The organism is Nonomuraea sp. NPDC003754 (assembly GCF_053605785.1).
This window is the reverse complement of record NZ_JBSGJX010000021.1, coordinates 1-113,877: the sequence shown is the minus strand read 5'-3', so window position 1 is coordinate 113,877 and position 113,877 is coordinate 1. Positions and strand designations below refer to the sequence as shown.

The 113,877-nt window shown below is 72.2% G+C and carries 97 protein-coding genes, 1 other RNA gene and 2 pseudogenes (1 of these 100 only partly in view); 47 read left to right on the top strand and 53 right to left on the bottom strand.

Annotated elements, in window-relative coordinates:
- The 9 genes from ACWEVS_RS25550 to ACWEVS_RS25510 all read left to right on the top strand — a co-directional run.
- Window positions 1–339, top strand: the 3' portion of a protein-coding gene (locus ACWEVS_RS25550) for an ABC transporter permease (protein WP_449924792.1). 459 nt of this gene lie to the left of the window's left edge; 339 of the gene's 798 nt are visible here — the last part of the coding sequence; its start codon lies beyond the left edge, outside the window; its stop codon occupies window positions 337–339.
- Window positions 336–1,295, top strand: a complete 960-nt coding sequence (locus ACWEVS_RS25545) for an ABC transporter ATP-binding protein (RefSeq protein WP_452553676.1) — start codon at window positions 336–338, stop codon at window positions 1,293–1,295. The genes ACWEVS_RS25550 and ACWEVS_RS25545 overlap by 4 nt, the downstream gene beginning before the upstream one ends.
- A 64-nt stretch (window positions 1,296–1,359) precedes the next feature.
- Window positions 1,360–2,148, top strand: coding sequence for an ABC transporter ATP-binding protein (locus ACWEVS_RS25540; RefSeq protein WP_354904799.1), 789 nt, complete (start codon window positions 1,360–1,362; stop codon window positions 2,146–2,148).
- Window positions 2,145–3,590 carry an amidohydrolase family protein gene (locus ACWEVS_RS25535; protein WP_452553674.1) on the top strand — a complete coding sequence of 482 codons (1,446 nt, stop codon included), beginning with the start codon at window positions 2,145–2,147 and terminating at the stop codon, window positions 3,588–3,590. Before ACWEVS_RS25540 ends, ACWEVS_RS25535 begins: the two co-directional genes overlap by 4 nt.
- Before the next feature lie 113 nt (window positions 3,591–3,703).
- Window positions 3,704–5,635 carry an endo-1,3-alpha-glucanase family glycosylhydrolase gene (locus tag ACWEVS_RS25530; RefSeq protein ID WP_452553672.1) on the top strand — a complete coding sequence of 644 codons (1,932 nt, stop codon included), beginning with the start codon at window positions 3,704–3,706 and terminating at the stop codon, window positions 5,633–5,635.
- Between the two features lie 195 nt (window positions 5,636–5,830).
- The gene (locus tag ACWEVS_RS25525; protein ID WP_452553670.1) at window positions 5,831–9,445 is read left to right on the top strand and encodes an AAA family ATPase; all 3,615 of its coding nucleotides are present in this window, start codon (window positions 5,831–5,833) and stop codon (window positions 9,443–9,445) included.
- A gap of 196 nt (window positions 9,446–9,641) precedes the next feature.
- Entirely contained in the window at window positions 9,642–9,887 is a 246-nt protein-coding gene (locus ACWEVS_RS25520) for a type II toxin-antitoxin system RelE/ParE family toxin (RefSeq protein WP_452553731.1), read from the top strand.
- Window positions 9,884–10,183, top strand: coding sequence for a helix-turn-helix domain-containing protein (locus ACWEVS_RS25515; protein WP_449924778.1), 300 nt, complete (start codon window positions 9,884–9,886; stop codon window positions 10,181–10,183). The genes ACWEVS_RS25520 and ACWEVS_RS25515 overlap by 4 nt, the downstream gene beginning before the upstream one ends.
- A 308-nt stretch (window positions 10,184–10,491) precedes the next feature.
- The gene (locus ACWEVS_RS25510; protein ID WP_452553668.1) at window positions 10,492–11,637 is read left to right on the top strand and encodes a hypothetical protein; all 1,146 of its coding nucleotides are present in this window, start codon (window positions 10,492–10,494) and stop codon (window positions 11,635–11,637) included.
- Window positions 11,638–11,756: 119 nt separating this feature from the next.
- Here the strand turns inward: ACWEVS_RS25510 and hrpA are convergent, their stop codons facing one another.
- Together hrpA and ppgK are read right to left on the bottom strand one after the other, a co-directional pair.
- The gene (gene hrpA / locus ACWEVS_RS25505) at window positions 11,757–15,620 is read right to left on the bottom strand and encodes an ATP-dependent RNA helicase HrpA (RefSeq protein WP_449924773.1); all 3,864 of its coding nucleotides are present in this window, start codon (window positions 15,618–15,620) and stop codon (window positions 11,757–11,759) included.
- Window positions 15,621–15,831: 211 nt separating this feature from the next.
- On the bottom strand, window positions 15,832–16,575 hold the full coding sequence (gene ppgK / locus ACWEVS_RS25500) for a polyphosphate--glucose phosphotransferase (protein WP_452553667.1): 744 nt from the start codon (window positions 16,573–16,575) through the stop codon (window positions 15,832–15,834).
- Window positions 16,576–16,666: 91 nt separating this feature from the next.
- Between ppgK and ACWEVS_RS25495 the strand changes: the two genes are divergently transcribed.
- Together ACWEVS_RS25495 and ACWEVS_RS25490 are read left to right on the top strand one after the other, a co-directional pair.
- Window positions 16,667–17,824 carry a TIGR03118 family protein gene (locus ACWEVS_RS25495; RefSeq protein ID WP_452553666.1) on the top strand — a complete coding sequence of 386 codons (1,158 nt, stop codon included), beginning with the start codon at window positions 16,667–16,669 and terminating at the stop codon, window positions 17,822–17,824.
- A 129-nt stretch (window positions 17,825–17,953) separates the two neighbouring features.
- Complete coding sequence (locus ACWEVS_RS25490) at window positions 17,954–18,601, top strand: TenA family protein (RefSeq protein WP_354904777.1); 648 nt, start codon at window positions 17,954–17,956, stop codon at window positions 18,599–18,601.
- A gap of 324 nt (window positions 18,602–18,925) precedes the next feature.
- Here ACWEVS_RS25490 and ACWEVS_RS25485 read toward each other — a convergent pair whose 3' ends face one another.
- On the bottom strand, window positions 18,926–19,525 hold the full coding sequence (locus tag ACWEVS_RS25485) for a response regulator transcription factor (RefSeq protein ID WP_452553664.1): 600 nt from the start codon (window positions 19,523–19,525) through the stop codon (window positions 18,926–18,928).
- Entirely contained in the window at window positions 19,522–20,502 is a 981-nt protein-coding gene (locus ACWEVS_RS25480; protein WP_452553663.1) for a sensor histidine kinase, read from the bottom strand. Before ACWEVS_RS25480 ends, ACWEVS_RS25485 begins: the two co-directional genes overlap by 4 nt.
- 217 nt (window positions 20,503–20,719) lie before the next feature.
- On the opposite strand from ACWEVS_RS25480, the gene ACWEVS_RS25475 reads away from it, so the two are divergent.
- A complete protein-coding gene (locus ACWEVS_RS25475; RefSeq protein WP_354904766.1) occupies window positions 20,720–21,520 on the top strand; it encodes a DUF4253 domain-containing protein in 801 nt (266 codons plus the stop codon).
- A 37-nt stretch (window positions 21,521–21,557) separates the two neighbouring features.
- Here the strand turns inward: ACWEVS_RS25475 and ACWEVS_RS25470 are convergent, their stop codons facing one another.
- Entirely contained in the window at window positions 21,558–23,456 is a 1,899-nt protein-coding gene (locus tag ACWEVS_RS25470; RefSeq protein WP_452553661.1) for a Xaa-Pro dipeptidyl-peptidase, read from the bottom strand.
- Between the two features lie 92 nt (window positions 23,457–23,548).
- Between ACWEVS_RS25470 and ACWEVS_RS25465 the strand changes: the two genes are divergently transcribed.
- The 3 genes from ACWEVS_RS25465 to ACWEVS_RS25455 all read left to right on the top strand — a co-directional run bounded on the left by ACWEVS_RS25465 (window position 23,549) and on the right by ACWEVS_RS25455 (window position 25,484).
- Window positions 23,549–24,187 carry a TetR/AcrR family transcriptional regulator gene (locus ACWEVS_RS25465; protein ID WP_452414318.1) on the top strand — a complete coding sequence of 213 codons (639 nt, stop codon included), beginning with the start codon at window positions 23,549–23,551 and terminating at the stop codon, window positions 24,185–24,187.
- Entirely contained in the window at window positions 24,171–24,581 is a 411-nt protein-coding gene (locus ACWEVS_RS25460) for a DUF5360 family protein (protein ID WP_452553660.1), read from the top strand. Before ACWEVS_RS25465 ends, ACWEVS_RS25460 begins: the two co-directional genes overlap by 17 nt.
- A 240-nt stretch (window positions 24,582–24,821) precedes the next feature.
- Complete coding sequence (locus tag ACWEVS_RS25455) at window positions 24,822–25,484, top strand: HAD family hydrolase (protein ID WP_452553659.1); 663 nt, start codon at window positions 24,822–24,824, stop codon at window positions 25,482–25,484.
- Window positions 25,485–25,680: 196 nt separating this feature from the next.
- Here ACWEVS_RS25455 and ACWEVS_RS25450 read toward each other — a convergent pair whose 3' ends face one another.
- From ACWEVS_RS25450 to ACWEVS_RS25435, 4 genes are all read right to left on the bottom strand, one after another.
- A complete protein-coding gene (locus tag ACWEVS_RS25450) occupies window positions 25,681–25,998 on the bottom strand; it encodes a DUF5709 domain-containing protein (protein ID WP_452553657.1) in 318 nt (105 codons plus the stop codon).
- Between the two features lie 131 nt (window positions 25,999–26,129).
- A complete protein-coding gene (locus tag ACWEVS_RS25445; protein WP_452553654.1) occupies window positions 26,130–27,692 on the bottom strand; it encodes a gamma-glutamyltransferase family protein in 1,563 nt (520 codons plus the stop codon).
- A gap of 10 nt (window positions 27,693–27,702) precedes the next feature.
- Complete coding sequence (locus tag ACWEVS_RS25440) at window positions 27,703–28,920, bottom strand: MFS transporter (protein WP_452553652.1); 1,218 nt, start codon at window positions 28,918–28,920, stop codon at window positions 27,703–27,705.
- 84 nt (window positions 28,921–29,004) lie between these two features.
- Window positions 29,005–30,738 carry an ABC transporter ATP-binding protein gene (locus tag ACWEVS_RS25435; protein ID WP_452553651.1) on the bottom strand — a complete coding sequence of 578 codons (1,734 nt, stop codon included), beginning with the start codon at window positions 30,736–30,738 and terminating at the stop codon, window positions 29,005–29,007.
- A 69-nt stretch (window positions 30,739–30,807) separates the two neighbouring features.
- Between ACWEVS_RS25435 and ACWEVS_RS25430 the strand changes: the two genes are divergently transcribed.
- The gene (locus ACWEVS_RS25430) at window positions 30,808–31,224 is read left to right on the top strand and encodes a MarR family winged helix-turn-helix transcriptional regulator (RefSeq protein WP_449924735.1); all 417 of its coding nucleotides are present in this window, start codon (window positions 30,808–30,810) and stop codon (window positions 31,222–31,224) included.
- An 18-nt stretch (window positions 31,225–31,242) separates the two neighbouring features.
- Here the strand turns inward: ACWEVS_RS25430 and ACWEVS_RS25425 are convergent, their stop codons facing one another.
- Together ACWEVS_RS25425 and ACWEVS_RS25420 are read right to left on the bottom strand one after the other, a co-directional pair.
- Complete coding sequence (locus ACWEVS_RS25425; RefSeq protein WP_452553649.1) at window positions 31,243–32,316, bottom strand: amidohydrolase family protein; 1,074 nt, start codon at window positions 32,314–32,316, stop codon at window positions 31,243–31,245.
- 344 nt (window positions 32,317–32,660) lie between these two features.
- Window positions 32,661–33,782 (bottom strand): PucR family transcriptional regulator, encoded by a 1,122-nt coding sequence (locus tag ACWEVS_RS25420; RefSeq protein ID WP_449924731.1) that lies wholly within the window; start codon window positions 33,780–33,782, stop codon window positions 32,661–32,663.
- 97 nt (window positions 33,783–33,879) lie between these two features.
- Between ACWEVS_RS25420 and ACWEVS_RS25415 the strand changes: the two genes are divergently transcribed.
- Complete coding sequence (locus ACWEVS_RS25415) at window positions 33,880–35,988, top strand: M6 family metalloprotease domain-containing protein (protein WP_452553648.1); 2,109 nt, start codon at window positions 33,880–33,882, stop codon at window positions 35,986–35,988.
- A gap of 142 nt (window positions 35,989–36,130) precedes the next feature.
- Here the strand turns inward: ACWEVS_RS25415 and ACWEVS_RS25410 are convergent, their stop codons facing one another.
- Window positions 36,131–36,913 carry a hypothetical protein gene (locus tag ACWEVS_RS25410; RefSeq protein WP_452414306.1) on the bottom strand — a complete coding sequence of 261 codons (783 nt, stop codon included), beginning with the start codon at window positions 36,911–36,913 and terminating at the stop codon, window positions 36,131–36,133.
- 125 nt (window positions 36,914–37,038) lie between these two features.
- On the opposite strand from ACWEVS_RS25410, the gene ACWEVS_RS25405 reads away from it, so the two are divergent.
- A complete protein-coding gene (locus ACWEVS_RS25405; protein WP_452553646.1) occupies window positions 37,039–39,513 on the top strand; it encodes a tetratricopeptide repeat protein in 2,475 nt (824 codons plus the stop codon).
- Here ACWEVS_RS25405 and ACWEVS_RS25400 read toward each other — a convergent pair.
- Window positions 39,494–40,366, bottom strand: a complete 873-nt coding sequence (locus ACWEVS_RS25400) for a hypothetical protein (RefSeq protein ID WP_354904732.1) — start codon at window positions 40,364–40,366, stop codon at window positions 39,494–39,496. The genes ACWEVS_RS25405 and ACWEVS_RS25400 overlap by 20 nt on opposite strands.
- Before the next feature lie 66 nt (window positions 40,367–40,432).
- Between ACWEVS_RS25400 and ACWEVS_RS25395 the strand changes: the two genes are divergently transcribed.
- Window positions 40,433–41,209 carry a tyrosine-protein phosphatase gene (locus ACWEVS_RS25395; RefSeq protein WP_452553644.1) on the top strand — a complete coding sequence of 259 codons (777 nt, stop codon included), beginning with the start codon at window positions 40,433–40,435 and terminating at the stop codon, window positions 41,207–41,209.
- 317 nt (window positions 41,210–41,526) lie between these two features.
- Here the strand turns inward: ACWEVS_RS25395 and ACWEVS_RS25390 are convergent, their stop codons facing one another.
- Both ACWEVS_RS25390 and cmtR read right to left on the bottom strand, forming a co-directional pair.
- The gene (locus ACWEVS_RS25390; RefSeq protein WP_452553642.1) at window positions 41,527–42,567 is read right to left on the bottom strand and encodes a Gfo/Idh/MocA family protein; all 1,041 of its coding nucleotides are present in this window, start codon (window positions 42,565–42,567) and stop codon (window positions 41,527–41,529) included.
- 84 nt (window positions 42,568–42,651) lie between these two features.
- A complete protein-coding gene (gene cmtR, locus ACWEVS_RS25385; protein ID WP_449924939.1) occupies window positions 42,652–42,966 on the bottom strand; it encodes a Cd(II)/Pb(II)-sensing metalloregulatory transcriptional regulator CmtR in 315 nt (104 codons plus the stop codon).
- Between the two features lie 73 nt (window positions 42,967–43,039).
- Between cmtR and ACWEVS_RS25380 the strand changes: the two genes are divergently transcribed.
- Window positions 43,040–43,984, top strand: a complete 945-nt coding sequence (locus tag ACWEVS_RS25380; protein WP_452553640.1) for a cation diffusion facilitator family transporter — start codon at window positions 43,040–43,042, stop codon at window positions 43,982–43,984.
- On the opposite strand, the gene ACWEVS_RS25375 is transcribed toward ACWEVS_RS25380, so the two are convergent.
- Window positions 43,981–44,886 carry a proteasome assembly chaperone family protein gene (locus ACWEVS_RS25375; protein WP_354904721.1) on the bottom strand — a complete coding sequence of 302 codons (906 nt, stop codon included), beginning with the start codon at window positions 44,884–44,886 and terminating at the stop codon, window positions 43,981–43,983. The genes ACWEVS_RS25380 and ACWEVS_RS25375 overlap by 4 nt on opposite strands.
- A gap of 745 nt (window positions 44,887–45,631) precedes the next feature.
- Here ACWEVS_RS25375 and ACWEVS_RS25370 point away from each other — a divergent pair.
- Window positions 45,632–46,498, top strand: a complete 867-nt coding sequence (locus tag ACWEVS_RS25370; protein WP_449924707.1) for a terpene synthase family protein — start codon at window positions 45,632–45,634, stop codon at window positions 46,496–46,498.
- On the opposite strand, the gene ACWEVS_RS25365 is transcribed toward ACWEVS_RS25370, so the two are convergent.
- From ACWEVS_RS25365 to ACWEVS_RS25350, 4 genes are all read right to left on the bottom strand, one after another.
- Entirely contained in the window at window positions 46,499–48,505 is a 2,007-nt protein-coding gene (locus tag ACWEVS_RS25365; RefSeq protein WP_452414301.1) for an ATP-binding protein, read from the bottom strand.
- A 532-nt stretch (window positions 48,506–49,037) separates the two neighbouring features.
- Complete coding sequence (locus ACWEVS_RS25360; RefSeq protein ID WP_452414299.1) at window positions 49,038–49,895, bottom strand: ABC transporter permease; 858 nt, start codon at window positions 49,893–49,895, stop codon at window positions 49,038–49,040.
- The gene (locus ACWEVS_RS25355) at window positions 49,892–52,666 is read right to left on the bottom strand and encodes an alpha/beta fold hydrolase (protein WP_452553638.1); all 2,775 of its coding nucleotides are present in this window, start codon (window positions 52,664–52,666) and stop codon (window positions 49,892–49,894) included. The genes ACWEVS_RS25360 and ACWEVS_RS25355 overlap by 4 nt, the downstream gene beginning before the upstream one ends.
- Before the next feature lie 44 nt (window positions 52,667–52,710).
- Window positions 52,711–53,118, bottom strand: a complete 408-nt coding sequence (locus ACWEVS_RS25350) for a PaaI family thioesterase (RefSeq protein ID WP_449924698.1) — start codon at window positions 53,116–53,118, stop codon at window positions 52,711–52,713.
- 24 nt (window positions 53,119–53,142) lie between these two features.
- On the opposite strand from ACWEVS_RS25350, the gene ACWEVS_RS25345 reads away from it, so the two are divergent.
- Both ACWEVS_RS25345 and ACWEVS_RS25340 read left to right on the top strand, forming a co-directional pair.
- On the top strand, window positions 53,143–54,396 hold the full coding sequence (locus ACWEVS_RS25345) for a cytochrome P450 (protein WP_452553636.1): 1,254 nt from the start codon (window positions 53,143–53,145) through the stop codon (window positions 54,394–54,396).
- A complete protein-coding gene (locus ACWEVS_RS25340; protein WP_449924693.1) occupies window positions 54,393–55,184 on the top strand; it encodes a class I SAM-dependent methyltransferase in 792 nt (263 codons plus the stop codon). Before ACWEVS_RS25345 ends, ACWEVS_RS25340 begins: the two co-directional genes overlap by 4 nt.
- On the opposite strand, the gene ACWEVS_RS25335 is transcribed toward ACWEVS_RS25340, so the two are convergent.
- Window positions 55,157–55,651, bottom strand: a complete 495-nt coding sequence (locus tag ACWEVS_RS25335; RefSeq protein ID WP_449924690.1) for an N-acetyltransferase family protein — start codon at window positions 55,649–55,651, stop codon at window positions 55,157–55,159. The two genes, ACWEVS_RS25340 and ACWEVS_RS25335, sit on opposite strands and share 28 nt — an antisense overlap.
- A 205-nt stretch (window positions 55,652–55,856) precedes the next feature.
- Between ACWEVS_RS25335 and ACWEVS_RS25330 the strand changes: the two genes are divergently transcribed.
- Complete coding sequence (locus ACWEVS_RS25330; RefSeq protein WP_449924687.1) at window positions 55,857–56,981, top strand: hypothetical protein; 1,125 nt, start codon at window positions 55,857–55,859, stop codon at window positions 56,979–56,981.
- Here the strand turns inward: ACWEVS_RS25330 and ACWEVS_RS25325 are convergent.
- On the bottom strand, window positions 56,939–57,976 hold the full coding sequence (locus tag ACWEVS_RS25325) for a copper resistance D family protein (protein ID WP_449924684.1): 1,038 nt from the start codon (window positions 57,974–57,976) through the stop codon (window positions 56,939–56,941). The genes ACWEVS_RS25330 and ACWEVS_RS25325 overlap by 43 nt on opposite strands.
- Entirely contained in the window at window positions 57,973–58,758 is a 786-nt protein-coding gene (locus ACWEVS_RS25320; RefSeq protein ID WP_452553634.1) for a copper resistance CopC family protein, read from the bottom strand. The genes ACWEVS_RS25325 and ACWEVS_RS25320 overlap by 4 nt, the downstream gene beginning before the upstream one ends.
- A 213-nt stretch (window positions 58,759–58,971) precedes the next feature.
- On the opposite strand from ACWEVS_RS25320, the gene ACWEVS_RS25315 reads away from it, so the two are divergent.
- Window positions 58,972–60,216 carry an MFS transporter gene (locus ACWEVS_RS25315; protein ID WP_452553632.1) on the top strand — a complete coding sequence of 415 codons (1,245 nt, stop codon included), beginning with the start codon at window positions 58,972–58,974 and terminating at the stop codon, window positions 60,214–60,216.
- Between the two features lie 37 nt (window positions 60,217–60,253).
- On the opposite strand, the gene ACWEVS_RS25310 is transcribed toward ACWEVS_RS25315, so the two are convergent.
- Window positions 60,254–61,078, bottom strand: coding sequence for an NAD(P)H-binding protein (locus ACWEVS_RS25310; RefSeq protein ID WP_452414290.1), 825 nt, complete (start codon window positions 61,076–61,078; stop codon window positions 60,254–60,256).
- Between the two features lie 86 nt (window positions 61,079–61,164).
- Between ACWEVS_RS25310 and ACWEVS_RS25305 the strand changes: the two genes are divergently transcribed.
- Window positions 61,165–61,701, top strand: a complete 537-nt coding sequence (locus ACWEVS_RS25305; RefSeq protein WP_449924673.1) for a TetR/AcrR family transcriptional regulator — start codon at window positions 61,165–61,167, stop codon at window positions 61,699–61,701.
- Window positions 61,702–61,822: 121 nt separating this feature from the next.
- Window positions 61,823–63,118: a histidinol dehydrogenase gene (hisD, locus tag ACWEVS_RS25300; protein WP_449924670.1), complete on the top strand. Its 1,296-nt coding sequence runs from the start codon at window positions 61,823–61,825 to the stop codon at window positions 63,116–63,118.
- A gap of 121 nt (window positions 63,119–63,239) precedes the next feature.
- On the opposite strand, the gene ACWEVS_RS25295 is transcribed toward hisD, so the two are convergent.
- Window positions 63,240–64,175: a dihydrodipicolinate synthase family protein gene (locus ACWEVS_RS25295; RefSeq protein WP_452553631.1), complete on the bottom strand. Its 936-nt coding sequence runs from the start codon at window positions 64,173–64,175 to the stop codon at window positions 63,240–63,242.
- Window positions 64,172–65,347, bottom strand: coding sequence for a mandelate racemase/muconate lactonizing enzyme family protein (locus tag ACWEVS_RS25290; RefSeq protein WP_354904680.1), 1,176 nt, complete (start codon window positions 65,345–65,347; stop codon window positions 64,172–64,174). The genes ACWEVS_RS25295 and ACWEVS_RS25290 overlap by 4 nt, the downstream gene beginning before the upstream one ends.
- 149 nt (window positions 65,348–65,496) lie before the next feature.
- Here ACWEVS_RS25290 and ACWEVS_RS25285 point away from each other — a divergent pair, with 149 nt between their 5' ends.
- The gene (locus tag ACWEVS_RS25285) at window positions 65,497–66,204 is read left to right on the top strand and encodes a FadR/GntR family transcriptional regulator (RefSeq protein ID WP_449924663.1); all 708 of its coding nucleotides are present in this window, start codon (window positions 65,497–65,499) and stop codon (window positions 66,202–66,204) included.
- Between the two features lie 186 nt (window positions 66,205–66,390).
- On the opposite strand, the gene ACWEVS_RS25280 is transcribed toward ACWEVS_RS25285, so the two are convergent.
- From ACWEVS_RS25280 to ACWEVS_RS25265, 4 genes are read right to left on the bottom strand one after another with little or no spacing between them, the layout of a single operon-like run.
- Complete coding sequence (locus ACWEVS_RS25280) at window positions 66,391–67,650, bottom strand: mandelate racemase/muconate lactonizing enzyme family protein (protein WP_449924660.1); 1,260 nt, start codon at window positions 67,648–67,650, stop codon at window positions 66,391–66,393.
- 7 nt (window positions 67,651–67,657) lie between these two features.
- The gene (locus tag ACWEVS_RS25275; protein ID WP_449924657.1) at window positions 67,658–68,503 is read right to left on the bottom strand and encodes a carbohydrate ABC transporter permease; all 846 of its coding nucleotides are present in this window, start codon (window positions 68,501–68,503) and stop codon (window positions 67,658–67,660) included.
- An 8-nt stretch (window positions 68,504–68,511) separates the two neighbouring features.
- Window positions 68,512–69,462 (bottom strand): carbohydrate ABC transporter permease, encoded by a 951-nt coding sequence (locus ACWEVS_RS25270; protein WP_452414285.1) that lies wholly within the window; start codon window positions 69,460–69,462, stop codon window positions 68,512–68,514.
- Window positions 69,462–70,730, bottom strand: coding sequence for an ABC transporter substrate-binding protein (locus ACWEVS_RS25265; protein ID WP_452553628.1), 1,269 nt, complete (start codon window positions 70,728–70,730; stop codon window positions 69,462–69,464). The genes ACWEVS_RS25270 and ACWEVS_RS25265 overlap by 1 nt, the downstream gene beginning before the upstream one ends.
- A 168-nt stretch (window positions 70,731–70,898) precedes the next feature.
- Between ACWEVS_RS25265 and ACWEVS_RS25260 the strand changes: the two genes are divergently transcribed.
- Both ACWEVS_RS25260 and ACWEVS_RS25255 read left to right on the top strand, forming a co-directional pair.
- Entirely contained in the window at window positions 70,899–72,554 is a 1,656-nt protein-coding gene (locus ACWEVS_RS25260; RefSeq protein WP_452553626.1) for a right-handed parallel beta-helix repeat-containing protein, read from the top strand.
- Entirely contained in the window at window positions 72,551–73,570 is a 1,020-nt protein-coding gene (locus ACWEVS_RS25255; protein WP_449924645.1) for a hypothetical protein, read from the top strand. Before ACWEVS_RS25260 ends, ACWEVS_RS25255 begins: the two co-directional genes overlap by 4 nt.
- A gap of 216 nt (window positions 73,571–73,786) precedes the next feature.
- On the opposite strand, the gene ACWEVS_RS25250 is transcribed toward ACWEVS_RS25255, so the two are convergent.
- Complete coding sequence (locus ACWEVS_RS25250) at window positions 73,787–74,779, bottom strand: Gfo/Idh/MocA family protein (RefSeq protein ID WP_449924642.1); 993 nt, start codon at window positions 74,777–74,779, stop codon at window positions 73,787–73,789.
- Window positions 74,780–74,909: 130 nt separating this feature from the next.
- Between ACWEVS_RS25250 and ACWEVS_RS25245 the strand changes: the two are divergent.
- Window positions 74,910–75,245: pseudogene (locus tag ACWEVS_RS25245) on the top strand (Gfo/Idh/MocA family oxidoreductase); the annotation flags it as partial.
- 356 nt (window positions 75,246–75,601) lie between these two features.
- Here ACWEVS_RS25245 and ACWEVS_RS25240 read toward each other — a convergent pair.
- A complete protein-coding gene (locus ACWEVS_RS25240) occupies window positions 75,602–76,543 on the bottom strand; it encodes an alpha/beta hydrolase (protein ID WP_452553624.1) in 942 nt (313 codons plus the stop codon).
- A gap of 62 nt (window positions 76,544–76,605) precedes the next feature.
- On the opposite strand from ACWEVS_RS25240, the gene ACWEVS_RS25235 reads away from it, so the two are divergent.
- Genes ACWEVS_RS25235 through ACWEVS_RS25210 form a run of 6 tightly spaced genes read left to right on the top strand, consistent with a single transcriptional unit; the run spans window position 76,606 to window position 81,960 of the window.
- Window positions 76,606–77,937 carry an enolase C-terminal domain-like protein gene (locus tag ACWEVS_RS25235; protein ID WP_449924637.1) on the top strand — a complete coding sequence of 444 codons (1,332 nt, stop codon included), beginning with the start codon at window positions 76,606–76,608 and terminating at the stop codon, window positions 77,935–77,937.
- A 13-nt stretch (window positions 77,938–77,950) separates the two neighbouring features.
- Window positions 77,951–78,781 carry an NAD(P)-dependent oxidoreductase gene (locus ACWEVS_RS25230; RefSeq protein WP_354904655.1) on the top strand — a complete coding sequence of 277 codons (831 nt, stop codon included), beginning with the start codon at window positions 77,951–77,953 and terminating at the stop codon, window positions 78,779–78,781.
- Window positions 78,778–79,545, top strand: coding sequence for an amidohydrolase family protein (locus ACWEVS_RS25225; protein ID WP_452553622.1), 768 nt, complete (start codon window positions 78,778–78,780; stop codon window positions 79,543–79,545). Before ACWEVS_RS25230 ends, ACWEVS_RS25225 begins: the two co-directional genes overlap by 4 nt.
- Complete coding sequence (locus ACWEVS_RS25220; protein ID WP_354904651.1) at window positions 79,542–80,504, top strand: Gfo/Idh/MocA family protein; 963 nt, start codon at window positions 79,542–79,544, stop codon at window positions 80,502–80,504. Before ACWEVS_RS25225 ends, ACWEVS_RS25220 begins: the two co-directional genes overlap by 4 nt.
- Entirely contained in the window at window positions 80,501–81,253 is a 753-nt protein-coding gene (locus ACWEVS_RS25215; RefSeq protein WP_449924625.1) for a creatininase family protein, read from the top strand. Before ACWEVS_RS25220 ends, ACWEVS_RS25215 begins: the two co-directional genes overlap by 4 nt.
- Window positions 81,254–81,255: 2 nt before the next feature.
- Window positions 81,256–81,960, top strand: a complete 705-nt coding sequence (locus tag ACWEVS_RS25210; protein WP_452553620.1) for an NAD-dependent epimerase/dehydratase family protein — start codon at window positions 81,256–81,258, stop codon at window positions 81,958–81,960.
- A gap of 90 nt (window positions 81,961–82,050) precedes the next feature.
- Here ACWEVS_RS25210 and ACWEVS_RS25205 read toward each other — a convergent pair whose 3' ends face one another.
- The 6 genes from ACWEVS_RS25205 to ACWEVS_RS25180 are packed head-to-tail and all read right to left on the bottom strand — an operon-like array spanning window position 82,051 to window position 87,382.
- On the bottom strand, window positions 82,051–82,245 hold the full coding sequence (locus tag ACWEVS_RS25205; protein WP_354904644.1) for a hypothetical protein: 195 nt from the start codon (window positions 82,243–82,245) through the stop codon (window positions 82,051–82,053).
- Between the two features lie 24 nt (window positions 82,246–82,269).
- Window positions 82,270–83,061, bottom strand: a complete 792-nt coding sequence (locus tag ACWEVS_RS25200) for an SDR family NAD(P)-dependent oxidoreductase (protein ID WP_449924618.1) — start codon at window positions 83,059–83,061, stop codon at window positions 82,270–82,272.
- Complete coding sequence (locus tag ACWEVS_RS25195) at window positions 83,058–84,035, bottom strand: AurF N-oxygenase family protein (RefSeq protein WP_449924615.1); 978 nt, start codon at window positions 84,033–84,035, stop codon at window positions 83,058–83,060. Before ACWEVS_RS25195 ends, ACWEVS_RS25200 begins: the two co-directional genes overlap by 4 nt.
- 28 nt (window positions 84,036–84,063) lie before the next feature.
- Window positions 84,064–84,645, bottom strand: a complete 582-nt coding sequence (locus ACWEVS_RS25190) for a TetR/AcrR family transcriptional regulator (RefSeq protein WP_452414272.1) — start codon at window positions 84,643–84,645, stop codon at window positions 84,064–84,066.
- A 35-nt stretch (window positions 84,646–84,680) separates the two neighbouring features.
- A complete protein-coding gene (locus ACWEVS_RS25185) occupies window positions 84,681–86,036 on the bottom strand; it encodes a sensor histidine kinase (RefSeq protein WP_452414271.1) in 1,356 nt (451 codons plus the stop codon).
- A gap of 2 nt (window positions 86,037–86,038) precedes the next feature.
- Window positions 86,039–87,382, bottom strand: a complete 1,344-nt coding sequence (locus ACWEVS_RS25180; RefSeq protein WP_449924609.1) for an ATP-binding protein — start codon at window positions 87,380–87,382, stop codon at window positions 86,039–86,041.
- A gap of 148 nt (window positions 87,383–87,530) precedes the next feature.
- Between ACWEVS_RS25180 and ACWEVS_RS25175 the strand changes: the two genes are divergently transcribed.
- Genes ACWEVS_RS25175 through ACWEVS_RS25165 form a run of 3 tightly spaced genes read left to right on the top strand, consistent with a single transcriptional unit; the run spans window position 87,531 to window position 91,131 of the window.
- Window positions 87,531–88,661 (top strand): acyl-CoA dehydrogenase family protein, encoded by a 1,131-nt coding sequence (locus ACWEVS_RS25175; protein WP_449924606.1) that lies wholly within the window; start codon window positions 87,531–87,533, stop codon window positions 88,659–88,661.
- Window positions 88,658–89,704, top strand: coding sequence for an acyl-CoA dehydrogenase family protein (locus tag ACWEVS_RS25170; RefSeq protein ID WP_449924604.1), 1,047 nt, complete (start codon window positions 88,658–88,660; stop codon window positions 89,702–89,704). The genes ACWEVS_RS25175 and ACWEVS_RS25170 overlap by 4 nt, the downstream gene beginning before the upstream one ends.
- A complete protein-coding gene (locus ACWEVS_RS25165) occupies window positions 89,704–91,131 on the top strand; it encodes an AMP-binding protein (RefSeq protein ID WP_452553618.1) in 1,428 nt (475 codons plus the stop codon). Before ACWEVS_RS25170 ends, ACWEVS_RS25165 begins: the two co-directional genes overlap by 1 nt.
- Here the strand turns inward: ACWEVS_RS25165 and ACWEVS_RS25160 are convergent.
- Window positions 91,040–92,071: a carboxymuconolactone decarboxylase family protein gene (locus ACWEVS_RS25160; protein ID WP_452414268.1), complete on the bottom strand. Its 1,032-nt coding sequence runs from the start codon at window positions 92,069–92,071 to the stop codon at window positions 91,040–91,042. The genes ACWEVS_RS25165 and ACWEVS_RS25160 overlap by 92 nt on opposite strands.
- Before the next feature lie 99 nt (window positions 92,072–92,170).
- Between ACWEVS_RS25160 and ACWEVS_RS25155 the strand changes: the two genes are divergently transcribed.
- Both ACWEVS_RS25155 and ACWEVS_RS25150 read left to right on the top strand, forming a co-directional pair.
- Window positions 92,171–93,277: a sensor histidine kinase gene (locus ACWEVS_RS25155; protein ID WP_449924596.1), complete on the top strand. Its 1,107-nt coding sequence runs from the start codon at window positions 92,171–92,173 to the stop codon at window positions 93,275–93,277.
- Window positions 93,274–93,972, top strand: coding sequence for a response regulator (locus ACWEVS_RS25150; RefSeq protein WP_452414267.1), 699 nt, complete (start codon window positions 93,274–93,276; stop codon window positions 93,970–93,972). The genes ACWEVS_RS25155 and ACWEVS_RS25150 overlap by 4 nt, the downstream gene beginning before the upstream one ends.
- On the opposite strand, the gene ACWEVS_RS25145 is transcribed toward ACWEVS_RS25150, so the two are convergent.
- The 7 genes from ACWEVS_RS25145 to ACWEVS_RS25115 all read right to left on the bottom strand — a co-directional run bounded on the left by ACWEVS_RS25145 (window position 93,897) and on the right by ACWEVS_RS25115 (window position 102,449).
- Complete coding sequence (locus ACWEVS_RS25145) at window positions 93,897–95,015, bottom strand: C45 family autoproteolytic acyltransferase/hydolase (protein ID WP_452553616.1); 1,119 nt, start codon at window positions 95,013–95,015, stop codon at window positions 93,897–93,899. The two genes, ACWEVS_RS25150 and ACWEVS_RS25145, sit on opposite strands and share 76 nt — an antisense overlap.
- Before the next feature lie 35 nt (window positions 95,016–95,050).
- Window positions 95,051–96,001, bottom strand: a complete 951-nt coding sequence (locus ACWEVS_RS25140) for a helix-turn-helix transcriptional regulator (RefSeq protein WP_354904613.1) — start codon at window positions 95,999–96,001, stop codon at window positions 95,051–95,053.
- 16 nt (window positions 96,002–96,017) lie between these two features.
- Window positions 96,018–97,820: a zinc-binding dehydrogenase gene (locus ACWEVS_RS25135; protein WP_452553614.1), complete on the bottom strand. Its 1,803-nt coding sequence runs from the start codon at window positions 97,818–97,820 to the stop codon at window positions 96,018–96,020.
- Between the two features lie 34 nt (window positions 97,821–97,854).
- The gene (locus tag ACWEVS_RS25130; protein WP_452553612.1) at window positions 97,855–98,604 is read right to left on the bottom strand and encodes a GNAT family N-acetyltransferase; all 750 of its coding nucleotides are present in this window, start codon (window positions 98,602–98,604) and stop codon (window positions 97,855–97,857) included.
- A 232-nt stretch (window positions 98,605–98,836) separates the two neighbouring features.
- A complete protein-coding gene (locus ACWEVS_RS25125) occupies window positions 98,837–100,009 on the bottom strand; it encodes a M20 family metallopeptidase (protein WP_452414263.1) in 1,173 nt (390 codons plus the stop codon).
- On the bottom strand, window positions 100,006–101,019 hold the full coding sequence (locus tag ACWEVS_RS25120) for a dipeptidase (RefSeq protein ID WP_449924579.1): 1,014 nt from the start codon (window positions 101,017–101,019) through the stop codon (window positions 100,006–100,008). Before ACWEVS_RS25120 ends, ACWEVS_RS25125 begins: the two co-directional genes overlap by 4 nt.
- Entirely contained in the window at window positions 101,016–102,449 is a 1,434-nt protein-coding gene (locus ACWEVS_RS25115) for a flavin-containing monooxygenase (protein WP_452414260.1), read from the bottom strand. Before ACWEVS_RS25115 ends, ACWEVS_RS25120 begins: the two co-directional genes overlap by 4 nt.
- Before the next feature lie 85 nt (window positions 102,450–102,534).
- Between ACWEVS_RS25115 and ACWEVS_RS25110 the strand changes: the two genes are divergently transcribed.
- The 4 genes from ACWEVS_RS25110 (at window position 102,535) to rnpB (ending at window position 106,521) form a co-directional block, all read left to right on the top strand.
- Entirely contained in the window at window positions 102,535–103,335 is an 801-nt protein-coding gene (locus ACWEVS_RS25110; protein WP_449924573.1) for a Nif3-like dinuclear metal center hexameric protein, read from the top strand.
- Window positions 103,336–103,337: 2 nt separating this feature from the next.
- Window positions 103,338–104,078: a zinc ribbon domain-containing protein gene (locus ACWEVS_RS25105; RefSeq protein WP_452553610.1), complete on the top strand. Its 741-nt coding sequence runs from the start codon at window positions 103,338–103,340 to the stop codon at window positions 104,076–104,078.
- Window positions 104,079–104,119: 41 nt separating this feature from the next.
- Complete coding sequence (locus tag ACWEVS_RS25100; protein WP_452553609.1) at window positions 104,120–105,460, top strand: bifunctional RNase H/acid phosphatase; 1,341 nt, start codon at window positions 104,120–104,122, stop codon at window positions 105,458–105,460.
- 663 nt (window positions 105,461–106,123) lie between these two features.
- An RNA gene (gene rnpB, locus ACWEVS_RS25095) (RNase P RNA component class A) lies at window positions 106,124–106,521 on the top strand.
- A 33-nt stretch (window positions 106,522–106,554) separates the two neighbouring features.
- On the opposite strand, the gene ACWEVS_RS25090 is transcribed toward rnpB, so the two are convergent.
- The 4 genes from ACWEVS_RS25090 to ACWEVS_RS25075 all read right to left on the bottom strand — a co-directional run bounded on the left by ACWEVS_RS25090 (window position 106,555) and on the right by ACWEVS_RS25075 (window position 108,685).
- Window positions 106,555–106,977 (bottom strand): site-specific integrase, encoded by a 423-nt coding sequence (locus ACWEVS_RS25090; protein ID WP_452553608.1) that lies wholly within the window; start codon window positions 106,975–106,977, stop codon window positions 106,555–106,557.
- 15 nt (window positions 106,978–106,992) lie between these two features.
- Window positions 106,993–107,559 (bottom strand): DUF6461 domain-containing protein, encoded by a 567-nt coding sequence (locus ACWEVS_RS25085; RefSeq protein WP_452553607.1) that lies wholly within the window; start codon window positions 107,557–107,559, stop codon window positions 106,993–106,995.
- Between the two features lie 263 nt (window positions 107,560–107,822).
- Window positions 107,823–108,152: a hypothetical protein gene (locus ACWEVS_RS25080; RefSeq protein ID WP_452553605.1), complete on the bottom strand. Its 330-nt coding sequence runs from the start codon at window positions 108,150–108,152 to the stop codon at window positions 107,823–107,825.
- Window positions 108,153–108,406: 254 nt separating this feature from the next.
- A complete protein-coding gene (locus tag ACWEVS_RS25075) occupies window positions 108,407–108,685 on the bottom strand; it encodes a hypothetical protein (RefSeq protein ID WP_452553603.1) in 279 nt (92 codons plus the stop codon).
- A gap of 143 nt (window positions 108,686–108,828) precedes the next feature.
- Between ACWEVS_RS25075 and ACWEVS_RS25070 the strand changes: the two genes are divergently transcribed.
- On the top strand, window positions 108,829–109,572 hold the full coding sequence (locus ACWEVS_RS25070) for a GNAT family N-acetyltransferase (protein ID WP_452553601.1): 744 nt from the start codon (window positions 108,829–108,831) through the stop codon (window positions 109,570–109,572).
- 81 nt (window positions 109,573–109,653) lie between these two features.
- Here the strand turns inward: ACWEVS_RS25070 and ACWEVS_RS25065 are convergent, their stop codons facing one another.
- From ACWEVS_RS25065 to ACWEVS_RS25055, 3 genes and pseudogenes are all read right to left on the bottom strand, one after another.
- Entirely contained in the window at window positions 109,654–110,661 is a 1,008-nt protein-coding gene (locus ACWEVS_RS25065; protein ID WP_452553600.1) for an NAD-dependent epimerase/dehydratase family protein, read from the bottom strand.
- Window positions 110,662–110,724: 63 nt separating this feature from the next.
- Window positions 110,725–112,896 (bottom strand): bifunctional SulP family inorganic anion transporter/carbonic anhydrase, encoded by a 2,172-nt coding sequence (locus tag ACWEVS_RS25060; protein WP_452553598.1) that lies wholly within the window; start codon window positions 112,894–112,896, stop codon window positions 110,725–110,727.
- Window positions 112,897–112,996: 100 nt separating this feature from the next.
- A pseudogene (locus tag ACWEVS_RS25055) lies at window positions 112,997–113,877 on the bottom strand (hypothetical protein); the annotation flags it as partial.

Sequence of the window (113,877 nt, the reverse complement as noted above, 5' to 3'; positions counted from 1 at the left end):
GCGCTGCGCGAGCGGAGCCTGCCGTACGTGGCGGCGGCGTGGGTGCAGGGCCGCTCCGCCTTCGCCATCTGCACCCGCCACCTGCTGCCGAACCTGCGGCCCATCATCGTGGCCCAGTCGGTGTCGGCGCTGGGCTTCGCGGTGATCGACGTGGCCGCCGTCTCCTTCCTGGGGCTAGGCGTCCAGCCGCCGACCGCCGACTGGGGGTTGATGGTCAAGAGCGGGCTGGACAGCGCGCAGCGCGGCCAGCCGCTGGAGGCGATCGCGGCAGGCGTGATGATCGCGCTGGTCGTCGCCGCCGTGAACATGCTGGGCGACCGGCTGGGGAGGCGGCGATGAGCCTGCTGTCGATCGAGAAGCTGGCACTGGCCGTTCCGGCCGGAGGCGAGTGGAAGACGCTGGTGGAGGAGGTCGACCTGACGATCGGCCGCGGCGAGGCCGTCGGCCTGGTCGGGGAGTCGGGCTCGGGCAAGTCGATGACCGCCCGCGCCGTCATCGGGCTCACCCCGCCGGGCGCCAGGATCACCGGGAAGATCCTCTTCGACGGCGTGCCGGTGCCCTCCGGCAGGGCACTGCGCGAGCTGCGGGCCCGGCGGGTCGCGATGATCTTCCAGGACCCGCGGGCGCACATCAACCCGGTGCGCAGCGTCGGCGACTTCCTGACCGAGGCCATGGTGACCAACCTGGGCGTCCCCGCCCGGGAGGCGGGCGCGCGTGCCGTACGGCTGCTCGAGGAGGTCGGCATCGGCGACGGGGCGCGGCGGCTGCGGCAGTACCCGCACGAGCTGTCGGGCGGGCTGCTGCAACGGGTGATGATCGCCTCGGTGCTGGCCGCGGAACCCGACCTGATCCTGGCCGACGAGCCCACGACCGCGCTCGACGTGACCACCCAGTCGGAGGTCATGGCGATCCTGGACGAGCTGCGGCGCGAACGCGGCATGGCGATGCTGCTGATCACGCACGACCTGGAGCTGGCCGCCGCCACCTGCGACCGGCTCGCGGTCATGTACGCCGGCCGGATCGTCGAGGCCCGGCCCGCCGACGCGCTCACCGCCACGCCCCTGCACCCCTACACCAGCGGCCTGCTCCGCTCCCGCCCCAGCCTGGAGCGGGTCGCGCGGCGGCTGCCGGTCATCCCGGGACGGCCCGTGGCCGCCTTCGAAGCCGACCGGGGATGCGCGTTCGCGCCACGCTGCGAGCACGCGCAGTCCTCGTGCGGCGCGGACCGGCCCGCCTTCGACGGCACGGTCGCCTGCTCCCGCGCGGCCGAGCTGACCCTTCAGGGGGAGTCATGACCGGGCTCGCCGAGCTCACCAGGAGACAGCGCACCTCGGTCATGAGGCCGGCGAAGGAGGACTCATGACGGTGATCAGCGCCGAAGGGCTGCGCAAGGTGTACGGCGAGGCGGTCGCCGTCCAGGAGGTGTCGTTCACCGTCGAGGAGGGCCAGTCGCTGGCCATCGTCGGCGAGTCGGGATCGGGCAAGACCACGGTCGCCAGGATGCTGCTCGGCCTGGAGACGCCCACCAGCGGGACGATCACCGTCTGCGGACGGCCGCGCCCGCCGGGAAGGGTCTCGTCGAAGGAGCGGCGCAGGCGCGCCAGGGAGATCCAGATCGTCTTCCAGGACCCCTACTCCTCGCTGGACAAGCTGCAGCGGATCGGCGACGTCATCGCCACCAGCCTGTCGCTGCACTTCCCGCTCACCCCCGCCGAGCTGCGCAGGCGCACCCTGGAGCTGCTGGAGTCGGTCGGCCTGGCCGAACGGCACGCCGCCATGCTGCCCAGGCAGCTGTCGGGCGGTCAGCGGCAGCGCGTGGCCATCGCCAGGGCCATCGCCGTCGAGCCGCGCGTCCTGGTGCTGGACGAGGCGGTCGCCGCGCTCGACGTCTCGATCCAGGCCCAGATCCTCAACCTGCTGGCCGACATCCGCGAGCGGGGCGAGATCAGCTACGTCTTCATCTCACATGACCTGGCCGTCGTCAACCAGATCAGCGACACGGCCATCGTGATGCACAAGGGCGCGGTCGTGGAGCGCGGTCCCACCGCGGACCTGCTGCGCGACCCTCGGGAGGACTACACCAGGGCCCTGCTGGCCGCCGTCCCCCGTCCCGGCTGGAAACCGACCCGGAGAAACAGGACACCGTGAGCACCACCACTCTCGTCACCGCGTCGTACGTCGTCGGCTTCGACGGCAGCGACCACGTCATCCACCGCGACGGCTGCGTCGTCTACGCGGGCGACTCGATCGTCCACGTCGGAGCCGCCTACGAGGGACCCGTCGACGAGGTGATCGACGCGGGGGAGGCGATCGTCGGGCCCGGCTTCATCGACCTCGACGCGCTGTCCGACATCGACCACGCGATCCTCGACACCTGGCACGCCTCCTCCGACGGGCTGACCTGGTCCCTCGACTACGCCACCACCCGCAGGGCGGCGGTCTTCCCCCTGGAGGACACGCTGTTCATGCGGGAGTACGCGCTCACCCAGCTCATCCGCAACGGCATCACCACCGCGATGCCGATCGCCGCCGAGACCCACAGCGCGTGGGCGGAGTCCTACGAGGAGTTCGCGGGCATCGCCGAGATCGCCGGACGGCTCGGCCTGCGCATGTACCTCGGCCCGAGCTACCGCTCCGGCGTGCCCGTCCTGGCCGGCGGCCGGCGCGACGTCCACTGGGAGCCGGACCTGGGCGAGAAGGGGCTGGCCGACGCGGTCAGGTTCGCGCGCGACGTCGACGGCACCTACGGCGGGCGGCTGCGCGGCGCGCTGCTGCCGTGCCGCATCGAGACCCTCACCCTCGACCTGATGCGTGCCACCGCGCGGGCGGCCGAGGAGCTCGACTGCCTGGTGCGGCTGCACTGCATGCAGAGCTTGACGGAGCTGCGGCTGCTGCGGGACTGGCACGGCAGGCACCCGCTCGACGTGCTGGACGAGGTCGGGCTGCTCGGCCCGCGCCTGCTCATCCCGCACGCGCTCTACACCGGCACGCCCGACGCGCCGTTCGAGGGCTCGCCCGAGCGGCTGGCGTCACCGGCGGGCATCGTGCACTGCCCGCTGACCATGGCCAGGTACGGCGACGCGCTGCGCGACTTCGACCGCTACCGGGCGGCCGGGGTGAACGTGGCGCTGGGCACCGACTCGTTCCCGCCGGACATGATCCGCAACATGGACTACGGCACCAACCTGGCCAAGCTGGTCACGGGGCGGCTGGAGGCGGGATCGGCGGCCGACTACTACCGGGCGGCGACGCTGAACGGGGCCAGGGCGCTGGGCCGTACGGACCTGGGCAGGCTGGCGCCGGGCGCGAAGGCGGACCTGATCGTGGTGGATCTGTCGGGGCCGAGGACCGGGCCCGTCGACGACCCGATCAGGACGCTGCTGATGAACTGCTCGGGCGCCGACGTCTCCACCGTCGTGATCGACGGGCGGGTCGTGATGCGGGACGGGGTCATCCCCGGCGTGGACGAGGAGGCGTTCAGGCGGCGGGCGCAGGCGTACTTCGAGCGGATGAAGGCCGCCTACCCGGTGCGCGACCACCTGCGCCGCCCGGTCGAGGAGCTGTTCCCGCCGTCGTTCCGCGTGCTCTGAGTAGTTGTAATCGTCATTTACGGGTAATCGCCGACGGGTCAACCGTCCAGGCGTCTATGATCATGCCCGCTGTAAAGCAATATGTCAGGACATATGGCTATATGGAGGGCACGATGAGTATCCGACTACGGGCGATCACCCTGTTATTGGTCGCCCTGGGAGGCGCCGCGGCGGCCGGCGCGCCGACCGCCGCGGCGACCGCGCAGAAATCCGTCACGTTCGCGTCCACGCAGGACAGCTACGTCAGCGAGGCCGGCCCGGCGAAGACTCACAACACCGTCACCTGGCTGTCGGTCTGCACCACGTCGTGCGACGGCGCGAAGGCCTCCGAACGCGGCGCCTTCATCCGCTTCGACGTCAAGGACGTGCCCGACAACGCGGTCAACGTCAAGATGACGCTCGACGTCCAGTCTGTCAGGACCACCGACACCACCCTCGAGGCGCGCCCGGTCACCGGCCAGTGGTCGGCCGAGACGCTCACCTTCGACAACCGCCCGAGCGTCGGCGAGGTGATCGCCACCCAGCAGGGCCTGACCGCCGGCGGCACGGCGAAGCTGGACGTGTCCTCCGCCTTCACCGGCAACCGCACCTACGACTTCGCGCTGACCTCGCCGTCCGGCGCCCACGGCGTGCTCCACTCCTCGCGTGCCACCTCCGGCCAGGGCCCCAAGCTGTCGATCAGCTATGACACCGAGGCGGCCACGCCCGCCGGCCCGCTGCCGTTCACCATGCCCTCGCTGGCGACGCTGCGCTCCTCCGAGCGCAAGGTCTTCGCCCACTACTTCACGCCGTACCCGCTCTCCCTGAACAACAAGGCCGGCGCGGACGACTACTACACCAAGCACTACCTGAACCCCGACGGTGAGAGCGGCAAGCACGCCGCCTACGGCGGCCTGCTCAGGGACCGCCCGCTGCCCCGCGGCGTCCTGTCCGGCGACTGGCAGGTCCAGGACATGAAGAAGGAGGTCCAGACCGCCGCCGCGGCCGGCCTGGACGGCTTCACCGTGGACATCCTCTCCCTCACCAGCGCCCACTGGGACCGGCTGCAGGCCCTGATCAAGGCGGCCGAGGCGGTCGACCCCGACTTCAAGATCGTCCTGATGCCCGACATGACCGCGCTGAAGACCGACGCCGCCACCCTCGCCGCCGCCATGGCCAAGCTGGCCGGCTCCACGTCCGTCTACCGCCTGGCCGACAAGCGCCTGGTGATCTCGCCGTTCAAGGCCGAGGCCCAGACGGCCGCGTGGTGGCAGAACTTCATGAAGATCATGAAGAGCTCGCACGGCATCTCGGTCGCCTTCGTCCCGGTGTTCCTCAACTTCCCCTCCAACGCCGCCGCCTTCGCGCCGATCAGCTACGGCTTCTCCAACTGGGGCAACCGCAGTCCGAGCGGGCAGAGCGGCCTGGCCGCCAACATCGCCAAGGCCCACGGCCTCGACAAGATCTGGATGCAGCCGGTGTCCGTCCAGGACGAGCGGCCCAACCAGGCGATCTACGACGAGGCCAACAACACCGAGAACCTGCGTCTCACCTGGGAGAAGTCCATCTCCGATGAGGCCGACTGGATCCAGCTCACCACCTGGAACGACTTCTCCGAAGGCACCCAGTTCACCCCGTCGGTGCACAACGGCGGCGCCTACCTGGACATCTCCTCCTACTACCTGACCTGGTTCAAGACCGGCAAGGCTCCGGCGATCGTCCGTGACACCCTCTACCTGACCCACCGCACGCAGTTCGCCGCGGCCAGGCCGACCTCGGGCACGCAGACCAGGTTCATGGCGCCGCGCGCCGGCACCAGCGCCCCGCGCGACACGGTCGAGGTGCTGTCCTTCCTCACCCGCGCCGCCACCGTCAAGGCGAGCATCGGCGGGGCCGACAAGACGTACGCGGCCCAGGCCGGCGTCCAGGCCAAGACGTTCCCCCTGGCGTACGGGACGAACAAGGCGTCGGTCGGCGCCGTGACCGTCACCTCCCCGTGGCAGGTCAAGAAGGACTTCACCGTCCAGGACCTGCAGTACCACGCGGTCAGCAGCGGCCGGAAGTGACCCCTGGTGCGGGCCTCCGCGAGGGGCCCGCACCCCTTCCCGGCCCGCGCCTGGTCGGGTGACCGGCCCGCGCCTGGTCGGGTGACCGGCCCGCGCCTGGTCGGGTGACCGGCCCGCGCCTGCTCGCTCCGGGCGCGGGCCTGCCGTGGGCGCCGACGACGGCCTTCGCCCTCGCTCCCCGTAAGATCCGCTGCCATGGATCGCCCGAACCTGCCCGAAAGCCTCAAGCTGCTGCTGTCCGACGAGCCCGTCCTCGACCTGTACTCCTACGGTCCCTGGCGGGTCCCCGACGGCCTGTACGAGCAGGTGCGGGCGCGGGCGGCCGAGCTGAACGACGACCCCGCCGCCGAGGCGCTCGCGGTCGAGCTGCCGGCGTTCCTGGCCGAGGGCACCACGGTCATCGGCGCCGAACTGTGGTACCTGCTGCAGTACCTCGTCGGGTCGGTGGCCGTGTGCGCCGGGTCGGCGTGCGACCTGGCGTACGAGACGATGAGCGACTTCGTCGCCGAGCCGCGACGGCCCAACCGCGGCTGGACGTGGTCGTCGGCCGACACGCCCTTCCTGCCCCCGGCGTACTGGCTGATGGACGGCACCGGCGACGACCCCGAACTGCGCGAGCTGGCCTTCGGGGTGGCGCGCCGCTGCCTGGACGTCTTCGCCGGCATCGAGCCGCTCGAACCGCGGCGCAGGGCGCTCATCGAGCTGCACGACCTGCGCGCCGCCGACCCGGCGCTGGCCAAGGAGGACCTGCTCGCACCCGTGGAGGAGCTGCCCAGGCGGTGGGCCGCGCGCGCGGAGGCGCGCCAGCTGGCCGTCCTGCCCGAGCTTCTCGGGCCCGCCGGGCACCTCGACTGGGCCTGCTCCGGCCTGCTGGCCGCGCACACCCGGCTCATCGAGAACGTGCCGGGGGCGACGAGCTCCGGACCGCTGCCCGGCTCCCCGTTCGCCTTCGAGCAAGAGGTGACACTGGCGTGCCTCCTGGCGCAGGCGGAGGTGCCCGAGGTGCCGGCCGAACTCGCCGTCACCCTCGGACTGGCGCGCTTCGCCGAGGTCCAGGCGCTGTTCTCGCGGCTGCGCGAGAACTTCGACGCCGACGGCTGGCACGCGCTGGTGCGCTCGTGGCTGGCCCGCGGGGTGCTGGCGGGCGAGACGGAGGCCTGCCGCGCCTGGCTCGACATGGCCATCAGGGTGACCGGCTCGGTCCAGGGGCTGCCGGGGCCGGCGGTGAACCCGACCAGTTCCATCCCCGTCGGCGCCTTCCAGCGGGACGTGCGCGTGCTGTGCGCGCCGCGCAGGGCGGTCAACCCGCTGGTGGCCACGTTCGCCGCGGGCCGTACCGGACAGCCCGGCCGGGCCGGGGAACTGGTCGGCCAGCCGGAGCTGGCCGAGGCGATCGGCGACGCCGTCTCCGCCGGATGGCACGGCGACAGGCGCCCGGCGCGGCTGCTGCTCGCCGGGCCCGAGAGCACGGGCCGCATGACGGCGGCCGACCTGCTGCGGCGCTCGCTGGCGACCGCCGACGGGCCCGCCGAGGTCGTCCACATCTCCGACCTGGTCTTCTCCGGCATGAGCGCCGGAGAGGCCGCGCTGTACGTGATGTCGCGCACCCGCGAGCTCGGCGCCGGCGACCTGCTGGTGGTGCAGGGCCTCGACCGGATCGGCGAGTACGGCCGGTGCGGCGCGGTCGCCCTCGAGGAACTCCGCAGGGCGCTGCGCAGGAGTCCGGGTGTCCACGTCGTCGCCACGTGCGCGCCGGGCGGGGACGAGCGGATCGCGCGGGCCAATCCGGCGCTGCACCACGAGTTCCGGGTCGCCCGCACCCGCGAGTTCACCCACGAGGAGCGGGCCGAGCTGTTCCACCGGGCGGTCGCCAGGCGCGGCGCGACGGCGAGCGGCGACGCCGCCGAGGCCGCGGCCGAGCTCGCGGGCGCGGGATCGCAGAACCTGCGTGGCGCCCGCCTCACGGACCGGCTGGCCGAGCACGCGGTACGGGCCGCCCGCGAGCGCGGCTCGGCGAGCGTCACCATCGCCGACCTGCCCGCCGCCCCCGGCGGCCCGCGCGCGAGCCTGGACGGCTGCCTGGGGCTCGAGCCGGTCAAGGCCGAGATCGCCCTGGTCGTGGCCGAGGCGCGGGCCGCCAGGCTGCGGCGCGAGGCCGGCACGCCGGGCCTGGCCAGGCCGCCGCACCTGGCGTTCACCGGACGTCCCGGCACCGGCAAGACGATGGTGGCGGCACTGCTCGGCCGCATGCTCGGAGAGCTCGGACTGCTGTCGTCCGGCCATCTGGTCAGCATCGGCCGCGCCGACCTGGCGGGCAGGCACGGCGGCGACGCCGCGGCCGGCGTCCGGCGGGCCGTCGACCGCGCGCTCGGCGGCGTGCTGTGCGTCGAGAACGCGGGCGACCTGGCCGGCCCCGGCACGGACAGCGACAGGGCGCGCAGCCGCGACGTCGTCGACGCGCTGGTCGCGGCGCTCAGCGCCCACCCCGACGACCTGGTGGTGGTCCTGTGCGGGCCCGACGGGGCCGTCAACGGGCTGCTCAGGTCCTCGGCCGAGCTGGCCGAGCACTTCCCCAGGGTGGTCCGCTTCCCCGACCTCACCGCCGAGCAGGCCGTGTCCCTCTACGAGAGCAGGGCGGCCGCGGCCGGGTTCACGCTCGGCGAGGGGGTCGCGGCCAGGGTGCTGCGGATCGTCAGGTCGGCACGTCCCGACGCGGCTGGCGCCCGGCTGGCGCTGCGGCTGCTGGAGCGTACGGTGGCCCGGCAGTCGCGGCGGGTGATGGCGGGCGGCGCGCTCGGCGGGGGCGGGTCGCTGCACGAGATCCTGGTCGAGGACGTGCCGTCCAGCGCCGTGGACGCCACCGCGGCGGGCACGACGGACATCACCGGGGACAGCACCGGGGACGGCACGGGGGACGGCACCGGGGCGGGCTGGGTTGACGGCGCCCCCGCCGCGCCGGCCGGCCCGGCGGGTGACCCGATGACGGCCATCGACGCGCTGGTCGGCCTGGAGCCGGTCAAGCGCGAGGTGCGGTTGCTGACGGCCGAGGCCGCGGCGGACCGGCTCCGCAGGCAGGCGGGCCTGCCGATCGTCTCGCCCGCCCGGCACCTGGTGTTCGCCGGCAACCCCGGCACCGCCAAGACGACGGTCGCCAGGCTGGTCGCCGCCGCGTACGCGCGGCTGGGCGTGCTGTCGTCCGGCCACCTGGTCGAGGTCTCCCACGCCGACCTGATCGCCGAGTACATCGGCCAGACCGCGCCGAAGGTCAGGGCCGCGGTCGAGAGCGCGATCGGCGGCGTGCTGTTCATCGACGAGGCGTACGCGCTGACGCCCGGCGGCTCGCACAACTCCTACGGCCCGGAGGCGATCGCCGAACTGCTGCGCCTGATGGAGGAGCACAGGGACGACCTGGTCGTCATCGCCGCCGGCTACGACGGCAGGATGGCGGAGTTCCTGGCCGCCAATCCCGGGCTGGCTTCCCGCTTTCCGACCACGGTCCGCTTTCCCGACTACAGCGAGGACGAGCTGGTCGCGATCTTCGAGAGCATGGCGGCCGGCGCCGGTCTCGTCCTGGAGGCAGGGGTGCGCGAGCAGGTCCGCCAGGCGCTGCGGGCCGTCCCGCGCGGCGAGTCGTTCGGCAACGGCCGGGTCGTCCGCAACCTGCTGGAGCGGGCGATGGCGCTGCAGGCCGAACGCGTCATGGCGGGGCAGGACCCGACGGCCGAGGACATCAGGATCCTGCTCCCCGGGGACATCCCCGCCGGGCGGACGCCCGCGACCGGCGACGCGGGCACCGGCCAGTACCTGTGACGGCACGCACCCTCAGTCTGGCCCGCCTCTCCGTCCCGCCTCTCCGCCCTGCCTGTCCTCGGGCCAGGCCGTCGCTCCGCCCCGACCGTCTTCGACGACCAGGATCGGCCTCGGGCTGCAGCGTTTCGGTCACTTAACGCGTCCACTAAAGCGCGAGACGTGGCCGGAGCGAGGTTCATAGCATCGTTGCTATGAGCTGCCGCTGCTAGGAGAGCCCTACACGAAGCAGCTTGACGGCAAGCTACGTGAGCTTCGGTTCCATCTCGACGAGTTCGCGGTGCGCATCACCTACTGGATCGCGCCTGGTCGCCGGATCGTGCTCTTGACCGTGTTCCACAAGACGCGGGTTCGGGAACGTAGGGAGGTCGAGCGGGCTCGGCGGGCGATGCGCCGTTGCGTCGAGTCGGCGCACACCGTCGACGAGGAGGGAGGAGCGGCATGAGCGAGCAGGGAAGCTGGCGAGAGCTCAGGGATCGCCGGATGGCCGAGCCGGGTGCAGCCGAGGCGTACGAGGCCGCGCGCCTGGCCTACGACCTGGGCAGGACGGTCCGAGCGATGCGCGAAGGGCGGGGCTGGAGCCAGAACGACCTGGCCCGCGAGGCCGGCATGACCCAATCGGCGGTGGCGCGGTTCGAAGCGGGCGGAACCGTCCCCACGTTGCCGGTCCTGGAGCGCTTGGCACGCGCCTTGGACGCGGATGTCGAGGTCCGCCTGACGCCCAAGGCGCCGGCTGCCTGACGACCTCCGCGTCCGTATTAAGACCGGCCTCACCGACCGAGACGTGCGCTTGACGGTCTCGGCGGCCGTGCCGCCGCAACTTGCGTCACCGCACGAGGGCGGGTATCGCCGGGCTGCTTCCCTGATCGCCGTGTGATCCATCGGGCACGACCGAGGGCACTGATCGCACTTTGTGCGTGGCGTGGACACGACGATGGCGGCCATGCAGCGTCGCGGGCCGTCGGCCGTGAACCGGGAAACGTCATGGCCCCGCACCAAGTTCTGCGGTCCGGTCTTGCCATGCCGTGCTCAGCGGGCACAGTGAGCATGTGGGGCATGCATCGCTGAGGGTGTTCTTCGCGATCCACTGGGCGCTGCCGGGCGCGGCGGCGGTCACCGCGGGTCTGCTGTTCGGCCACCATCCGCTCCTGGTGGCCGGGGCGGTGCTGGCCTGCGTGGCGCTGCGACCCGTCCACACGGGGGCGGTCCTGCGGACGGTGATCGTGGTGGTCCTGCTGTCGCCGTTATGGTCGGCCGCGCTCGACCTCTACGCATGGACGGTGACCAAGGTCATCGACGGCCTGGAGTTCGTCGGCACGTTTCCGTCGGTCTTCCTGCGGATCCCCGGCTACCTGATCTACGTCATTCTGTTCCTGATCATCGCCACCGGGGCCGGATTTCTCCAGGTCAAGCTCATCCTCACCCCGTTGTTCGCGCTCATCGAGCTGGAGAGCCGTGGCCGGCAGTCCTCCCGCGACCGGCGGGCCGCCCGCGTCATGAGCCTCGTCGCGGATCCCACCGGAGGGCCGCCGCCGCGCTTCTCGCTCTACCTGCGGCCGTTCGCGACCACGGGCCGCCTGGCCAGCAACTCCGTGGGCGTGCAGGCGAGCGCCAGCGAGCAGCCCGGCAACATCCAGACCGACTTCGAGGCGATCCTGGCCGCCGCCTTTCCCGCCCACCGGCCGCTGATCGCGCTCGGCGTGCCAGGCGCGCTACTGCCCACTCACCCCGAAGGGGTGCAGACCTGGCCGATCAACCACACCTGGGACATCCCCGGCACCGGCAAGGTGGCGTGCACGGACAGTGACTGGCAGGACAAGGTCAAGCTGCTCGCCAGGCAGGCCGAGCTGATCGTGATCGTCCCGCTGGCCTTCGCCGGGACGGTATGGGAGATCAGGTGGCTGCACGCGAACCGGCTGCTGGACAAGTGCGTCTTCGTGATGCCGGCGACCATGGAGGGCGCGCGCGACTACTCCCCGGACTGGGAGGCGGCCACCCGGGTGCTGAGGTCGCTCGGCGTCCGTCCGCCCGCCTACCGGGACTCGGGGCAGCTGCTCATGGTCGCGAAGGGCCACAACGTGATGCGCTCGCTGCCGTCCTTCGTCCACGCCCCGCTGCCGCGCGCCACCGCTCTGCTGCTGCAGTTCGCCTTCCTCCGCCGGAGAGGGCGCGAGCTCACCGAAGACCGGCGGTGACCGCTCCGGCGGGTGACCGCACGGGGACCGCTCCCGACGGTCCCCGACCGTGACCGCCCCCGACGGTGACCGGTCCGGTGGAGAGCCTCTCGGGCGGCCCACCGGGAAGGACCGTGCCGTCAGGGGAGCAGCTTGTCCAGGGACTTGCCGATGCGTTTCTCCGAGACCGGCGTCGGGGTGCCGAGGGTCTGGGCGAAGAAGCTGACCCGCAGCTCCTCGATCATCCACCGGATCTCCAGCACGTCGGCGTCGCCCCGTCGGGCGGGCGGCAGCTTGTCGAGCACGTCGAGGTAGTCGTCCTCGACCCGGTGCACCTTGTCCATCCACTCGACGTCGCGCCACGGCTCCTCCGGCAGCTTGGCCAGCCGCCGGTCGATTGCCCGGATATATCGGGAAATGTCGGTGAGGCGGGCGGCGCCGGTCGCCGTGATGAAGCCGGGATGGACCAGCTTGCCCAACTGCTCGCGCACGTCCTCCGTGGAAGCGGACGAGCGCAGCGCCCCCAGCTTCAGGTTGACGTCGTGCCAGGCGGCCAGGATCTGCTCGACCTTCGCCAGGATCTCGGCCGCGGTGTCGTACAGCTCGGCCCGCACGTGCTGGTAGAGCCGGTCGAAGGAGACCGGGTCCCAGGCGGGCCCGCCGACGTCGCGCATCAGCTTGTCCACGGCCGCGTTGACCACGTCCTCGAACAGCGCCACCGCCCCGCCGTGCGGCGAGCGCGACAGCGCCAGCTTCGCCTGGTTGGACAGGCCCCCGAGCAGCGCCTTGGCGGGCGAGGTCACGTTCAGCAGCAGCAGCCGTCTGGTGCCCAGCCACATCGCCCTGCGCTGCTCGGCCTCCGTCTCGAAGATCTTCACCGAGACCGAGGCGCCCGCGTCGACCAGCGCGGGATAGCCCTTCATCCGGCCCTGCTCGAACACCTTCGGCAGCGTCGCGATGCTCCAGGTGGTCAGCCCCGTACGTTCCAGGTCGTCGCCGGCCGCCGACAGCGTCTGCCGCAGCCTGGGGGCCAGGCGTTTCTTCAGCGCGTCGAGGTCCTTGTCCTCGGCGATGGTCCGCTTGCGCTCGTCGACCACCCGGTAGGTGACGCGCAGGTGGTCGGGCAGCTGGTCGATCTGCCACGCCTCGCGCGGCACCCGTACCCCCGTCAGCCGCAGCAGCTCCCGCTCCAGCGCCTCCAGCAGCGGCTCGCCACCGGCCTTGACGTGCTGGAGCACCTGCTTGGCGTAGTTGGGCGCGGGCACGAAGTTGCGCCTGATGTTCTTGGGCAGCGACCTGATGAGCGCGGTGACGAGCTCCTCGCGTAGGCCGGGGATCTGCCAGTCGAAGCCGTCGGCGCTGACCTGGTTGAGCACCTGCAGCGGGACGTGCACGGTGACGCCGTCGGCCTCGGTGCCCGGCTCGAACTGGTAGGTCAGCTTCATCCGCTGGCCGAGCTGCCGCCAGGTGTCGGGGTAGTCGCGGGCGCTGACGTCCGCGCCCTCGTTGACCAGCATCTCGGGGGAGAAGGTCAGCAGCGACTTGTCCTGCTGCTTCTTCCACCAGGCGTCGAAGTGCCCGGCCGAGACCACGTCGGCGGGCACCCGCTGGTCGTAGAAGTCGAACAGCGCCTCGTCGTCGACCATGATGTCGCGGCGGCGGGCGCGGTTCTCCAGCTCCTCGACCTCCTCCAGCAGCCGCCGGTTCTCGCGCAGGAAGGCGTGGTGGGTGTCCCAGTCGCCCTCGACGAGCGCGTGCCTGATGAACAGCTCACGCGACAGCTCCGGATCGATCTTCCCGTAGCCGACCTTGCGGCCGACCACGAGCGGCACGCCGTACAGGGTGACCTTCTCCAGGGCGACGACCGCGCCCTGCTTCTTCTCCCAGTGCGGCTCGGAGTAGGTGCGCTTGACCAGGTGCTGGGCCAGCGGCTCGACCCAGTCGGGCTCGATCTTGGCGTTGACCCGCGCCCACAGCCGGCTGGTCTCCACCAGCTCGGCCGACATCACCCACGCGGGCTGCTTCCTCGCCAGCGCCGAGCCGGGGAAGATGGCGAAGCGCGCGTTGCGCGCCCCGATGTACTCCTGGAGGGGCCTGCGTCCGTCACCGGACTTCTTGTCGACGACGTCCTTGACGCCCAGGTGCGACAGCAGCCCGACCAGCAGCGAGACGTGGATCTGGTACGGCGAGGCGTCCTGGCCGTTGGGATGGGCGCCGAGCGCCTGCCGTAGCTGGCTGTAGATGTCCTGCCACTCGCGCACCCGCAGGTAGTTGAGGTACTCGGTCTTGCACAGCCGCCGGAACGCGCTGGAGGACAGCTCCTTCTGCTTCTCCCGCAGGTAGTTCCACAGGTTGAGGTAGGACAGGAAGTCGGACTCGGGGTCGGCGAAGCGACGGTGCTTCTCGTCGGCCTGCTGCTGCTTGTCGGAGGGCCGCTCGCGCGGGTCCTGGATCGACAGCGCGGCGGCGATCACCATGACCTCGCGCACGCAGCCGTTCTTGTCCGCCTCGAGCACCATGCGGGCCAGACGCGGGTCGACCGGCAGCGTGGCCAGCCTGCGCCCCATCGGGGTCAGGCCGCCCGCGGCGTCGAAGGCGCCCAGCTCCTGCAGCAGGTTGACGCCGTCGCGCACCTGCCGCTGGTCCGGCGGCTCCACGAAGGGGAAGGCGGCGATGTCGCCGAGGCCGATCGTGGTCATCTGCAGGATGACGCTGGCCAGGTTCGTGCGCAGGATCTCCGGGTCGGTGAACTCGGGCCTGGCGAGGAAGTCCTCCTCCTCGTAGAGGCGGATGCAGATGCCGTCGGAGGTACGGCCGCAGCGGCCCTTGCGCTGGTTGGCGGAGGCCTGCGAGATCGCCTCGATCGGCAGGCGCTGCACCTTGGTGCGGTGGCTGTAGCGGGAGATGCGGGCGTAGCCGGGGTCCACGACGTACTTGATGCCGGGCACGGTCAGCGACGTCTCGGCCACGTTGGTGGCCAGCACGATCCTGCGGCCGGTGTGCGACTGGAAGACCCGGTGCTGCTCGGCGGCCGACAGCCGCGCGTACAGAGGGAGGATCTCGGTGTTGCGGAAGTCGGCCTTGGACAGCGCGTCGAAGGCGTCGCGGATCTCCCGCTCGCCGGACAGGAACACCAGGATGTCGCCCTGCCCCTCGAGCACCAGCTCCTTGCAGGCGTGGACGATGCCCTGGGTCTGGTCGTCGTCCTCGGACAGCGGCCGGTAGCGCACCTCGACCGGGTAGGTCCGGCCCGACACCTCGATGATCGGCGCGTCGTCGAAGTGGCGGGAGAAACGCTCGGGGTCGATCGTGGCGCTGGTGATGACGACCTTGAGATCCGGCCGCCTGGGCAGCAGCTGCTTGACGTAGCCGAGGATGAAGTCGATGTTGAGGCTGCGCTCGTGGGCCTCGTCGATGATCAGCGTGTCGTACTGCTCGAGCAGCCGGTCGTTCTGCAGCTCGGCCAGCAGGATGCCGTCGGTCATCAGCTTGACGAGCGTGTTGTCGCTCGCCTTGTCGGTGAAGCGCACCTTGTAGCCGACGACGTCGCCGAGCTGGGTGTCGAGCTCCTCGGCGATGCGCTCGGCGACCGTACGGGCGGCGATCCGGCGCGGCTGGGTGTGGCCGATGACACCGCGCACGCCGCGGCCCAGCTCCAGGCAGATCTTCGGGATCTGGGTCGTCTTCCCCGAACCCGTCTCACCGGCGATGATCACGACCTGGTTGTCGCGGATCGCCTCCAGGATGTCGTCCTTGTGCTGCGAGACGGGCAGGTTGTCCGGGTACCGGATCGTGGGGACCACCTCGCGGCGGCGGGTCACGCGCTGCTCGGCACGTTCCACGTCGGCGAGGATCTCCGCGGCGATCTTCTGTTGCGCTTCGCGGGAGCGTACCCGGCGCGCGCCGTCGAGCCTGCGCCGAAGGCGCCGCTGGTCGCGCGGCATCAACGCGGGCAGGCGTGACTGGAGGTCGGTGAGCGAGGAGATCAAGGAAGGCGTTCCCATACTGCTATCAGGATATGCGTGCGGATCAACCGCTCATCGTGCCGGACTCATTCCCGCGCTCGCATCCCAATTACTCCCGCCCTCCGAGCGACCGGGATGCCACCCGCCCGAGCGGCTGGGATGCCACCCTCCCGAGCGGCCGGGATGCCGCGGCGGCGCCCGCGCGGGCCGGAATTCGCGCGCCCGCGCGGGCCGGGCGGAGGCCCGGCCGCTACCGGGCGGGGACGGCGCCCGCCTGCGCGGGCGCGGCCATCAGCGCGGCGCCGATGATGCCCGCCTCGTTCTGCAGCCTGGCGGGGACCACCGGGGTGTCGATCCGCACGTGCGGCAGGAACTTGTCGGCCTTCTTGCTCACCCCGCCGCCGATGATGAACAGCGAGGGGGAGAACAGCATCTCCACGTGCTTGAGATACTCCTCGACCCGCTCGGCCCACTTGTCCCAGGACAGCGCGTGGTCCTCGCGGGCCTTGTCGGAGGCCCTGCGCTCGGCGTCCTTGCCGTTCAGCTCCAGGTGGCCGAGCTCGGTGTTGGGCACCAGCCTGCCGTCGGTGAACACCGCGCTGCCGATGCCGGTGCCGAAGGTCAGCATGATCACGACACCGTCGCGGCCCCGGCCCTCGCCGAAGGTCGCCTCGGCCAGACCGGCCGCGTCGGCGTCGTTGAGCACCCGCGCCCCGCCGAACAGCTTGCCGGCGTCGACGCCCACCCACGAACGGTGCACGTTGGCCGCGGTCCGCACGACGCCGTTGACGACCACGCCGGGGAAGGTCACGCCGACCGGCCCCTCCCACGAGAAGTGCTCGACGATCTGCGAGACCACCTCGGTCACGCCTTCGGGCTTGGCGGGCTGGGGGGTCGGGATGCGCAGCCGCTCGGCAGCGAGCGTGCCCTCTTTCACGTCCACCGGCGCGCCCTTGATGCCGGAGCCGCCGATATCGATGCCGAGAACATCCATGTCCGTGTCCTTGCCCCGAAAAGTCGCGATGAACCCGGCGTCATCCTCCCACGTATCTCGCGGCACAAGCGCACATACCAAGGAGGCAGGGATGCGGCCACGCATCGTCACACTCTGCGCATCGGCGCTGATCCTCGGCATGATCCTCGGCACCGCCACCCCGGCGTCGGCCGGTCTCGTCTCGGGTCGGACCAGGACCAGGTTCGACGTCGTCAACCTGGTCTCCGACATCAGGGGCAAGGCGCCGGTCACCGATCCCAAGCTGGTCAACCCGTGGGGCCTGGCCATGGGCAGGACGCTGTGGGTCTCGGCCACCGGCACCGGCGTCGCCACCGTCTACTCCGGCACGGGCAGGAAGGAGGCCACCGAGGTCAGCGTGCCCGGCGGGACGCCCACGGGCCAGGTCTTCAACCCCACCGACGGCTTCACCGTCAAGGGCAGACCGGCCACGTTCGTCTTCGCCAGCCCGAGCGGCGCCATCACCGGCTGGAACGCCGAGGCCGACCCCAGGAACGCCGTCATCGCCGCCTTCACCCGCGGCGCCGACTACATGGGCCTGGCCCTGATGGAGACGGAGAAGGGCGCGTTCCTGCTGGCCGCCGACTTCGCCGGCGGCCGCGTCCACGTCTTCGACTCCGACTTCAACCGGGTACGGCTGCAGCGCCGCCGGTTCGCCGACCCGTTCGTGCCCGAGGGGTACGCCCCGTTCAACGTCTCGGTTGCCCGCGGCGCGGTCTGGGTCTCCTACGCCCTCCGCGACGCCCGGACCGGCAGGTCCGTGGCCGGCAAGGGCAAGGGGTTCGTCAGCCGCTTCGACGCCGCCGGCCGCTTCACCGGACGGCTGGCCGCCGGCGGCCAGCTCAACGCCCCGTGGGCGGTGACCGTCGCGCCGCGCGGCTTCGGGCAGTACGCGGGCGCGATCCTGGTCGGGAACTTCGGTGACGGCTGGATCCACGCGTTCAGGAACGGCCGCCACCTCGGCCCGCTGCGCGATGGCGACGGCCGCCCGATCGTGCTGCCCGGCCTGTGGGACCTGGAGCCGGGCACGGCCGCCAACGGCGGCGACAACGCGCTGTGGTTCGCCGCGGGCATCGAGGGCGCCCGGCACGGGCTGCTCGGCCTGATCCGCCCGGCGGGCGCCCGCGCCCCGCACTCGGCCCCGCCGTCGTCGTCCGCGCCGGTGCCGCCGTCCTCGACCCCGGCCCCCTCACCGGCCGCCTCCCCCCCCGGCTCGGGCCACGGCTACTGAGCACCAGCTCGGCGCCGAAGACCTTCTCGTGCCACGCCCGGCCGGCTGCCGGATCGCTCACCCAGATCTTGAGATGCCGCACGCCGGCCAACGCCGTCATGGTCACCATGATGTCGATAAAGTGCGGACGTGAGCGAGGGAAACTTCAGCGAGTGGCTGCGGGCGCAGTGCGAGCCCACGTGGACCGAGGTCGTCACCCATCCGTTCGCGGCGGCGATCTCCACCGGCGAGGTGGCCGACGACGACATGCGGCGCTATCTCGTCCAGGACTTCCAGTTCGTCGACACCTTCACGGCGCTGCTCGGGGCGGCGGTGGCCTGCGCCGACAGCTTCGAGGCGCGCGTGCCGTACGGGCAGTTCCTCGGGCAGGTGGCCACCACCGAGGAGAAGACCTACTTCCACCGCGCGCTCGAGGCTCTCGGCGCCGGCACGGGGCCCGCGGTGCTCGAACCGGTCACCGAGGACTTCCGCACCCTGATGGACGAGGCCAGGACCAGCCAGGACTATCCGCTGATCGTGGCGGTGCTGTGCGTGGCGGAGTGGACCTACCTGGGCTGGGCCTCGCGCGCCGCCCAGCCGTACCCGGACAGCTTCGTGTACAGGGAGTGGATCGAGCTGCACGAGGGGCCGGCGTTCCGGCAGTGGGTGGACTTCCTGCGCGGCGAGCTCGACCGGCTCGGCCCCGCCCTCGGCGAGGACCGCAGGCAGGAGGTGCTGAGCGTCTTCCGGCGGGCGGTGGAGCTGGAGAAGCGCTTCTTCGACATGGCCGCCGGCTGACGACGGCCATGCGCACGGCCGCCGGCCGGAGGTGACGACCTCCGGCCGGGAGCGCCCTGACCTCCTCGTCGACCCAGAACGGCACCTGGGCGAACTCGGTCGCCGCCTGGCGGGCCCGCTCGTCGCCGCCCAGTGCCTCGGCGATCGACTCGACCCACTGCGCCTCGGTGATGTGGCCGAGGACGGCGGGCAGGATGCGGTCGGGCGCGAAGGCCGTCTTCATCAGCGGCAGGCCGTAGCGGGCCTCGATGTCGGCCTGGACGGCGTGGTCGAACTGGCGCAGCACGCCGTCGAGGTCGCTGAGAACAGCGTCGTAGGAGGAGGTCACAGCCACCCATTGTGCCGGGCCAGCCGGGCCGCCTCGATCCTGTTCCTGGTGTGCGTCTTGCCGATGGCCGCCGACAGGTGGTTGCGCACCGTGCTCTCCGACAGGTGCAGCCTGGCGGCCAGGTCGGCGATCGTGGATCCGTCGAGCGCGGCGGCCAGCACCTCGCGCTCCCTGTCGGTGAGGGGGTTGGTGCCCGCGTGCAGGGCGGCGGCGGCCAGTGCGGGGTCGACGATCCGCTCGCCCGCCACGGCTCTCCTGATGGCCTGCGCCAGCTCCTCGACCGGCGCGTCCTTCACCAGGAACCCCGCCGCGCCCGCCTCCATCGCCCTGCGCAGGTAGCCGGGCCTGCCGAACGTGGTCAGGATCAGCACGACGACCCCCGCCTCGTGCAGCTCGGCGGCGGCGTCCAGACCGCTGCGGCCGGGCAGTTCGATGTCGAGCAGCGCCACGTCGGGCCGTGTCTGGCGGGCGGCGGCGGCGATCGCCGCGCCGTCGGCGACCTGGGCGACCACCTCCAGGTCGTCCTCCATGCCGAGCAGCAGGGCGAGCGCGTCGCGCATCATGCCCTGGTCCTCGGCGATCAGCACCCTGATCACACCGGCACCGCCACCCTGAGCGTGAACCGCTCGCCCTCGACCGCCGCGGCCATCTCGGCGCCCCGTTCGGCCAGTCCCTTCAGCCCGTTCCCCCGGACGAACGAGCCGGGCGCGCCGTCGTTGACGATCTCCAGAACCACCCTGCCGCCCGCGTCCCGCACCGTGATGGCGCACGTGCTCGCCCTGGCGTGCCTGATCACGTTCGTCACTCCTTCCCTGACCGCCCACCCGAGCAGCACGTCGGCCTCCGGCGGCAGCCGTACCTCCACCGGCTCGACCTCGGCCCGCACCCCCGCCTCCTCCAGCGCCAGCCGGGCGGCCGCCAGCTCGTCGGCCATGCCGCGCCCCCGGTAGCCCGCGACCGCGGCGCGGACCTCGCCCAGCGCCCTGCGCCCGATCTCCTCGATGTCGGCCGCCTGCGCCGCCGCCGCGCCCGCGTCGCGCGGCGCCAGCCTGCGCACCGCCTCGGCCTTGACCACCACCAGCGACAGCGTGTGGCCCAGCAGGTCGTGCAGGTCGCGGGAGAAGCGCTCGCGCTCCCGCGCGACCGCGGCCCTGGCCAGCTCCTCCCTGGCCGCCGACAGCTTCAGCGTGAGGTGCACGACGACGCCCGCCATGAACGTGCCCCAGGCGACGGCCGCCACCCCGTCCGTGCCGCCGCCCGCCCGCCACGTCACCAGCATCGAGGCGAGCGTGACGACCGCCAGCGCGTAAGGCAGCGCCCGCCCCCGCACCACGATCCCGCACGCGATGGACACCAGCGGCAGCAGGTACAGCCACGCGCCGCCGTAGGCGAGGCCGAGCGCGAGCGCCGTCACGGCGAGCACGGCCAGGGGCGGCAGTGACGCGGTCCTGACCGACAGCAGGTAGGCCGCCACCACGAGCGACAGGCCCAGCGCTCCGCCCCACGTCGGCGCGCTGACCAGCGTGTAGGCGGGAAAGTAGGCCACCGCGACCCAGGCGTAGAACGGGCGCATCCTCACCTCCAGTACGCCAGATTGTGCCCGACGGCGTGGCGGGCGCCTCATCGGCGTCCGGCCGGCACGTCCACGGCCGCGCATCCTGCCAGCGGGAACGCCGGAACGAGTGGAATCCTCATGCCTCCAGGGTTGCGGATCGCCCGGATCCGCCGAAGAATCATCGATCCGGTGTTCACCAGGACGAAAGTCCCGGGGCACTACGATCGTCCGAGACATGAAAACGCACCAGCTACCGGCGAGTCTTTGCCGGCTGTTCGAGGACGGCGGCCGCGGGCGGTCGCTGTCCTTCGGGTTGCCCGCGGGCGAGCTCGTGTGGCCGGATCAGCCGGCCAGGCGTCCGGCTTTCTGGATGAGCGAGGAGCCCGCGCCCGGGGGGCTGTGGGCGGCGATGCGGGCCGAGCACCCCCACTCGGGGCTGTGGCCGGTGCTGCTCGACGAGTCGGCGCAGCCCTGGTCGTCGGCGCAGGTGATGCCCGACTCGCCGGACCTCATCGACACCTTCACCGCGGCCGGTTTCATGGCCGAGGTGTGGCAGGACTGGGTGGCGCAGGTGCCCGCCGACTCCCTGGTGGAGATCGAGCCGTTCGGGCCGATCTGTCCCGGCCTGGCCGCGCCGGGGAAGCTGCGCGGCGACCCCGGCCAGGTGGCCGACTGGTACGCGGGGATACTGGCCGAGCGCGGCATGCCGCTCGGGCTGGCCGCCGCCCGCAGGGGCGCCGACACGCTCGCCGTGATGGGCTGGCAGGGCGCCCTGCACCACAACGAGTGGATGGTGCCGCTGGCCGCCGTCGTGCGCAGCTGGGAGGAGCGATTCGGTGCCCGCCTGGTCGCGATGGGGTTCAACACGCTGGAGCTGAGCGTGGCCGCGCCGCCGGTCACCCGCGAGCACGCGCTGCACGTGGCGGCTGAGCACTGGGCGTTCTGTCCCGACAACGTGGTGCAGGGGGCCGGCGACCTGTACGGCTACGCCGAGCAGATCGCCGGCCAGTACTTCTGGTCCTTCTGGTGGGACTGACCGGCGGACTGAGCCCGCGGGGGCAGCCGCCCGCCGCCTAGTGGAAGTCGATCTCGGGCGTGGGCAACTCGACGTCCTGCGGGCCGTACCACCTGGTCCGGTCGGCGGGCACCTCGGTCAGCGGCCGGCTGAGCACGAACGGCACGCTGATCTTGCTGCCGGCCAGGTCGACGGTCACGGTCGCGCCCGTGCCCGTCTCACCGCTGTAGGTGGCGTCGGTGCCGGCGAGCACCAGGCCGAGGCGGTGGCCCTTCCTGAAGACGTAGTCGTGCGGAAGCGTCTCCCAGGCGACCCTGCCGTACTCGCCGGCGGGCAGCGGGCTGGGCGACGACAGCGAGTCGCGGTTCTGCACGTCGATCCAGCCGCGGGCGACGATCTCCAGGGGACGGGTGGCCAGGTTGGTGGCCACCTTCCGGTAGCAACCGTCGTCGGCGGCGGTCGCCTCGCCGTGGCAGTCCTCCTCGGCCAGCGTGGTGATGCCCTGGCCGCGCCGCCAGTCGACGCGGGTGGCCTCGCCGAAGTCGACGAGCAGCGCGGTCAGGTTGGCGGTCGGCCGGTCCAGCGCCACCCGCAGGTCGACCAGGGGCGTGCCGGAAAGGCGCAGGTCGAGGGGGAGCGGCCCGGTGGTGTAGGCGAGGCGGCCCGGCTTGGCGGTGCCGACGTCGGCGACCATCTCCGTCTCCGGCATCCGCAGGTCGGTGAACGTCGCCGTCGTCCCCCTGCGCGCCGGCAGCAGCCCGAGCCCACCGTCGGCGGCGGGGCGCAGCGGCACCCGCACCGCCCCGTGCGCCGGCCAGTCGCGCTGGGTGATCCACTGCGCCGGGCCCACCTGGACGTCGGCGGCCGGCTCGCGCATGATCCCGTTGGGCACGCCGAGGAGCCAGTGGTCGAACCACCGGTGCAGCGTGTCGACCCACAGGTCGCGCCTGCCCTCGAAGTCGAACGGGTCGACGTGCTGGTACTGGCCGACCCAGATCTTGCGCGGCACGCCGCGCCGGCCCAGCGCCGCCCACCAGGCGGAGAAGTTGTCGGGCTTGACGTTCAGGTCGTTGCCGGTGTGGACGACGAACACGCTGGCCCTGACGTTGGCGACGTCCTTCTCGTAGTCGCGCAGCCGCCAGAAGGCGTTGTAGTCGCCCGTGTCGTCGCCGTCCTCGGCGTCCATCCCGGCCCGTACGGCGGCGCACTTGGCGTCGGGGTCGGTGTCGACGACGTTGGCCAGCCAGGAGGCGTAGTTGTAGTTGTAGACGACGCCGTTGGAGCGCTGGTAGCGGTACCAGGAGCTGATCGCGGAGATCGGGACGATCGTCTCCAGGCCTTCGACGCCCGTGGCGGCCACGGCGTTGGCCAGCGTCCCGTCGTACGACTTGCCGATCATGGCGGCCTTGCCGGTGGTCCACGTCGCCTCGGCGGCGGAGCCGTCGGCGCGGTAGGCCTTCGCCCTGCCGTTCAGCCAGTCGATGACGGCCTTGCCGCCGAGGACGTCGGCCTGCCCGCCGGTGTCCGGACAGCCGTCCGACCTGGTGGTGCCCAGCATGTCCACGTTGAGGACGGCGTAGCCGCGCGGGACGAAGTAGTTGTCGTAGAAGAGCGGGAACTTCACCAGGTCGCCCGCGGCGTCGTAGACCTTGCGCTCGGCCTCGTTGCCGCGGCCGGAGTTGTCGTAGTAGGGGCTCTCGTCGATGATCACCGGCACCTTGAGCGAGGGGCCGGACTCCCGGGGCCGGATGATGTCCACCCGCACCCGGTCGAGGCGGCCGTCGGCGTCGCTGTCGATCGGGGCCTCGACGTAGACGTGCTCGCGGATGGCGTCGGCGTAGGAGAAGACGGGTTGGGAGCGGTCGTTCTCGACGGTGATGGCGACGGCGGCCCGCGCGGGGGGCGCGGTGGTCGCGACGAGGGTCAGCGCGATGAGGGTCGCCCGTAAGCGTGACACGCGAGGTCCTCCTGGGGGTGGGGGGACTGACCATGATCGGGCGTGCCGATCACCTTTTATAGTTCACCGGCTGGCCGGTATAGTTTCGGGCCATGCCGAGACCGAGTTCGAGAGAGCGGCTGCTCGACGCCGCCGCCGAGGTGCTGATCGGCGACGGGGCCGAAGCGCTGACCCTGGAGGCCGTGGCCCAGCGCGCGGGCGTGTCGAAGGGCGGCCTGTTCTACCACTTCCCGACCAAACAGGCCCTGGTGGCCGCCATGGTCGGCCGGCTCACCGCCGCCTTCGACGCCGCGCTGGCCGTCGCGGGCGACCGGCCGGGCGACTTCCTGCGCGCCTACGTCGAGGCCACCATCCCCCCGAGCGTTCCGGAGGGCCGCACGGCGGCTCATGCCGGCAAGCCGCCGGCGCAGGCTCATGCCGGCCAGGTGCCGGGGGAGCCTCATGCCGGCCAGGTGCCGGCGGCGGCTCCCGCCGACCAGGTGACGGCGGCGCTGCTGGCCGCCGTCATCGTCGACCCCGCCGGGCTCGCGCCGCTGCGGGAGAGGTTCGCCGCCTGGCAGACGCGGCTGACCGGCGACGGCATCGACCCCGCCGTGGCCACGACCGTACGGCTGGCCGTGGACGGCTGGTGGGCGGCCAGGCTGTTCGGTCTCGGCGAGCCCGACCCTGAACTGCACGAGCGCACCCGCCGCCACCTCCTGGAGATGATCGACCGTGCTGCGAACGACTAAGGCCCTCATGCTGGTGACGGACGTCGGGTTCGTCGTGTACTTCACGGTGACCGGTCTGGGGCTGATCCCCGCCGAGTGGGCCTTCGCCGACTACGCCAACCCGTTGATGGCAGACTGGAACTGGTCGTTCCTCTGGATCGACCTGGCGGCAAGCGCGACCGGGCTGGCCGGCCTGTGGCTGCTGCGCGGCGGGCGGCGGCGGGGGGAGCCGCTCATGCTGGTGTCGCTGGTGCTCACCATGGCGTCGGGGCTCATGGCCGTGGCGTTCTGGACGCTGCGGGGCGACTTCTCCCCGGCCTGGTGGATCCCGAACCTGTACCTGCTGCTGTTCCCGCTGCCCGCCGTCATCCGGCTGACCGGCGGACCCCGCCTGGCCGCATCGGCGTCCGGCTGACCGGCTGACCGGCGGGCTCGGCCTGGCCGCATCGGCGTCAGGCTGACCGGCTGACCGGCGGGCTCGGCCTGGCCGCATCGGCGTCAGGCTGGCTGGTGGGTTCGGTCGGGACGCTCGGACGTCAGGCTGACCGATGGGTGCGGCCTGGCCGCTCCGGCGTCCGGCTGAGCGCGGGGGCGGGCTCCCGTACGCGGGGCGCCGCGGGGGAGTCCGTAGAGTTGGGGCGGACGAAGGAGATTCATGGTGATCAAGGCAGTGGTGTTCGACGTCGGCGAGACGCTGATCGACGAGACGCGCATCTGGTCGCGCTGGGCCGACCGGCTGGGCGTGCCCCCCTTCGCGTTCATGGGCGTCCTCGGCGGCACCGCCGCGCTCGACCGCTCCCACCGCGACGCCTTCGAGATCATCCGCCCCGGCCTGGACGTCGAGGCCGAGATCGCCGCATGGGAGAAGGACGAGCCCGGCAGCCTGCGCAACCACTTCGACGCCGACGACCTGTATCCCGACGTACGGCCCGCCCTCGTCGAGCTGCGCGCGGCGGGAGTTCAGGTGATCATCGCCGGCAACCAGCCCACCAGGGCCTACGACGCGCTCGTGGCCATGGACCTGCCGGTCGACTCCATCCACACCTCCGACGGCTGGGGCGTGGCCAAGCCCGCCCCCGCCTTCTTCGCCAAGGTGGCCGCCGTGGCCGGCCGGCGCCCCGAGGAGATCCTTTACGTCGGCGACCGGCTCGACAACGACGTGCTGCCCGCGGGCAGGGCGGGCATGCGGACCGCGCTCCTGCGCCGGGGCCCCTGGGGCTACCTGCACGCCGACAGGGCGGAGGCGAGCGCCGCCGACACCGTCATCGACGACCTGTACGGCGTGCTGCCCGCCCTGCGACGGCTCGGCACCGACTAGGGCGGATCCCGCTTGGCTTGGCTGGATCCCGGATGGCTAGGGCGGATCGCGCTCGACCAGGGTGGATTCCGGCCGGCTAGGGCGGATCGCGCTCGGCTTGGGCGGATCGCGCTCGACCAGGGTGGATTCCGGCCGGCTAGGGCGGATCGCGCTCGGCTTGGGCGGATCCCGCTCGACCAGGGCGGATCCTGGCGGGCTAGGGCAGGTCTCGCTCGATGCGGATCGCCCGCTCCTCGGCGGACAGGTCACCGGAGTCGGCCCCCACCTCCTCGGCGACCTCCTCGCTCTCCACGTCGGGGGTCAGCCCCTCGTCGGGCGCCACCAGCCGGTGCTCCTCGCGCGGCGTGCGATCCCGCTCGGGCGCCTCGCGCCACATCCGCTCGGCCACGGTGTCCTGGTGCCGGGGGTCGTCCTCCTCGATGACGTGCTCCCTGCCGAGGTCCTCGGTCCAGCCCTCGACCTCTATCTCCTGCTCGTCGCTGAGTCCGTAGCGGTCCGGTGGTTGTTGGCTCATGCCTGGTGCCCTACCCCTCCTCCGGCGGGGAACCCTCCTGCCAGGCGTATCACGCCCGACGGGGCGGTCGGCGCACGAGGCGGTCGGCGTATCGCCCACCGCGCCCCCACCGCGCCGCCCACCGCAGGGGCTCAGCGGCCGATCGCGGCGCCGATCAGGGCCCGCGGGTCGGCCGCGCCCGCGAGGACGCCTCCGGGCAGCACGTCGATCAGGTGCGCGTGCCCGAACCCCGTCCCGTACGGCCTGCCCGCCACCGGATGGCCGAGCGCGGCCAGCCCGTCGGCCCAGCCGGCGCCCTCCTCCAGCTCCATGACGGTCGCGTCGGGCGCGTCCCACGTGTCGAAGCCGGTGCCGCCGGTCGCCAGCCGCCAGCGGGGCGCGCCGATGGCCTCGCCCGGCGTCTGGCCGTGCCGGAGCAGCCTGGTGATGACCTGCAGCAGGATCTGCGGCTGCGCGTCGCCGCCCATCGTCCCCACGACCGCGCGGAGCGAGCCGTCCGGCCTGGTGACCAGGGCCGGTGTGAGCGTGTGCGGGGGACGCCGGCCGGGGCCGTACTCGGCGGGGTGTCCGGGGGTCAGCGAGAAGCCGATGCCGCGGTTGTGCAGGTTGATCCCGGTGCTCGGCTCGACCAGCAGGCTGCCGAAGCCCGAGGCGTTCGACTGGATGAGCGACACGCCCATGCCGTCGCCGTCGACCGCGCACAGGTACGTCGTGTCGCCCTCGGCGGTCAGGCCGGCCACGGTCAGCCGGGCGGCGGGATCGACCAGCGCGCGGCGCCGCTCGATCTCGGCCGCCGACACCAGGTCTTCCGCGTGCTCGTGCAGGAGCGCGAGCCGGTCGTGGCCCGCGATCCTGGCCGCCTCGCCCAGCAGGTGCGCCCAGAGGGGGTCGTCGGGCGCGGCGGGCAGGTCGAGCCCGTCCACGATGCCGAGCGACAGCAGCAGCAGGTAGCCCTGGGAGTTCGGCGGCATCGACCACACCTGGTGGCCGAAGGCCGGCACGCGCAGCGGCTCCACCCAGTCGGCCAGCGGCTCGGCCAGGTCGTCGTCCGTGTACTCGCCCGCGCCCAGCTTCAGCAGGCCCTGGCCGAACTCGCCCTGGTAGAAGCCCTCCCGTCCGGAGCCGGCGATCGCCTCCAGCGTGCGGGCCACGCCCCGTCTGGTCATGACCTGGCCCGGGGTGAAGCCGCCGGCGAAGTCGGGGTGGCCGACCGTCGAGGCGATGGGCGCCAGCAGCGGCGAGACGGGGAAGCCGCCGGCGGCCAGTTCGACGGCGGGGGCGAGCACGGTGCCCAGCGGCAGTCTGCCGTACCGGGAGTGCAGCGCGAGCCAGCCGTCGACGCAGCCGGGCACCGGCACCGACCTGATGTCGTGCTGGTGCGGCATGCGGGTGTGGCCCTCGGCCCTGAGCCGGTCGGGATCCGCGCCCGACCCGGCGCGTCCCGAGGCGTTGAGCGCGCTGACCCTGCTCCCCGCGCCGCCGGGAGCCTGCCCGCCGCCGCCCTCGTGGACGAGGGCGAACAGGTCGCCGCCGAGGCCGCACATGTGGGGAGCGGTGACCGTGAGGACCGCGTTGGTGGCGATGGCGGCGTCGGCGGCCGAGCCGCCGCGGTCGAGCATGGTCAGGCCGGCGGCGGAGGCGAGATGGTCGACGCTGCACACCATGCCGGATCGGGCGTATCGGGTGTTCTGCACGGAAGTGACCTTACGCGGTCCTGGGCCGCAGGATCCGTACCCCCGTGACCTTGGCCAGTGCCAGTGCGGCCAGCAGCGTGGCGGCCGTGGTGCTGACGCCGCCGATCTGCAGCGCCGCCTGCGGGCCGAGGGTGTCGCTGAGCCAGCCGAGCAGCGGACCGCCCAGCGCGCCCGCCGCCGCGCTCACCAGGCCCAGCACCGCGATCACCCGGCCGCGCAGCTCGTCGGGGCTGCCGAGCTGGGCGCGCGCCCCGATCGTGGTGTCGATGACCACGGCGCCCGCGGCGATCGGCAGCAGCAGCGCGGCGAAGCTCCACAGCTCGGGCATCAGGCCGCTGAGTGCCTGCGCCACGCTGGACAGGAAGGCCGTGACCAGCAGCAGGCGCATCGTCAGGCGCGGCCGGCCCGCCGCGAAGACGCCGCCCACCACGGTGCCGACGGCGAAGACCGTGGACAGCAGGCCGTAGCCACCGGCGCCCGCGCCGAGCGGCCCGTCCGCCATCGCGGCCATCGTCACCTGGTAGTTGCGGCCCATGCTGCCGAGGACCAGGGAGAGCGCGAGGATCACCAGCAGCCAGCGGGTGCGCAGGACGTACCGCAGGCCCTCGCGGATGCCGGCGGCGCCGGCGGGGGCCTGGGCCAGCCGGTGCATCTCACCGGCGCGCATCGCGGCGATGGCGGCGATCACGGCGAGGAAGCTGATCGCGTTGAGCACGAAGAGGCCGGCGGGCCCGGTGAGGGGGATCAGCACGCCCGCCAGGCTCATGCCGAGGATGCGGCCGGCGGAGTTGACGACCGAGCCGAGCGCCATGGCGTTCGGCAGGTCGGCGGGCGGGACGACCTCCGCGCCGAACCGGCCGAGCGCGGGGCCGCCGAGCGCGGTGACCAGCCCGCCGGCCAGTGCCACGCCGTACACGGGAAGGACGGAGGTCACCCCGGAGCCGGCCACGACGGCGAGCACCACGGCGAGCAGGCCCTGCGCGATCTGGGAGGCCACGACGACGGGGCGGGCGCGCAGCCGGTCGGCGAGCGCGCCGCCCCACAGGCCGAAGGCCAGCGTGGGCAGCGCCTGCAGGACCAGGCTCACGCCGACGCTGGTGGCCGTGCCCGTGGCGGACAGGATGAGCCAGTTGACGCCCAGCACCTGCATCCAGGTGCCGGTCACGGAGACCAGGTCGGCAGCGGCCCATAGGCGGTAATTACGGTGCTTGAGGGAAGCGAAGAGCAAGGCGAGACCATCTCTTGGGGGTATACCGAGAGACTTGAACGCCCCTTTACCTGCCTCGATTTCCGAATGTGCTGTTTATCACGTTTAAAGGGAGATGAGAGGTTCTTCGCGCCGGACGAGAGCCGCGTACCGGCCGTCGAGAGCCATGAGCTCCTCGTGCGTCCCCCGCTCGGCGATCGCTCCGCCGTCCAGCACGACGATCTGGTCGGCCGCGCGCACGGTCGACAGCCGGTGGGCGATGGTGATCGTGGTACGGCCGTCGGCCAGCGTGTCGAGCGCCTCCTGGACGGCGCGCTCGGTCTGATTGTCCAGCGCGCTGGTCGCCTCGTCGAGCACCAGCACCGGCGGGTCGCGCAGCAGCGTGCGGGCGATGGCCAGGCGCTGCTTCTCGCCGCCGGAGAAGCGGTAGCCGCGCTCGCCCACCACCGTGTCGTACCCGTCGGGCAGGGCGGCGACGTGGTCGTGGATCCTGGCGGCGCGGGCCGCGGCCACCAGTTCCTCATCGCTGGCTCCGGGCCTGGCGAAGCGCAGGTTCTCGGCGATCGAGGCGTGGAACAGGTAGGTCTCCTGCGAGACCACGCCCACGGTGGCGGCCAGGGTCTCGAAGCTCAGCTCGCGCACGTCCACCCCGTCGATCGTGACCCGGCCGCCCGTGACGTCGTAGAGGCGGGGGATGAGATAGCTGAGCGTGGTCTTGCCCGAGCCGGTCTCCCCGACGACGGCCAGGCTGGTCCCGGCGGGGACGTCGAGATCGACGCCGGTGAGGGTGGGGCGCTCGCCGTAGGAGAAGTCGACGCGCTCGAAGCGGACCGCGCCGCGCGGCGCGCTCAGCTCCCGCGTGCCCGGCGTGATGTCGACCGGCAGGTCGAGGTACTCGAAGATGCGGCCGAACAGCGCCAGCGAGCTCTGCACCTCCACCCCGGTCCGCATGAGCGAGACCGCGGGCCTGAACAGCGCCGCCTGGAGGGTGGTGAAGGCGACGACCGTGCCGACCGACACCAGCGAGGTCATGCCGGCGGCCCAGTAGATCATGGCGGGCATCGCGGCCATGATGATCTGGATGGACGACTGCCGCCAGCGTCCCGCCATGCTCGCCCGCACGCCCAGCTCGGCCAGCTCGTCGGAGGCGGTGGTGAACCTGCGCGTCAGCTCGGTGGAGCGGCCCAGCGTCCGGCCGAGCAGGATGCCGCTGACCGACAGCGACTCCTGCACCATCGACGACATGGCGGCCAGTTTGCGCTGCCGCTCGGCCGTGATGCGCCTGCGCTCCACGCCGACCTTGCGGCTGATCCACACGAACAGCGGCAGCAGCGCCAGCGACACCGCCGTCAGCCGCCACTCCAGGACGAGCATCGCGATGACGCTGGCCACCACGGTGGTGAGGTTGGAGACGATCGAGGTCGCGGTCGAGGTGACGACCTGCTGCATGCCGCCGATGTCGTTGGCCAGGCGCGACTGCACCTCGCCGGTGCGGGTGCGGGTGAAGAAGGCCAGCGACATGCGCTGCAGGTGGCCGTACACGGCGGCGCGCAGGTCGTGCATGACCCGCTGGCCCACGGTGGTCGAGATGAAGGTCTGCATCACGTCGAACACGCTGGTGGTGACGGCGACGGCGACCATGCCGAGCGCCAGCAGGCTCAGCAGCGCCACGTCGCGCGCGGGGACGGCGACGTCGAGGATCTCGCGCAGCAGGAACGGCGAGGCGAGGGAGACCAGCGAGGACAGGGCGATGAGGGCCAGGACGGTGGCCAGGCGGCCGCGGTAGGGCCGGAACAGCCTGATGATGCGCCGCAAGGGCGCGCGTGGTTCCTCTGTCATAGAACTCCTTTCAGATGTTCTCTCAAACAGAGGTTAGCTCACAATTCTTCCACCGGTAGGCTCCTGATCGTGGACACCGCCTCCGAGCTGCTGGAACTCGTGCACAGGATCAGCCGTCTGTCCAGGCACGGCTACCGGAACCGTCTGGAGCCGCTGGGGCTGAGCCCCGGCCAGGCGCGGGCGCTGCGCGAGCTCATCGAGGCGGACCGGCCGCTGCGGATGGTCCAGCTCGCCGAGGCGCTGCGCATCGTGCCGCGCTCCCTCACGCCCGTCGTCGACGCGCTGGAGGAGGCGGGGCTGGTGCGCAGGGAGATCGACCCGGCCAACCGGCGATCCACGCTGGTGCTGATCACCCCGCGCGGCGGCGAGGTCTACGAGCGGGCGCGCCAGGCCCGCAGGGAGGTCGCCAGGGACCTGTTCGGCGGGCTGTCGCAGGAGCAGCGCGAGCGGCTGAGGGAACTGCTGCGCGAGGTCGAGGGCGACTAGACCGTCCGGCGGCGGGCCTCAGCCCGCCTGCTCCTGCTCGGGATGCACCCGGCCTGGCGTGGCATGGTCTGCCCTGCCGGGCGCGGCCTGGTCTGTCCTGCCGGGTGTGGCCTGGCCTGCCCGGCCCGGCTCGGTCCGGCCCGCCCGGCCCCCCGCGCGCGTGACCGGCACGCCGCCGACCACCGTGGCCAGGCACGGCGGCTGCTCCAGGAGCGCCGCGTACGGGTCGCGCGCGCCGCGCGTGTCGAAGACCGCCAGGTCGGCGCGGCTGCCGGGGCCCAGCGTGCCGATCCGGCCGGGGCCGTCGGCCATCCCCAGGGCCCGCGCGCCGCCGACGGTCGCCGCCTCCACCAGCACCCGCTCCAGGCGGCGCATCCGCGTGGCCTGCCGTACGGCCCGCGCCGTCGCAAGCGGCGGACCGCCGAACGCGATCGCGCAGCCCTCCTCCACCAGCGCCGAGGCGTCCCCGCCGAACAGCGCCAGCGTGGTGCCGCGCAGCCGCAGCAGCTTGCGCTCGCCGGGCCCGAGCGGCGCCTCGCCCGTGACGTGGCAGTGCCGTCCCAGCACGCCGGCCTCGTCCAGCTCGGCGGGGGAGTGGCGGCCGAGGTCGGCCATGAGCCGCAGCCCGAACGTCCGGGCGAGCACCGCCAGATCCTCCAGCACCAGCGGGTCGGACGCGTACGCCGCCACGCCCACCGTGCCGGGATGCTCGCGGATCGCGGTGATCAGCGCGTCCCGCTCGCTGTCCTCCCACACCTGCTCGCTGGCGCCTTCGACCTCCAGGTAGGTGACACCACCTGGGCCGCGGCGATCCCCGAGATCGGCCGCGCTCGTCACCCCGGGCACCGGCGGTCCGGTACGGCAGGCGTCCACCAGCCCGGGACTGATCAGCCCCGGCCAGCGGATCTCGTCCTCGACGGGGAAGTAGGCCAGCAGGTCGGCCCGCGAGCCCACCTGGAGCACGCGCTCGCCCCTGATGGCGACGCCACCGTCGCGGACGGGCGGGGCGCAGACGGGCAGCACGCAGGGGGCCGAGTGGAGCACGACGGGCGCGGGGGTGCGGAGGCCGAACCCCCGCGTCAACGCTCCCATTGTGTGATTAAAAGGCACGAGTGCTGGCAAATCAATCACGCTCGCCAGGTTTCCGGCCGCACCCGCCTCCCGCCGGTCCCTCTCGCGAGGGTCCCACCCGGCACGGACGGCGACTCTTCCCGCCCCTGACCCGACGCCGACTCTCCCGGGGGAGACCTGTCCGGTTGCGGACAGGAGATGGCCCCTGCAGGTCCGGTACGCTCCTTCTCCTCCTCGGGTGAGCCGTTGCCCGGAAGATCCTGCCGGCTCCCGGTGGGCCGCGCGTGGAACCGCCCCGTGACACCGCTCCGCAGGCCCGGCGGTGGGCACGGTGGCGGGTGCGGCGGGCCTGGTGGCGGGTGTGGTCAGCTGCGAGGGCGGTAGCGGCCGGACAGGCGGGCGAGCTTGAGGCTGAGATGCAGGCTGAGCCGTTCCCCGCCGTCCTTGAGATCCGTCTCCGCCAGCTCCTCCACCCGTTGCAGCCGGTAGTACAGCGACGTCCGGTGCAGCCGCAGCCGCCTGGCGGTGGACACCGCGCTGCCGGCCAGGTCGAGGTAGGTCTCCAGCGTCTCCAGCAGCGGCAGGTGCTGAGGGTCGGCCAGCAGCCGTTCCAGCCCCGGATGCAGGTCCGCCTGCGGGACGTTGGCCAGCATCCGGTAGACGCCGAGCCTGGTCCACTCCACCGACCTGCCGAGGCCCTGCACCCTGGCCGCCACCTGCGCCGCGTGCAGGGCCTCGGCGTACGACTCGCCGGCCTCCGCGAGGGCCGGCCGGGGCCGGCCGATGCCGACCACGACGGGAAGCGCCATCGCCGCGTGCACCTCCTCGGCGGGCGGCGCGGCCGTGGTGAGGAGCGCGGCGTGGTCGTAGCGCACCAGGTGCAGCCCGCCGAGGCGGCGCCGTACGGTGAGCATGCCCTGCTCCAGCGCCAGCCGCGACCGCTCGGACGGCTCGGCGGCCAGCGGCGCGGCGACCAGCGCGGTGACCGGCAGGGCCTGCGGGAAGCCCGCCTCGACCAGGGTGCGGGCGGCGTCGCGGTCGCCGGACAGCACCCCGGTGACGGCCTCCAGCTCGCGGTGCGAGGCGAGACCGGTGGCCAGGCTCTCGTGGAAGAGCGCCAGCGCCAGCGTGCCGGCGGCGGCCACGGCCTCGTCGATCTCGGCGGCCGTCATGGCGGGGGCGGTGTCGATGAACCACAGGAAGCCCATCAGCGCGCCGTCGTGCCGTACGGGGACGCAGACCCGCGGCAGCAGGCCGAGCGCGGGCGCGCCGGGCGTGCGCAGCGGCCCGGTGGCCTCCAGGATGCCCGCGGCGTGCAGGAAGCCGCGCACCTCGGGTGTGGTGTGGCGGCGCAGGATCGAGTCGCGCCTGATGTCGTCCATAGCGCCGTCCTGCTCGGAGTAGGCGATGACGCGCTGGAGGCGGTCCTCCAGCAACAGGGGCCGTCCGAGACGGATGGCTAAGTCGTCGACGCTGCGCTGCAGCACTGCCTGGCCTTTTCAGCAAATGTCGGAAACCGCGGGTGGGCTCTTCCCTACAACTGAACGGTGATCTCCGTCAAGAGCGTCTATACCGTCCTAGATCGTGAATCTCCCGAAGAAGCTGCTGAAAGGCCTGCTGGCGGCCCTCGTGCTGGCCCCCATCGGCCTTGCGGCCACCCCCGCTTCCGCCGACCCTCCCAAGGACCCCGAGATCCCCTGGCGGCAGGACCACTGGCCGCAGACCCAGCCGTGGCAACGCGACCAGCCCGAGCCGGGCGAGCAGGCGCTGCGCGGCCGCCCCTCGGCCCCGATCGGTCCGATCGACCCGCAGAACTGGAAGAACCCCGACCACATGACGTGGGCGGACTACAAGAAGGTGCCGGACACCAACTGGGCCGACCCGAATGTCAAGGGCTCCGTCCGCACCTTCAAGGGCGCGCTGGTGCTGCTCGACTACCCCAACCAGCCGTTCGTGGTCACCCAGCCCAAGGGCTCGACGATCTACCGCAACCCCAGCGCCGAGGCGCACGACGTGCCGCGCGACCAGGTCGCCACGTTCTACCAGAACTTTCTCAACACCCCCAACGCGCTCAACCGCGGCCACACCATCCACGAGTACTGGATGGAGGACTCCGGCGGTCGCTACGGCGTGGAGCTGTCCGGGTTCGGGCCCTACACGCTGTCGGGCAAGGACCACGAGTACGCCATGGAGTTCCAGGGCGGCACCGGCTGCCCCGCCGGCGACAACTGCAACAAGAACCTGCGCACCGAGGGCAAGGCGCTGTGGGTCGGCGCCATCGGCGAGGAGGAGGCCAAGAAGTTCGACTTCATCTTCTACCTCAGCGCCGGCCAGGACGAGTCGAGCACCTGGCAGGAGTTCGGGATGATGAAGTTCCCGAACAAGGAGGCCGTGACCGACGAGTGGGGCCCTGAGGACCCCAGCCTCCCCAACTGGGTCAGGACCCGCTACGTCGACTGGACCTCCTGGCAGGCCGGCTCCAACTTCTGGCCCAACGCCGAGATCGGCGTCAACTCCGTGCAGGCCGAGAGCTCGGGCATGGCCGTCTACGCGCACGAGCTGAGCCACATCCTCGGCGTGCTCGACAACTACAACAACCCGTACGCCAACCCGGTCCGCCGCGCCTACACCGGCGTGTGGGAGATGCTCAGCAGAGGCAGCTTCAACGGCCCCGGCGGCCCGCACAGCCGCTGGCTGATCCCGCCCACCTCGGGCGCCTCGATGGGCGCCCAGCACATGCTGCGCAACAAGATCAAGCTCAACATGGTCGACGAGAAGAACGTGCTGCGCCTGTCGCGCGACGCGCTCGACGAGTCGGGCCTGGTCACCGCCAGGGTCACCGCCCGCGCCGTCCAGCCGGGTCCTGACGGGCTGATGGGTCTCAACATCCAGTTCGACTCCGGCGACAAGTCGCCCGCCTGCCAGTGGCAGACCGACCCGCTGTGCGACGGCGGCGGCTACGAGAACTACACCGTCGAGGTCGTCGACCGGATGGGCACCGACTCCTTCACGCCCGACTCCGGCGTGCTGCTGGCCAAGACCAAGAACCAGGACCGGGCGCCGTTCGAGTGGGTGATCGACGCCAACCCGCAGGACATCAACATGACCGACTACGTCCTGCCGGACGGCACGAAGGTCCCGATCACCATCGGTGACTACCGTCAGCTGTCCGACGCGCTCTTCCACGCCGGGACCGACTCCGGCAGCGAGTACGAGTACGTCGACCAGGCCAACCGCCTGCACTTCTACGTCACCGACGTGCACCGCGACCGCAAGGGCACGCTCTCCTACACCGTCGCGGTCCGCTCGCTGGACGGCGCGGGGCCGCACCAGCGCGGCGTCAGGCTGCTGCCCGCCGCCGGCGTCCCGGCCGGCAAGGGTGTCTCCACCTGCAGGTTCCCGCTGTTCAACACCGGCAGGACGCGCGCCACGACGGCCGCGCACCCCGAGGACGTCGCCGCCTACCTCGGCGGCGACGTCTACCGCCTGAAGGCGTCGGTCTCGGGGCAGGGCTGGACCGCCCAGCTGCCCAACGCCCTGGCCGCGGTCGGCAACGGGCAGCAGGAGGCCGTCACGGTCAACGCCGTGCGTGCCGAAGGTGGCAGCCACCTGGCCAAGGTGACGCTGACCGCCACGTCCGAGTCGGACCCGTCCAAGACGGTGAGCGCCACCTGCCACGTGGTCGGCCTGTAACCGCCTGACGGGGTCGCCGCCCGGCGCCCGGGTAACCCTATGACGGGGTTACCGCGAAGGGTTCGGATAACCGTATGACAGGGTTACCGCGAGGTGCCCGGCTAACCGGCTGATGGGGTACGGCCCGGCCGTACCCCATCGGTCACTCCAGCCAGAGGCCGGCCAGCCCGAGCGCGAACAGCAGCCCGAGCAGCACCTCCACTCCATAGGCGATGTTCGTGCCCGTCTGGCCGAACAGCACGTAGGCGACGGCCGCGACGACGCAGCACACCAGCAGGACCACGTCGACCACGCCCAGGATGATCGCCACGACCAGCCTGAGCAGGAAGAGCACGAACCCGAGGCCGAACCACCGCGACATCGTCGAGTCGTCGTAGGCCCACCGCGACAGCGCGAAGGGCGAGTAGAACGAGCCGGCCCAGTAGGTGTTCCACCGCTCCACGGGACCCGGGACGTGTTCCTTGACCGTGACCTCGGCCTGCGCGAAGGTGATGGTCCGTACCTGACCGTCGGTGACGTCGATGAGCACCGTGCGGTCGACCACCTGGATCCTCGTGGTGCCGTTCACGACGGCGGTGAACTCGCCCTGGCCGGTCCTGACCTTGTAGATGTGGTCGAACCCGACCTCCGTCTGCCCCGGCGGGACCTCGGTGGCGTTGCGGACGATCACGTAGAGGGCGTCGTCCTCGCTGTCCGGCAGCGCGTACTCCGCGCCGATCGAGAAGACCCCCACGGGGGTGACGAGCGAGCTCTGCCCGCTCACCTTGAGCCCGTCGGGCCCCCACTCGAGGCTGACGGGGACGAACGCGGGACGGAAGCTGCCCTTCACCTGGGTGTCGGAACAGGCCGAGGTGCCGACCAGGACAGCGATCACAAGCAGGACGCGGATGATTCGTAAGGCGGAGACGTCTGCGGCACGCGCCAAAGGAGCCCCTTCCGTGGAGGCGCGGTGTGGTTGAAGGGACAACGGACGCACGGGCTCGGCGGTTCCGCGATCAGGGGTGGCGCGGGCCGTACGTGATCGGCTTGAATCACCTCCGAAGGGGGTGTGTGTTGCGACTGCCGGAGGAGGTTTCCCGGCCCCGGCGCAGGCGGCGGCACTGGCTGGCGCCCGTCGCGGCGGGTGCGGCCGCGGGAGCGGCCAGCATCCTGGCCGCGTCGCTGGAGTGGGAGATCCCGCCCGTGGCCAAGATCGGCGTGACCGCGCTCGCGGCGCTGCTGGTGGGCGTGACCACCTGGGCCACCACCGCCACCACCAGGAAAGAGCCGCAGCCGTCGCCGGAGGACCAGGCGTGGCGGCCGCCCGACCAGTGGCCGCCGTCCCCCGAGCACTTCACCGGCCGCTCGGAGGCCCTGGCCGAACTGCGCGCGGTCTTCACCGCCAGGCGCAGGTCCGACGAGCTCGGACCGCCGCTGGTCGTCTCCCTGTACGGCAGGGGCGGCGTCGGCAAGTCGGCGCTCATGGCCAGGTTCGGGCAGGAGATCGCCGACTGGTTCCCCGACGGCCGCCTCTACGCGAGCCTGCGCGGCATCAGACCTGACGAAGTCCTGATCGGTTTCCTGCGCGCGCTCGGGGTGCGGCTCACCACCGACCCCGGAGGGCTGGAGGAACTGCGCAAGCTGTGGCTGACCTGGACGAAGGGCCGCCGGATCCTCATCGGCCTCGACAACGTCGACGACGCCGAGCAGGTCAAGGCGCTCATCCCCGCCGAGCGCGGCTGCGCGGTCGTGGTCACCTCGCGCCAGCCGCTGTTCCTCATGAACGCCTACGACACCCAGCTGAGCGTCTTCAGCGAGGCGCAGGGCGTGGAACTGCTGGCCAGGCTGGCCGGCGGCGAGCGGATCGTCGACGACCTGGCCGCCGCCAAGGAGATCGTCAGGATCTGCGACTACCTGCCCCTGGCGATCAACATCTGCGGCGCGCGCCTGGCCACCAGGTCCGGCTGGTCGCTGCGCGAGCTGGCCAACCGGCTCGAGCGCCGCATCCTGGACCAGCTGGAGCTGGCCCCCACGATCGACAAGAGCGTCCGCGCCTCGGTGCAGCTCAGCTACGACGACTGCACCGGCATCCAGCGCCGGCTGCTGCGCCTGCTGTCCTCGCTGACCTCGCCCGACGTGCCCGGCTGGGTGGCCGGCGAGCTGCTGGACATCTCCGAGCTCGACGGCGCCGACCAGCTGGAGGCGCTGGTCGACGTGCAGCTGGCCGAGAGCTCGGGCACCGACCAGACCGGCGCCATGCGCTACCGCCTGCACGACCTGGTCCGGCTGTTCGCCGCCGAGCTGGAGGACGACCGGCGCGAGGCGGCCATCGAACGCGTCCTGTACGGCTACCGCCGCCGCGCCGAGGCCGCCGCCCAGGCCAGGTGGCCCCAGGACTGGGGCCGCACCGGACGCGTCGGCGACGCCGGCGGGCAGGCCCACGCCAGCGACTGGCTCAACGCCGAACGCCTCAGCCTGATGGCGATGATCCACCTGGCCAGGTCGATGGAGCTGTGGGAGCTGGTCTTCGGCCTCGGCAGGGCCTTCTGCTCGATCTGCCACTCCCTGCGCGCCTACTGGAGCGACTGGGGCGAGATCGCCGAGATCACCGTGGAGGCCGCCCGCCGGATGGGCGACCGGCGAGCGCTCGGCATCGCCCTGCTCGACCGCGCCGCCGTCCTCGGCGGCGGCGAGGCGGCCGAGGAGGCACTACGGATCTTCACCGAGCTCGGCGAGTCGTGGTGGGCGGCCAGGGCCATGCGCACGATCGGCATGCGGCTGTTCACCGGCGGCAACCTCGACCGCGCCCAGGGCTACCTCGTCGACGCGATCGCCGCCTTCGACGCCGAAGAGGACTACTGGTGGATGGCGCGCACCCAGCGCAACCTCGCCGAGCTCCGCCTGGCCGAACGGCGCTCCGAAGAGGCACGTGACCTGCTGGAGGACGCCCTCGCGGTCTTCAAACGGGACGGCAACCGCTACTCCGAGGCGCAGACGCTGCGCGCCTACGGCGAGGTGCTGGCCGCCCAGGCGCGCGGGCTCCACCGGGAGGGGGAGGCCAAGGCCGCCGCCGACCTGTTCACCAAGGCGGGCTTCAGCCTTGACCGGGCGGCCGAGATGTTCAGCAGCAGGGGCGAGCTGTGGGAAGAGGCGCGCTGCATGCGCGCCATGGGCGAGGTCGGCGACCCCGTCAACGGCCTGCGCGAGCTCGACTCGGTACGGCGGGCCGAGGAGATCCTCATCGCGCTCGGCGACTCCTGGGGTGTGGCCCGCACCCACCTGTCGTCAGGCAGGTCGCTGGCCAGGCTGGGCCGGATGGCCGAGGCGGAGAAGGAGCTCAAGCGCGCCGTCGCCGCCTTCGAGGAGCTCGGCGACCAGTGGTGGATGGCGCGCAGCCTGCGCTATCTCGGGGAGACGCACCTCGACGCGCGGGACCGGCGCGCCGCCGTACCGCCGCTGGAGCAGGCCCGCGAGATCTACCGCAGCCTCGGCAACGAGGCGGGGATGCGCAGGACCCTCGAACTGCTCAGGAGAGCGGAGTTCTGATCAGGTGGCCCGCCGCCCTGCGGGCGTCCTGGATCGACTGCTCGAACAGCTCCCGCACGTGGCGGGCCTGGTCGGCCAGCTGCTGGATGTGCGGCAGCGCCAGGTCGTCGCGCACCGTCTCGGCCAGCAGGTGCTGGTAGTCGGAGGTGCGGGCGGCCAGCATCTCCAGCCGCCGGTGGGCGCGGTAGACGTCGTCGGCCCGCAGCACCTGCACGGCGTACTCCTCCAGGTTGCGCACCCGCTGCGACAGCGAGGTCCAGGCCTGGTCCAGCGCCGTGGCGTACGGCGCGAACGCCGCCCTGAGGTTCCTCGGCAGGTCGGTCGGCACGATCCTGCGATGCTCGTCGTGCATGCGCGAAAGCTTGGCCAGCCGCCTGGCGATCTGCCATACCTCGTCGGGCAGCGTCACCCTGTTGTCGATGGAGTCGATCAACCCCGCCTTGTGCACCTCGGAGGCGAGAATGGTGTCGGCCGCGTCCTGCGCCCTGCGCAGCAGCACCTGGCAGGGATAGTCCAGATCCTCGGCCAGGACGTAGCGGTCGGCGTGCTCGTAGGCCAGCTTGAGCCGGCGGCGCGCCACCCTGTTGCCCTCGTCCGTCGCCATCCAGCGCATCAGCGCCACCAGCGACACGCCTACCAGGGCGACGATCATCCCGGCCGTGCTGGTCAGCATCCAGATCAGCAGCAGGAAGCCGGGCAGGACGAACAGCAGTGCCGTGTTGCGCGCGGGCTCGTGCTGCTTGCCCGCTCTCGCCATGTGCATCGCGTGGGGGCCCGCTCTGAGCTGTGCCGCGACCTCCTCGGGTAGAGAAGGATCGAGCACCGGACGCGGGGGAAATGCACGCGGATCCATCTCTTCATGCTGCGTTACAAATCGCGAATCCGCACAGCCTTATCCCGACATATAGGCTCCATCTCGATGAACGACTTCACGCGATGGATAGAGCTCGAAGGCGCCGCCAACGTTCGTGACCTGGGCGGACTCCCCACCACCGACGGCGCGACCACGCGCTCCGGCCGCATTCTCAGATCCGACAACCTGCAGGGACTGACCGACGCCGACATCGAGCTGCTCGTGGGCTCGCACAAGGTCAGGCACGTCGTCGACCTCCGCTCCGGCCCGGAGGTCACCCTCGAAGGTCCAGGACCCCTCACCACGGTCCCCGAGGTCACCATCCACCACCTGACCCTCTTCGCCGAGGGCGGCCGCCACACCGACGTCGACGCCGACCGGGCCCTGCCGTGGCAGGAACGCGGCGCCGACGACGACCTGCGCGTGACCGGGTTCTACTACGGCTACCTGCGCGACCGCCCCGACTCGGTCGTCTCCGCCCTGCGCGTCATGGCGAAGGACGACGGCGCGGCCATCGTGCACTGCGCGGCGGGCAAGGACCGCACCGGCGTGCTGTGCGCGCTCGCGCTCGAGGTCGCCGGGGCCACCCGCGAGGCCATCGTCGCCGACTACGAGGCGACCGGCGAACGCCTTGAGCAGGTGCTGGCCCGGCTGCGCGCCAGCGACACCTACCGCGACGACCTCGACTCCCGCCCCGCCGACGACCATCGGCCGCGGGCGAAGTACATGCTGCAGTTCCTCGGCGTGCTCGACGACCGGTTCGGCGGGCCGCTGCCGTGGCTGCACGCGCACGGCTGGACCGAGACCGACACCCACGCCCTCCGCTCCCGCCTCCGCGACTGATCCTCCCGACCCATCCGTCCGTACGGCCGCCGCCGCGCGTGCGCATCGGCGGAGGCGCCTGGACGTCCCGGTCCTGCGGGCCGTCCGGGGCGCGTGGGCGTCCCGCACGTCGGCGGCCAGGGGGTGGCCCGTCCCGCCGGGCAACGTCCACCGGCTGAACGCCCGGGTGCGTCGGCGGCCAGGGGGTGGCCCGTCCCTCCGGGCAACGCCCACCGGCCGCCGACGCGCCGCTCCCTCGAAGAGGGTGGCCGCCAATGCGCCGCTCCCTTGAAGGGCGTCGGCCGGCGCCCGTCCGAGGTCCGTCCGGCTCCGAAGGGTCAGGGGATGCGCACCACCGTGCGTTCGTCGGCGGAACGGCGAGCGGCCTCGATGACCGTGAGGGCGTCGACCACGTCCCGAGGGTCGACAGGGGGCGCCGACCCGGTCCGGAGGCAGGCCGCGACCCCCAGGTAGAAGTCCAGGTAGGAGCCAGGCTCGGTGTGCACGCGTGCGGCCGACCCGATCGTGCCGAGCGTGCCCCACTGCTCCTCCGGATCCGCCCCGAACCCGGGGGCGTCCGGCGTCATCCCCGCCCGCAGCCGCTCCTCCTGCACGTCGAGGCCGTGCTTCTCGTACGCCGCCGACGAGCCGAGCACCCTGAACCGTGGCCCGAGCAGGGCGGCCACCGCGCTCACCCACAGGTGGGAGCGGGCCCCGCTGTCGTGGGTGAGCGCCAGGAAGGAGTCGTCGTCCGCGCCCACGCCGGCCCTGCGGATGTCGCTCTCGGCGTAGACCTCGCGCACCGGCCCGAGCAGTTGCAGCGCCTGGTCGACCAGGTGGCTGCCCAGGTCGTAGAGGAGCCCGCCGACCTCGTCGGCGCCGCCGCTCTCCCGCCAGCCGCCCTTGGGCACCGGCCGCCAGCGCTCGAAGCGCGACTCGAACCGGTGGACGTCCCCGAGCGCGCCCTCGGCCACCAGGCGGCGCAGGGTCAGGAAGTCGCCGTCCCACCGGCGGTTCTGGAACACGGTCAGCATCAGGCGCTTCTTGGCGGCCAGTTCGACCAGGTCGCGGGCCTCCTGGGCGGTTCTCGCGAGGGGCTTGTCGACGACGACGGGACGCCCCGCCTCCAGCGCGGCGGTGGCGAGGGGGACGTGGGTCCTGTTGGGCGAGGCGATCACCGCCAGGTCGCAGCGCGGCCACAGGTCGTCGGCGTCCTTCACCGCCGTCGCGCCGTACCTGGTGGAGACCTCGGCGGCTCTGCCGGGATCGCGGGTCACCACGGCGGCCAGTCTCAGGCCGGGCGTCGCGTGGATGAGCGGGGCGTGGAAGACGGCCCCCGCCGTGCCGTACCCGACCAGGCCCACTCGGATCTCGCTCATCACCCCACGATAACCGTCACCCGATCATGGCCAGGTGAACGGCGACGCGACCCGCGCGCACGGCCCGCTCACCGCGGCGGCCGGTCAGATGTGGTCGGGGTCGACGGCGAGGGCGACGTGGATGAGGTCCTCGATCGCGTGCGCCAGACGCCCGTCGGCGATCTCGTAGCGCGTCTGCCGTCCTTCGGGCACCGCGACGACCAGGCCGCAGCCGCGCAGGCAGGCCAGGTGGTTGGAGACGTTCTGCCTGGTGAGCCCCAGTTCGTCGGCCAGCCGGGCGGGGTAGGAGGGCCCCTGGAGCAGGGCGATGAGCAGGCGGCAGCGGTTCGGGTCGGCGAGGGCTCTGCCGATTCTGGCCATCGCGTCGAGCCGGGTCTCCACAGTGAACACGATAATCAGGGTACACGATTTGCTGTATATACAGTTCCTGCTGTATATACATGGCTGACTGTATAGAGCGAGGAGGCGGCACATGGGACACGGGCACGGACACGGCCACGCGACGGCCGGCGCGGTTCACCGCAAACGGTTGATGATCGTGCTGCCGCTCACGCTGAGTGTCCTGGTCGTGCAGGTCGTCGGGGCGCTGCTGTCGGGAAGCCTCGCCCTGCTCGCCGACGCCGGCCACATGGCGACCGACGCCGCGGGCGTCGCGCTCGCGCTGTTCGCGATCTGGATCGCCGGCAAGCCCGCCAGCTCCCGCCGGACCTTCGGCTACCAGCGGGCCGAGATCCTGGCCGCCGCCGTCAACGCCGTGGTGCTGCTCGGCCTGAGCGGCTACATCCTCATCGAGGCCGTGCGCAGGTTCGCCAACCCCGAGCCGGTCGGCACCACCGTCATGCTGGTCGCCGCCGTGGCCGGCCTGATCGCCAACGGGATCGCGCTGTGGCTGCTGCGCGAGGGCCAGCAGGACAGCCTCAACCTCAGGGGCGCCTACCTGGAGGTCCTCGGCGACCTGCTCGGCTCGGTGGCCGTCATCGCCGGCGCCATCGTCATCCAGCTCACCGGCTGGTACCCCGCCGACGCGATCATCTCGGTGATCATCGCGCTGCTCATCCTGCCCCGCACGTGGAAGCTGCTCAAGGAGGCCGTCGACATCCTCCTCGAGGCCACCCCCAAGGGCGTCGACCTGGCCGAGGTGCGCGAGCACCTGCTGGAGACGCCCGGCGTCACCGACGTCCACGACCTGCACGCGTGGACGATCACCTCGGGCGTGCCCGTCATGTCCGCCCACGTGGTCGTGGACGTCGAGACCTTCAGCCAGTGCGGCCCGCTGCTCGACCGGCTGCACGAGTGCCTGGCGGGCCACTTCGACGTGGAGCACTCCACGCTCCAGCTCGAACCCGCCGGCCACGTCGACCACGAGGGCGCCCGGCACCTCTGGCCCGGCGACAGCCGGCCGGGCGCCACCGGCTAGCTGTCGCGGTCGTCGCGCTCGGCCAGGAAGGCCTCGAACTGGGCCGCCAGCTCGTCACCCGTCGGCATCGGGGTGGCCTCGGCCATCAGGTTCTGCCGCTCCTGGCCACCGGCGAAGGCGTCGTACTGCTGCTCAAGACCCTGGATGGCCGACGACAGCTCGCTCGAGGCGCGGATCTGCTCCTCGATCTCGGACGTCGTCCGGTCCGCCGCGTCATGCAGGCTGTCCATCGGGAACACCAGTCCGGTCCCCTTCGTGATCGCCTCCAGCGCCGTGACCGCGGCCTGCGGATACTCCGCCTGCGACAGGTAGTGCGGCACATGGACGGCGTAGCCGAGCGCGTCGCGCCCCTGCCCGCCCAGGCGGAACTCCAGCAGCGCGGCGACGCTTCCCGGCACCTGCACCCGGCCGAACGCGCTCACCTGCGAGTTGATCAGCTCGGGCCGGCTCGCGTGGGCCGTGACGCCCAGCGGCCTGGTGTGGGGGACGGCCATCGGGATGCCGTGCACGGTCACCAGCCTGCTCACGCCGAGCCGTTCGACCAGCCGGCCCACCGCGGCGACGAACAGCTCCCACTCCCGGTCGGGCTCGGGCCCGGTCAACAGCAGGAACGGCGTGCCCGTCAGGTCACGCGCGTGGTAGAGGGCCAGCTCGGGGGCCTCGTAGTCGACCCACCTGTCGGTGTCGAACGTCATCGTCGGCCGCCGCGACCGGTAGTCGATCAGGCGGTCGACGTCGAAGGTCGCCACGACGCTGTGCTCAAGCTCGGCCAGCAGGTGGCCCAGCGCGAGCCGTCCGGTGCTGCCCGCGTCGACGAACCCGTCGAAGTGGTACACCAGCACGGGATCGGTGAGCTCGGGGGTCTCCTCCGCCAGCCGGTAGAGATCCGTCGGGTCGAACACGGTTGATCAGCCTTTCCCTCGGTACTCTCTCCAGCAACCTGCGGCGAGCCGGAACGATTCCGTGCACGGCACCATATCGATGAGAAATCAGCACGGAACCCCCGGGTCACACCATCCATCGCCTGAAGGGCGTACGCTCCCGCACCGGCACAATGCTCCCGTGAGCGCGCTCAAGGGGTTCGTTCACCAGGATGTTCGACCTGGCCAGGGTGGGCGACACGGTCACGCTGCCGCCTGCGTCGAGCAGGTGTCCCGGTGGCCCTCGCCAATCAGAAGGGTGACATCTTGCTGATGCCGACGGCATATCACGGTCACGCCGACACGATGAAGGCGCGCACGGAGATGGGCGCCGCCTCCGACCGGGCCAACGACAGAGGCGTGACCCCTACGGCCCGCGCGGTCTTCAGGAAAGAATCAGGCGTGGTCAGGACTTCGCCGGATGGGCGGAGCCGACCCGCGGGCGGGCATCCCGTCAGCAGTTGACACAGGGCAGATATTTCCCAGCCAACAATTTCGCCGTCAGTGCCCTGAAGAATAGGGTGGAATATCGCCATATATCGTCAGTGTGGCTTTTTGAACGGTCCATCGTCATGCTAGGGGGGTGGCAACTACGATCCCCTCTGCGCAGGCCTTCAGTAGGCGACCACTCCGCATCCCCGCACTTCCGTGTCCTTTCCCCAACGAGATCAACATCCATTCGGAAGAGGTGGACGCCGAGAGTCACCGATGGCTGGCGACCTCTGGCATGCTCGGCGACGACAAGGCCGTCGAACACTTCAGACGCTCCAAGATCGGAGTGCTGGCGGCTCGCACCAACCCGTTAGTACCTCGCGAAAGTTTGAGACTGCTCAACGACTGGTACAACTGGTTGTTCGCCTTCGACGACGCTTTCTGCGAGGGAGCCCTCATCGGGCACCGGGCCTCGGCACTGGCTCACGCCCTGCCGCCGCTCCTCGAGATCCTCGACGGCCGTCGGCAACCCGCATCGGACGATCCCTTCGGCCTGACTCTGCGCGAACTGCAACTGCGCATCACGGAAACGGCGACGCCCGCCCAGGTCGAACGCTGGCGTACGACGGTCAAGGAGTACCTGTTCGCGCAGATCTGGGAGGCGGCCAACCGGGAGGTGGACCTCATCCCCAGCGTTGAGGACTACGTGCTCATGCGCCGCATCACGGGGGCGACCTACACCTGCCTGGCTCTCATCGACGTAGGCGGCGGCTATCGCCTCGAAGCGGAGGAATGGCACCATCCGGACGTCCGCATGCTGTCCGACCTTGCCTGCGACCTCATCGGCTGGGACAACGACCTGCTGTCGTACGCCAAGGAGCGCGACAACGACAAGGCCCGGCACAACTTGGTCACGGTGCTGGCCACACACAGGTCTCTCAGCCTGCAGAAGGCTCTCGACGAGGTGTCGAACATGCACAACGACGCCGTCGCCGCGTTCATCGAACGCCGCGCCCATCTCGAGCGATGGGCATCGCTGCCGGTACGCAGATACGTGCGTGGACTGGAGCACTGGGTCCGCGGGCACATCGAGTTCTCCCTCGGCAGTGCCCGTTACATCCACGCATGGCCGACCGGCACCACCTGGAGCAAGGCCGGCTGATCAGGATGGCGGGGCGTCCACCTCGCCCAGCGCCAACGTGGACGCCTCGTCCAGATCGAGGCGCGCCCCGCTTTCGAACGCCGAGTTGTAGGCCGCCTCGCCCAGCAGCTTCTGGCACTCCTTCACGCACTTCTCGTGCTCGTTGGTCAGGAACGGCGCGCCCATCATCGGCAGCCCCGACGTCGTCCAGTTGGCCTTCAGCGCGCCCAGCAGGTGAGCGGCCAACTCGGCCTGCTCGAGCATGGCGAAGGTCCGCGCCGTCGTCTCCAACGCGACCAGAGTGCCCAGCGTGTCGTGGAAGTAGCGCTTGATGCGCAGGCCCTCCTGGGCCGTGGTCAGGGCCGCCTCCGGCCGGCCCATCGCCAGCAGCGGAAGGGACAGCGCCCAGCTGGCGTAGGAGCTGACCCACAGCTCGCCCCGCTCCTTGCACACCTGCAGCACGTCGACCAGGAGCGATTCGGCCTCGTACACCTCGCCCTGCGTCGTCAGCACGATCGACAGCTCGACGATGGCCGGCAGCAGGCCCGGGTTGAGCTCCTTGTTGCCGGTGTTGAACTCGATCGCCATGCCCAGCAGGGCGCTGGCCTTCTGCAGGTCGCCCTGGAGCAGTGCCGCCGTGCCCTGCATCTTGGAGGCCAGGATGACCGCGCGGGAGTCGCCGACCAGCACCGCCTCGCTGCTGCACTGCTCGGCTGCCTCCAGCGCGCCCACGCTGTCGCCCTGGGCGCTGCGCACGTAGGACAGCACCCACAACGCCTTGCAGCGTTCCTTGCTGGGATCGGGGTTGGCGCGCAGCGCCCGCTCCAGGTAGATGCGCCCCTCGCGGACGAACCCGCAGCAGATCCACATGAACCACAGCGACGACAGCAGCTCCAGCGCCAGGAGGCTGTCGCCCGGCGTGCGCAGGGCGTGCTCGAGCGCGAGCCTGACGTTGTCGTGCTCCTGGCGCATGCGCACGAACCAGTAGATCTGCCGCGGCCCCGACCAGGCGTCCTCGCTCCTGCGGGCCAGGCTCAGGTAGTAGGCCAGGTGCTGGTGGCGCAGGCTCTCGGACTCGCCGAGCTTCTCCAGCCACTCCTCGCCGTACTCGGCCAGCGTGTCGATGAGCTTGTAGCGCACGCCCGCGTGGTCGCTCTTGATCAGCAGGATCGACTTCTCCACCAGCCCGGTCACCAGGTCGGTGATGTCCTCGGCGGGCAGCCGGTCGTCGGAGCAGACGAACCTGGCCGCGTCGAGCTCGAAGTCGCCCGCGAACACCGAAAGGCGCGCCCACAGCAGCCGCTCGGCGGGCTCGCACAGCTCGTGGCTCCAGCCGATGGCCGCGCGCAGCGTCTGGTGGCGGGGCAGCGCCGTACGGCTGGCCCCGGCCAGCAGGCTGAAGCGGTCGGTCAGCAGGCCCAGGATCTGGTCGACCGACAGCGCCCGCAGCCGCACCGCGGCCAGCTCGATCGCCAGCGGGATGCCGTCGAGGCGGCGGCACAGCTCGGCCACCGAGTCGATGTTCTGCTCGTCCAGCACGAAGTCGGGCACGACCGCGCCGGCCCTGGCCGCGAACAGCTGCACCGACTCGTTGGTGAACGGGTTCTCGTCGGTGTTGTCGCCCGGCACCGCCAGCGGCGGCACCGGCACCACGTGCTCGTACGCCAGGTGCAGCGACTGGCGGCTGGTGGCCAGGATCTTCAGCCGCGGGTTGGCCTGCAGCAGCTCGTCGATCAGCTCGGCGCAGCCCTCGATCAGGTGCTCGCACGTGTCGAGGATGAGCAGCATGTTGCGGTCGCCGACCCACTCCGACAGCGACTCCGACTCGCCGCGCGCCGACTGGTCGGCCACGCCGAAGGCCGAGGCGATCGTGTTCTTCACCATGCCCGCGTCCTGCAGCCGCGCCAGGTCGGCGAACCACACGCCGTCGGCGAACTGCGAGCGGACCTGATGGGCCAGCCGCAGCACCGTCCGCGACTTGCCCACGCCGCCGATGCCGGTGACGGTCACGAGATTGGACTCGGACAAGTGGCGTTTGAGGTTGGCAAGCAGCCTCGTCCGCCCGACGAAGCTCGTGAGCTCCGCCGGCAAATTGCCTTCTCGACGCCAACCTGTCGGGGTGGCCATGGGCAGCCTCACGGGGGGTAGCCGGACACCTTCTCACGCGCGGGACCAACTGTACCCCGAGGAGCCTTTACTGTCCCTTGTGGCTTACCTGTGCCGGGGTGACGTTTCTTCCTCCGGATAGCATTGACGTCGTGACCGAATTCCTGCCTGAGCAAACCACGGATGACACCGACCTGGGGTGGGGCGAAATTCCGGACGAGGATCCGGACGCTTTCTACCTCGACAACAAACCACCGCACTGGGGCTGACACGGCCTGTCGCGGAGGACGAACTTCTGTAACCCTGGCGCTCAGCCGTACGATTTACCACTTTTGTCCCGTCTCTGACGGGCCCATGACGACCGATGGACCGGCGCCCTCGCGAGCCCCGGCCCATCGGCCCCCCTCCACGGCCGTGCGCGTTCCCCGCGCCGAGGCCGCCGTTCACGGGCGGATCAGCTGACCACGTCCCTGCGGCGGAAGCGGCGGAAGGCGACCGCGACCAGGATCGCGGCGTAGCTGACCGACACCGCCGCCCCCTTGGTCATCCCGCCCCAGTCCAGCGTCGGCGCCAGCGCGTCCATCCACGCGGTGTTCCAGAACGTGGGCAGGAACTCCCGCAACGACCCCAGCGCCTCCACCGCCTGCAGGATCGTGCTGACGATGACCAGCCCCACCGCACCGCCCACCGCGCCCAGCGGCGAGTCGGTGACCGTCGAGAGCAGGAACGCCAGCGCCGCCACCGTCAGCTGGCTCACCAGCGCGTACCCGATGACGATCCCGAACCGCGGCAGCACGTCGAAGGCGGGGATCGTCTCGCCCGTCCCCGGCACCTGGATGTCGTTCCAGCCGAACACCAGCGTTCCCGCCACCAGCGCCATCACCGGCAGGCAGATCACCGCCGCCGCCGAGTAGCCGAGCGCCACGACGAGCTTCTGCCGCAGCAACCGGTCGCGCGGAACGGGGGCGGCCAGCAGGTAGCGCAGCGACGACCAGCTCGCCTCGCTGGCGACGGTGTCGCCGCAGAACAGCGCCACCGCCACGACCAGCAGGAAGCTCGCCGACACCGACAGCGCGAACGCGGCGAAGTTCAGCCCGCTCTGCGTGGCCAGGTCGGACAGGCGCAGGGCGTTCTGCTGGCCGGTGTTCTGCGGGCCGAGCTGGAAGGCGATGACCAGGATCCACGGCAGGGCCAGCAGCAGCCCGAACATCACCAGCGTGCGCCGCCGCTTGAACTGCCTGACGATCTCCACCCGCAGCGGCAGCGTACGGCGCGCGGCATAGCCCGGGGCCCCGCCGCTGTGAACGGTCATGACTTGTCTCCGATCAGGTCGAGGAAGACGTCCTCGAGACGCGGCCCGTGGCCGTTGTGCCTGGCCGTGGCGAGCAGGTCGGACACCGGGCCGGCGCTCACCAGGCGGCCGCGGTGCATGACCACCACGTGGCTGCACGTCTGCTCCACCTCCGCCAGCAGATGGCTGGAGACGATCACGGTACGGCCGTCGCGGGCGTAGCGCTTGAGGACCTCGCGCATCTCCCTGATCTGCGGTGGGTCGAGCCCGTTGGTGGGTTCGTCGAGAACCAGCAGGTCCGGCAGGCCGAGCATGGCCTGGGCGATGGCCAGGCGCTGCCGCATGCCCTGGGAGTAGGTGCGCACGGCCCGCTCCAGCGCCGAGCCGAGCCCGGCGATCTCCAGCGCCTCGGCCATGTGGGCGTCCTGCGGCGGGCGGCCCGTGGCCTGCCAGTACAGGGTCAGGTTGTCGCGGCCGGACAGGTGCGGCAGGAATCCGGGGCCTTCGACGAACGAGCCCAGCCTGGACAGGACCGGCGCCCCGGGCGTCACCGGATCACCGAAGATCCTGATCTGGCCGGCGTCGGGGTGGATGAGCCCCATCATCATCCGCATCGTGGTGGTCTTGCCCGCGCCGTTCGGGCCGAGCAGGCCGAGTACCTGGCCCTTCTCCACCCGGAACGACAGCCCGTCCACGGCCTTCTCGCCGTTCCGGTAGGCCTTCGTCAGCCCGGCGATCTCCAGCGGCACCTCGGCGCCGCCCGCGCCCGGTGCCGCGGCGCCGTTCGTGCCCTCGCCGTTCGCGCCCTCGCCGTTCGTGTCTGCGGTGTTCGTGGGTGTGCCGTGCGTGCCGGTGCCGTTCGGGCCTGCGGCGTTCGGGCTTGTGCCGTTCCCCTTGACGGAGCGCCCGGAGGGGGTGCCGGAGGGGGCGGCCGTCCGGCGGCCCGTCGCCAGGACGAGGGCGGCGACCGTGACGGCCGTCAGCGGCAGCGCCCACGTCCACCACACCGGGCCGCTCGGCGGCGCGGCCAGTTCGGGCACCGTCGGCACGGTCAGCGTCGGCGCGGCCAGGCCCACCACGTAGCCGGCGGGCTCGGCGGGCGTCGCGTAGCCCATGTCGGTCGTGGTCAGCGCCAGCCGCAGCCGATGACCGGCCGGGAAGCGGTGGTCGACGGCGGGCAGCGTGACCGTCACCTCGCCGGCTCCGGCGGGCACCCGTACGGGCGTCACCAGACCGGCGGGCAGCGTCGGCGGGGTGACGGCGTCGGCCACGTCGTAGAGCTTGGCGAACAGCGTCGCCTCGCCCGGCGCCCGCACCCTGATCTTCACGGTCGCGGTGCCGGTGAGCTGCAGCGGCTCGGCCAGCGGCGCGGACTCGAAGACCGCGCTCTGGCCCGGCATGTCGAGGGAGACGCCCGGGTTGCCGCCCTGCGCGCCGCCACCGCCGAGCAGCCCGCCGATCCCCGGCACGGCCGAGATGGAGGCGGGGTTGCCGCCCGGCGGGTTGGCGACGTTCTGGTCGGGCCCGGCGAGCTGGATCGGCGTGGTGGCGGTGCCGGTCAGGCCGGGGTAGCGGTCGGTGTCGGGGTGCAGGCGGATGCGCTGGCGGGTGCCGGGGTCGCGGCCCCCGTCACGCGTGATGGTGAACCCCTGCACGGTCCCCGGGGAGCCCGTCCCCACGGGGCCCGTCTCCGCGCTGCCCGTGCCCGCTGTTCCTGTCCCCGCGCTGCCCGTTTCTGTTGTGCCTCTTCCCGCCGTGCCCGTTCCAGGCGAGACGGCGGCGGTGCCGGGGCCGGCCGCCGCACGCAGGTGGCGGTCGAACCAGTCGAGCAGCCGCTCGTCCAGCCAGTCCACCTCGCCGTTGCCGCCGTCGTGCCCGCCGTCGAACCACATCACCTCGACCGGCGTCCCCGCCGCCGCGATCGCCTTGGCGTTCGCGTCGGCCTGCGCGAGCGTGAACAGCGAGTCGCGCTGCCCCTGGATCAGCAGGGTGGGCGCCTTGATCCGCCCGGCCACCGTCACCGGGCTCGAGGCGCGCAGCATCTCGACCGCCTCGGGCGTCGGCCTGCCGGTGGCCGCGACCCGCTGGTACATCTCGCACACCGCGGGCAGGAACCGGCCGCACCTGGCCTCCTCGGCCGACAGCGGCCGCGGCGGCGCGGTCAGCGCGCGCAGCCCCTCGGCGCCGGCGGCGGGAGCGCCCCTGCTGAAGAACAGTCCCGCCCACATCTTCTTGAACACGCCGTTCGGGAACAGCGCCTCCGACAGGTCACTCCAGGTGATCATGGGGACGATCGCGTCGACCCTGGCGTCGTGGGCGGCGGTCATGAGCGCGATGGCGCCGCCGTACGAGCCGCCCGCGATGCCCACGCGCGGGTCGCCCGCGGCGTCGAGCCGGACCTCGGGCCGCTTGGCCAGCCAGTCGATGAGCTGCTTGACGTCCTTGACCTCGTAGTCCGGCGAGTTGAGCGCGATCTGCCCGGTGGAGCGGCCGAAGCCGCGCGCCGACCAGGTCAGCACCGCGTAACCCTGCCGCGCCAGCCGTACGGCCTGGGCCCTGACGCTGTCCTTGCTGCCGCCGAAGCCGTGGGCGAGCAGCACAGCGGGCGCCCTGCCCTCTCCGGCCGGCGGGAAGTACGTCGTGTCGAGCTCGACCCGCTGGTCGTCTCCCGGGCCGTCGACGACGGCGATCCGCTGCTCCTGGCCGCGCACCGCGGGCGCGGACGGCCACACCAGCCAGACCGCCGCCGCGAGCACGGCCAGCGCCGCGACCAGCGCGGCTGCTCTCTTCATGTGGCGAGCGTACTGACCGGTCCTGAGAGGCAGCTGAGACGATCTCAGCCCAGCAGGGCGTAGACGGTGCTGGCCCGGGCGGCCGGGCCGGGACCCCCTTCGGCGCTCAGCGTGATGTCGGCGAAGGCGAGCGTGCGGCCCAGCTTGGTGACTTGCGCCTCGACCAGGACGTCGGACCCTGTCACCGGCCGCTGGAACGTCGTGGACTGCTGGACCGTGGTCATCGGCACGAAACCGCCCCTGGCCGAGGAGATCGCGATGACGGTCGCGGTGTCGGCGGCGGCCATGAGCGCCTGGCCGCTGATCCCGCCGCCCTGCCTGGCCAGCCGGTCGGACCACGGCAGGCGCAGCAGCGCGTGGCTCTGACCGACCTCCTCCACGCTCAGCCCCAGGTCGAGGACCCACGGGGCGAAGTTGTCCTTGAGTATGGCGTCGCCTTCTTCAGGAGTCACGCCGTCATCATGCACGCTGGAGCCATGCTTGAGGAGGTCTTCCTGCCCTCGACGTACGGCGTGGGCGTGCCGTACGAGTTGTTCGCGACGCTGCGGCGCGAGTCGCCCGTCCGCCGGATCCCCGAGCCCGCGTTCGGGCCGTGGCGGGCCGGGCCCGGCTTCTGGGGCGTGTTCGCGCACGCGGACGTGAAACACGTGCTGCGCACCCCCGCCGACTTCTCCTCCCACCTGGGCGCGACGCAGATCCGCGACCCCGACACCCCGGCCGACCTGGCGTTCGTCCAGGCGATGATGCTCAACACCGACCCGCCGGAACACGCGCGGCTGCGCAGGATCGTCTCGGCCGCCTTCACCCCGCGGGCCGTCCGCGCCCTCGAGGAGACGATCGCGGCGCGGGCCGCGCGGCTGTTCGCGCGGGGCGCCTGCGACGTCGTCGAGGTGGCCGCCGACCTGCCGGTGTGGACGCTGGCGCACGTCATGGGCGTGCCCGAGCAGGACCGCCGCCTGCTGTACGACTGGGCGTCGCGGGTGATCGGCTACCAGGACGAGGAGTACGCGGACCTGTCCACCGCCGACGATCTCAGCCCGCTCGGCAGGATCGCGCTGGCGGCCCGGCCGCCCGCCCGGCGCCCCGGCGTCAACCCCAGGTCGAGGGCGGCGCTGGCGGACATGTTCGCCTACGCGCACGCGCTGGCCGCCCGCCCCGGCGGCGGCGACGACGTGATGGCGGCCATGCTCGGCGGCGGCCTGACCGAGGCCGAGTTCGAGAACATGTTCTTCCTGTTCGCGGTGGCCGGCAACGAGACGCTGCGCAACGGCATCCCCGGCGGCCTGCTGTGCCTGCTGGAGCACCCCGGCGCCATGGACCTGCTGCGGGCCAGGCCCGAGCTGCTGCCCTCCGCGGTGGAGGAGATGCTGCGCTTCTGGCCGCCCGTCATGAACTTCCGCCGTACGGCGACGCGCGACCTCGAGCTGGGCGGGCAGCGGATCGGCGCGGGCGAGAAGGTCGTCGTCTACCACGCCTCCGCCAACAGGGACGAGACGGTCTTCGCCGAACCCGACAGGTTCGACATCACCCGCACCCCGAACGACCACGTCAGCTTCGGTTCCGGCCCGCACGTCTGCCTCGGCGCCCACCTGGCCAGGACGCAGATGCGCGCGTTCTTCGCCGAACTGCTGAAGTGGGACGTACGGCTCGCCGGCCAGCCGGTCAGGCTGATCTCGAACTTCCAGAACGGATTAAAGCATTTGCCCGTCCTCCTAGAGTCAAGATCATGACCGACTATCTTGCTGTCAACCGGGCCAACTGGGACGAACGCGTGGGCATCCACCTGGGCAGCGACTTCTACGACGTCGAAGGGTTCAAGGCGGGCGGGCAGCCGCTGCGCCCCTTCGAGCTGGCCGAGATGGGCGACGTGCACGGCAGGCGGCTGATCCACCTGCAGTGCCACTTCGGGCTCGACACGATGGCGTGGGCACGGCTGGGCGCCGAGGTCACCGGTGTCGACCTCTCCGGCAGGGCGGTCGAGGCGGCCCGCGCGATCGCGGACGAGTGCGGCATCGAGGCCCGCTTCCTGGAGGCCGACGTCTACGACGCCGCCGAGGTGGCGGGCGACGGCTACGACATCGTCTACACCGGCATCGGCGCGCTGGTCTGGCTGCCCGACATGGTCAGGTGGGCGCAGGTCGTCGCCTCGCTGCTCAAGCCGGGCGGTTTCCTCTACCTGGCCGAGTTCCACCCCTTCGGCGACATCCTCGACTTCGAGGACGGCTCCAGGGTGGCCTTCGACTACTTCGACCGCCGCCCCCAGGTGGAGGACTACCCGCACACCTACACCGGCACCGAGGTGCTGCGGAACGCCACCTCCGTCCAGTTCGCGCACGGCCTCGGCGAGATCGTGACCGCCCTGGCCGGGGCGGGGATGCGCGTGGAGTTCCTGCACGAGCACGACTTCACGCTCTTCCCCCGCTTCGAGTCGCTCGAACGCCACGGCGGGCTCTACCGCTTCCCCGAGGGACGCCCCGGCGTGCCGCTCCTCTACTCGCTGCGCGCGGCCAGGATGTAGTGGACCTGCCGCAGGCCGTCCTCGACCTTGGCGCCTCCGGTCTCCACGAACCCGAACCTCTCGTAGAAGCGGCGGGCGCGCGGATTGGAAGCCAGCACCCACAGGCCGACCGTGCGCTCGGCGGGTATCGCCTCGACCGTGGCCGTCATCAGGGCGCGGCCGAGGCCGGTCGACAGGTGGGCAGGCAGCACGTAGATCGCGTAGACCTCGGTGTCGGCGCGGTCGTCGCGGCTGTCGCCGTACATGCTGAAACCCACCAGCGCGCCGGCGGTCTCGCCGACGATGGCGCGGGTGCGGCCGGAGTCGAGCGCCTGCCGGCGCAGGCGCACGTTCTCCTCGGTGACGGCCAGGTCGTCGAGGAAGGCGTCGGGCATCGCGCCCCGGTAGGCGTACTTCCACGTCTGGATCCGGACGGCCTCGATGCCGGGAGCGTCGTCGGGGGTCGCGGGGCGTATCTCAGTTCTCATAAGGCGCAATCATCCCGGCTACGGTCAGTCCGAGCCCGCCGACCCCGGGACCGTTCGTCACGACCGGTGGAGTCGCCGGCGAGCGTGACCCTGACCTGACCGTTTTGCGGCAGGTGTGGGGTATTGGCCCCGCCCAGGCCAAGGAAGCCCCGCCCGTCCGGTCTCTGATTGCGGAGAAGGTAAAGGCCAGGCAAGATGTCCAGGCGTGAGAATACGAGCGGCCATCGATTGGGCCCTGCCCTACTGGACACGCGGGCCGGCCGGGCGTGAGACGCCGCCAGAGCTTTTCAAGGTCCTCTACTACGGATGGCTGCTGGCCTTCGCCCTGAAAGTGCTGGGTTCCTCCTGGGACGTCTCCTGGCATTTCAAGTGGCTGCGTGACGATCTCGCGCCGCCGCACCTGCTCAACTCGGCGGGAACGGCGATCGTCCTCGCGCTCACGATCATCCACGGCTACACCGGGTACGGCGTGGACAGGACCGCGCTGCGGCTGATCCAGTGGGGTACCGGCGTCTTCCTGGTCGCGGTGCCGCTCGACCTGATCAACCACCGGATCAACGGGCTCGACATCACCTCGTGGAGCCCGTCCCACATCCTGCTGTACCTGGGCACCTTCTTCATGATCGCCGGCGTGATCCGCGGCTGGTACATCGGCGGGGGCGGCAAGCCCGTGCTCGCCGCGCTGTTCGTCTACTTCCTGGAGAACGTGCTCTTCCCCGCCCAGCACCAGGAGTACGGCGTGTTCTCCATCGCCGCCTGGGACAGGGGAACGCCGGCGGCCGAGCCGATCCTCATGCAGTTCGCCGCCGACCAGATGGGCAGGCCGGTGGACCGTGACATGATGGTCGCCTTCTCCCTGCCGGTGCCCGACTTCCTCTACCCCGTCTACTTCACCGTCGCGGGCCTGATCGTGCTGGCCGTCGCGCGGATGATGATCGGCAGGTTCGGCACCGCGACGCTGGTCGCCGCCGCGCTCGTCGCCTACCGGGCGGCCATCTGGCCGCTGCTCAGCGTCGCCGGCTTCCCCGAGTCCGCGGTGCCGTTCTTCCTGGTCGTCGCCGCGCTGGCGGTCGACGTGGCGTTCCTGGTGCGCCTGCCGTACCTGAGGGCGGTGCTGGGGGCGGTGCTGGCGACCGCCGCCGTGTACGGCGCGCTGATCGCCCAGCACTCCCTGCTGGCCGCGCCGCCCCTGGCCACCTCCTCGGCGGTGTGGGCGGCGGCCGGCCTGGCCGTGGCCTGGCTGGTCATGGAGTGGTTCGTCACCAGGTTCGGGCTGCGCGCCGCCGATCAGCCGATCGGGGCGCGGGTGAGCGCCACGGCCACCCCGTAGGCCAGGCCCATCACCACGAGCTCCGTCGCCGCCCACGCGGCGATGGAGCTCTTCTCTTTCCTGGCGATGCCGGGCATGAGGCGCCACCTGATGTTCGCCGCGAGGGGGAGCAGGAGGCCGACCAGCGCCACCTTGGCCAGCAGCAGCAGGCCGTACTCGGAGGCGACGAGGTCGACCGGCAGCTCCACGCCCGTGGTCAGCGCCATCGTGGACAGGCCGCTGACCAGGCCCGACAGCGACACCAGGGCCAGCGCGACCGTGGCGGCCCTGGAGAACCTCGGCAGCGCGACGGCCAGCAGGTCGCCGCGCGTGGCGAGCGTGGCGGCGACCGCCAGCAGGCCGCCGGTCCAGACGGCGGAGCCCATCACGTGGAGCTCCATCGAGATCATGATGGGGTCGTGCCAGACCGAGTCGACCGCGTGCCCCGTCACCGGCACCGGCAACAGCCCGAACAGCGCGATGACGATCCGCAGCTCGGCGGGGACCTTCTCGCCGAACCGTACGGCCAGCAGCCCGATGCCCGCGTAGCCGAGCGCGCACGCCGTGCTGAACAGCAGGCCCTGGCCGGCGCCCACCGAGCCGATGTAGGTGGCGATCATGCCGAGGGTCGGGACCGCGCCGGGGTTCAGCTCCGCGGTGTAGAGCACGATCGTCACCAGAGCGGTGATCGCCCAGATCCACGCGGCGGTGACGGCGTGGGCCCTGACCCGGCGCATGACCGGCTCGGTGGCGTCGGGATCGTCGAAGCCGAGCAGCTTGGGCAGCAGGCTGAGGCCGACCACCGTGGTGGCGGCCAGGTCGAGCAGGACCCTGACGACGGGCAGGCCGTACTCGACGGCCGGGCCGGGGAGCGGGATGCCGGGGACGGGGTCCTCGGCGGTCAGCGTGCCGGCGACGACGGCGGCGCAGACGGCGGCCAGGACCAGGCCCGCCGCCAGCCGGATGCCCGCCGACGGCCCGGCGAGGGCGCGGGGCCGTACTCCGGTGACGGTCATGCCTCGCCCTTCCCCGCGCCGGTGACCGTCTGGCCGGGGTGGGCGGGCGCGGGGTCCTCGCCCGCGGGGGCGGCCGGACCGGGGCGCTCGCGGGGCCCCTCGGCGACGGCGGCGGGGCCGCCGGCGGGCGCGGCGCGGCGGAGGGCGACGATCGTGCCGCCGGCGAGCAGGACGAGGGCGCCGACCACCCACACGATCGCCATGCCTGCGCCGCCGTTGGCCGCGGCCTCGGCCGCCTGCGCGCTGAGGTCGGCGGGCGGCACGCCCGGGGCGCCGCCTTCCGCGCCCCGCGCCGTGCCCGAAACCGTGCCCGAAACCGTGCCTGAAACGGAGCCTGAAACCGTGCCCGGGACCGTGCCTGGCGTCGTGTCCTGCGCCCCCTCGGCGGCCGGGGCCTGCGACGCGGGGACGCCGGTTCCTGCGACGGTCAGGGTGAAGGTCACCTTGCCCGAGATCGGGTGCCCGTCGGCCGACAGGATCCGGTAGCCGATCACGTAGTCGCCCGCCGGCCCGAGCGGCCTGAGCCGCGCGGTGACCTTCTTCGCGTTGACGGCGGCCTGCCCGGCCTCCCACCTGCCGCCGTCCGGGCCGGTCACGGTGACCTGCGTGAAGCCCTGCCGGGCCGGCTGGTCGAACTCCAGCGTGACCTGCTCGGGCGCGGAGGCCAGCCGGGCGCCCTCCGCTGGGTCGCTTCCCGTCAGCACGTTGTGCGCCTGCGCGGGCGCGACCGCGACGCCCAGCGCGGCGCACGCCAGCAGCAGGACCGTGAGTAGCCGCCTCACCGATCTCGACCTTCCGTAGAGCTGTCTTGACCAAGACATGGTCCCACTGGTCGTCACCGGCCGCGCGCGGGTGTAGCCGTGATGATCGGATACGGCGTAGCATGCCGCCACCGCGTTTCCCCGCCTTTCCCGCTTTCCCCGCGTTTCCCCGGGCTCCCCGGTTTCTCGAGGCTTCCCCGGGTTCCCCCCGACCTTCACCGCGCGGAGGCCCCGATGAGCAGCCTGTCCCCGCCGCCCTCCGGCGCGCTGGCCGAACCCGTGCGCAGGGTGGGCCCCTGGTGGGTGGCGGGCATCGCGCTCGCCAACCTGGCGCTGTTCGTCGGCTACTTCGCCCCGCTGCAGGTCCTGCTGCCCGAGCAGGTCGCCGCCGCCGACCCCGCCGGCAAGGAGAGCGCGCTGGCCTGGGTGACCGGCGCGGGCGCGCTGGTGGCGATGCTGGCCAACCCGATCGCCGGCGCCCTGTCGGACCGCACGACCGGCAGGTGGGGCCGCCGGCACCCGTGGACGCTCGCGGGCGCGCTCGCGGGCGGCCTGGCGATGGTGTTCATGGCCTTCCAGACCAGCGTGCTGGGCATCGCGCTCGGCTGGTGCCTGGCCCAGGCCGCGCTCAACGCCACCCAGGCCGCGCTCAGCGCCGGCGTGCCCGACCACGTGCCCGTCGAACAGCGCGGCGAGGTGTCGGGATGGATCGGCGTCCCGCAGTCGGTGGGCGTGGTGCTCGGCGTGGTGCTGGTGACCGTCGTGGCCACCACGACCACGTCGGGGTACCTGCTCGTCGGGGCGGTGGTCGCGCTGCTGGTGCTGCCGTTCGTGCTGACCACGAAGGATCCCCGGCTGGCCGAGCGCCCGCCGTTCGACCCGAAGCAGCTGTGGGTCAGGCATCCCGACTTCTTCTGGGCGTGGATCACCCGGTTCCTGATGATGCTCGGCAACGCCATCGCCACCCTCTACCTGCTGTACTTCCTGACCGACGAGGTGGGCTACGAGCGGCTCTTCCCGGGCGAGAAGGCGACCGACGGCCTGCTGGTCCTGATACTCGTCTACACCGTCACGGTCGTCCTCACCACGGTGGTGGCGGGCGTCGTCTCCGACCGGCTGGGCCGCCGCAAGGCGCTGGTGACCTGCTCGGGCCTGGTCAGCGTCATCCCCGCGGTCATGATGGCCTGCTGGCCGCAGTGGCCCGTGGTCGTGGCCGCCGCCGCCGTCCTCGGCGCGGGGTTCGGCGCCTACCTGTCGGTCGACAACGCGCTGGTCACCCAGGTCCTGCCGAGCGCCGGCGGCAGGGCGAAGGACCTGGGCGTCATCAACATCGCCAACTCCGGCCCCCAGGTGCTCGGCCCGGTGATCGCCGGCCCGATCGTCGCGGGGCTCGGCGGCTACACCGTGCTCTACCTGACCTCCGCCGTGCTGGCGCTGCTCGGCGCGGCGCTGGTGTGGAAGATCCGCGGCGTGCCGTGAGCCGTCCCCCGGACGTCCCGGGGAGGTCCTGAGAGGGTCACCCGGCGAAGTCGGCCGCGTGGTCGGCGAGGTAGTCGGCCAGCGAGCGCGGCGGGTGCCCCGCCAGGTCCGCCACCGTGCCGGTGGTCTTCGACCACGCGCTGTCCGGCACCGCGGCCATCATCTCGGCCAGCTCGCGGGCGGTCGCCTCGGGCAGCCCCCACCGCCGCCGGGCATGCTCGGTCATCTCCTCGATGCTCAGATCCACGTAGGTGACGGTACGGCCGAGCGCCGCGCTGAGCTGGGCGGCCACCTCCTGCTGGGTCAGCGCCTCCGGACCGGTCAGGACGTGCGTCGCGCTCTCGCCGACGGGGGCGGTGAGCAGGGCGAAGGCCACGTCCGCGATGTCGCGCGTGTCGATGTAGCCGGTGCGGCCGGTGCCGTAGGAGCCGTGGAAGCGCCCGTCGGCGACCTCGCCGGGCAGGCTCTGCATGAAGCCCACGGGTTCCAGGATGGTGTGGGGCAGTCCCGACGCGCGCAGATGGGCGTCGGCCTCGCCGTGCGGCCCGCCGCTGAGCGGGGCGCCGGGTCGCGCGCCGAGCACCGAGACGCTCACCACCTGGGAGACGCCCGCGGCCGCGGCGCGGTCGATGACCTCCTTGTGCCGCCGGGCGAAGTTCGGCCACGGCGCGGTGTTCAGGAAGAGCCGCTCGCCCATGGGCACGGACGACGGCCGTTCGAAGTCGCCGACCGCGTACTCCACGCCGAGCGCCTCGCCCTGCTCGGGCCGGCGCACCAGGGCCAGGACGTCGGCCCCCGACTCGCGCAGCCGGGACACCAGCGCGCGGCCGATCGAACCGGTCGCGCCTGTCACCACGATCATCGAAGCCTCCATAAGTGGACGATTGGATTCCGTTTCTGTCGGGACGGTACACTAAGCGGAAGATCGTCGTCCAGTTAGGAGTGAAGGTGCGCGCTGACGCCCGCCGCAACAGGGACCGGATCGTGGAGGCGGCGCGCGCCGTGGTGGCCGAGCGGGGGATCGAGGCGCCGATGGAGCTCATCGCGCGCCGTGCCGGGGTCGGCGTCGGCACCGTCTACCGGCGCTTTCCCGACCGCCACGCGCTGATCGCGGCCATGGCCGAGCAGTACATCCACGAGATCGCCGACGCGCTCACCAGGGCGGAGGAGTCGGAGCGGGGGGCGTGGGCGGCCGTCAGGTCGTTCGTACTGTGGTGCGGAGACCAGGGCAGGGGCGCCCTGGCGGCGGCGCTGGCCGACCTGCCGCAGGAGCTGTTCGAGGAGATGCGGGAGTTCGTCACGGTCAGGGCGAACATGGTCGAGCGCCTCGAGGCGCTCGTGGCCGCGGCGCAGGAACGCGGGGAGATGCGGGCCGACGTGGGCGCCGACGACCTGATGACGTTGCTGAACATCTTCACCTGCCACCCGACGCCCCGCGGCGAGCACTACCTGCGCGTCATGCTGGACGGCATCGCCACCGGCTGACTCGGGGGTCCGCGCGTCGCGGCGCCGTCTCTCTGACCTGAACTTGACGGGGGTCTGACCGGATACCTCCCCTGACGCGGGCAAGCCGTCGTCAGGGTTCCCGTGCGGAGAGCGAGGCGGCATGGCGGCGATCATCGAGTGGCGGCTGGCGGGGGAGATGGAGCGGCGCCGGTTGCTGGCCAGGGGAGGCACGGCCGCGCCGGACCCCGAACTGGTGAAGTCGGTGACCGACCTGGTCCAGCGGGTACGGCTGCGCGGCGACGAGGCACTGGCCGAGGCGCTCGACCGTTTCCACTGCGTCAAGGCCGGCCTCAGGGTCGGCGCGGCGGAGCTGGAGGCGGCCGGCGGCGAGCTGGACGACACGCTCAAGGAGGCGGTCAGGATGTCGATCGCCCAGGTCAGAGCGTTCAACGAGACGGCGCTCGCCCGCTCGCACTGGCGGGTGGAGCGCGACGGAGTCACCGTCGGCGAGCTGGTCCGCCCGATCGAGAGCGCCGGGCTCTACGTCCCGTGCGGCAAGGGCTCCTTCCCCTCGGTCCTGATCATGCTCGCCACTCCGGCGCTCGTCGCGGGCGTGGGCAGGATCGCGCTGGTCGTGCCGCCGTGCGTGGACGGCCGGGTGGACCCGGCGGTGCTGTTCGCCGCGCACGAGCTGGGCCTCACCGAGGTCTACCGCAGCAACGGGCCCGCCGGCATCGCCGCCCTGGCCTGCGGGACCGCCACGATCCCGGCCGTCCGCAAGCTCGTCGGCCCCGGCAGCCCGGCGGTGAGCGTCGCGATGGCGGCGGCGCAGCGGCTCGGCTGCGTGGTGGAGACCGGCTTCGGGCCCACCGACCTCATGATCGTCTGCGACGGGTCGGCCGACCCCCGCCTGCTGGCCGCCGACCTGCTGAACGAGGCCGAGTACGGCTTCGACTCGGCCGCCGTCCTGGTCGGCACCGACCGGCAGGTGCTGGAACGCGCCGCCGCCGAGCTGGCCGCCCAGATCGACGAGCTGCCGGGGCCGCGCCGCGACTACGCCGAGAAGTCGGTGCGCGGAAACGGCGGCATCGTCCTGGTGGGATCGGCCGAGGAGGCCATGGCCGTCGCCAACGCCTACGCGCCCGAACACCTGCAGCTGGCCGTCGCCGAGCCGGAGGCCTGGCTGCCCCTGGTACGGCACGCGGGCGCGGTCCTGCTCGGCCAGTGGACCACGCCCGCCGCGTCGAACTTCGCCATCGGCACGCCCGCCACGCTGCCCACGACCGGCTTCGCGAAGGTGGCCAGCGGGGTGTCGGTGCACACCTACCTGACCAGGATCCCCGTCGCCCAGCTCGACAAGGACGCGTTCTGGCGGCTCGCGCCGACGATCATCGCGCTGGCCGAGCACGAGGACTTCCCCGCCCACGCCGCCACGGTCACCGTCCGGCAGAACTGAATCCGTCGCCGGCCGTGCCGTACCGCGCGGACGGCGAGCCGGGAGCCGCGGGTGGTGGGCCGGGATCGGCGGGTGGTGGGCCAGGATCGGCGGCTGGCGGGCCGGGAGTGGCGGGTGGCGGCTAGGGAGCGGCGGGTGGTGGGCCGGCTGCGGCGGGTGGCGGCTCGGCCCGGTCCTCGACGGTCCGCCAGGCCCGCTCCAGGATCGCCAGCCCCTCGCGGTCCAGGTCGCGCAGCGGCGCCCGGCAGTACCCGGCAGGCCGGCCCCAGACGCGCAGCAGCCCGCGGTAGACCGCCAGGTCGCCGGCCCCCGGCACGACGGCGTCGGTGACCAGGCGGCGCAGCGGGAGCAGGCGGCCCCACCTGGCGCGGGCGTCCGGCAGGTCGCCCGCCTGGACCGCCCGCCACAGGCCGGTGCCCTCCGCCGTGGCGACGTTGAGCAGCCCGCTGATCCAGCCGTGCGCCCCGCCCGCCATGGCCTCGAGCGGCGCGGTGAACCCGCCGTAGAAGACCGCGAAGCCCTCACCCGTCGCCGCGCGCAGCTCGTGCACCTCGTGCACGGTCGGCAGCGTGCTCTTGACCCCGTGCGCCACGCCCTCCTGGTGGAGCCTGGCCAGCTCGGCGACCGGCAGGGGAGGGACGGCCGCGTTGGCCGGGATGTTGTAGACCCACAGCGGCAGCCCGCAGGCCGCCGCCACCGCGCGGTAGTGGCCGAGGATCTCCCGCAGGCTGGGACGCTGGAAGTACGGCAGGACCACCAGCGCGGCCGCCGCCCCCATCCGCTCCGCGTGCCGGCTCAGCGCGATGGTCTCGGCCGTGGTGTAGGCGCCGGTCCCGGCCAGCACGGGCACCCGGTCCCCGACCGCGTCCAGCGCCACCTCCAGCAGCCGCCGCCGCTCGGCCCCCGACATCGCCACGAACTCGCCGCTGGTGCCGCCCACGACCAGGCCGTGCGCGCCCTGCTCGACCAGCCAGTCGAGGTGCTCGGCCGTGGCCCGCTCGTCCAGGCTCCCGTCGGCGGCGAACATGGTCAGCGCCGCCGGCCAGACCCCTCTCATCGGGTGCCGCCCCGGTCGTACTCGGGCCGGAAGGGGTGCTTGACGATCTCCTCGATCCGCGGGACCGGCCCGAGCCCGGGGGCGTCGGAGACGATCCACTCGCCGTCGCGCACCTCGGGCGGGTTCTCGGTGTAGCGGTCCCAGTAGACGAGCTGCTCGGGCGTCAGCATCGATTCGGAGATCAGCAGGTTGGGCAGCGTCGCGGCCAGCTGCCAGGTGGCGGCGCTGGCCAGCGGGCCGAACGGGTTGTGGAAGGCCATGGAGATGGCGTTGGCCTCGGCCATCGTGGCGATCCTCTTGGCCGCCGTCAGCCCGCCGCAGAAGATCACGTCAGGCTGCGCGACCGCCAGTGCCCGCTGCTCCAGGAACGGGGCCGCCGCGTACGGGCCGGCCCAGCGCTCGCCGGCCGCGATCGGCGTCGTCGACCGCCTGGAGACCTCGGCCAGCCACTCCGGCCGCTCCGGCGGCACCGGCTCCTCGATGAAGGTCAGCCGGAACGGCTCCAGCACCTCGCACAGCCGCACCGCGTCGGCCACGTTCAGCCGGCCGTGGCAGTCGAGCATCAGGCGCACGTCGGGCCCGGCCACCTCGCGCGCCGCGGTGAAGTACTCGGTCACCAGCGGCCAGATCCAGTTCGGCAGCAGTTCGGTCTCGGTGTGCCGGGCCGGGATCGCCGCGGGCGTCTCGTGGTGGACGCTCGACACCTTGGTGTAGAAGCCGGGCAGCGTGGTCTTGATGGCGGTGAAGCCTCGGGCGATCCTGTCGGCCACCTCGGCCGCGAACTGCTCGGGCGTCTCGGTGGCCCTGGCGTGGGTGTAGACCGGCACCGTGTCCCTGAACCTGCCGCCGAGCAGCCGGTGCACGGGCACGCCGAGTGCGCGCGCGTTGAGGTCCCACAGCGCCACGTCGATCGCCGAGATCCCGATCGTCAGCAGCGTGCCGCCGAGGAAGGAGTCGCGGTACATCCGCTCGAAGTGCTGCTCCACCCTGGTCGGGTCCTTGCCGACGAGATACTCGCCGAGCTCCTCCACCAGCGCGGACACCGTCCTGGTACGGCGGCGCATGGCGACCTCGGCGTACCCCTCGACACCGTCGTCGGTCTCGATTTTGACGTAGATGGCGTTGTAGTAACCGAACTCGGCGATCCACTGGCGGACAGCGGTCACGCGCATGCGCTGGCTCCTTCGGGGAGGGGATGGATCCCATCCTCAGCACACTTAGGACCTAAGTCAAGAGTGTGCCTGAGCACAGCGGTTTTCCCGGAAACCCGCCATGGTCTACGCTTTCCTCGAACATAGGTCTTTGGTGAAGGAGGCACTCAGTGGCCGAGACGATGCCGCGCGACCGCGCCCTCCTCGGCACGAGGATCGCCGGACTGATCACCGAGCACATCCGCGCCAGGGGCCTGTCCGAGGGCGATGAGCTGCCCTCGGAGGCCCAGCTGGCCGACGAGTACGGCGTGAGCCAGCGCGTCGTGCGCGACGCCTTCCGCTCCCTCGCCCAGCAGGGCGTGATCCGCACCCGGCAGGGCAAGCGGGCCGTCGTGAGCGAGCTGCGCCCTGTGGCCGTGCACAGTTACTTCCGCCTGGCGATGGAGGCCGACGCCGCGGCCCTCGACGAGCTGGTCGAGTTGCGCCTCGCGCTGGAGACGAAGGCGGCCGGCCTGGCCGCCACACGCATCACCGAGGCCGAGCTCGACGCGCTGCGGGCGCTGCTCGACGAGGTGGAGCACGTGGGCGACGACCTGCGCAGGCGGGTGGAGCTCGACCTCGCCTTCCACATCGGGGTGGTCAAGGCGGCCCGCAACCGCTTCTTCAGCGGCGTGATCGAGGCGCTGTCCGACGCGCTGACCACCGAGCGGGAGCGGGGCAAGGAGCTGACGGAGGCGCTGGGGGAGGGGCACGCCGAGAGCGACGCCGAGCACCGCGCCCTGCTGCTCGGGCTCGGCACCGGCGACGCGGCCCTGGCCGAACAGCAGATGCGCGCCCACCTGCAGCGCGTCCAGCGCGCCTTCCGCGCCGACCACTGACGGATTCATCGGGTCCAGCGCGCCTTCCGCGCCGACCACTGACGGATTCATCGGGTCCAGCGCGCCTTCCGCGCCGACGGCGCCGGCGCTCGCGGAAGGCCCGCGTGCGGAAGGACCGCTCGCGGGAGGACCGCGGGAAAGGACCGGCTCCCGGCGAGGACCGGAGCGCCGGGAGCCGGTCCGGTCTCATTCCCAGACCGGCGCGGCCTGCGCCCTCCGGTACAGCGCGTCGAACGCGGCCGAGCCGTCGTCGTCGCGCACCCCGAGGCTCGCCCCGCTCGGCTGGACCGGCAGGTTGCCCACGTACCTGCACTCCTCGAACAGCTGCTTGATCCCCGCGTAGTGCCGCACCCTGCCGTCGCCGAGGTGGAAGCTCAGCAGCCGTCTGGGCAGCACGGGCGTGAACCCGTCGGGCACGCGCCACCGCTCCAGCGCCGCCTCGTCGAAGGTCACGCCGAGGCCGGGGCCCTCGGGCAGCCTGCCGTACCCGCCGCGCACCTCGATCGGCTCGGTCAGCAGGTCGTCGGCGTAGACGTTGAGGCACGTCACCGCGGGCCAGCGGGCGTGGGTGAGCACGGCGCCCAGGTGCAGCGTCCAGGCGGTGGTCAGCCCGGGGCCGACGATCTGCAGGAAGAGGTCCTTGTTGAACGCGGCGGCCCGCAGGCCCTGCGCGATCGTGCCCGACACGCCCGCGTTGCAGGAGACGAAGCCGTCGATCGCGTCCTGCCGCATCCACTCGGGGAACAGGGCCGCGTTGTAGTGCTCGACGACCGGCCGGCCGGCCCGCGCCCTGACCGCCCGCTGCGCGGCCACGTCCGACTGCAGCACGGGCGACTCGTACATCCGCACCCTCGGCTGCCGGTCCAGCCGCCGCAGCACCTCGATCGCCTCGCCGGGGGTGCGCAGCATGCCGTTCCAGTCGAGGTCCAGCTCGTAGTGCTCGGGGGTCACCGCCGAGATCGCCGCGACCTGCTCGTGCACGTCGAACCAGGGCCTGGCCTTCAGCTTGTGGGCCAGGTAGCCCTCCGCCAAGGCGTCCTTGGCCTCCTCGGCCAGCACCTCGGGCGGCATCTTGGTGCTCCACCACGCCAGCGGGCACCAGCGCCGCACCACCGGCTGGCCGAACAGCGCGTGGACGGGCACGCCGAGCGCCTTGCCCGCCACGTCGTACAGCGCCATCTGCAGCCCGGCGCCCAGTGTGTCGTCGGCCATCACCTCGGCGGGATGGCGGCCCACGACCCGGGCGACGGTCTCGTCGGTGGTCCTGGCCCAGGTGTAGTGGGGCAGGCTCTCGCCGTACCCCACGAGGTCGGTGGCGTTGGTGCGGACCCGCACGACCTCGACCACCGCGAACTCGGCGACGAGGATCTCGTTCCACGGGCGGGAGCGCTCGCGGAAGGGGACGTGCAGGGTGACGCGCTCCACCGCGGTGACGCGCAGGCTCATGGGCTCCTCACTTCCCGTACCCGGCGGCGATGCCCTCGATGAGGCGGCTGCTCATCCACAGGTAGAGCAGCAGCAGCGGGATCACGACGATGCAGATCCCGGCGAACAGCACCGACCAGCGCGCGCCGGTGTACTGCATGGTCTGGACGAAGTTCAGCAGCGTCAGCGAGATCGTCTTCTGCTCGCGCAGGAACGACAGGGCGAAGAAGGTCTCGCCCCAGTCGCCGATCGCCTGCAGGATGAACAGCGCGATCAGCCCGGATCTGGTCAGCGGCAGCATGACGCGCCAGTAGGTGTGGTAGGGCCCCGACCCGTCCAGCGCCGCCGCCTCCTCCAGCTCCCGGGGGAGCGAGGCGAAGAAGGCGGTCAGGAAGAAGACGGAGAACGGCAGGTTGGTGGCGATGTAGACGATCAGCAGACCGGCCAGCGAGTCGATCAGGCCCATCCGGTCCAGGCCCAGGTAGATCGGGATCATGATGGCGGGGCCCGGGATGCCCAGTCCCATCGCGAACAGCACGGTGACGGGGCCCGACAGCCGCCAGCGGAAGCGCGACAGCACGTAGGCGGCGGGCGCGGCCAGCAGGATCGTGCCGAGGCCGCTGCCCGTCACCAGCAGCAGCGAGTTGAGCACGCCTTCGCCGAAGGCGGCCGAGGTCCACGCCTCGGCGTAGTTGCCCCACTGGAGCTGGGCGGGCAGCCCCCACGGGTCGTGAACGACCTCCCTGGTGGTCTTCAGCGACGACAGCGCCATCCAGCCGACCACGAACAGGTCGAAGACGGCCAGCGACCAGGCCAGCGGCATCGCCAGCAGGAATAGGGGGCCGCGGCTGCGCCGTACGGTGCGGGTGGTCATGCGGCTCCTCAGTAGTCGGTGCGCTCGCGGCGGCCCATCACCCTGCGGACCAGGAGGGTCAGCACGACGGTGAGGACCATGGTGAGGACGGCGGCGGCCGAGGCGATGCCGTACCTCGGCACACCGTCGGAGGGGAAGGCCCCCGCGTAGGCGTAGACGGAGAACGTCCACAGGTCGGTGGGCGGCAGGCTGCCCGCCGCTCCCGCGAAGACCAGCACGAACTCGAAGGTCTTGAGCGCGCCGATCGCCCACAGCACCGCGCACACCCCGATGACGTCCCACATCAGCGGCACCGTGATGTGCCAGAACCGGCGCGCGGCCGAGGCGCCGTCCAGCTCGGCGGCCTCGTAGAAGGCGCGCGGGATGCGGTCGGCCGCCGCCATGAAGATCACCGTGTACGTCCCGGCCGCCAGCCATGTCATGCCGGCCATGACGGTGGTGAACATGTTCTCCGGCGCCAGCCACAGCGGCGGGTCGGGCACCCCCAGCGACTTCAGGACCGAGGTGGCCAGCCCGTCGGGGTCCAGCAGGAACCCCCACAGGATGGCGATCACCAGCCCCGGCACCAGGCTGGGGAAGAACACCACGGCCCGCACGAACTTCCGGCCGGCCATGTCCTGCAGCAGCATGGTCAGCACGAAGGCGATGACGAAGACGGCCGCGCCCACGCCGAACAGGATCTTCATGGTGTTCGCGAACGACCGGCCGAAGACGGGGTCGGCGACCATCTCGGTGTAGTTGCCGAGCCCCGCCCACTCCATGGGGCCGGCCCCGGCCCAGTCGTTGAAGCTGATCCAGACGGTGAAGACGCTCGGCACGATCATGACGAGCGTGTAGCAGACCAGCGCGGGAAGCAGGAACGGGCCGATCATCCGGCGCCTGGCCGCCTCGAAGGGCCCCACACCCTCCCTCCGTACGGCAGGCCGCGCCGGCGCGCGCTCCAGCAGACGTACCGCCATCAGCCCTTCGACTTCCAGTAGGCGGCGGCCTGCTCGGCCATCCTCGTGGTGAACTCGGCCGCGCTGATCTTCCCGAAGAGCAGCTGGTCGCTCAGCGGCAGCAGTACCTTGCTGGTGAAGTCGCCGGAGTCGACCACGTCGGCCTTGTTGATCTCACCGCTGTCCAGCGCCTTCTTCAGGTCGGCGATCTGCGGCGCGGCGGGCACGTCCTTGCGCACCGACATCTCCAGCGCCACGGTGGAGACCTTCTCCTGGTACTTGCGCTGCAGGAAGAAGGCGACGAAGCGCTTGGCGTCGGCGGCGTTGCGCGCCTTCTTGGGGATGCCGAACCCGGTGGTCGTCACGTTCAACGTCGGCGTCTTCCCGGCCACGGACGGGAAGCGGAAGGCGCGGAACTCGAAGCCGGGCGCGGCGTACGGCGCGACCTCCTTGGGCAGGTAGGTGCCCTGGTAGAGGAAGTCGGACTCCCCGCCTGCCCATTTCTGCTGCATGGCGGGGAACTTGGTGGCGTTGAAGCCGTCGGGGAAGTAGCCGCCCTTGGCCAGGTTCTCCACCATCGTGGCCGCCTGGAGCACCTCCGGCTTGAGCCAGCCGCGCCCCGTGCGGTCGGGCGCGAGCGCGTGCCAGCCCTCGTCGCCCATGATCGCGCGGGCGAAGTGCTCCAGGTAGCGGGCGTTGTAGTTCGGGATGCTGCCGTCCTGCCCGAGCGGCTTGCGGCCCTTGGCCTGCTGCGCCTCCAGCAGGGCGGTGAACTCCTCCCACGTCTTGGGGGGCGCGGTGACCAGTTCGGGGAAGGCCTTGCCGTTGAAGAACCAGCCGTAGGTGGAGACCTGGTAGGGGACCTGGGTGACCACCCCGTCGGCCGAGGTGGCCATCCGCCGGTAGGCCTCGCCGACGGTCTCGGCGACGGTGGCCTGCTCGCCGTGGACCTTGGCCTGGTAGACGTCGGACAGGTCGAGGGCGGCCTTGGTCGCGGCGAACTGCCTGGTCAGCTCCCTGTTGTTGCCCTCCACCAGGTCGGCGGGCACGTGGTCGGTGTTCAGGCTGGGCAGGAACGTCTTGACCGCGGTGCGGCCCTTCCACTGGGTCCTGACCTTGACGCCCGTCTCCTTCTCGAAGTCGGCGGCGGCCTCGGCCAGCACCTTCTGGTTGGGCTCGCCCTCCGACCACATGCTCCAGACGGTGATCTCCCTGTCGCCGCCGCCCGAGGCCTGGCCGCCGCAGGCGGTTAACAGGCAGACGGCGACGATCGCGGCTCCGACCTTCATGGGGACCGCCCTCTCAATTAAGACATAGGACAGATGTGTGTGCCCACCGTACAGCGCTTCCGCCCAGGGTCAAGAGGCATTCCAGCGCGGCCGATTCCTTGACGGCCCGTGGAGCGGCGGTTACATTCCGGCCAATACTTCCGTCCTAGGTCCTAGGAAAGGATCGTCGTGACGCATCAGGAGACCTCCCGCCGCTCGGTCTTGGCAGGGCTCGGGCTCGCCGCCGCGGCGGCCGCCCCCGTGGTGGCCGTTGCGCCGCCCGCCCAGGCGGCCACCCCCGAGAACGCCGCCACCGTCAACAGCATCAACCTCTACCCCGCCGACGCCTACGGCGCGGTCGCCGACGGCGTGGCCGACGACTCCGCGGCGCTGCAGCGGGCGATCGACGCCGCCGCCGCGGCCGGTGGCGGCACGGTGGTGCTGCGGGCCGGCAAGCAGTACCTGCTCGGCAAGTCGCTCCAGCTCAAGACGGGCGTCGCGCTCGCCTCCGACCGCGCCCGCGCCACGCTGGCCCTCACCAGCGGCTACGCCGATCCGCACGTGCTCGCCGTCAAGGACGTCTCGGTGGTGACGCTGCGCAACCTCAAGCTGGACTGCGGCGAGAGGCGCCCGCTCCTGGCCGGTGTGCACGTCACCGCGAGCACCGACGTGGTCCTCGACAACCTGCACGTCGAGGGCCTCACCGCCGGCGCCTACGACCGTCCTTCCGGCGTGGGCTCCACCGCGCTGGTGCGGATCGGGGACTCCCACCGGCTCCAGGTGGTGGGCTGCCGCCTGACCAAGGGCTACATCGGGCTCAACGTCGTCGGCAACTCCACGCACATCCTGATCGACGACTGCGACGTGCACGACCTTTCCCAGTTCGGCATGCACGTCCACGGGACGGTCGCCTCCCACACCGAGCACCTCACCATCAGCCGCTGCCGCGTCGAGCGCATCGGCGGCGGGCCGCACCCCGAATTCTCCGGTACCCCGATCTACATCACCTCCGGTGGCACCATCCATCCGGGGGCGCAGAAGCACCGCTTCGTCAGGGCGACCGACAACACCCTCACCGGCAACTACAAGGCCTTCAAGTGGGGCGGAAACGCCGACATGATGGCCATCTACGACATCCACGACGGCTTCTTCGACCGCAACGTGATCTTCGGCGGCGGCGACGCGGGCCTGTCCACCGACCGCTGCCGCAAGCTCGTGATCGCCAACAACATCATCGGCCACTGCAACACGGTCGGGATCAACGTCTGGGAGGCCGTCGACTGCACCGTCGTCGGCAACGTGGTCTACAACAACTACCAGAACTTCGACGGGCACCTCATCGCCGAGGACCGCGGCGGCATCAGGACCTACGCGAGGGACGGCAAGAAGTCGGAGAACGTCGTCATCGTCGGCAACCGCAGCTTCGACGACCAGGCCACCAAGACCCAGGACTTCGGCATCTTCATCCACCCGCGCACCAGGGGCGTGGACATCGGGGCCAACACCCTCACCGGCAACAAGACGGGCCTGTTCAAGACCAAGTCGGCCGAGGACATCACCTTCTCCTTCGTCGTCACCCTCGACGCCCTGCCGACCACGGGCTGGTGGGACAAGAACATGGTCGTCCAGCTGCGCAACCCGGCCGCGGGCCAGCCGTCCCGGTGGATCTGCACGGTGGCGGGCACCCCGGGGACCTGGCGGCCCGAGGCTTCCCTGGACGTCCCGGCGGTGATCACCGCCACCCCCGCCTACGCCGGACAGCTGGCCCTGGCGAACAACGCGCTGTACGTGGCCAAGGGCACGGCCTCGGCGGCCGACTGGCGCAAGGTCGGGGACCTCGCGTGACAGGTGCACCGGACGCGGCGCGCCCGAGGACCCTCCTGCGCCGGCGATCCCTGCTGGGCGGCGGCGCGCTGACGGTGGCGGGCGCGGCGGCCACCGTCGCCGTCCCCGCGGCCGTCCCCGCCGCGGCGGCCTCCTCGGCGGCGCCCGCGGGAGTGTCCGCGGTGTACGCGCAGTACGTGCGGCGGGAAACCAGACTGCGGCTCTGGACCAGGCGCGAAGGGCACCGGTGGATCCGCTACGACCTGCAGCGGTTCACCGCGACGGGGATCAGCCTCGACGCCTGGCGCCTGCAGGAGGTGTTCGCGGTCGACCTGTCGGCCGACGTCCCGGGTCCCGGCGTCGTCGAGACGAACCCGGCGCGGCTCGCGACGCCCGCCAACTACGAGTACGCCCTCTCGCTGCAGGGGGAGAGTCATATCGGTGGCATGCACGGCTTCGAGCTCTCGCGGGGATCGCTGGTGGTGCTGGACGGGCGTGCCATGTCCGTCGACGAGCTCCCCGAGTACGTCTCCGCGGCCGAGTTCGAGCTGGCCCAGGAGAACGACCTGCTCTCCCGCGGCGACAGAGGCGTGGTCGGCGACCTGCGGGTGCGCCACCTCGTCACGTCCGCCGGGCTGCGGCTGCGCTGGAGCCTGACCTGGCGGCAGGCGCGGACGGTCGCGAACGCCTACGGCGCGATGCTTCCGGCCGACAAGAACGCCGCCGTCTCGACCAGGTGCAGGTTCATGGGCGAGGCGCGCGAGCACGACCTCACCGTTCCCGGACGGCCGCGCGCCGACGCCTACGGCGTGCAGATGTACAACAGGAGCAACGGCCTGGCGCTCTCGGTGGAGCTGACTCCCGACTTCCAGGCGGGATACGCCCACGCGAGCGGCTCGGGGATCTGGGTCAAGACCGACCAGCCGGGCTACAACAAGGCCTACCCCACCCGCGTCTACCCGGGACAGCTGGAGGATGTGGCGGAAGGCGCGACCTGGCGGCTCGACGCCACCTACCGCTTCGCCTGCCCCGCCTGATCAGCCTGGCCTGACCGGCCTGCCTGACCTGCCCGGCATGACCTGCCCGGCCTCCAGTCTGACCGGCGTGACCTGACCGAGCATGCCCGGCGGCCGCCTCCCGCCGCCGGCGCGTGCCCTGCCCCGCCGCCCGTCCCGCCCCGCCGCCCGTCCCGCACGGGTGCCCTCGCGTACACGTGCGGGACGGGCGGCAAGACATCCGAAGCGCCCCGGGGATCAGCCCGGCTTGACCGAGACCCCGGTGCGGGCCGACTCGTAGACCGCCAGGACCAGGGCCAGCGCCGCCCTTCCGTCGGACGAGGTGACCTCGGGGGCCCGGCCCTCGCGCACCGCCGCGACGAAGTCCTCCAGCTGCAGACGGTGGGCCGCCGCCCCGAGCCTGGCCGGCGGCTCCGGCTCGGCGCGGTCGTCCTCGCCGACCCTGAAGGCGGTGATCACCTCGTTCTCCACGACCGCGTGGCCGGCGTCGCCGTGCACCGAGACGCGCACGCTGTTACCGCCGTGCGCGGCCGTCGTGGCGAACAGCCGGCCCAGCGCGCCGCCCGCGAAGCGGACCACGGCCGCCGCGGTGTCCTCCACCTCGATGCCCTCGTGCGCCAGCAGTCCCGCGTACGCCGACACCTCCTGGGCCGGGCCGAGCAACGCCAACATCAGGTCGACGACGTGCACGCCCTGGTTCATCAGCGCGCCTCCGCCGTCCAGCGCCCACGTGCCGCGCCAGCCGCCCGAGTCGTAGTAGGACTGGGGTCGCCACAACGTCACCTCCGCCGTTCCGGACGTGAGGCGGCCGAGCTCGCCCGCCGCCACCGCGGCCCCCACCTGGCGGAACGACGGCTCGAAACGGCGCTGGCTGATCACCGTGACGGTCCTGCCCGACTCGCGCTCGGCCGCGATGATCCGGTCGGCCGCCTCCAGCGTGATGTCGATCGGCTTCTCGATGACCACGTGCTTGCCCGCCCGCAGCGCGGGGACGGCGGCCTCGGCGTGCAGGCCGCTGGGCAGGCAGACGACCACGGCCTCGATGTCGTCCCTGGCGTACAGCTCGGCCGGGTCGCCGTGCGCGTCCACGCCGTGCTCGGCGGCGAGGCGCGTGGCCCGTTCCCGGTCGGTGTCCGCGACGGCGGCCAGCTCCGCCGTACCCTCCATGGAGGCGATGAGCCTCGCGTGCAGGGCTCCGATGACCCCGCACCCCACGATCCCGAATCGCACGGTTCTCCCTTCAAAGATCTGACCTAGGACTCTAGTTTTTTGCCTCCCATAGGTCAATAAGTCCGGATTCATGGCAAAGGGAGGTCCTATGTCATAAGCTCGCGGGCACATCGAGCGATCGGAGCAGCGGATGCGACTGGGCCTCATCGGCATCGACAACACCCACGCCGACCACGCCGTCCGGCACCTGAACAAGGAGCACGCGCTGGGACCCGCCCGGGTCGTGGCCGTCCAGGGCGGCACGGGCGAGCAGGCGGAACGGCTCGGCGTCGCCACGCACGTGCGGCACCCCGAGGAGCTGATCGGCCTGGTGGACGCGGCGATCGTCATGGACAGGGACGGCTCCCTGCACCGCCGGCACGCCGAGCCGCTGCTCAAGGCGGGCATCCCGGTGTTCGTCGACAAGCCGCTGGCCACCACGGTCGCCGACGCCGAGGCGGTCATCGCGGCCGCCGCGGCGGGCGGTGTGCCCGTCACCTCCTACAGCGCGCTGCGCTGGCACCCCGCCGTGTCGGCGCCCGCCGAGCTCGGCGAGGTGCGCGCGGTCGTCGCCACCGGACCCGTGCAACGCGACAGCCCGTTCGGCGGCATCGGCTTCTACGGCGTGCACGCGGTGGAGGTGGCCCTGCACCTGCTGCCCGTCCCCACCGCGGTGCCGTCCGTCCAGGTCCTGCCGGGAGTGGTCCTGGTGACCGTCGCCGCGGGGGACGCCCACGCCGTCGTCACCCTGGTCGAGCGCGACGCTCACACGGCTGTGCCCTTCCATCTGCAGGTGGCCGGCACCAAGGCGGTGGCGGCCGAGCGGCTCGCGCTGGGCCCGGACTACACGCTGCCGTCGCTGCGGCGCTTCGCCGACATGGTGCGCACCGGCGAGTGGCCGCTGTCGGCCGAGGAGCTGCTCGCCCCCGTGCGCGTGCTGGAGGCGGTCAGCGCCGTGGTCAGGAACGCGTCGATCTCGGCCTGAGCGGCGGCCGCGCCCTCGGCCGCCGTCCGGTAGAAGAAGCCGTGCTCGGCGTGGGGGAGCGTCACGACCCTCGCCGAGGGCAGGAGCGCGGCCAGCGCGTGGACGTGCGCGTGCGGGAAGTAGCGCTCCCTGCCCACGACGACGAACAGGAACGGCGGCGCGCCCGCGTGCGCGAGCGTGCCGGGGTCGGCCGCGCGCCCCTCCGCGGCCAACTCTTCGACCGCGGGGGCGATCTCGGGATGCATGCCCTCCCATGGGAACGGCGTGCCGGGGCCGTTGAGGCTCACGCACGCCAGCGGCGCCTCGCCGTCCGGGTGGCCGCTCCGAGGGCCGTCCGGGTGGCCGCCCCGAGGGCCGTCCTGATGTGCGTCCGGGTGCCCGTCCTGATGCACGTCCGGATGGCCGGCACCATGGCCGGACAGGGCGAACAGCGTGGCCAGGTGCGCGCCGGCCGAGCTGCCGACCAGCGCGACGGGCCGATCGCCGAGCCGTCGCCGCAGCGTGCGGTAGCCGTCGGCGACGTCGGCCGTCATCTCCGCCAGCCGCCCGCCGACGCGGTAGCCGAGCGAGGCGCTCGTCACGCCGCGGCCGGCCGCGGCGCGCATCTGCTCGTGCCACTGCGTGCGGTCGCCCGACCGCCAGCCGCCGCCGTGGACGAAGCAGAGCACGTACGGCGCGCGCACGTGGTTGGGCTCCAGCAGGTCGAGCCGGCGCCGCTCGTCGGGCCGGGAGCGGCGCGCCGCCGGGTGGTGGCCGTCCGCGGTCGGCGCGGTGTCGTAGGGCAGGGTCACGATCTTCACGGCAGCCCCCAGGATGTGATGAAATGAGCCAGCAGGTAGATCCTAGGTCCTAGGTTGGTGAGATGCGTTCGACAGACGTCTCGGTCCGCGAGGCGGCCGCCGCCTTCCACGACGTCCGGCTCGACCACCCGTTGCGCCTGTCCGGCGCGACGGTCGACAGGTTCACCCTCGCCGTGGTGCGGGTGACGGTCGAGGACCGCGCGGGTCGCGTGGCCTGGGGCGAGGGGGCGAGCGTGCTGTCCGTGCCGTGGTCGTGGCCGGTGTCCGGGCTGTCGTGGACGGTACGCGACCTCGTCTTACGCCGGTTGACCGAGCGGCTGGCCGCCGCCGCGACCGAGGTGGGGTCCGGCGACCCGTTCGCGATCCACCGGGAGCTGTCCGAGGCCGCCGCGTGCGCGCGGCGCGACGGGGCGGAAGCGGCCGGCGGCCCCGAGCCGGTGCCCGAGCTGGCCGCCGCCCTCGCTCTCGGGGCCGTGGACAACGCCGTCCACGACGGATGGGCGCGGGCCGCGGGAGCCCCGGCCACCTCGCTGTACGAGGGCCTCGATCTCGGCCCGGCCCGCCGCCGGCTGCCGGTCCAGCACGTCGTCGGGCTCGACGACCCCCTCGAAGCAGATCCCCTCGAACACCCCCGCGAACCGGACCCCCTCAAACCGGACGCGGTCGAATCGGGCCGCCTCGAGTCGGGCCCGCCCGGCCGGGATGACGTCGCGCCCCCGCGCCGCGCGGCCGTCCGCCCGCTGCGGGAGTGGCTGCGCGCCGAGGGCATCGCCCACGTCAAGATCAAACTCTCGGGACGGGACCCCGCCGCCGACGCCCGCCGCGTCATCGAGGTGCACCGCGTGCTGCGGGAGAGCGCCGGCGCCCGGCACACCGTCTCCCTCGACCCCAACGAGGGCTACCAGGAGCCCGCCGCCGTCCTCGAACTCCTCGACGCCCTCGACGGGAGCCCGGCGTGGGACGCCCTCACCTACCTGGAACAGCCCGTCCCGCGGGACGCGCCGCCCGACCCCGGCGGCATGCGGGCGATCGGCGCCCGGCTGCCCGTCCTCGCCGACGAGAGCCTGGCCACCGAGGCAGACCTCGCGCGCCTCGCCGCGGCCGGCTGGAGCGGATCGGTCATCAAGGCCGCCCGCGGGCAGAGCCTGGCCATGCGCAGCCTCGCCCACGCCCGCGCGCACGGCATGCGCGTCGCGCTCCAGGACCTCACCGCCGTCGGCCTGGCGCTGGTCCACTCCGCCAGGCTCGCCGCCGCCCTGCCGCTGGACTGGCAGGCCTTCGAGTACAACAGCCGCCAGTACGCGCCCCGCGCCAACGGCGACCTGCCCGCCGAGCTCGTCCGGGTCCGGCAGGGGCACGTCGTCCCGGGACCTGCGCGGCCCGGCATCCACTGACCCAGGAGTGACCATGCAGGTGGGATGGATCGGTACCGGAACGATGGGTGAGCCGATGGCCGGCCGCCTCCTCGCGGCCGGGCACGCGCTGATCGTGCACAACAGGACGGCGGGCCGTACGGCTCGGCTGGTCGAGCTGGGCGCCCGCGCGGCGCCCACGGTCGCGGCCGCCGGCGGGGAGGTGGTGATCACGATGCTGCCGGCGCCCCGCGAGGTGATGGACGACGTCCTGGCGAACGCCGTCCCCGGCACGGTCGTCGTCGACTGCTCCACCTCGGCGCCCGACCTGGCCAGGCACTGGGCCGAGGAGGGGGAGCGGCGCGGTGTGACCGTTCTCGACGCGCCCGTCAGCGGCGGCCCCGCGGGAGCGAAGGCGGGCACGCTGTCGATCATGGTGGGCGGCGACGCGTCGGCCTTCGCCCGGGTCAGGCCGCTGCTGGAGACCCTGGGCACGACGGTCGTCCACCACGGCCCGCCCGGCTCCGGCCAGCTGGCCAAGCTGGTCAACCAGACCGTCGTGGCGGGCGCGACGCTGGCGGCGTGCGAGGCCTACGCGCTGGCCGTCCACGGCGGCCTCGACATCGCCAAGGTGCTCGCGTCGGTCGGGCTGGGCGTGGCGGGCTCGCCGCTGCTGGACTTCCTGTGGTCGCGGCTGGCCGCCGCCGATCTGGAGCCCGGCTTCAAGCTCGACCACCTGCTGAAGGATCTGCGCCTGGTGCACGAGGCGGCCGGCGAGCTGCCGATGCCGGCGACGGAGCGGGCCGGCGAGCTGGCCGAGCGGATCCGCGCCGTGTACGGCGGCGAGCGCGGCACCCAGGTCCTGGTCAAGGTGGCCGAGCGGTGATCGTCGACTCCCACGTGCACGTCGGCAGGTGGAAGTACCCGCCTCTGGAGGAGTACCTGCCGGCCATGGCGCAGGCGGGGGTGGCCGCCGCCGTGCTCGTCCAGTTCGTCGGCAACACCGACAACGCCTACCTCACCCGCTGCGTCGCGGCCGACCCCGCCAGGTTCGCCGCGGTGGCGATGGTCGACACCGACACCCACGGGGCGCCCGCGCACGTCGCCAGGCTGGCCGCCACCAGCCACGTCAGAGGCGTCCGGCTGTGGGCCTCGACCAGGTCGCCCGGCCCCGACCCGCTGGCGCTCTGGCGCGCCATCGCGGCGGCGGGGCTGGTGGCCAGCGTCAGGGGCCCGCTGGCCGACATCGCCCACCCCGGCTTCGCCGGCCTGCTGGCCGAGCTGCCGGGCCTGCGCGTACGGCTGGAGCACGTCGGCTTCACCACCTACCCCGACGCCGACCGCCGCGCCTTCGACCGCTTCCTGGCCCTGGCCGAGCGCCCGCTCACCTACACGATGTGGGCGGGCTTCCACGCCAACAGCGGCACGCCGTACCCGCACGCGGACGCCGACGCCTACCTGCGCGAAACGGTCGCCGCCTACGGCGCGCGCCGCATCACCTGGAGCGGCGACTGGAACCGCCCCGACCCCGGCCCCGGCGACTACGCCGCCGCCGTCAGACACGTCCTCGAACGGCCCTACCTCACCGAGGACGACCACCGGCTCATCCTCGGCGGCACGGCCCGCGAGCTGTTCGGGCTGGCGCCGTGACCCGGAGCGCGGGCCTTCGGGTGGGGATCGTCGGCCCCGGCGGCATCGCCGAACGGCACGCGGCCGCGCTGGCGCGGGCGGGCGCGGTCCTGGCCGGCGTCGCGGGGCCGGACAGGGAGCGGGCCAGGGCGTTCGCCGTCGCGCACGCCACCCCCGGGTACGGCCCGCCCGCCGTCCACCCGACCGCCGACGACCTCTACGCCCAGCCTGGCCTGGACGCCGTCGTCATCGCCTCCCCGCACGCCTGCCACGCCGCCCAGGCCGAGGCCGCGCTGCGCGCCGGGCTGCACACCCTGTGCGAGATCCCCGTCGCGCTCGGCCTGCGCGAGGCCGAGTCGCTGGCCAGGACGTCCGCCGAGACGGGCAGGTACCTGGCGGTCGCGCACACGCTGCGCCACTGCGCGCCGTACCTCGCCGTGCGGGAGCGGATCGAGGAGGGGCTGCGCGTGACGCACGTCGTGGCCCGCACGCTGATGCTGCGCCAGCGCGACACCGGCATGAACGGGCGCCCCCGCGACTGGACCGACGACGTCCTGTGGCACCACGGGGCGCACACCGTCGACGCGGCGCTGTGGTTCCTGGGCGCCGGCGAGGTCTCGGTGCGGGCGGCGCGCGGCGAGCCGTGGCAGGGCAGCGGCAGGCCGATGGACGCCGCGGCCGTGCTGCGCGCCCCGGACGGGGCGCTGGCCACGATCGCCCTGTCGTACCACGCGCGGCTGCCCGACAGGGACATCGTGGTGATCGCCGAGGACCGGACGCTGCGCCTGAGCGGCGGCCGCCTGTACGGCACCGCAGGCGTGCTGGTCGACTGCGGCGACGCCGACCGGATGGAACGCGAGGGCCTGTACCGGCAGGACCGCGACTTTCTCACGGCCGTCACCGAGGGCCGCCGCCCGCGGTGCGTGGTCGCCGACGTGCTGCCCGCGATGCGGGTACTCGACAGATGGAGGAGTCAGTGAACGAGATCGCCCGCATGGTCACCGACGAGGCGGCCACCGCGATGGCCGGAGCGAGGATCGCGCTGCTGCCGATCGGCTCCACCGAGCAGCACGGCCACCACCTGACCTACGACACCGACTACGCGATCGCCGTGGCGTTCGCCCGGCGGCTGGCCGAAGACCTCGGGCAGACGGCGGTGCTGTGCCCCGGCCTGCCGTACGGGCTGTCGGAGCACCATCTGGGCTTCCCCGGAACGCTCACCCTGCGCCCGGAGACGCTGCTCGGCTTCCTGCGCGACGTGGCCGAGTCGATCGCCCAGTCCGGGCCGCGCAGGATCGTGGTGGTCAACGGGCACGGCGGCAACGTCGACGCCGTCCGGCTGGCCGCGCGGGGCCTGCGCCGCGACAACGGCATCGTCATGGCGCACCTCATGTGGGCCGGCCTGGCCGCCGACGTGATCGCCCGTGAGGTCGGCAGCGAGCGGTACGGCCACGCGTGCGAGGCCGAGACCTCGGTCGGCATGGTGCTGGCGCCGGAGGTGGTGCGGCACGACAGGATCGGCGAGCCGGGCCGGCCGCTGCCCGTCCCTCCGCACGCCGCGCCGCCCGCGCCCCGCGTCGACCTGGCGTTGCAGTACCACCTGCTGTCGGGCTCTGGCGCGCTCGGCGACGCCAGGCACGCCTCGGCGGAGCTGGGGAAGGCGATCGTCGCCGTGGCCTACAGCCGGGCCCTGGAGTTCGCCAAGGCGTTCGCCGACGAGGAGGTGTGAGGGTGCGCGTCCTCGTCGCGGGCGGTTCCGGCGCGGTCGGCGCGCTGGTCGTGCCCGAGCTGGCCGCCCACCACGACGTGACCGTCATGGATCTGCGGCCGCCCGCCGCGGGCGTGCCGTACGTGCGGGGCAGCGTCACCGACCACGACGACGTACGGCGCGCGGCCGAGGGCCACGACGCGCTCGTCTACCTGGCCATGGGCAGGAAGGAGGGCTGGCGCGAAGGTGACGCGTGGGTCGACAGCCACTTCGCGGTCAACGTCACGGGCCTGTACGTCACGCTGCGGGCCTGCGCGCAGGCGGGGGCGCGGGTGGCCGTCCACGCCAGCAGCATGTCGGTGTTCGAGGGGTACGCCACGCGCGACTACGTCGAACGGCCCGAGCCCGACGCCGTCGACGCCTACGGCCTCACCAAGCGCCTGGGCGAGCAGATCTGCGAGGCCGCGGCCCGCGAGCATGATCTGACCGTCACGGCGCTGCGCCTGGTCCACCCCATGCCGGACGAGGAGTGGCAGGCCTACGCCGGTGACCACTCCGACCTGGTGACGGCGGCCGGCGACGCGGCCGCGGCGTTCGTCGCCGCGCTGGAGCGGCGCGGTCCTGGTTTCGCCGCCTACACGATCACCGGCGACTACAGGAGGAGCCGGCTCGACTGGACCCCGGCGCTGCACGACCTGGGCTGGTGGCCGCGCGCCCGCCGCCGGTGACCCGCGCGCGCCCGCCGAAGCGAGGGCGCCAGGGCACGCGCGTGCCGGTCCCGCACGGGAGTGACGGGACCGGCATCAGGGTCGCACCCGCTAGCTCGAACGCTGGCCGCGTCGCAACGGGAGCGAGGACTTGGCCAGCCGGTGCGAGAGTGCCCCGCCGCCCGCCGTCCGCCTGGTCCATGCCGACGACTGGCGCGTCGCCTTCGAGGGCTGCTGGACGTCCGGTGTCTCGGACTCGCCGCGCAGGGCGTGCTGCTCGCGGGTCTGCCGCGACTTGGAACTCACACCACCACCTCCCCGATATGCGAGTTATGTCCGTTTCTGGGAGGGTGAAACGCGGCTGATGGCCAGCGCCGCCGCCCTGATCGCGCCGGCAGGCCAGAGCCGGGCGCCGCGCCAGGCCGCCCGCCCCGAGGCGGGGGCGACGATGATCGCCTGGTTGCGGGCGACGCCGCGCATGATGTCGGCCGCCAGCGAATCCACGGGATACAGCCGCCCCTGCGCCCTGACCGCGGCGCTGCGCGCCTGGGCGCCCGTCTCCGTGTACGGCAGGCCCGGATTGGCGTTGTCCAGCAGCGGCGTGTCGGTGAACCCGGGGCAGACCACGCTCACCCTGACCCCGTGCGCCGCCGCCTCGGCGCGCAGCGCGGTCGAGAGCCCGACGACGGCGTGCTTGGTGGCCGTGTAGGGGAGCATGAGCGGCGCGGGCACCAGCCCGGCCAGCGAGGCGGTGTTGACGATGTGGCCGAACCCCTGCTCGATCATGATCGGATAGGCGGCGTGCACGCCGTGCACGACCCCGCGCAGGTTGACGTCGATCGTCTTGTTCCAGTGGTCGAGGGTGAGCTCCTCGGCGTGCCCGCCGACCGCGATCCCCGCGTTGTTGAAGACGAAGTCGAGCCTGCCGTGGCGGCGTGCGACCTCCTGGACCGCGGCGCTGACGGCGGCGGCGGAGGTGACGTCGACCTCGGCGTGGTCCACGGCGGGAAGGTCGGGCGCGGCCAGGTCGGCGACGGTGACGGCCACGCCCCGCGCCGTGAGCGCCTGGGCGAGCGCCCTGCCGATGCCGGAGGCGCCGCCGGTGACGAACGCCGTCCTCACCGGCGCGGCTCCGCCCAGATCCCCATGACCTGCCAGATCCGCCTGGTCACCGGGTTGACCAGGCCCAGCTCGGCGCAGAGCGCGCGGGTCTTGCCCACCGAGTCGCGGATCTCCGCCTTGAACTCCTGGTTGCCCGTGTAGACCTCCTCCACCACCTGGGGCGGGATCTTGAAGGCGCGGATCATCGGCCCGGGAGGGGAGAGCATGATCCTGGCCATGAAGCCGAGGATCACGGGGGACAGCACGCCGAGCGCGAAGCGGCGGTGGCGGGGCATCCGGGGCACGCGGCGGCGCAGGTAGTGGCGCGCGAAGGAGATGTGCCTGGCCTCCTCGGCGATGTGGATGCGCATGATGGTCTCTTCGAGCGGGTGGTGCCGGTAGCCGTCCTTGAGCACCTTGCGCTGCACGTGGTCGATCGGGTCCTCGCCGCCGAGCACGAAGACGAAGAACAGCTCGGTGGAGATCAGCGGGATCCACGGCGCCACCTGGGCCAGCAGCGACAGCGGCCCCGGCATGCCGCGGATCGGGAGCTTCGTACGGTTGACGAACTCCTGGAACATCATCCCGTGATGTCCCTCTTCGATGGTCTCGTGGTAGACGTAGCGGAACTCGGGCGAGCCGTTGGGCAGCCGGTAGGCGTAGTTGAGCAGCCCCCGCTTGAGCAGGTTCTCGAACTGCAGGCCGATCTTCATGGCCGTCGCCACCCGCCACAGCCCGATGCGCGCCCTGGTCTCCGGCGAGCGGCTCCGGTACCAGGGGTGCCGGCCGAGCTTGTCGACCGGCGGCAGTTCCCACCGGGGGTCGGCGGGGTCGATGAGGAAGTCGGGGTCGTCCCATGGGATGTCGACGTAGGGCTCCCAGTGCTTGTCGACCGATGCCTTCGACAGGCGCTCGATGACTGCCTCGTAAGCGCGCTTCTCCGCGACCGACTCGTCGCGTTCCCTGGCGGCGGTTGAGCTCGGTGCAGCTGTCATGGCCGCAATTGTACGGAGAATCCAATAACTACGAAAGGTCCTCCGCCGCGATGCAGAGCTCGGCGGCCGCGGCCGTGCGCACCAGTTCGGCGATCCTGCGCCGCGACAGCACTTTGCGGTGGACGGTCACCTGGACGGCCAGACCGTCCACGAGCGACAGGATGCGCCAGGTGGCCGCCTCCGGGTCGGCGCAGACGAACGCCCCCGAGGCCACGCCCTCCTCCACGATCGTCCGGAAGGACTCCTTCCAGCGCAGGTCCAGGCGGCGCGAGGTCTCCTCCAGGTCGTCGCTGCGCATCGACTCCGCCCAGGCGTCGATCCATACGCGCCACATCTTGGCCGAGCCCGTGGGGGAGTAGATCTTGAGCAGCGTGCGCAGCCGCTCCACGGCGGTGCCGCCGGAGCGCTCCAGCCGCGCGAGCGCGTCGAGGTCCCGCCTGGCCGCGTAGGCGAAGGCCTGCGCGAAGAGTTTGTCCTTGGTCTCGAAGTGGTAGAAGAGCAACGCCTGGCTGACGCCCGCCGCCCGCGCGATGTCGAGCGTCCTGGTGTGCCCGAAGCCCTGTGCCGCGATGACCTCGCAGGCGCTTTTGAGTAAGTCTTCTCGCCGCAATCGGCTGAAACCACGTGTCACAGGGGGAAACTGTATTACCCGTGGTAACCGTTGCGTAGAGGAAGATGTAGGACAAAGCGGGCGCCTACGAGGGAGTCGGCGATCTTGAGCGTACCGCCGTGCGTCCTGGCGATCTCCCTGGCGATCGGCAGGCCCAGGCCCGTGCCCCCGGCGTCGCGGTTGCGGGAGGCGTCGAGCCTGGTGAAGCGGCGGAAGACGATCTCGCGCTGGTCGGGTGCGATGCCCGCGCCGTCGTCCAGCACCTCGAGCACCGCGTCGCGGCCCGCGGACACCGACACCTGGATGCTGGTCTCGGCGTGGCGCTCGGCGTTGTCGAGCAGGTTGGTGAGCAGCCTGGCCAGCCGCAGCCGGTCGCCGGTCACCACCACGCCCCGCTCCAGATGGCGGATGATCGTCTTGCCCCTCGATCGCCGGGCCAGTTCCTCGGCCACCAGCACGCCCAGGTCCACGGGCTCCCTCGCGCCCGGCGCGCCCGAGTCGAGCTTGGTCAGCGTGAGCAGGTCGGCCACGATCGCCTGCAGCCGGTCGATGCTGGACAGCAGGGCCTTGCTGGTCTGGGGCCAGTCGGTGTCGTCCGGATGCAGCATGGCCTCCTCGACCTGCGTCCGCATGGCGGTGATGGGGCTGCGCAGGTCGTGGGAGGCGTCGGAGGCGAACCTGCGCTGCTGCTCCACCGCCGCCTCCAGCCGGTCGAGCGTCTGGTTGACCGTCTCGGCCAGGTCGGAGATCTCGTCCTCGTGGCGCGAGGGCGGGACCCTGCGGCCCAGGTCCGTGGCGGTGATCTCGGCCAGCTCGTTCTTGATGGTCTTGACCGGGGCCAGGGCCCTGCGCACGGTGACCCACGCGCCGGCCGTGGCCAGCCCGGTCAGGACCACCACGGCCAGCCCCACCCCCAGCAGGTACAGGGGGTGGATGTACCAGGGGACCACCGGGGCGTAGGAGTTGACCATCCAGTAGCCGTCGCCCACCTTGGCCCGGTAGGTGACGGCGATCAGGCAGTGCTCGCCCGGCACCAGGCGCGTGCAGATGGTCGTGTCCACCCTGCCGTCGTCGCCCGTGGCGTTCACGTCGACCAGCAGCGGCTTGCCCGTCAGGCGGGCGCTGGCCTGGCGGACGATGCCGTGGTCGTCGGCCACCTGGATGAGGTCGATCTCCTCGGTGGGGGTCAGCGGCTTGAGGCGGTCGGGCGCGAAGGACTCCACGTTGAAGGCGACCCTGTGGCTGGCCGCGGCGGCCTGCTCGGTCCGGTAGTCGTGCAGGACCACATGGGTCAGCATGGTGACCAGGACGGCGGTGACCAGGCAGCCGGCCAGGGCGGTGATCCCGGCCAGGAGGGTCAGCCGGCGCCGTACCGACCAGGTGGTCAGCATGCTCAGCCCGCCTTCGCGGGCAGCCGGAGTACGAAGCGCGCGCCGGTGTCGGAGTCGGCCAGTCCCAGCGAGCCGCCGTGGGTCTGGGCGATCTCGCGCGCGATGGCCAGGCCGAGCCCGGTGCCTCCGGCGTCGCGGTTGCGGGAGGCGTCGAGCCTGGTGAAGCGGCGGAAGACGAACTCCCGCTGGTCCGGCGGGATGCCGGCGCCGTCGTCGAGGACCTCCAGCACCGCGTCGGAGCCCTCGTTGTAGACCGAGACGGTGAGCGCGGTCTCGGCGTGGCGTTCGGCGTTGTCCAGCAGGTTGGTGAGCAGGCGGGCGAGCCTGAGCCGGTCGCCGTCCACGACCACGTCGGGACGCAGGTCGAGCTTGACCTCCTTGCCGTGGGGCCGGCCGCGCAGCTCGTCGGTCACCAGCTGCGCCAGGTCCACCGTCTCGACCGTCTGGGGCTCACCGGCGTCCAGCCTGGCGAGGGTGAGCAGGTCGGTCACGATGGCCTGCAGCCGGTCGAGGCTGGCCAGCAGCGCGCGGGCGATCTCCTCCCAGTCGGCGTCGCCGGGGTGCAGCAGTGCCTCCTCCACCTGCGCGCGCATGGCGGTGATGGGGCTGCGCAGGTCGTGGGAGGCGTCGGAGGCGAACCTGCGCTGCTGCTCCACCGCCGCCTCCAGCCGGTCGAGCGTCCTGTTGGCGGTCCTGGCCAGAGCGTGCAGCTCGTCGGGGTTGGGTGGGACCGGCACCCGCTGGCCCAGGTCGGTGGCGGTGATCTCGTCCAGCTTCTGCCTGATCGCCTCGACGGGCGCGAGGGTCCTCTCGACCGTGCGGGAGGTGCCGAACCAGGTCAGCACGGTGAGCGCCGCCGAGATGCCGATCAGGAACGCCAGCACCCACGGATGCACGTACCAGGGCACGGTGTCGCCGAAGGCGTACACCAGCCAGTCGCCCTCGATCTCGTAGACCCTGAAGACGGTGACGATCTGGCACGGCGGATCGAACACCGTCAGCCCGCACACCACCTCCGTACGGCTGGCGCTGTCCTCGTCCGGCATGAGGGTGAGCAGCCGGTCCTTGCCCATCAGGTTGGCCGTGGAGGCCACCACCTCGCCGTCGAGGTTGATCACCTGGATGCCCTCGACGTCGGTGACGATCACGGAGGTCAGGTCGCCGCGCTTGACCAGGTGGACCACGCGCAGGGCCGCGCTGGTGACCTCCTGGGTCCGGTAGTCCACCGCGGCCTTGTGCAGGCCGACGAGGACGAGGCTGTTGACCAGGACGCAGAGCGCGGCCACGCCGACCGTCGCGATCAGCGTCAGCCGTGAACGGACCGAACCTGCGTACCGTGCGATCACACCTCTCCCCCTGGTAATCAGATGATCACACTAGGTGCCCTCGGCTCTAATTAACGGAGATTCATTAACAAATCAGGACAAATCTCTGCACTAGGCGGGTGGAGGCGGGCTGATTAGAGTAAGTGAGCACTGATACCGAGGAGGGCCCGTGAACCTTGAGGAGTATCGGAGCGCCGCCAGGAGCTGGCTGGCCGAGAACGCCGGCCGCACCGGCGACGCGAGGGAGTTCATGGCCAGGCTGCACGACGCCGGCTACTCGGGCATCACCTGGCCGCGGCGGTGGGGCGGCCAGGGACTCACCCAGGCGGAGGAGCGCGCCTTCACCGCCGAGGCCCGCGCCTACACGCTGCCCACCTACATCTTCTCCATCGGCCTCGGCATGTGCGGGCCGACGATCCTCGACCGGGGCAGCGACGCCCAGCGCGAGCGCTTCATCAGGCCCCTGCTGCGCGGCGAGGAGGTCTGGTGCCAGCTGTTCTCCGAGCCGGGCGCCGGCAGCGACGTGGCCAGTCTGCAGACGCGGGCCGTACGCGACGGCGACGGCTGGGTCGTCAACGGGCAGAAGGTCTGGACCTCGGTCGCCCAGGAGGCCGACTGGGGCCTGCTGCTGGCCAGGACGGACGTCGAGGTGCCCAAGCACAAGGGGCTGACGATGTTCGCCGTCGACATGCACCACCCCGGCGTCACCGTCAGGCCGCTCAAGGACATGACCGGGCGGGCGCACTTCAACGAGGTCTTCTTCGACGACGTGACCGTCCCCGACGCCCACCGGATCGGCGAGGTCGACGACGGCTGGAGCGTGGCGGTGACGACGCTGCTGCACGAGCGGCTGTCGATCTCCGCGGGCGTCGGCATGGGCGGCGGCGTCGACTGGCTGGCCGAGCTGCGCCAGGTCGTCGACACCGGCGACCCTTACGTCCGCGACCAGCTCGTCGAGCTGCACATCCGCACCCGTGCGCTCTCGCTGTTCAACCAGCGGCTGGCCCAGGAGACCCGGGCGGGGATCTTCCCCGGCGCGCGGGGCAGCGCGGCCAAGCTGCTGCTGGCCGAGCTCACGCTGTTCCAGGCCGACCTCGCCACGTCGCTGGTCGGACCCGAGGCCGTGGTCGACGAGCGCCTGTCGCACGCCCTGTGCCTGGCGCCCGCCATGGCCCTGGGCGGCGGCACGAACGAGATCATGCGCAACATCGTCGGCGAACGCGTCCTCGGCCTGCCGCCCGAGCCGCGCGTGGACAAGACCGTGCCGTTCAAGGACCTGAAGGTGGGGACGCAGGGGTGAAGCTCGTACTCGGCAAGGAACAGCAGGAGCTGCGCGCGACGGTCGGCTCCTTCCTGCGGACCGTCTCACCGCGCGAGGGACACTCGCCCGCCGTCTACGCCCGGCTCAACGGGGAGCTCGGCCTGTCCGGCCTGATCATCCCCGAGGAGTACGGCGGAGCCGGCGCCGGCATGACCGAGCTCGCCGTCGTGCTGGAGGAGACGGGCGCGGCGCTGCTGCCCGGCCCCTTCCTCGCCACCACGCTGGCCGCCCTCACCCTGACCCGCCTGCCCGACAAGGAACTGCTCACCGCCATCGCGGAGGGACGCCTCACGGCCACGGTCGCGCCGCTGGCGGCGGGCGGCGAGCCGCTCGTCACCCTCCGCGACGGCCGGGCGCTGGTGGACGGCCGGCTGCCGCAGGTGCTCGACGCCGCCGAGGCCGACGTGCTGCTGGTGCCGGTCACCCGCCACGACGGCGTCACGCTGGCCGCGATCGAACTCGACGGCCAGGGCGTCACCCGCCTGCCGCTGACCCCCCTCGACCAGACCAGGAGCATGGCCGAGGTCGTGCTCGCGGGCGCGCCGGCCAGGGTGCTCGGCGCGCCGGACGACGGGGCCGCGCTGGAGCAGGCACGGAGCCTGTTCTCGGTCGCCCTCGCCGCCGAGCAGCTGGGCGTCATGCGGGCCTGCCTCGACGCCATCGTGGCCTACGCCAAGATCCGCGTCGCCTTCGGCCGGTACATCGGCTCCTACCAGGGCGTCAAGCACAAGCTCGCCGACATGCACGCCAAGCTCGAGCAGGCCGAGTCGATCGTCCGCTACGCGGCGTGGGCGGCCGACGCGGCGCCCGGCGAGCTGCCGGAGGCCGCCGCCCTCGCCCAGGCCTACGTCGGCAGGGCCTGCTTCGAGGTGGCCCGCGACCACCTGCTCCTGCACGGCGGCATCGGGTTCACCTGGGAGCACGACGCCCACCTGTACTACAAGCGGGCCAAGACCGACGAGGTCCTGCTCGGCCCGCCCCGCACGCACCGCGAGCGGCTGGCCCACCTGCTGGAGCTGTGATGAACGGGTTCTACGAGACGGCCGCCGCCGACCCGGGACGCCTGGCGGTGGCCGAGCCGCGCACCACCTACGGAGAGCTGCTCGCCCGCGTCAACCAGGTCTCCCACGGCCTGCGCGCCCGCGGCCTGGTCACCGGCGACGTCGTGGCGGGCGTGCTGCGCAACGGCGTCGACCCGGTCGTCATGCTCATGGCCACCGGCCAGATCGGCCTCTACTACGTGCCGGTCAACTGGCATCTCGCCCAGGCCGAGATCGACTACATCCTCGGCGACTGCGACGCCAAGGTGGTCGTCACCGGGCCCGAGGACGTGGCCGCGCTGGCCGAGGGCATGCCGTCCGGCGCCCCCGGCGACCGCACCGCGGGCGCGGTCATGTGGTACACCTCGGGCACCACGGGCTTCCCGAAGGGCGTGCAGCGCCCGCTGCCGGGGGCCGCGCCGGAGGCCGTCCTGCCGCTGTACGCGTGGTTCCTCGGCGAGGTGGTCGACCTGCGGGCCGGCGACGGCGTGCACCTGGTCACCTCGCCCATGTACCACTCCGCGCCGTGCGCGCACACGCAGTTCGCGCTGCACCTCGGCCACACGCTGGTCATCGCGCCGCGCTTCGACCCCGAGCCGATCCTGGAGCTGATCGACAGGTACCGGGTCACCAACGCGATGATGGTGCCCACGATGTTCCACCGGATGCTCCTGCTGCCCGAGGAGGTCAGGAAGAGGTACGACGTGTCCTCGCTCCGGCAGGTGATCCACACCGCCGCGGCCTGCCCCGTGGCCGTCAAGAAGGCGATCATGGACTGGTGGGGGCCGGTGCTCTACGAGTACTACGGCTCGACCGAGTCGACCATCGCCTTCTCGGTCAAGCCGCACGAATGGCTGGCCCGGCCAGGCACGGTCGGCAGGCCCGCGCCCACCTTCGAGGCGAAGATCCTCGACGAGCGCGGCGAGGAGCTGCCCCCGGGCGAGCCCGGCATGATCCACGTCAAGTCCGGCCTCGGCACCTTCGAGTACCGCAAGGACCCGGCCAAGACCGCCGCCAGCATGCGCGGCGAGTGGTACGCCCCGGGCGACATCGGCTACCTCGACGAGGACGGCTACCTGTTCCTGTGTGACCGGCGCACCGACCTGATCATCTCGGGCGGGGTCAACATCTACCCCGCCGAGATCGAGGCCGCGCTGCTCGAACACCCTGCGGTCGCCGACGCCGCCGTCATCGGCGTGCCCGACGAGGAGTGGGGCCACAACGTCGTGGCGTTGGTGCAACCGCACGCGCCGGTCACGGAGGAGGAACTGCGCGCCCACCTGGAGCCGCGGATCGCCAGGTTCAAGCACCCCAAGGTCATCGAGTTCCGGACGGAGCTGCCGCGGACGCCGACGGGGAAGCTGTCGCGCTCGAAGGTGCGGGAGGAGTACCTGGCACCCCCCGGATGATCTCCCGCTCCACGTGCTCGACAGCGGCGAACGCGCCGAAGGCCAGCAGCCGCACCAGGTCGGCGTCGGGCGCCGGCCACGCCGCCACGTCCGCCTCGGTGATCCGGTACGGCGCCAGCGCCCCCAGCAACGCCAGCCTCACCGCCGGTCGCTCGTCGGCAGGCAGCTCCGCCAGCGGGCCGTCCAGCCACGCGGTGCCGAGCGGCGGATGCGTGGCGTCGTGCTCCTCGACGGCCGCCCTGACGACCGCCCTCGCACGCTCGCCGAGGACCCGGCCCTCCGCCGCCTGCCGGAGGGCCGCGTACGCCGTGCCGACGGGGGAGCCGTCCGCCCACGCGGGCTCCGGGCCCGCCGGCCGGCGGCCGAGCGCCAGCAGCGGCAGGCTCTCTCCCGCCACGAGCCGCCGGCGCACGACGCGGGCCATCGCCGTGCCGGCCGCCCGCCGTACCACCGGCGAGGTGGCGGCGCCGGCGGGAAACAGGTTCTCGCCCACCAGCGCCGACACCATCCTGTTGATGAAGTGGAAGGCCAGTGCCGTGCCCACGTGGTCGGCCGGCAGCGCGGCCGGGCGCTCGCGCCGCGCCCACGCCAGCAGCGTCGCGTGGTGCGGGTCGGCGGGCCGCTCGCCGCGCGCGATCGCCTCGCCCAGCGCGTGGTCGCCCGTGGCGTGCAGGAGCACGGTGTGCGCGTCGACGCAGAACGGGCACCGGTTGGCCAGCGAGACGCCGAGCGCGATGACCTCCTTGTCGGTCCTGGACGAGGGGCCGGCCAGCAGCGACTCGCGCAGCAGCGCCCAGGTGGCGGCCAGCACCTCGGGCGCGGGGGAGAGGCTCATGAACATCTCGCCGACGAACCCGAAGTCCGTCTTGAGCTGCGCGTAGATCTGGCCGACGGGACCGCTGCGGACGTTCTTGCCCACGGGAGTGACGTATCGGGTCATGCCGCCACACTGACGGGGGCACGGCCCGACTGTCGTCACGCGCACGAAGTACTCCCTGCGTACGACGTCCGGCCCGGCGGCTGCCTCTATTGTGCCGGTATGAGGCTCGATCGGGACGCGCTGCTCGCCGTGGTGGTGGCGGCGGCGCAGGTGGGCGGTGAGCTGCTGCTCTCGCCGGGCTTGGCCCCGCTGGACTACGCGCTGCTGCTGGGCGGCACGCTCGTGCTCGCGCTCCGGCGCCGCCACCCCGTCGCGGTGCTGGCCGTCACCGTCGCCTGCATGCTGGCCTACAGCGCCCGCGCCCACCCCGGCGCGGCGGCCGTCTTCCCCGTCCTCATCGCCGTCTACACCACGGTCAGGCAGGGCCGGCACCCGGCCGCCCTGGCCGGCATCGTGGTCTTCCTGACCGGCATGTTCGCCTTCGGGCAGGACTCGACGACGGCGCTGCCGCCCAGGGCGGCCATCGAGGGCAGGGTGCTGCTGGTGGGCTGGCTCGTGGCGGCCGCGGTGATCGGCGAGGCCAAGCGCGCCTGGAGCCACTACCTGGAGCAGGTCGAGCAGCGTGCGACGGAGGCCGAGCGAACCCGCGAGGAGACCGCCCTGCGCCGCGCGGGGGAGGAACGGCTGCGCATCGCCCGCGAGCTGCACGACTCCCTCACCCACAGCATCTCGATCATCAAGGTGCAGGCCGGCGTGGCCGCGCACCTGGCCCGCAAGCGGGGCGAGGAGGTGCCCGCCGCGCTGACCGCCATCCAGCAGGCCAGCGCCGACGCGATGCGCGAGCTGCGCGCCACGCTGGAAGTGCTGCGCGCGCCCGACGGCAGCGGCCTCGAGCAGGTGCCCGACCTGGTCGAACGGGCCCGCGCGGCGGGGCTGCCCGCCAACGTCGAGGTCAGCGGATCGCCGCGGCCGGTGCCCGCCGAGGTCGGCAGGGCCGCCTACCGCATCGTCCAGGAGGCGCTGACCAACATCACCAGGCACGCGGGGCCCGCCTCCGCCTCCGTGCGCATCGGATACCTGCCTGACGAGGTGGTCGTGCAGATCGACGACGACGGCACCGCCGTACCGGAACACGGACACCAGCCGGGTGTCGGCCTGACAGGCATGCGCGAGCGCGTCACCGCGCTCGGCGGCCGGCTGCGCACCGGACCGCGACCCGAGGGCGGCTTCACCGTCAGGGCCGAGCTCCCGGCGGCGCAGTCATGATCAACGTGCTGCTCGCCGACGACCAGGCGCTGATCAGAGCTGGGTTCCGGGCGCTGCTGGACGCCGAGGACGACCTGCGGGTGGTCGGCGAGGCGGCCGACGGCCGCCAGGCCGTCGAGCTGGCCGTACGGCACCAGCCGCACGTCGCGCTCCTCGACATCCAGATGCCCGTCATGGACGGCATCGAGGCCACCAGGCGCATCGCCTCCGACGAGCGCCTGGCAGGCGTGCACGTGGTGATGCTGACCAACTACGGCGTCGACGAGTACGTGCTCGACGCGCTGCGCGCGGGCGCGGCCGGCTTCCTGCTCAAGGACACCGACCCGGCCGACCTGCTGTCCGGCATCAGGGTGGCGGCCAGGGGAGACGCGCTGCTGTCGCCCGCGATCACGCGCCGGCTGATGGACGAGTTCGTCCAGCGCGCCCCCGTGCGGCAGGTGACCGACCTCGGCTCGCTGACCAGGCGCGAGCGGGAGGTGCTGGCACTGGTCGGGCGCGGCCTGTCCAACGACGAGATCGCCGCCCACATGGTGATCAGCCCGTTCACCGCCAAGACCCACGTCAGCAGGGCCATGGTGAAGCTGGGCGCGCGCGACCGCGCCCAGCTGGTGGTCATCGCCTACGAATCGGGCCTGATCTCGAAGCGCAGCTCCCCGGTGAACCTGGTGCCGCCCTCCGGGGCGTCGCCGAGATAGAAGCGGGCGGTCAGCGTCCTGTCCCTGGTGTCGAGCACGCTCGTCCACGTGGTGCGCCACGGCTTGTCCGCTCCGGCGGCGACCTCGCCCAGCGCGCCCGACAGGCGCTCGGCCGACAGCGGCACGTCCCTGCTCCGCTCGTGCAGCCTGCGCAACCGGCCGAAGGTGTCCATCGTGGTCTCGTCGTCGTCGGGCAGCGCCATGGGGTCGGGGTGGCGGTGCAGCGGGTGGTTGGTCACGCACATCGGCGCGTCGCCCGCGTCGATGATGCGCTCGCTCTCCCACACGAACGCCTTCCCCGCGGCGTCGGCGATCAGGTAGTGCAGGGGCAGGCCGTGATCGTAGTGCTTGGCCATCAGCAGCGCCCGCTTGGCCTGCTCGACGTTCTCGCAGGTGTCCAGCACGAACCTGGGCAGCTGCACCGAGCTGAGCCCCACCCGCGGGTCGGCCGACTCGGGCGGCGCGGCATGGGCGACGTCCGCGATGAGCAGCACGACCGCGAGACCCGCCGCGTTGACCCCGTCCATGCAGCCGTCGAGCTCGTTCATCGTGATGACGGTGGAGGCCAGGCCCTCGTCGGGGATCGTGGTGATCACGTAAGGGCGGGAGGCCATGGGCAGCTCGCCCGGTTTCGCGGCCCCGCCCATGATCTCGCTGGTGGTGAGGGTGAAGAAATCGTAGTTGCGGGCGATCCTGCCGTGCCCGTCGGTCGCGGCCGAGGGCGGGCACCACAGCGCCGAGCAGCCCGAGCCCATGGGCAGCGCGTTCAACCCGTCCATGATGAGGTCGTCACGGTCGGGGTCGAGGTCGAAGGCCGCCGCCACGCCGTCCAGCCGTTCGTGGTGCTGCGGCCAGAAGTGCTCGAACCAGGCCATGCGCGCCCTGTTCACCGTCTGGTCGGCGGGACCCGGCGCCCAGCCCGAGCGGGTACGTGCCTCCTGCGCCAGCGCCTTACCGATCTCGAACTGGCTGCCGCGCACGGTCAGGTGCCGCACGAGCTGGAAGTCGTCCTCGCCGCCGGCGATTCGCTTGACAATGGTCATGCCACCGAGCCTCGGCCCGGGCGCTGACCGTCCGCCTACCGCTCGCTGACCGCCCTGCGGTAACGCTCCGCCAGCCTGCTGACCACCTCGGCCAGTTCCGGCGGCTCGATCACCTCGAAGTCGACGTCGAGCATGCCGATCCAGACCGCGATGCCGGTGAGGTCGTCGCCGCCGAGATGCGCGATCGAGGTGTGCTCGTCGACCGGCTCGAAGTCGAGCCCGGTCGGCAGCCCGGCCATCCGGTCGGCGGGCGCGTGCACCAGCACCTTGGCCCGGTAGCGCCACATCGCGGTACTGACCCCCCGCTCCACGTGCTCGGCCACGTCGAACGGCAGCTCGCGGGGGGTGAAGCGGGGGCCGTTCGGGGTGCGGGTGGTGATCCTGTCGACCCTGAACGTCCGCCAGTCGCGCCGCTCGACGTCCCAGGCCACCAGGTACCAGCGCCCGCGCCGGTGCACCAGCCGGTACGGCTCGGCCTCGCGCGTGCCGGTGGCGCCGTCGTGACCGGTGTAGTCGAAGCGCAGCCGCTCGTGGTCGCGCGCGGCGTTGGCGATCGTGGTCAGCACCTCCGGCGGCACCGCGGGCGCCGCGCCGGGGATCTGCACGGTGTAGGCGTTGAGCGCGCTGACCCTGTGCCGCAGCTTGGCCGGCAGGACCTGCTCCAGCTTGGCCAGCGCCCGCACCGAGCTCTCCTCGATGCCCGCCACCCCGCCGCCGGCCGCCCGGCCGAGGCCGACCGCGACCGCCACCGCCTCCTCGTCGTCGAGCAGCAGCGGAGGCAGGGCGGCGCCCGCCCCGAGGCGGTAGCCGCCCGCCACGCCCGGGGTGGCGTGCACCGGATAGCCGAGGGTGCGCAGGCGCTCCACGTCGTTGCGCACCGTCCTGGTCGTGACGCCCAGGCGGGTGGCCAGCTCCGGGCCGGACCACTCCCTGTGCGCCTGCAGCAGCGAGAGGAGCTTGAGCAGGCGAGCCGAGGTTTCGAGCATGCCCCCAGTGTGCCGCCTATCGCGGAACGTCCGCTTCCGTGATCACGACGATCTTGCCGAGCAGGTGACCGTCCTCGCTCAGCCGGTGCGCGTCGGCGGCCTGTTCCAGCGGGAACACCCGGGCGATCGGCATGCGCACGGCGCCCGACTCGACGACCCGCCGGACCGGCTCCGGGTCCGGGCCGCCCTGCGAGAAGCGCACGCCGAACTCGCCCGCCCGCGGATCGGCGATCGTGACCACCTTGCCCGCGTCGCCGGTCAGCCGCACCGAGTCGGCCAGCACGCCCCTGCCGGAGGCGTCCAGCACGGCGTCGACCCGACCGGCCCGCTCCGCCCAGCCGTCGCCGTAGGTGACGGGGGTGACACCGAGGTCGCGCAGGAACGCGTGATGGCCCTCGCTGGCCGTCCCGACGACCTCGACGCCCCTGGCACGGGCCAGCTGGGCGGCGACCAGGCCGACACCGCCCGCCACCGCGTGGATCAGCAGCCGCCGGCCGGGCTCGACGTCCAGCTCCGCCAGCGTCCGCGCGGCGGTCTCCGCGGCCACGGGCAGCGCCGCGGCCTCCTCGTAGGACAGGTGGTCCGGTTTCGGCAGCAGCTGCGCGGGGTCGGCGAGCACGTGGTCGGCCAGGCCGCCGGTCGCCACCCTGCCGAACACCGGCCGGCCCACCGACCAGCCCTCGACGCCCTCGCCGAGCGCGTCGATCGTGCCGGAGACCTCGATCCCCGTGCCGGCCGGCTCCTCCAGCGGGACCACCATGTAGCCCCTGCGGAACTTCCAGTCGAGGGCGTTCACACCGGCCGCCCGCACCGCCACCCGCACCTGGCCGGGGCCGGGCGCCGGGATGGGCACCTCGTCGACGGTCAGCACGTCCGCCTCGCCGTACTCGCGGTAGCGGACGGCGCGCGAGGTGGCCAGCAGGACCGCCTTGCCCACGAGCGTGCGCCGCTCGATCGCGGTGTGCGCCTCGGCCGCCCGGTCCAGCGGGACGGCCAGCCCGATCGTCGGCGTGATCCCCGCCGCGAAGGCCCGCCCGGCCAGCCGCCCGAAGTCCTCAGGCGCGAACTGCACCTGCTCCATGCCGACGACGGTGATCCCGCTCCGCTCGGCCTCGGCGGCGTCGACAGGGGCGGGCCCGCCCGCCGCGACGCCGTAGGCGAAGAACCTGCCGCCCCGCACGGTCAGCTCGGCCGCCCTGGCACCCTGCTCGCCGCCCACGCCGTCGAAGACCACCTCGAACGGGCCGGCCACCTCGGTGTGCGCCGCCCCGAGCAGCTCGGCCCGGCGCCGCTTGTCAGGAGCGGTGGCCGCGGCGGTGACCTCGGCGCCCGCCGCCGCGGCCAGCTCGACCAGCACCAGGCCGAGCCCGCCGCCCGCGCCGGTGACCAGCACCCGCGTACCGGGCTTCAGCTCGGCCGCGTCGATCAGGCTGAGCGCGGCCGGACCCACCTGCAGCAACGCCGCCGCCTCGGGCAACGACAGGTCGTCGGGCACCGGCACCAGCGCCTCCACCCCGGCCAGCGCCTGCTCGGCGTAGCCGCCGCTGACCATCGCGGCCACCCTGCGGCCCCGCCACGCCGGATCCACCCCCTCGCCGACCGACAGCACGTGCCCCGCAACACCGGTCCCCGGCACGAACGGCGGGCGCGTCCCGGACCACTCGACGCCCCAGCCCGTGCGCAGCTGCGCCTCGACCGCGAGGACGTCGGCCGCCGTCACGCGCACCACGACCTGTCCCGGCCCCGCCACCGGATCGCCGACCTCGCGCGCCCGCAGCACCTCGGGACCGCCGAACCGCGTCACCTCGATAACTCTCATACCAGTCAGTCTTGAACCTCAAGCAAGCTTCAGGTCAACCTGACAGCACGACGTATTCACCGTTCCCGGTGAAGGCCACGACCTGCCCGCCCTCGGCCATCAGCCCGCCCAGCACCTCGCGCATCGCCAGGCGCCAGGCCACGGCCGCCGAGGGGTCCTCGCGGCGCAGCGCCTCGATGTCGGCGGGCGTCCCGACCAGCGCCACCGGCCCCTTCACCGCCCCCCTGACCGGCAGCCGGTCCTCCTCCTCCAGCGCCACCACTCCCTCGTACGGCTCCCGCGCCGGGGCCCGCTCCTTCACCGGCCACTCGACCACCAGCCGGTCGGACTCGTCACCCTCGTTGATCGCGTCCGCCATCGGGCCGTAGAAGTTCTCCACGTACTCCACGGGGCGGGCGCCGAGCTTGGCGAGGTTGAAGTAGGCGTTGCGGCGCACGAGCGGGTCGAAGGTCCAGGTGATGCGGTCGATGCCGCGCCGGGCGCACCAGTCGCGCTGGTGCGCCTTCAGCGCCTGGCCGATGCCCCTGCCGCCCTGGGCGGCGCCCGTGACGTGCGAGTGCAGGGTGTTGCCCGCGGCGAGAACGCCCACCGAGGCGCCCACCAGGCGGTCGCCCGCGTAGGCGCCGGCGACGTAGCTTCCCGTGTGGGACAGGACCCGCATCAGCTCGACGGTGACGGGCGGGTTGGCCGGGTCGGGGTGCCAGATCTCGTCGAACAGCCTGAACACGTCGGCGAACTCGTCGATCCGGTGCAGCTCGCGCACTTCCACCTGGACAGTCGTCACCTTGGGAATCTATCCGAGCCGGCCGCTCTCACCCCGCGCGGCGGACCCTCGCCGGCAGGGTGTTGCCGGCGGCGCGTTGCCGGCGCGGTCTCGTTGTGGGGTCTCACCGACGGGTCTCACCAAGAGGGGCTTGCCGGCGCGGTCTTGCCGGCGCGGTGTTGCGGGAGGGGTGTCGCGGCGGGGTGTTGCGGGCGGGGCGCCGCGGCAGCGGCGCCCCGCGCGGCCTTCGGGGTCAGGCGGCCAGCACCGCGCGGACCAGCGCCCTGAGCAGCTCCATCCGGCGCGGCAGCTCCGCCACCACGACGTGCTCGTGGTCCGCGTGCGCGCCACCGCCGACCGCGCCGAGCCCGTCGAGCGTCGGCACGCCCAGGCCGGCGGTGAAGTTCCCGTCCGAGGCGCCGCCCACCGAGGCCGACGTCAGCGCCCCGAGCCCCAGCTCCTCCGCCAGCCGCTGCGCCAGCGCGAACAGCCGGGCCGACTGCGCCGCCTCCATCGGCGGCCGGTTCGGCCCGCCGCGCACCTCCAGCCGGATGCCCTCCAGCCGCGGCGACAGCGCCCGCATGAGCGTGTCCACCTTGGCCTGGGCGGCCAGGGTCGGCACCCGCACGTCCACCCCCACGTGCGCCAGGGCGGGCACCGTGTTCACGGTGGTCCCGCCGGACAGGACCGTCGGCGTCACCGTCGTTCCCGCGACCGGCCCGCCGGAGCCTGCCGGCGCCGCCGCGTCCCCGGAGCCGCCCGGACCGCCCGGACCGCCCGGGCCGGCCGGGCCGCCCGGCTCGTCCGAGTCCACCACCGCCGCCATCCCCGCGATCGTGAGGATCTGGTGGGCGAGCTCGATCCCCGCGTTGGCCCCCTTCCACGGCTCCAGCCCGGCATGCGCCGCCTTGCCGTGCACGGTGAGCGTGTAGTCGGAGGTGCCCTTGCGGGCGGTCTTGAGCGCGCCGCCGTCCGCGCTGGCCTCCAGCACGAACGCGGCCGCGAGACCGCGCGCGGAGTCCTCGATCAGCGCGCGCGAGGTGATGGAGCCGGCCTCCTCGTCACCCGTCACCAGCACGCTGACGCCGTCGAGCGTCTCCAGCCCGGCCAGCGCGTGGAACATCTGCACCAGCCCCGCCTTCATGTCGAAGACGCCGGGGCCGCGCGCGATGCCGTCCACCACCGACCACGGGTGGGTGGCCAGCGTGCCGATCGGCCAGACGGTGTCGTGGTGCCCGAGCAGCAGCACCTTCGGCTCGCCGAAGGTCCACCGCAGGTGCGTGACACCGTCGACGACGATCGTCTCCGGCTGCGCGCCCAGGTGGCGCGCGCCCATCGCCGCGACGACCTTCGCGCTGCGCGCCACCGCCTCCAGGTCGCTGGAGAAGGACTCGCAGCCGACCAGTTCCTCCAGATCCTCGATCACGCCAGCGCCTTTCCGAAGAACCGGTGCACGTTCCCGCCGACGATCTTGTGCACGTCGGCCTCCGGCAGCCCCCGCGCCAGCAGCCCCTCGGTGACCAGTGGCAGGCCGCGGGGTCCCTCGAGCCCCGGTACGGCGGCGGCGACGTCGAGACCGGTGGAGGTGACGCTCTCGCAGCACGGAGGCGTGAGGTCGCGCCTGACCTCGTCCATGAAGTCGGGCCCGAGGCCCACGTGGTCGATCCCCACGACGCCCGCGATGTGCTCGATGTGGTCGAGCACGTGGTCGAGCGTGGCCTCGCGGGCGTTCTCGGTGAGGAAGGCGGCCAGGAAGTTCACGCAGACCACGCCGCCGGTCCCGGCCACGCCCCTGAGCTGCTCGTCGGTCAGGTTGCGGTGGTGGTCGCGCAGGGCGCGCGCCGAGGAGTGGGTCGCCATCACCGGCTTGGTCGCCAGCTCCAGCACGTGCGCGACGCCCGAGGCGCCCAGGTGGGAGACGTCGAACAGGATGCCCAGCCGCTCCATCTCCTTCAGCGCCTCGACGCCGTGGGAGGTGAGGCCGCTGCCGGTGGCGTCCTCGCCGCTGCCGTCGGCCAGCGGGGTGCGGCCCCAGTGCGCGATCGAGGCGATCCGCACGCCGAGGCGGTGCATCGTCGGGATCAGCTCCACGCTGGCGTCGATGCCGGGCATGCTCTCCATCGCCAGCACCAGCGCGATCCTGCCGGCGTCGATGGCCGCGTCGATCTGCGCGGCGTCCGTGCACAGCGCGACCTCGTCGGGGTTGCCCTCGGCGATCACGTGCGCGCACTCGATCATGCGCAACGTCTGCCTGAGTGATCCCTCCGGACGGTACTCCGAGGAGATGAACACCGGCAGGACCTGGAGGTTCACCCGGCCGGCGCGCAGCTGGGGAAGCCATTGGGTGCGGAAGAAGTCCGCCCACCGGTCGGGCGGTCTCGCCGAGACCGCCATGAGGAGATCGTTGTGCGTGTCAGCCACCACATGCGACGTCATGCCGATGACGTTATCCGGTAGGCGTCGAGCGGCGGGAGAGCGGTGAGCCTGCGGTACAGGCCCGCGCGTCCCGGCCAGTTGTTGACGACGCGCCCGTCGGCGGTCTTGTACCAGCTCTGGCAGCCGCCGCCCCACACCATCCGCTCCATCGCCGCCGCCAGCTGCCGCCGCCAGGCCGCCATGGCCTCGGGCCTGACCTCCATCGGCCCGTTTCTCTCCAGGTACGGCAGGCACGCCATGACGTGCCGCACCTGGCACTCGATCATGAAGACGATGGAGTTGTGGCCGAGGTTGGTGTTCGGCCCGTAGACCAGGAACAGGTTGGGGAAGTTCGGCACCGCGATGCCGAGATACGCCTCGGCGCCGTCCTTCCACTGGTCGGTCAGCGACACCCCGCCCAGCCCGGTGAACGCGATCGGCTGCAGGAACTCGGTGGTGCGGAAGCCCGTGGCGTAGATGATCGTGTCGGCCGCGCGCACGCCCTCGGTGGTCTGCACCCCCTCCGGCGTGACCCTGACGATCGGGTCCGTGACGACCTCCACGTTGGGCCGGGTGAGCGCCGGGTAGAACGCGCTGTCGATGACCACCCGCTTGCAGCCGACCGGGAAGCGGGGGGTGAGCTTGGCCCGCAGGACCGGATCGGCGACCTGGGCGTGCAGGTGGCCGAGCGCCCGCTTCCTCAGCAGGCCGGCGCTCCAGCCGCGGGCGAGGGCGGGGTAGAGGGTGCCCTCGGCGTACCGGTAGATCCACTCGCGGTAGGCCCGCCGCAGGCCGGGGACCAGGCGCAGGGCGAGCCGCGCCGCCGGCCCGAACGTCGGGTCGGGCTTGGGGATGACCCAGTTGGGGGTGCGCTGGAAGACGTCGAGACGGGCGGCCAGCGGCTGGATGCGGGGGATGAACTGCGCGGCGGAAGAGCCGTTGCCGATCACCGCCACCCGGCGGCCGGTCAGGTCGTGGTCGTGGTTCCAGCGGGCGCTGTGGAAGGCGACGCCCGCGAAGCTCTCCCGTCCAGGGATCGGCGGGTACGCGGGACGGGTCAGCTGGCCCACGCACGACACCACGACGTCGAACTCCTCGCTCCCCTCACCCGTGGTGACCCGCCAGCGCCGACCGTCGAAGTCCGCCGCGACGACCTCGGCGCCGAAGCGGATCTTCGGCCGGACGCCGTACTTGTCGGCGCACCTGTCCAGGTAGGCGAGGATCTCCGGCTGCCCGGGGTAGCGGCGCGTCCAGCTCGCGTCCTTCTCGAACGAGTACGAATACAGCTGGGAGGGGATGTCGCAGCCCGCTCCCGGATAGGTGTTGTCGCGCCACGTGCCGCCGAGGCCGTCCGCCTTCTCGAAGACCGTGTAGGAGCCGATGCCCGCCTGCTCGAGCCTGATCGCCATGCACAGCCCGCCGAACCCCGCACCGATGATCGCGACCCTCATGCGCCCCTCCACAGATGTCAGGATCCACTTACGTTAGGCGGCGCTCGCTCACGTGTCGAGGTGGCCGAACCGGTAGTCTGCGCAGGTGACGCTGGCTGATGTGATCAACGTGTTCGAGGCCGCCTATCCGCCTGGCAGGGCCGAGTCGTGGGACGCCGTGGGCCTGGTCTGCGGAGACCCCGACCAGGCGGTGCGGCGGGTGCTGTTCGCGGTCGATCCCGTGCCCGTCGTGGCCGAGGAGGCGCTCGACTGGGGCGCCGACCTGATCGTCGTCCACCACCCGCTCTACCTGCGCGGCACCACCAGCGTCGCCGCGACCACCTACAAGGGCAGGCTGATCCACGACCTGATCCGCAACGACGTCGCCCTCTACACCGCCCACACCAACGCCGACGTCGCCAACCCCGGCGTCTCAGACGCCCTGGCCCGCGCCGTCGGCCTGGTCGGCGACCTGGTGCCGCTGCAGCCGTTCCCCGACGACCCCTGGCGCGGCCTCGGCCGCGTCGGCGACCTGCCCCGCACGATGACGCTCGGCGCGTTCGCCGAGCAGGCCGCTGCCGGGCTGCCGAAGACCTCGTGGGGCCTGCGCGTCGCGGGCGACCCGTCCAGGCCCGTCACGCGCGTGGCCGTCAGCGGCGGGTCAGGAGACTCCCTCCTCGGTACGGCACGCGCCGCCGGCGTCGACGTCTTCCTCACCGCCGACCTGCGTCACCACCCCGCCAGCGAGTTCGTCGAGGCCGGCGGTCCCGCCCTGATCGACGCCGCCCACTGGGCCACCGAGTGGCCATGGCTCGACAGCGCGGCGTCCATCCTGAGCTCCAGTGGCGTTAACGTTGAGACGCGCGTCTCCGCCACGGTCACCGATGCTTGGACAAAAGGATATTGATCATGAAAGCAGCCCCTGCCGCTCAGAAGCGACTGCTCGACCTGGCCGAGCTTGACTCCGCTGCCGACCGCCTGGCGCACCGCCGCCGTACCCTGCCCGAGCTGGCCGAGATCGACGAGCAGTCGAAGCAGCTGGCCCAGCTGGCCACCCAGGTGATCGCCGCCGAGACCGAGGCCGGTGACCTGTACCGCGAGCAGACCAAGGCGGAAAGCGACGTCGAGACCGTGCGCACCCGCGCCGACCGCGACCAGAAGCGCCTCGACTCCGGCATGGTCACCTCGCCCAAGGACCTGTCCAGCCTGCAGTCCGAGATCGCCTCGCTGCACCGCCGCCAGGGCGACCTCGAGGAGGTCGTCCTGGAGATCATGGAGCGCCGCGAGGCCGCCGACTCCAAGGTCACCGACCTGATCGCCAGGCGCGACGAAATCGCGACCACCAGGGCCGCCGCCGAGGACCGTCGCGACGCCGCCCTGGCCGAGATCGACAAGGAGACGGCCGACGTCGAGGGCCGCCGCGCGGGCGTGCTCCCCGACATCCCCGCCGACCTGCTCGCCCTGTACGAGAAGCTGCGCGGCCAGTACGGCGTGGGCGCCGCGATGCTGCACGGCGGCCGCTGCATGGGATGCAAGGTGACGCTGTCGATCGCCGACATGAACCGCATCAAGGCCGCCCCCCACGACGAGGTGCTGCGCTGCGAGGAATGCCGCCGCATCCTCGTCCGCACCCCCGAGTCCGGCATCTGACCCAGGCCGCCGAACCGGCCGGCAGCGATCAAGGAGCTTCCATGAGCACGACCCCGTACCTCGTCGAGGCCGACGGCGGGTCGAGAGGCAATCCCGGCCCCGCCGGCTACGGGGCCGTCGTGATGGACGCTCGCGACCGCCAGGTCCTCGCCGAGCGGGCCGAGGCGATCGGCGTCACCACCAACAACGTCGCCGAGTACCGCGGCCTGGTCGCGGGGCTCGCCGCCGTGCTCGACCTCGGCGGTGAAGGCGCCGAGGTCGAGGTCCGTATGGACTCCAAGCTCGTCATCGAGCAGATGGCCGGCCGCTGGAAGATCAAGAACGAGGGGCTCAGGCCGCTCGCCCTCGAGGCGCAGGGCCTGGCCAGGCGGCTGCGGATCACCGGGTGGACGTGGATCCCCCGCGAGCGCAACAAGCACGCCGACCGGCTGGCCAACGAGGCGATGGACGCCGCGGCCAAGGGACTGGCGTGGCAGGCGGGCGGCACCGCCGTACCGGAGGCGGGCGCGCGCGGCGCTTCGGCGGCCGGCTCGCGCGGCGCCTCGGAGCCGGGCTCGCGGGAGGCTGCCGGGGCGGGCTCGCCGGGCGGTCGCGCGATCCCCGAGACCGGGGGCGTGCCGGAGACGCCGCCCGCGGGGGCCGGACGGGAGGCACCCTCGGCGCCGAAGACCGGCGGGCAGACCGACCTGCTCGACCTGTCGGCGCCGACCGCCTCGCTGGTCACCCGGCAGGCCGCCAAGGGCACCGGCTGGGGCCCCGCCACCAGGGTCGCCACCTCGCTCCTCCTGCTGCGCCACGGCGAGACCCCGCTGTCGGCCGAACGCCGCTTCTCGGGGCTCGGCGACGCCGAACTCACCGCGAACGGCCTGGCCCAGGCCGGCGCCGCCGCGCGCAGGCTGGCGGCGCCGCCGTACCGGATCGACGTGATCGTCAGCTCCCCGCTCAAGCGGGCCCGCCAGACCGCCGAGATGGTGGCGCGGCTCGTCGGCGTGGACGTCGAGGTGGACGAAGGCCTCAGGGAGACCGACTTCGGCGCCTGGGAGGGGCACACCTTCACCGAGATCCAGCGCGAGTGGCCGGACGAGCTGGCCGCCTGGCTGGCCGACCCCGCCGTCGCGCCACCCAGGGGGGAGAGCTTCACCCAGGTCGCCCGACGCGTCGAGGCGACCAGGGACCGGCTGGTCGAGCAGTACGAAGGCAAGACCGTGCTGGTCGTCTCCCACGTCACGCCGATCAAGACGCTCCTCAGGCTCGCGCTGCTCGCGCCGCCCGAGGCGCTGTACCGCATGCATCTCGACGTGGCGTGCCTGTCCCTGATCGACTTCTACGCCGACGGGCCCGCCGTCGTGAAGGCGTTCAACGACATCAGCCACTTGCACTGACCCCCCACCTGCCGACCCGCTGTCTTCGGGCGGTCCCTCGGCCTGCTGGGCAGTACCGCGGCCCACAGCCCCGTGGGTTGCGCCTCGGACCGCTGCCGCCAGGTAGCGCCTCGGACCGCTGTCTTCGGGCGGACCTCGGCCCGTCGGCTGCAGAACGGGGTCCAGACAGAACCCCGGTCCACCGGACCAAGGGCAGAACCCTGGCCCACCGGACCAAGGGCAGAACCCCGGCCCACCGGACCAAGGGCAGAACGCCTGCGCCGGGGCCGCGCCGGGTCCCCGCTCCCGTGGCCCTGGAGGCGGGCGGAACCCCGCCCGCGTTCCCACCCCGCCCGCGGTGCCCCGCCCGCCGTGCCCTGGGTGAACACCCGCCTGCGGACGCGGCAGGCCGGCGGGCCAGGAGGGTCCAGTCAGGTTCGCCCGCTCCGTGGGTCGGCACGAGGAGCCCGCGCCCTCGGGCACCGCCCAGGCATCCCAGGAGCGTGTGGGCCGAGGCGTGACCGTCGTCCGGTCACGGCCCGGTCGGGCCGGATGCCGCGAGGTTTCACCCGGCACGACCGAGCCGTGGGCACCGTCCCCCTCAGACGATGACCACCCCAGGACATCACGGGGCTCTTGTGGATGGATTGGAGGTGGCTGGGAGTTTGATAACCTCCCTGCAGACGAGCCGGCCGGGCGACCGCGTCGAGCCCCTTCGCGGGGCTCGCCGAGGAAGGTCCGGGCTCCGCAGGGCAGGGTGGTCGGTAACCCCGACCCGGGGTGACCCGCGGGACAGTGCCACAGAGAGCAGACCGCCTCCCGGACATCCGGGAGGTAAGGGTGAAAGGGTGGTGTAAGAGACCACCAGCGCTCGCGGTGACGTGAGCGGCTAGGTAAACCCCACCCGGAGCAAGGTCAAGAAGGGACGCCCCAGCAGGAGCGTCCCGCGCGCGGCGTTCGAGGACTGCCCGTCCGAGTCGCGCGGGTAGACCGCTTGAGACCGCCGGCAACGGCGGTCCTAGATGGATGGTCGCCCCTTCGTTCGCGAAGGACAGAACCCGGCCTACAGGCCGGCTCGTCTCTCTCCGCCCCTGTGACCAGGGGCGGAGCACTGTTCAAGATTGCCCGTTCCGTCCCTGTTCCGCGATCTTGGGAAGAAGAAGCGCGTCGATCGCTCCACGTCCGAGATCGTCTTGGTCCGGGAAAAGTTGACCGTAGGTGTCCATCGTCTCCGCGATGGTGGCGTGACCGAGACGGGCCTGAATCACCTTGGGGTTGAGGTTCGCCTTGATCAGCCCGGAGGCGTAGAAGTGCCGCAGATCGTGAAATCGAGTGCCTTTGGGAAGGCCGGCCTTTTTCACGGCCTCGCGCCAGCACTCGTTGAACGACTTGCGTTGAGCGATCCGGCCACATCGGTTGGTGATGAGCGCACCCTCCGGACCGGCCGAGTAACGCTCTTGGTGCTCTGCGAGCCTGGCGAGAATGAGGTCATCGACCGGCAGAGTGCGTCGTGATGCTCTGGTCTTGAGCTCGACCAACTTCCCGTAAGGGGACTACGACTTGGTTGGTATGGGGACGACGCCCCACATGAACGTGGAGCCCTTCAGGAGGTTTTCCGTCGCTCTGATCCCGGTCAGGTGCTCTACGAGTAGGAAGGCTGGTCCCTCGTAGAGCCGGGGAGACGATGGGAAGAGCCTGTCGATCTCTGTCATCGTGTCTACGAGTTCGTCCGGAATCTCCGTCAGGTATCCCTCATCGCCTCCCCAGGCGAATCTGATCTCACCGTCCTCACACCAATAGAAGTAGTCCATGCACTTGATGCCGAGTGCCGCTTGGGAGATGAGACGGGTGCCCTCGGAGAGTCTAGTGATCACGTCTTCGTCAGTGCCGAGCCAGTCGGGATCGAAAACGAACGTCCAATCGCCGACGGAGGTGACGCCGAGAGGTCCCCTTGAGTAGTGATCGGCGTTGTCGGGGAAGGGCCCCGACGTGAAGTCCTCCCATTGACCACCGAGACGTGCAACCACCTGTTCAGGTGTGGCACGGACATAGATGAAGCTGTAGCATTCTTCGGCGTATTCGCCGCAGAGCCACGAGATATCGAAGGGCTGCATGGTCATGTCGTCATGATGCCAGCCGACTCCGACAGATATGGTTGTCGCCTGCGCATTCTTGGAGTGGTCGCCGACGAACTCACTGCCCGCCGCCGAACGCGAACGCGCTCGGAGACGAAAGGCGCGATAGGCGGAGAGCCTTAAGAGGAGCCAAATCGGGAGCCACACGAGACGGACGAGAGTGGACCGGGGTGTACGTCCTTGAACCGCCGGACCTTGGGCGTGGATCAGAGTGGACTGACCCAAACGGCGGGAAGCTGGTTCGAGTCCTATCGCGGGGCCTGGCTGGGCTTCAGCTCGGCCTCGCCGCGGCCGGCGATGGTCTCGACGTACTTCTCGGCCAGCCGCCGGACGTCGTCGGCGAAGAAGCGGTGCACGGTCTCGGTCGAGTAGTCCACGTCCACGCAGGGGCGCAGCTCGGCGTGGGCGCCTCCCTCGGTGCCCAGCATGATCGCCAGCGCGGCGTCGGGGTGCATGGGGCCGTCGGGGAGCCGGTAGCGCGGCACCCCGCCTTCGGAGATCAGCCCGCTGTAGAGCGGGTTCACGTGCAGGGCAGCGGCGGAACGATTGGCGCCAGCCCTCTTGTGCAGGTTCGACATGGTCGGTCTCCCGTCCTGAGTACAGTTCGAGCCGCGGCCTGTCGTGCTGAGATCGCCACCGACAATTTCCCACCATCAGCGCCGACGGGAGGCAAGGCAATCAGGACGGGGGTACTTCGTGATGTTCGGCCGACGAGGGCGCGAGGCCTGCTCAGCAGGAGTTTTGCAAGGGGACGGTGACCGTCCGTGATGACGGAACGTCCCCGTGACCTGGATCGTGTGTCAGGGCGGACGGCATGCGCCGAGCAGAGACCTCAGGCGGTGAGACCCGCCTCCTCCCGGCCGAACTCGATCACGATGTACCTGCCGTTGGCGTAGCTGACCACAGGGCGCTGGAGCAGGTCACCCACCCTGCGGGCGACCCCCTGGAACAGCTCCACCAGCTCCGGAGTGTCGGCGCTCACCCGGAACCGGCCGCCGGCGGCGAGCTGCTCGGCGACGAGTGGCACGAAGTTCGCCTCGGCGCGGACCTTCTCCTCCGCGCTGAGAGGGGTGCGCCGGGGCACGGGCTGCGTGCCGGGAGGGTGGGCCATCACTGATCTCCTCGTGATCGCGGGCCTCTCAGGATGCCACAAGGGCGCCGAGGGGCGGCATGTCACCCAGATCCCGGAGGCGGCCGTCGGGCCGGCCGATCCGGTCGCCGTAGGTCAGGGCGCGCTCTTGTAGGGTCCCTTCCATGACCATCACCGACCTGGCCGAGCTCCGCCTGGCCACCACGAACGCGACGGCGTTGTGGAAGGCGCTGGCCGGCGCGCGTGGCCACGACGTGGTCGAGCGGCCCGGCTTCGTCGCCGTGGCCGGCGACGAGCGGGCGGGGTTGCGGATCATCCTGCAGTCCTCCTCGCCCGACGCGTCCGACGTCGCCGAGCTGACCGCGCTGGCCGAGGGTTGGACCCGCGGCCCCGCGCTGGTCGAGGACTCCTACGGCGTCGTCGACATGACCGCGATCGGGCTGACCCCGCGCCGGATGCCCGTCATGATCCGCAGACCCGGTACGGCCCTGCCGCCCCCGGCCGTCGAGATCGTCAGGGTCGAGCGTGCGGAGCAGCTGGAGACGGCCGAGCGGATCGTCGTCGAGGGTTTCCCGCTGTCCCGTTTCCAGCCGCACCTCGCCGGCCAGGCCTTCCCGGCGGCGCTGCTGGGCCACGAGGGCGTCGATCTTTTCGTCGCGGAGAAGGACGGCGAGCCCGCGGGGGCGTGCGTGACGGTCGCCGACGGCACGGTGGGCGGGCTGTACTGGGTGACCACCCTGCCCGGCTTCCGCTCGCTCGGCGTCGGGCGGGCGCTCATGCACGCGGTGCTCGGCGGACTGCTGAAGGACCTGCCGGTCACGCTGACGGCGGCCAGCGCGGGCAAGCCGCTCTACGACTCGCTCGGCTTCACCACCGTCACGCAGTCGACCTGGTGGTCGTCCCCCTGACCCGCACCCGCTGACCAGCCCCGCGACCGCCCGACCGGGCCGGGATGTCCCCCGGCCCGGGGCGCGGCGTGCGGTCGTCCGCTAGCGTGCCGCCCAGGCGGCCAAAATCGCCGCCTCCTTCTCGGGCGCGATGCCGTGGACGTTCCTCCGGCCGAACACCCGCTCGGCGACCGGGATCTCCCGCAGCCACTCCCAGGTGTCGCGGACCGTCTCGGCCACGCTACGGCAGCGCAGCCCCGCCGCCTCCGCCTTCGCCGTGGAGATCGTCCAGAAGTTGGCCGTCTCGGGAGTGCGCGGCGTCCAGAGCGGCAGCTCCATCCAGGCACCGGCCTCGTGGTCGAGGAGGAACTGGTCGTCCACCCACACGAACTCCGCGTCGGAGCCGGTGGCCTGCCTGCACAGCTCCAGCCACTCGCCGTAGGTGGTGTTGCCCGCCGGCCCGGTGACCATGAAGCGGTCGCGGACGCCCTTCTCCGCCTGGTCGAGGGTGAAGATCGCGATGTCGCGGGCGTCGATGAGCTGCATGGCCACCGAGGGGTCGCCGGGAGCCAGCACCTGACCCCCGCGCTCGATCCTGGTCAGCCACCACGGCAGCCTCGCGACGTTCTCGTGCGGGCCGAGGATGAGCCCGGGCTGGATGATCAGTGTGTTGCCGTCGAAGCCCTGCTCGACCGCGCGCTCGCAGCCCGCCTTGAGCACGCCGTAGTCGCCGTCGTCGGGACCGGCGTCGGGCGCGCAGTCCAACAGCCCTGACTCGTCGGTCGCCGGCTCGGCCGGGAAGCCGCGCACGGCCGACACCGTCGAGACGAAGGCGTAGGTGCCGGCGTGGCCGGACAGCAGCCGCGCGGACTGCCCGGCCACGCGCGGCACGAACGCCGAGGTGTCCACGACGATGTCCCACTGCCGCCCGTCCACCAGGCGTTCGAGGTCCGCCGCCGACTCCCTGTCGCCGCGGACGGCCTCCACGCCAGGCACGTCAGGGTAGCTCTGCCCCCTGTTGAAGGTCGTGACCTCGTGACCGCGCCCGAGCGCCTCGGACACGATCGCGCGGCCGAGGAACGCTGAACCTCCGATGACCAGAACTCTCATACGAGCATTCTTCGGGTATGGCACGCGATTCACGCCGCGGCTTCACCGAGAGCGTAGGCGGGCTCACGAGACGGCTTCCTCCTCACCGGCCGGCACGGGCACCTCGGGGGAGGGCAGGATGTGCACCCTGGCCGAGGCGATGTCGAAGTAGAGCCCCACCAGCTCCAGCGACCCGGCGGCCACCTGCTCGGCGACCTTCCGGTGCGTGCGCAGGTTCTCCAGCTGCTGCGTCACGTTCACCCTGCACAGCCGGTCCAGCGGCCCGCTGTCGCTGCCGTCGCTGTCGCCGAGGATGAACCGGGCCAGGCTGTGGTTGCCGTGCCGCAGCCACCGCCGCAGCCCGGGCAGGCTGCCCGCCTTCTCCCCGCCCGACAGCAGCCCGGCCATCGCCCCGCACCCCGAATGGCCGCACACCGTGATCGTCCGCACGCCCAGCACCTGCGTCGCGTACTCGATCGCCGCCGCCATCGAGTCGTCGTGCGGCTCGGCGCCGTACCGGGGGACCATGTTGCCGATGTTGCGCACCACGAACAGGTCGCCTGGACCGCTGGCGGTGATGAGCGTGGGCACGATGCGGGAGTCGGCGCAGGTGATGAACAGGTGCGTCGGCTGCTGCCGGCGCGCCAGCTCGGTGAAGATGGGCCGCATCTGCGGCGCCGCCCGCCGGTGGAACTCGCGCGCCCCCACGGTCAGCTCGCACTCGGCCGGACCGCCCTGCTCGGGCACCGTCGCCTTCTTGCGCCTGCGGCGGTGCGCCCATGGTAGCCACCCGTGCTCGTGCGCCTTGGCCGGCGTCTTGGCGGGGAACATGCGGTGGCCGGCGGCGGCCAGGCTGTACCACTCGTCGTGCAGCTCGTCGATGTCGACGCTGCCGCCGGAGCGCTCGTGCATGAGCCGCCACGAGTGCAGCGCCTCGAAGGCGGCGTTGTCCATGAAGTCGATGTTGAGGTCGAGGTCGACGGGCACGCCCGGCGGGATGGCGCGCAGCTCGTCGGTGAGGCGCGGCACGCCGAGGAAGGTGAGCGATCCCGAGATCGTCACGTGTCGGCGCCCGTCCTGCTCCTGCCGTACGTGCGCCGAGATCCACGTCAGCCGCCGCAACGCGAGCAGGACGGCCAGCGCCAGCCCGAACAGCACCCCCTCGGCCAGGCCGAGGACGACCACGCCCGCCAGCGTGACGAGGTAGACGGGCACCTCGCCGTGGCCGTGGACCTTGCGCACATGACCCAGGTTGAACATCTGCAGGCCGATGAAGGCCAGCAGCGCCGCCAGCGCCTCCAGCGGGATCAGCCGGATGGCCCAGCCGAAGCACAGGACGAAGACCAGCACCCACACGCCGTGCAGCACGGTCGACCAGCGGCTGCGGGCGCCCGCCTGGACGTTGGTGGTGCTGCGCACGATCACGCCGGCCGTCGGCAGCCCGCCGAGCGCGCCCGAGACGATGTTGGCGATGCCCTGCCCGCGCAGCTCCCTGTCCAGGTCGGTGCGTGGGCCGTCGTGCTGGCTGTCGACGGCCACCGAGCACAGCAGCGACTCCACGCCCGCCAGCAGCGCCACCAGCAGCACCGCGGCGAGGATGCCGTGCCAGTCGCCCGCGGGCAGCACGGGGGGCACCCACTGCAGGAGGTTCTCCGGCAGGTCCACCCGGGTGACGTCCAGGCTGAACGCCGCCGCCGCGACCGAGGCGATCAGCAGCGCCGCCAGCGGTCCGGGGACCAGGCGGACCCGGCGGGGCAGCCACTTCCACACCAGCAGCACGCCGATCGTGATCAGCCCGACCGCGGCCGCGTGGTCGTGCAGGTCGGCGACCTGCGCGGGCAGCTCCAGCAGGTTGTCGACGGCCGAGGACTGCGGGCTGCCGCCCAGCACCACGTGCAGCTGCGACAGCGCGATCACCACGCCCACGCCCGCCAGCATGCCGTGGATGACGGCGGGGGAGACGGCCAGCGCCGCACGGGCCGCCTTGAACACGCCGAGCAGCAGCTGCACCACACCGGCCAGCAGCGTGATCATGCAGGTGGCCCGCCAGCCATAGGTGTGCACGAGCTCGGCCACCACCAGTGACAGGCCGGCGGCGGGCCCGCTCACCTGGACGGCCGAGCCGCCGAACAGCCCCGCCACCACGCCGCCCACGACCGCGGCGGTCAGCCCGGCGGCCAGCGGGGCGTCGGAGGCGACGGCGATGCCGAGCGACAGCGGGACCGCGACGAGGAACACCACCAGCGACGCGGGCACATCGTGTCTAAGGGCAGTCAGGCGATTACTCTGAGTGTCCACCGACAGACTGTAACCGCTGGCGGCCCGGTGAAACGCCTGTTACGAGAGGCCTTTACGATCAGCGGTAATAGTCGGGATAGTCCTGGTCTGGGGCGCGGTGGTGGTTGCCCCGGCGCCCCTGCCTGGCCGACTCGGGCTCCTCCTGGCCGTACATCTCGCCGTAGGAGGGCCAGCTGCCGCCCGCGGCGGGCTGCTCGGGCCAGGCGGCGGGCGTGGCCGGCGGCGCGTACGGGGTGGCCTGCGTCTGCGCCTGCGGCTCGTAACCGGAGGCGCGCTGCGCGCCGCCGCCCAGCACGTCGTCGTACGGCGAGACCGCGCGGCCCGGGGCGGTGGGCGTGGTGGCCGCGGGCGTCGGCCCGGTGACCAGCGCGTCGTCGTCGGGCGCGGCCCAGCCGGAGCGCACCTCGTAGGAGTTGGGGAAGGCGGCGGCGGGCTGGGTGTAGGTCTCGAACGCGGGCCACGACGAGGCGGGGGCGGCGGCGTCGAGCACGTCATGGGCGGGGGGAGCCGGCCACGAGCCGGAGTTCTGCCCCGCGGCGGGCTGCTGCTGTGCCGGCTGTTGTGCCGACTGCCGTGCCGGCTGCTGCGCCGACTGCCAGGTCGTCTCGGCGTCGGCCGCGCCGTAGGCGGGGAACGGGTCGCTCGTCGGCGCCCCGTGAACCGGAGCGGCCGGCACCGAGGGGAAGGAGCCGCTGTTGACGGCGGGGAACGAGTTGCTGCCGAACGCGGAGAAGGAGCCGCTGTTCGGCTGCGGCTCGGGCTGCGGCGGCGGCACCGGCTTGGCGCCCGCGCCCAGGATGCTCATCACGTCGGGCGTCGGGGCGGCGAACGTCACCGTGCGCTGGTCGGCCAGGTCGGAGGTGGAGACGGCGGGGCGCGGCTCGGCCGCCGGCGCCGGCTCGACCAGGTCGGCCAGCGGCCGCTCGGCGGCGGCGGCCG

What these genes read in the sequence shown, in the direction of transcription:
- ACWEVS_RS25455 (WP_452553659.1), top strand. Translation starts at nt 24,822, where the DNA reads ATGGTGATCAAGGCAGTGGTGTTCGACGTCGGCGAGACGCTGATCGAC.
- ACWEVS_RS25400 (WP_354904732.1), bottom strand. Translation starts at nt 40,366, where the DNA reads ATGGATCCGCGTGCATTTCCCCCGCGTCCGGTGCTCGATCCTTCTCTA.
- ACWEVS_RS25075 (WP_452553603.1), bottom strand. Translation starts at nt 108,685, where the DNA reads ATGGCCCACCCTCCCGGCACGCAGCCCGTGCCCCGGCGCACCCCTCTC.
- ACWEVS_RS25295 (WP_452553631.1), bottom strand. Translation starts at nt 64,175, where the DNA reads ATGAGAGGGGTCTGGCCGGCGGCGCTGACCATGTTCGCCGCCGACGGG.
- ACWEVS_RS25530 (WP_452553672.1), top strand. Translation starts at nt 3,704, where the DNA reads ATGAGTATCCGACTACGGGCGATCACCCTGTTATTGGTCGCCCTGGGA.
- ACWEVS_RS25085 (WP_452553607.1), bottom strand. Translation starts at nt 107,559, where the DNA reads ATGACCATGCAGCCCTTCGATATCTCGTGGCTCTGCGGCGAATACGCC.
- hisD (WP_449924670.1), top strand. Translation starts at nt 61,823, where the DNA reads ATGGCGGCGATCATCGAGTGGCGGCTGGCGGGGGAGATGGAGCGGCGC.
- ACWEVS_RS25380 (WP_452553640.1), top strand. Translation starts at nt 43,040, where the DNA reads ATGGGACACGGGCACGGACACGGCCACGCGACGGCCGGCGCGGTTCAC.
- hrpA (WP_449924773.1), bottom strand. Translation starts at nt 15,620, where the DNA reads ATGGGAACGCCTTCCTTGATCTCCTCGCTCACCGACCTCCAGTCACGC.
- ACWEVS_RS25280 (WP_449924660.1), bottom strand. Translation starts at nt 67,650, where the DNA reads ATGAGCCTGCGCGTCACCGCGGTGGAGCGCGTCACCCTGCACGTCCCC.
- ACWEVS_RS25235 (WP_449924637.1), top strand. Translation starts at nt 76,606, where the DNA reads ATGCGTTCGACAGACGTCTCGGTCCGCGAGGCGGCCGCCGCCTTCCAC.
- ACWEVS_RS25525 (WP_452553670.1), top strand. Translation starts at nt 5,831, where the DNA reads ATGGATCGCCCGAACCTGCCCGAAAGCCTCAAGCTGCTGCTGTCCGAC.
- ACWEVS_RS25185 (WP_452414271.1), bottom strand. Translation starts at nt 86,036, where the DNA reads ATGCTGACCACCTGGTCGGTACGGCGCCGGCTGACCCTCCTGGCCGGG.
- ACWEVS_RS25360 (WP_452414299.1), bottom strand. Translation starts at nt 49,895, where the DNA reads ATGACCGTTCACAGCGGCGGGGCCCCGGGCTATGCCGCGCGCCGTACG.
- ACWEVS_RS25290 (WP_354904680.1), bottom strand. Translation starts at nt 65,347, where the DNA reads ATGCGCGTGACCGCTGTCCGCCAGTGGATCGCCGAGTTCGGTTACTAC.
- ACWEVS_RS25545 (WP_452553676.1), top strand. Translation starts at nt 336, where the DNA reads ATGAGCCTGCTGTCGATCGAGAAGCTGGCACTGGCCGTTCCGGCCGGA.
- ACWEVS_RS25150 (WP_452414267.1), top strand. Translation starts at nt 93,274, where the DNA reads ATGATCAACGTGCTGCTCGCCGACGACCAGGCGCTGATCAGAGCTGGG.
- ACWEVS_RS25315 (WP_452553632.1), top strand. Translation starts at nt 58,972, where the DNA reads ATGAGCAGCCTGTCCCCGCCGCCCTCCGGCGCGCTGGCCGAACCCGTG.
- ACWEVS_RS25115 (WP_452414260.1), bottom strand. Translation starts at nt 102,449, where the DNA reads ATGAGGGTCGCGATCATCGGTGCGGGGTTCGGCGGGCTGTGCATGGCG.
- ACWEVS_RS25370 (WP_449924707.1), top strand. Translation starts at nt 45,632, where the DNA reads ATGCTCGGCGACGACAAGGCCGTCGAACACTTCAGACGCTCCAAGATC.
- ACWEVS_RS25310 (WP_452414290.1), bottom strand. Translation starts at nt 61,078, where the DNA reads ATGATCGTGGTGACAGGCGCGACCGGTTCGATCGGCCGCGCGCTGGTG.
- ACWEVS_RS25495 (WP_452553666.1), top strand. Translation starts at nt 16,667, where the DNA reads ATGCGGCCACGCATCGTCACACTCTGCGCATCGGCGCTGATCCTCGGC.
- ACWEVS_RS25395 (WP_452553644.1), top strand. Translation starts at nt 40,433, where the DNA reads ATGAACGACTTCACGCGATGGATAGAGCTCGAAGGCGCCGCCAACGTT.
- ACWEVS_RS25065 (WP_452553600.1), bottom strand. Translation starts at nt 110,661, where the DNA reads ATGAGAGTTCTGGTCATCGGAGGTTCAGCGTTCCTCGGCCGCGCGATC.
- ACWEVS_RS25140 (WP_354904613.1), bottom strand. Translation starts at nt 96,001, where the DNA reads ATGCTCGAAACCTCGGCTCGCCTGCTCAAGCTCCTCTCGCTGCTGCAG.
- ACWEVS_RS25345 (WP_452553636.1), top strand. Translation starts at nt 53,143, where the DNA reads ATGCTTGAGGAGGTCTTCCTGCCCTCGACGTACGGCGTGGGCGTGCCG.
- ACWEVS_RS25480 (WP_452553663.1), bottom strand. Translation starts at nt 20,502, where the DNA reads ATGCGCCCGTTCTACGCCTGGGTCGCGGTGGCCTACTTTCCCGCCTAC.
- ACWEVS_RS25465 (WP_452414318.1), top strand. Translation starts at nt 23,549, where the DNA reads ATGCCGAGACCGAGTTCGAGAGAGCGGCTGCTCGACGCCGCCGCCGAG.
- ACWEVS_RS25160 (WP_452414268.1), bottom strand. Translation starts at nt 92,071, where the DNA reads ATGACCCGATACGTCACTCCCGTGGGCAAGAACGTCCGCAGCGGTCCC.
- ACWEVS_RS25540 (WP_354904799.1), top strand. Translation starts at nt 1,360, where the DNA reads ATGACGGTGATCAGCGCCGAAGGGCTGCGCAAGGTGTACGGCGAGGCG.
- ACWEVS_RS25275 (WP_449924657.1), bottom strand. Translation starts at nt 68,503, where the DNA reads ATGACCACCCGCACCGTACGGCGCAGCCGCGGCCCCCTATTCCTGCTG.
- ACWEVS_RS25390 (WP_452553642.1), bottom strand. Translation starts at nt 42,567, where the DNA reads ATGAGCGAGATCCGAGTGGGCCTGGTCGGGTACGGCACGGCGGGGGCC.
- ACWEVS_RS25135 (WP_452553614.1), bottom strand. Translation starts at nt 97,820, where the DNA reads ATGAGAGTTATCGAGGTGACGCGGTTCGGCGGTCCCGAGGTGCTGCGG.
- ACWEVS_RS25340 (WP_449924693.1), top strand. Translation starts at nt 54,393, where the DNA reads ATGACCGACTATCTTGCTGTCAACCGGGCCAACTGGGACGAACGCGTG.
- ACWEVS_RS25230 (WP_354904655.1), top strand. Translation starts at nt 77,951, where the DNA reads ATGCAGGTGGGATGGATCGGTACCGGAACGATGGGTGAGCCGATGGCC.
- ACWEVS_RS25155 (WP_449924596.1), top strand. Translation starts at nt 92,171, where the DNA reads ATGAGGCTCGATCGGGACGCGCTGCTCGCCGTGGTGGTGGCGGCGGCG.
- ACWEVS_RS25080 (WP_452553605.1), bottom strand. Translation starts at nt 108,152, where the DNA reads ATGTCGAACCTGCACAAGAGGGCTGGCGCCAATCGTTCCGCCGCTGCC.
- ACWEVS_RS25270 (WP_452414285.1), bottom strand. Translation starts at nt 69,462, where the DNA reads ATGGCGGTACGTCTGCTGGAGCGCGCGCCGGCGCGGCCTGCCGTACGG.
- ACWEVS_RS25165 (WP_452553618.1), top strand. Translation starts at nt 89,704, where the DNA reads ATGAACGGGTTCTACGAGACGGCCGCCGCCGACCCGGGACGCCTGGCG.
- ACWEVS_RS25070 (WP_452553601.1), top strand. Translation starts at nt 108,829, where the DNA reads ATGACCATCACCGACCTGGCCGAGCTCCGCCTGGCCACCACGAACGCG.
- ACWEVS_RS25475 (WP_354904766.1), top strand. Translation starts at nt 20,720, where the DNA reads ATGAAAACGCACCAGCTACCGGCGAGTCTTTGCCGGCTGTTCGAGGAC.
- ACWEVS_RS25265 (WP_452553628.1), bottom strand. Translation starts at nt 70,730, where the DNA reads ATGAAGGTCGGAGCCGCGATCGTCGCCGTCTGCCTGTTAACCGCCTGC.
- ACWEVS_RS25425 (WP_452553649.1), bottom strand. Translation starts at nt 32,316, where the DNA reads ATGGGAGCGTTGACGCGGGGGTTCGGCCTCCGCACCCCCGCGCCCGTC.
- ACWEVS_RS25435 (WP_452553651.1), bottom strand. Translation starts at nt 30,738, where the DNA reads ATGACAGAGGAACCACGCGCGCCCTTGCGGCGCATCATCAGGCTGTTC.
- ACWEVS_RS25325 (WP_449924684.1), bottom strand. Translation starts at nt 57,976, where the DNA reads ATGACCGTCACCGGAGTACGGCCCCGCGCCCTCGCCGGGCCGTCGGCG.
- ACWEVS_RS25120 (WP_449924579.1), bottom strand. Translation starts at nt 101,019, where the DNA reads ATGACGTCGCATGTGGTGGCTGACACGCACAACGATCTCCTCATGGCG.
- ACWEVS_RS25100 (WP_452553609.1), top strand. Translation starts at nt 104,120, where the DNA reads ATGAGCACGACCCCGTACCTCGTCGAGGCCGACGGCGGGTCGAGAGGC.
- ACWEVS_RS25195 (WP_449924615.1), bottom strand. Translation starts at nt 84,035, where the DNA reads ATGACAGCTGCACCGAGCTCAACCGCCGCCAGGGAACGCGACGAGTCG.
- ppgK (WP_452553667.1), bottom strand. Translation starts at nt 16,575, where the DNA reads ATGGATGTTCTCGGCATCGATATCGGCGGCTCCGGCATCAAGGGCGCG.
- ACWEVS_RS25105 (WP_452553610.1), top strand. Translation starts at nt 103,338, where the DNA reads ATGAAAGCAGCCCCTGCCGCTCAGAAGCGACTGCTCGACCTGGCCGAG.
- ACWEVS_RS25515 (WP_449924778.1), top strand. Translation starts at nt 9,884, where the DNA reads ATGAGCGAGCAGGGAAGCTGGCGAGAGCTCAGGGATCGCCGGATGGCC.
- ACWEVS_RS25145 (WP_452553616.1), bottom strand. Translation starts at nt 95,015, where the DNA reads ATGACCATTGTCAAGCGAATCGCCGGCGGCGAGGACGACTTCCAGCTC.
- ACWEVS_RS25450 (WP_452553657.1), bottom strand. Translation starts at nt 25,998, where the DNA reads ATGAGCCAACAACCACCGGACCGCTACGGACTCAGCGACGAGCAGGAG.
- ACWEVS_RS25355 (WP_452553638.1), bottom strand. Translation starts at nt 52,666, where the DNA reads ATGAAGAGAGCAGCCGCGCTGGTCGCGGCGCTGGCCGTGCTCGCGGCG.
- ACWEVS_RS25335 (WP_449924690.1), bottom strand. Translation starts at nt 55,651, where the DNA reads ATGAGAACTGAGATACGCCCCGCGACCCCCGACGACGCTCCCGGCATC.